Below are 115,343 nucleotides of genomic sequence, written 5' to 3'. Positions count from 1 at the left end.
CTTCGAGCAACGCGATCGACGCACACAATATGACGACAAGTTGCTGCATCCTGCTGAATGGCGCTGCGTCGATCGCCGCGCTAATACCAACGGTCCGTCCAGACATTCTGTGTCTCCTCTCTTCTTCGCTAGATGACCTGCACGCGATGCACTGTTATGGCACGGGCAGTCCAGGCTTTTGCCCTGGTCTCGTATGAATCGACTTTCGGAGCCCGTCAAGACCAGACAGTCGATTGCGCTTATTGCGTTCAGCCTTGTTCATTCCGTGTCGCATGCCTGCAACCTCAGGGCGAAACCGGGAGCGCCGACGGGTTCGTGCGACGAACTCCCTCGACGCTTACCTCACGGGGGCTCCTGACCGGCTCATGCGGCATGCAACAGCTCGAGAGCGGGCGTGGGACTGGCTGAACGGAATTCAAATGCGACAGCCAAACCTGTTTCCTCACTGGAATTCGGGGTCGCTGGTTGGGCGATAGGAGCCGAATGAGTCGAGAGGCTGACGTTCGGTTCTCGGAGAGCGTGTGGGTGCGATTCCCATGGGCTACGCAACATAATCAGTCAAGGTCAAGAACCAGAATGGGGGAGCATGAGCGGGAACAGCAAGGGGTAAATTGGTCGTTCTGCGCCTTCTCCTCATCCGTCAGATACATGTCCCGATGATCCGGTACTCCCTCGACAACGTGGGTTAGGCACGTCCCGCAGATGCCCTGTTCGCATGAAACGGGGATGTCGATACCGGCGGCAGCGAGTGCTTTGGTCACAGTTGTGTTCGGGGAGACATCGATAATCCGGCCAGAGCGCGCCAGCATGACCTGGAAAGCAGTGTCGCGGTCGGTTTTGACGACCTCGGCGGAGAAGAATTCGTAGTGCAGTTGGGCTTCCTGCCATCCACTCTTACGCGCTGTTGCCAAGACGACATCCATGAAACCCTTCGGGCCGCACACATAGAGGTGTACGTCCTGCCCCGGCGTCCGCAGCAAATCGTCGAGATTCAGTTTTTGTTGCTTGTTGCCGTCATCGAAATGAAAATGCACGCGATTCGCGAATGTAGACGCCGATATCCGCTGCCGGAACGCCATCCGCGCCGGGGATCTGGCGGAGTAGTGCATTTCCACATCGCTTCCGATAAGCGCCAACCTTTCTGCCATGCAGAGGATCGGTGTTACGCCAATTCCGCCCGCCAACAACAGACTCCGTTTGGCGTTATCAAGGAGTGGAAAGTGATTTTTCGGCACACTGATATTGATAACGTCGTTTTCGTTGATGTTGTCGTGCATCGCGCGGGACCCTCCGCGTGAGTTTGGATCGCGCAGTACGCCAATCAGATAGCGATGAGTTTCCGAGGAATTGTTGCAAAGCGAATATTGACGAACGAGGTCCTTGCCGATATGGACGTCGATGTGGGATCCGGGGGAAAACGATGGCAGTTTCGCGCCGTCTATCTCAGCCAGTTCGAATGTGCAGATGTCGGTCGTCTCTGCGATCTTCTTGACGACTCGCACTGGGATTACGGGTATGCTCATATTACTTTCCTGTTACCGCTCATTTGCGACGCGGGACGACATGAATGAAGCTCACGAGATGGATACCGTCAGGCGCGAACGCATCATCGATGCCTGAGTAGCAAATTTGTTAGAGGGTATTTCACTATTTCTGCGCTGCGTTTGCGCGCTAATCCAGCGTGGAAGCATCGGCTTCCGGTTTCCATTGCGTTATCAACAGATCGAGCACGCGACGTCCTCGAATCGGTCTCCCGTCGACTGTGATCGCAGGGGAAACCGGATTATTTCGCTTTGCCGGCGTCAACGCGGTATGCCGTAATTCAACAACGACCTTGTCTTCAGTGTGCATGGCATCGACGGCGTTCCGGATATGGGAAATCATTGATTCGTCATCCTGACGTAAATTCCGGAGACACCGAAGCATTTGCGTGGTGACAAGTTCCCTTGCACTTCCCTCGAAAATGTTGCGATGTGCCAAGCGTTCTTAGGCCACATCATTTGCTCCTGCTCAAGGGTGAATATGGTTCCCGCCGTGTCGCGTGATCATGTGCTTTGAACAGGCCACGCTTATGACGAGATGATTGTTGCAGAGAAACTGCTCGGCAGCTTCGTCCTGCATGTGGCCGGCAAAAGCGGCCGACATCGAACCGATCATCCGACCGCGGCCGTAGTCAAGCCATTCAGTATACTGAATTGAATGGTATATTGTGAACTCGCTGCGTGCAAGCATTGGTTGCCCGGTAGTTTCCCCGATGTCGTGCCTTGAATGGTGCTGTCGATTGATGCTTAACCGCGGGCATCGCCCATTGCGTTAAGGCTGACGCGATTCCGTGACGCGAAGCGACCCGTACCCGGGTTTCTATAGTGCGCGCCCGAAGAATGCGATGCAGTCTTCGCAGTACTGGCGCGAGTGTCGGCCGATGCTGCCGCTGCGGTCCCTTGAGACGACTTAAGGGCTGCCGATGTATTGGTTAGATCCGACCGCGTGGCTCATAATCGGTGTCATGCGGCTAGCCGATCCACCTGATGCCGCCAGGCACTTACTGATCCAACTCGCACAGACATGACGAACATCCCATCCCCTCAGACACTTGATCCAGCGCCGGGCCTCAATTCCGTATTCATGGATCTGTATGAGCAGCCGGGCTACCTTTTTCGACGCGCACAGCAGATATCAGTTTCCATTTTCTACGAGATACTCGGCGATGAGGTCACGCCGATCCAGTATGCGATCCTTAGAATGCTGCACGAGCGGCCCGGCACAGACCAGAAGACGCTGGCTGGTCTAGTCGCGCTGGATACATCCAGCACAGCAACGACAGCCGAGCGACTGGAGGCCAAAGGGCTGATCGTTCGCGAACTTCACATAGCGGGGCGTCGCCAGCGATTGTTGTTTTTGACGCCCGAAGGGCAGAGGCTGTTAAGCAGCATGGTTGACGGAGTGCGGAAGATGCAGGATGAAATGTTTCGCAACTTCCAACCGGAGGAGAGGGCCACCCTTATGCGGCTGATGCACGAGTTCGTCTCCGTGAACAATGCGCGTAGCCGTGCACCGCTTGAGACGTCCGGCAGCGTCGATGCGCCACCGACGAAGGCGCGCAGAAAAGGGCCAGCAGGCAGGCGGCGATAACTTCACTCGTTGCACGGTACCTGACGCCGGGTACGCGCGCAGATGCACGCGCGGCCGTACAGACGAGGCGCTCGCCTTCGACCCTGATACGCGATCCCGGCGCACTGGATGCGGTCTATTAGGGACCGTCCTAGGGAAAACCAGAGCGATTTTCTAACTTGAGTCCCAGTGATGCGTGGATTACCATTCAGTGCACTGAATGGAGTTCAATCACCGAACGCATTCCACCGTAATGCCCAATGTGGCAGACGGGTTGCTGTCAACCGGCACTGTGGAATGTCAAAAAGGAGGCTGTCGATGAGCATCAGCAACAACGAGGGTGTCGTGTACGTCGGACCTGGCAAGGTCGAAGTGCAGTCAATCGACTTTCCGAAACTTGTCGATCCGCGTGGACGGACGATTGAACACGGCGTAATCCTCAAGGTCGTGTCGACGAACATCTGTGGTTCGGACCAGCACATGGTGCGCGGCCGCACGACGGCACATGCCGGGCTTGTTTTGGGTCACGAGATCACTGGCGAGGTAATTGAGAAAGGCCGTGACGTCGAAACTCTTGCAATCGGCGATCTGGTCTCCGTGCCTTTCAATGTCGCGTGCGGGCGCTGTCGCACGTGCAAGGCGCAGCATACTGGAGTCTGCCTGTCGGTCAATCCGACCCGTGCGGGAGGTGCGTACGGCTATGTTGATATTGGCGGGTGGGTAGGCGGCCAGGCGCGCTACGTGATGGTCCCGTACGCCGACTTCAATCTGTTGAAATTCCCCGATCGTGCGCAGGCGCTGGAAAAGATCCGCGACCTTACCTGCCTGACGGACATCTTGCCTACGGGGTATCACGGGGCGGTTACGGCAGGCGTCGGCCCGGGAAGTACTGTCTATATCGCCGGAGCAGGTCCCGTGGGGCTGGCTGCAGCCGCGGCATCACGACTTTCCGGCGCGGCAGCGGTTATCGTAGGCGACATCAATCCTGCCCGGCTCGTTCACGCGCGCGAAGTGGGTTTCCTCACCGTTGATCTGTCGCAGGACGCGAGTCTCGCCGAACAAATCGAGCAGATTCTCGGTTCTCCGGAAGTTGATTGCGCGGTCGATGCAGTGGGCTTTGAGGCACGGGGACATGGCCATCAGGGCGCGCAGCACGAAGCACCCGCAATCGTGCTCAACTCGCTGATGGAGATAACCCGGGCCGCTGGCATGATTGGCATTCCCGGCCTTTACGTTACCGATGATCCAGGCGCTGCGGACGATGCGGCTCGCAAGGGCAGCCTCAGCGTTCGCTTTGGATTGGGGTGGGCGAAGTCCCACACCTTCTTTACGGGGCAAACCCCCGTGATGAAATACAACCGGGCGTTAATGCAGGCCATCCTTTGGGACCGAATCAACATCGCGGACATCGTCGGGGTGGAAGTCCTCCCGCTTGAAGACGCAGCGCGCGGATATGCGGAGTTTGATGCTGGCGCACCGCGGAAATTCGTTCTCGATCCGCATGCAATGCTCCGGGCCGCAGCGTAGCCCACAATCGTTGCAAGTCTTCAGTCGTCGCGTCGGCTGCTAGACCTTAGCAGGGGCGTGGCAAGTTGTGCGACGCGTTTGCTCGCCCGCCAGCTTGGCGTGCCGCTCGAACTGGTTCTGTTTGACGCGCTGTACGGCTTCTGGCCGCTCGGCTGAAACCGACGCGGACGAAGCCGCTTGACGCTTCGCGTCAGCACATACGATCCCCATTCCGCTGGTTCCGTAACGATCCCAACCTATCAAGGAGACACACCATGAATGCTCCCCACCCGAACATGCCGGAATCATCGTCCGCTTTCCCGCTGGATCGCTGGTACGTCGCCGGCTTTTCATGGGAGCTCAGCGATAAGCCGATCGCGCGAACGATTCTCGGGCATCCACTGGTACTGTTCCGCATGGCGGAGAAAGCGGTGGCACTCGAGGACCGTTGTTGTCACAAGAATCTTCCGCTGTCACTCGGCACCCTCGAAGATGAGGGGCTTCGCTGCGGCTATCACGGCCTTCTCTTCGGTGCGGATGGCGCTTGCAAAGAGGTACCTGGCCAACTTGGTATCCCCGGTAAGGCGAGGGTGCGCGCCTACGAGGTCAGGGAGCGCGATCAGATTCTGTGGATCTGGTTTGGGTCGTCTGAGCACCCGGTGCCGCAAGAGGAGCCACCAGGCTATTGGGTACATAAGGATCCTCAGTACAAATTTGGAGGAGGTGTATTTCACTATGAGGCGCCGTATCAGGTCATACATGACAACTTGCTCGATCTGAGCCATCTGGGTTATGTGCATCTCAGAACCATTGGCGGCAACGCACGCGTCCACATGGAGGCGGACACGAAAATTGAGCAGGAGGGCGACACGATACGCGTCACCCGATATATGCGGGATTCCGAGCCGCCGCCGACTTACTCCGCAGCCTGGCCTTTCTCGGGGAGCGTTGATCGTTGGCAGGAGATTGACTTCCGCGTGACGCACCTGCTGATTTGGGCAGGTGCCATGGAGCCGGGAGCGGAGAGCCTTTCAGACCCGAACCGGGGAGGATTCCACATCCGTAGCTTCCACGGCGTGACGCCTGAAACTGAAACGAGCGCGCATTACTTTTGGACGGTCGCCACCAATCCTCATCCTGACATGCAGGACGTGACAGAGATTGTGCGCTCCCAGAGCGAACTCACGTTCCAGGAAGACAAGACCGTGATAGAGGCGCAGTACCGCAATATGTTGCGATTCTCTGGCGCATCGACTGTTGATGTCCACGTGGATGTAGCACCAAACCGTGCTCGACGCATCATCGATCGACTTTGCTCCAGGCGGTGATGCTATGCACCTCCTTCATTGCGGCCTAAATCGCGCGCTTCGCGAAGTCGCGGCGCAGTACGTTTGATGCGCACCGGCCGCCGCGAACCAACGGTGCTGGCTTGGCGCGAAACGCTGCGCGTGACCAGGTCGCTCACGGTGCAGTACAACCGGGTGCTGTACCTCCAGGAGGACACCCCCAAGAACCTCTGGCTTCTGCACCGTTATATCGAGGTCTGGGAGTAGCTGGACGAATCCATCGAGATCCGGGCCGAGGGACAGCTGCTGCCGTATCGTGAGTATGACCGGCTCACCGAGGTGCGCAGCGAGGCTTTGGCTGCCTCGATCGGTGCCCGACCGCATTGTCGGAATGCAACGCCGAATCTGCAGGGCAAGCCGCGCAGTTCATTGACCTTCATGACGCGAATACTGACCGGTTGCTGGCGCATGCGGTGCAGTGCACGTGGGAACTAGGCTTTGCACTTGACTAGGTAGACGGATACTCAGTCGTAAGCAAGGAGCTGGCCGCTCCGTCTCTCTTGACTTGCAACGCGCGGGAGACGGAGTCCCATGTTTGACGTAGCTCCAGCCATTGAACGCCGTTACAGTAGATCCAATGATTTCTCGCCTAGCCTCTGGCGCAGAATCAGGTTGGCTAACGAAGGTGAACTTTAAAGGTTACTCATCGAAATGATTAAGCACATTGTGATGTGGACTGTAACGGGTCAAACAAAAGAGGAAAAGGCCAATGCTATCCACAAGGTGAGATCGGCCTTTGACGGAATCGTTGGGATCGTCCCTGGCCTTGTGAAGGTTGAAGTCGGTGCGGATGTTAGCCGAATCGATTACGCGTGCGACGTAGTGCTCTATTCAGAGTTCGAGTCCAAGGCTGCGCTGGAAAACTATGCAACGCACCCGGCCCACCTGAAGATCAAGGAAGATCTGGCGGGCGTGCGCGTAGGTCGATATCAAGTCGACTATGTTGTGGAACAAGCTGCGTAGTCCGGAACGGATTCAAGAATGATGCAGGAGTATCAAGCGAAATGATAAAACTCTACGGATGGGGCACACCGAACGGCCGCAAGATATCCATCGCCCTTGAGGAGTTGGCGTTGCGTTATAGCGTCACCCGGGTTGATATCACGAAAGATGAGCAGTTCACTAAAGAATTCCTCTCGCTTAATCCTAACAATAAAATCCCGGTCATCGTCGATGAGGACGGTCCGGATGGCCGGCCGATTACGGTATTCGAGTCCGGGGCGATTCTGATGTACCTGGCTGACAAGACGGGGAAGTTGATGCCTGGGTCGGGACGCGCCTACTATCGGACGCTCCAGTGGCTGATGTTTCAAATGGGCGGAGTCGGCCCGATGTTAGGGCAGATGCATCACTTTCAGCGATATGCGCGGGAACAGGAATATGGCCTCAAGCGATACGGGGCAGAAACCCGCCGTCTTTACGGCGTCCTTGACAAGCAACTCGCGCACAATGAATTTGTCGCTGGCAGCGATTACAGCATAGCCGACATCGCGGTCTACCCGTGGATTGCACGATTCGAATTGCACCAGATCGAGTGGTCGTCTGTCAAAAACGTAAAGCGCTGGTATGACCAGCTCGGCGCCAGGGGCGCGGTAAAACGCGGTATGGAGGCTTTGTGACGAATCAGGGGTATTCTTTCACTGTTCTCGGACGGAATACGTCGTCGAATGTCCAGAAGGTAATGTGGCTTCTAGCGGAGATTGGCCAGGTTTGTACCCGCGTCGACATGGGTGGGTCATACGGCGGCAACCGCGAAGAAGCCTATTTAAAAAAGAATCCAAACGGCGTCGTTCCGACGCTTTTGCATGGTGAAGAGACTATCTGGGAATCTAATACGATTCTCAGATATATCTCTGCCATCTCTTTCGAGTCGAAGCTTTATCCGGCCCGCGCCTTGGCGCGGGCAGAGATCGAACGTTGGATGGACTGGCAGTTAGGTACGTTTGGCCCAGTGAACGCGCTGCTTTATCAAAGTATCATACGAACCCCTGAACACCAAAGGCAGCCCGATGTAATCGAAAAGCATCGAGCCCGTAACGCAGAACTACTCGGCATTTTGAACAATGTGCTATCGCAACATAAGTTTGTTGCGGGGGACGAGTTTACGCTCGCTGACATCGCGATCGGTCCGTTAGTTCACCGCTGGTTCAATCTTCCTGTGGAGCGACCGGAATACGGATTCGTTCGTACCTGGTACGACGGTCTATGCGAGCGGAAGCCTTTCGTCGAACATGTCCGGCAAATCGCGTTCGTGTAGAGAGGGTGAGGCGGGACGTTTAAAGTCCGTATAGGCAGGCAGATGCTGAACGAACCGGATCGCTTCTCCCGAACAACGGTCAGGTGACGCCCCAGAGGGCAGGTGGAGAGACATGTTGCTTGTATGTTTGAAGGAGTTGAGAAGTGACAGGCACAGAACCAATTCGCAGCGAAGAAACGCATGGCATAGTCACGCGACCGGCATGTAAGCCGTTCTACTCGAGTGGGAACCTTGGGTGGACATCGCTAGCCGCATCTGTCCAAAGTGAGCTTCCCTTTCAGGCGAACTTCGATCCGGTTCGACATCACTTGCTGGTATTTCATATGAGCCGGGGGGGGCGCGTGAACGCGCGCTCGGACGATAAGGTCGTCAGGCGTGACGTCCCGGCAAAAGGAATCTTTTTTTGGCCAGCGGATCGCGGATTCAGTATTGGACTCGAGTCCAGGGTCGAGACAATGCATCTGTACCTGCATCGGGAAATTTGGGGCGAATGCCTCGCTGATCTGGATGACGAGGGCGCGAAGGTGGCGCAGTGGGCACCGGAAATGTGTGTTCAGGACACGTTGCTTTGGGAAATCGCGAATGAAATTTCGAGGTTGATGCAGTCGAAGGCCGAGGGCGTTGGACTCTACGTCGATACCTTGGCTGTGGCCATGGCAAAACGATTGATAGCTCGTCAGTTCCGAGGGCAGGTTGCCAGCGCCCACGGATTCAATCCCGTTGCCCTGTCACCCGTCAGATTGCGGGAAATTACCGAGTACGTCGACGCCAACCTATGTGAACAGATCAGCCTGGCGAACCTGTGCAATCTGGTTGGGATGAGCCAGTCAAACTTCGTACGAAGATTTAACGCAACCCTTGGGCAAACGCCTTACCAGTTCGTACTGAGTCGACGGATAGAATCGGCAAAAACATTCCTCTCGCGGACAAATAAATCTCTGGTCACGATCGCTCTCGATTGCGGATTTTCACATCAGGAACACTTAACAAATGTATTCCGCCGCCGCCTGAACACAACGCCTGCGGCTTTTCGTCGAGCGTCGGGTAGGCGCGGGTTCTAAGCTGGCTCCGTTCCCCTTTTAAGAATCACATGAATCATGTCTGAAACATTCGTCTATCAGGCGCTCTCCACGCGCGTCATATTTGGGCGCGCAACGATCGCCAATCTGCGTGAAGAGGCAGACCGTCTCGGGCTGCGCAGGCTGCTGGTGCTCTCTACGCCGGAGCAGACGCCGCTCGCCGAGAGCGTCCGCCAGGTGCTTGGCGATCGGGCCATCGGCATGTTCAATAATGCGACCATGCACACGCCGGTCGAGGTCACCAGGCGTGCAATGGATCTGGCAGAGCAGCTGAATATCGACGGCGTGGTCGCCGTCGGTGGCGGCTCGACGACAGGGCTCGGCAAAGCCATCGCGTTGCGCACCGATTTGCCGCAGATTGTTCTGCCGACGACCTATGCGGGATCGGAGGTGACACCGATTCTGGGTGAGACCGAGGACGGCCGGAAAACCACGCAGCGCGGCCCGAAGATTCAGCCGGAGGTCGTGATCTACGATGTGGACCTGACGCTGTCGCTTCCACCCTCGATGTCGGCCCTTTCGGCCTTCAACGCCATCGCCCACGCCGCCGAGGCGCTTTACGCCCCTGACGGGAACCCCATCGTAGCGCTGATGGCCGAGGACGGCGTGCGTGCCATTGTGGATGCATTACCGCGCGTGATGAGGACACCTGGCGATCCTGAGGCACGCGCCGCGCTGCTCTACGGAGCATCGCTGTGCGGATCCTGCCTCGGTATGACGACGATGGGCTTGCACCATAAACTCTGCCATACGCTGGGCGGCTTGTTCGATCTGCCGCATGCGCAGACGCATGCGATCGTGCTGCCTTACGCGCTGGCGTACAACGAGCCGATGATTCCAGCCGCGATGGGCCGGCTAGCACGTGCGATGCAGACCGATGACGCGATAGGCGCACTCCTGCAGCTCGAACGCGAATGCGCGATACCGCTTGCGTTGCGCGACATCGGCATGCCTCGCGAGGGCATCGTGGCTGCGGTGGAGCAGGCGATAGCGGTTCCTTACAAGAACCCTCGTCCGGTCGAGGCTGCGGCACTCACAGATTTGCTCGAGTCTGCCTGGGCGGGCGAGACGCACTACAAAGCGAATTCATCAAAAACAATCTGTCGCAGCCACTGACTGCTCGGCTCCCGGTGGTTGCGAGCATGCCACAAGACATTGACCGTGATATCGGGGATCTTGACGGGGCACGGCGCACTTTGAAGACCGAACGGCGTGAGCGTGCGAGCGGCATAGGCTTCAGGAACGACGGCGATCAGATCTGTCGTTTGTAGAATATGACCGACTGCGACAAAGTGCGGAACGCACAGCCGCACATTTCGTTGCACGCCCGCGCGCTGAATGGCAGTATCCACCATGCTGTGTCCGGTTCCCTCGGCGACGATCGATACGTGCTCGGCCGCGAGGAACGATTTCATTGACAGTTCGCTCCTGGCGAGCGGGTGGTGCGTGCGGAAGAGGCAGACGTATCGCTGGCGAAAGAGCCGTCTCTGAAAAAAGCCCGTCTTCAGATCGGGTAAAAAGCCGATCGCCAGATCGACCTCGCCGCGTTCCATCTCGTCACGCAGCGTGTCCGATTGATTGCGCACTGTGCTGATCGTGACACCCGGTGCCTCCGTCGCGAGGCGCTGCATCAATGCCGGCAGGAAATAGATTTCGCCGATGTCGGTCATCTCGACTGTGAAGGCACGCGATGCCGACGATGGATTGAATTCGGCGGTGGCGTTCAGCGAGTCATGAATGGTTCCCAACGCATAGCCAATTGGCTCAGCGAGCGATTCTGCAAACCGTGTGGGAACCATACCCTTCGATGTACGCAGGAAAAGCTCGTCACCGAGAAGCTTGCGCAGCCGGTTCAATGCGTTGCTGATCGCGGGCTGCGAGATGCCCAAGGTGACGGCGACAGCCGACACGCGGCGCTGCCGTAACAGCTCGTTGAAGACGACGAGCAGGTTCAGATCGATATCCTGGAGTTCCATCATGTACCCCCTCGATGAAGGCATCATTATCACTCATGGTGATAATGTATATCAACGAACTTCTATTTATTTATTTTACAGTTGAGCCCAAGATGTACGCATAAGACGGTTAGATCGGAGGCAATGTCCCCATGGAAGTTTCAATTCAGCCCTTGAGCCGAACGCTCGACTTTCGCCCGGGCGAAAACCTGCTCGAAGTCCTGCGCAACAACCAGATCCCGATCTCATACAGCTGCATGTCCGGCCGATGCGGGACATGCCGATGCCACGTGAGGTCCGGCAATGTCATGACGTCTGGCGTTGCGGAGTCGAACGCTCCTGCGGTCGATGGACAAACGATCCTCGCGTGTCAGACCACGCTGGTCGACAACTGCGTCATCGAGATTCCCGAGATTGACGAAATCGTCGCGCATCCGGCGAAGATCCTGAAGACGACCGTGATCGGGATCGAGGATCTCACTCACGACATCAAGCGTATCCGGCTGTCGCTGCCGAAATCGTTCGAGTTCTCGCCCGGCCAGTACGCCACACTGCAGTTCACGCCGCAACACGTCCGTCCGTATTCGATGGCAGTGACGGCGAACGCCGAAGAAGTCGAGTTCCATATTCGACTGGTGCAAGACGGGCGCGTCACGTCGTATGTGGAGAAGGAGCTTGCCGTCGGTCAGTCGGTGCGCCTCAGCGGTCCGCTTGGAACCGCCTATCTGCGGAAGAAATATGCCGGACCCATTGTGTGCATCGCTGGCGGTACAGGCCTCGCGCCTATTCTGTCGATTCTGAGGGGCATGGTCGAAGCTGACATGCGCAATCCCGTGCACATCTATTTCGGCGTGCGATCCGAACAGGACATTTATGGACTGCATTGGCTTGAAGAGCTACGCGAGGCCCTTCCGGCATTGACGGCACATGTGGTGGTGGCGTCCGGTCAAGCCGGCGGCGTGCATCGTACGGGCGTCGTCACGGACGCCGTCAATGCGGACTGGAAAAGCATGAGCGGTTGGCGCGCCTATCTCGCGGGAGCGCCTGCCATGGTCGAAGCTGCGACCATTCTGCTTCGGCAGAAAGGCGTCGAGCCGGACCATATCTACGCGGATGCATTTTACGCGAGCGGCGTTTAGGCAATGACTTTCTTTCAGCCAAAGGCTTCCTTTTAGACAAAAGCGTCTCAGGAGAGACACCATGCAAGAGACACCTGTGTTTTTTTCCCCGCAGGCATGGAAGGACGACGGCTCAAGCCGCGTTCCGTTCTGGACCTACACGGACGATTCTATCTACCGCAAGGAACTCGAGCGGTTCTTTTATTCGGGCCACTGGAATTACGTCGGGTTCGAGGCCGAGATCCCGAATACCGGCGACTTCAAGCGCACCGTAGTAGGCGAAAGGTCGGTGATAGTCACGCGGACGCAGGACGGTGAGGTCGCCGTCATCGAGAATGTCTGCGCCCATCGCGGCGTGCGATTCTGCCGCGAGAAGTCTGGCAATCGCAAGGACTTTACGTGCCCGTACCATCAATGGAACTATGACCTGAAGGGCAATCTCGTCGGCGTGCCGTTCCGTCGCGGTGTGAAGGCGGACGGCAAGGTGAACGGCGGCATGCCGAAGGATTTCGACCCCAAGGAACACGGGTTGACGAAGCTGAAGGTCGCGACGCGCAACGGCGTGATCTTCGCCTCGTTCGATCATGACGTGCCGTCGCTCGAGGAATATCTGGGTGCGAGCATGCTCGGCTATTTCGACCGCGTTTTCGACGGGCGCAAGCTGAAGATCTACGGTTACAACCGCCAGCGCATTCCCGGCAATTGGAAGCTGATGCAGGAGAACATCAAGGATCCGTACCATCCGGGGTTGCTTCACACATGGTTCGTCACGTTCGGTCTTTGGCGCGCCGACAACAAGTCCGAGCTGAAGATGGATGAGCAGTTCCGTCATGCGGCGATGATCTCGACCCGAGGGTCGGGCGGAAAGGGAGAGGTCACAGCGGGCGTGTCGAGCTTCAAGGAGCAGATGGCGCTTCACGACGACCGCTTTCTCGACGTCGTGAGCGAACCGTGGTGGAACGGCCCGACGGCGGTGCTGATGACGCTGTTTCCGAGCGTGATCATCCAGCAGCAGGTCAATTCGCTTTCCACGCGCCACATCCAGCCCAACGGCCAGGGGTCTTTCGATTTCGTGTGGACGCATTTCGGCTTTGAAGACGATACCGAGGAGATGACCCAGCGGCGTCTGCGACAGGCGAACCTGTTCGGACCAGCCGGTTTCGTCTCGGCCGATGACGGCGAGGTGATCGAATTCTCGCAAGAAGGCTTTGGGCAAAAGCCCTCCCATCGAACGATTGTGGAACTCGGCGGCCAGGAGGTGGCGGATTCCGACCATATGGTTACCGAAACGTTGATTCGCGGGATGTACAACTACTGGCGTCGTGTGATGGAGATCTGAGATGCTCGATTTTGAAAACTGGCAAAAAATGGTCGCCCTCTATACGGATTACGGGCTGGCAGTGGACGGCAATGAATGGTCGCTTTGGCTGGAGTTTTTCACCGAGGACTGCGTGTACAAGATCCAGCCTCGCGAGAACTACGACCGCGGCTTTCCCTTGGCCACCCTTGCGTTCGAGAGCAAGGGCATGCTCAAAGACCGGGTCTACGGCATGACGGAAACGATCTTCCATGACCCGTACTACCAGCGTCACGTCATCGGAGTCCCGCAGGTAATTTCAGTCACCGACGAGCGTATCGAGTCGCAGGCGAACTACGCGGTGTTTCGGACCAAACCCGACGGGGTGACGACGGTATTCAACGTCGGTCGCTACGTCGATTGCATTCGCCGCACGCCTGCCGGCCTGAAATTTGAAAGCAGGATCTGCGTCTTCGACAGCGAAATGATCCCGAACTCGATCATCTACCCGATTTGAGGCTAAAGATGGAAAAACAGTGGACAAGAATCATTGAGTTGGTTGCAGTGCCGGTTGACGACGTGACGGCCGTCAATGCGGGTGGACGGGAAATCGCCGTTTGCAACGTCGATGGGGCTGTGTACGCAACCGACAATATCTGCACGCACGGTCACGCGCGCCTGTGCGATGGATTCCTCGACGGCCACGAGATCGAGTGTCCGTTGCACCAGGGAAAGTTCGATGTCCGTTCGGGTAAGGCGATGTGCGTGCCCCTCACAGAGGATCTCCGGTGTTATCCCGTGAAGATCGAAGACGGGAACGTCTACATCGAAATCTAGCGCGGACCGGTGAATGTTGTAGACGGTTCTAATCCATTCGACGTGTGATTCGCGCTCGCCATACCGCGGCGAGAGGGACACACGTGTCGTAAGGAATCCAGACGTGACTGCGAATACAATCAGCGAAGAACGCACAGCCTACTACCAGCACCTCTCGGGTCAAGGGCTTGCCCCGCTTTGGGAATCGCTACACAACCTCGTACCGAAGGAGCCTCGACCGCAGGCGAAGGTCGCGATCTGGAGGTATGCCGGGATCCGGGATCTGGTCATGCAGGCTGGCGCCGTCATTTCGGCGGAAGAGGCGGTTCGCCGCGTCCTTGTCCTCGAGAACCCGGGCTTGCCTGGCAAGTCGAGCATCACGCCGGCACTCTATGCGGGACTGCAACTGATCCTTCCAGGCGAAGTCGCACCGAGTCATCGGCATACTCAATCGGCGCTGCGGTTTATCGTGGAGGGGCGGGGCGCATGGACTGCCGTGAACGGCGAGCGTACAACGATGCATCCAGGGGATTTCATCATCACGCCATCGTGGACATGGCATGACCATGGCAATCCAGAAGTGGACGAGGGCGGCGAGCCGGTCGTCTGGCTCGATGGCCTCGATATTCCGATTGTCGGCGCACTGGACGCTGGCTTCGCCGAGAGCTACCCGGAACGCACGCAGCCAGTGCTGCGGCCCGAAGGCGACAGCTTTGCACGCTTCGGTCATAACATGGCTCCGGTCCGGCATGTAGCAAGCAATCCAACATCGCCTATCTTCAGCTACCCGTACGAACGTAGTCGGGAAGCGCTGGACACGTTGTATCGCAACGGCAAACTCGACGAGTGGGACGGCGTGAAGCTTCGCTATCTGAATCCGGTTACCGGCGGTTGGCCAATGCCGACCATCGCGACGTTCATGCAACTGCTACCAGCTGGCTTTACCGGCAAGACATATCGGTCGACGGATGCGACCGTCTATTGCGTCGTCGAAGGCGAAGGCAGCGTGCAAATCGGCGAAGAAGCATTCGCGTTTGCGCCCCACGACGTCTTCGTCGTTCCGTCGTGGCAGCCGGTCAGCCTGAAGGCGGAGAGCGAATGCGTGCTCTTCAGCTATTCGGACCGTCCGATTCTTTCAGCGTTAAACCTGTTGCGCGAACAACGCGGCTAACCGCAACAGTCGTGACGCTGTCTGGTTATAGCGGCACTCACACAGAACTTTTAGCCATTCTTCAGGAGCACCCTGGTATGAAATTCGTCTTTCCCCCTGAGGCCCCCGTCTCGATTCCGGTGGTGGGTAGTGACGCGCGATTTGCGGTTCGCCGCGTCTATTGCGTTGGCCGAAACTACGCCGCACACGCGCGGGAGATGGGATTCGATCCCGATCGCGAGCCGCCATTTTTCTTCTGCAAGCCGGCGGACTCTGTCGTCCCGGTTGGTTACGGGGAGGCACTCGAGCTGGGCTACCCGTCGCAGACCACCAATTATCACTATGAGGCGGAGCTGGTCGCCGTGATTGGCAAGGGCGGGGCGGACATTCCGCTCGAACGCGCGCTCAAGCACGTATGGGGCTATGCAGTGGGTCTGGACATGACGCGTCGCGACCTGCAGATGAAGATGCGGGAAATGGGGCGCCCGTGGGAAATCGGTAAGGCATTCGACCGCTCCGCACCTATCGGGCCTATCCACAAGGCGAGTGATGTGGGTCATTTCGAGAACGGCGATCTTTGGCTGACGGTGAACGGAGAGACGAAGCAGCAGAGCAATGTCTCTCACCTGATCTGGTCGGTAGCGGAAACGGTCGCCGATCTCTCGAAGTTTTTCCAGCTAGAGCCGGGCGATGTTATCTATACCGGTACGCCGGAAGGTGTGGGTGCGGTGAAGAATGGAGATGCCATCAAGGTGGGCGTCGAGAGGCTCGGCGAGTTGCAGGTAAAAATCGTATAAGCCGCGGAAGCTACCATGCAACTCTATAGCTTTTTTAATAGTTCGACGTCGAACCGGGTGCGTATTGCGCTCGCCCTCAAAGGGGTGCCGTTCGAGTACGCGGCGGTGAATATCCGCACTGCTGAGCACCGCGCACCAGACTACGTCGCTGACGTCAATCCGTCGGGTTTAGTGCCTGCCGTTGTGGATGGAGACTTCAGTCTCGGTCAGTCGCTCGCGATCATTGACTGGCTGGATACCCGATATCCGGCGCCGCGCCTCATCCCGCGCGGTGGCGAGCAGCGAACCCGGATCCTTGAGTTGTCGTATCTGATCGCGTGCGACATTCATCCCGTCAACAACCTGCGCATCCTCAAATATCTGGATGCGACGCTGAAGGTTTCGCCCGAGCAGAAGAGCGCGTGGTATCGGCACTGGATCAAGGAGGGCATGGAAGGTGTCGAGCTGCTTCTCGGGAAATACGGGAGCGGTCCATGGTGCTTCGGCGATGCACCCACGCTCGCCGATTGCTGTCTTGTGCCGCAGATTTCAAACGCGCTCCGGATGGGATGCGAGCTAGATGCCTATCCGCGCGGCATGGCGGTTTTCCGGCATGCGAGCGAGCATCCAGCGTTTGGCGCGGCACAACCGAAGTCGCAGCCTGATTTCGTCGCGTCGTGATGAAGCTGGACACCCGCCTAAAGGCGGGCATCCTTTTAAGCAGTAACCTTGGTGCGCATCGTGACGAATTCTTCGGCGATGGTGGGATGAATACCAACGGTAGCATCGAACTGCGCCTTCGTCGCCCTGCACTTGATCGCCACGGCAAAGCCCTGCAGAAGCTCACCCGCGTCGTCACCTACCATATGAACACCGAGGACACGATCGCTTTCGCGGTCAACGATCAGCTTGAGCAACACCTTTTCGCCCGATGCCAAAACGGCATGCTTGAGAGGCGTGAAAATGCTACGGTACAGGTCGACTGTGTACCCACCATGGATTGCCTGTTCCTCGCTCAGCCCAACGGTTGCGATATTCGGATGACTAAAGATCGCCGTAGGAACACCGTCGTAGTCCATTTGGTCTGCGCCGTTATTGAAAAGACGATCCGCGACCAGCATACCCTCGGCCAACGCAACAGGTGTCAGTTGCATTCGATGAATGACGTCTCCGACTGCGTATATGGACGGCTGAGCAGTTTGGAATACATCGTCAACCACGATCGAGCCGTTCGCCGCGAGCGCGACGTCGGCCGACTCCAAACCCAAACCGGCAGTATTCGGTAGCCGCCCGGTTGCGTAGAGGACTGTGTCACAGGACAGCCGCACGTCATCGCCCGTCACGCAACTCAATGTCGTACCGTCACGTTCGACTTTTTCGATTGTCGTGTCGAACCGGATGCGCACGCCCCGCTTGCTCATCTGCTCCGCAACGAAGTTACCGAGGTCTGCGTCGAAATTCTTCAGCAAGCGATCCCTACGGTAGACCAACGTCGTGTCCACACCAAGGCCGTTAAATATGGATGCAAACTCAACGGCAATATAGCCACCCCCGACGACGACAACGCGCTTCGGCAGTTTGTCGAGATAGAACGCATCGTCTGAGGTAATGCAATGTTCCGCGCCTTCGATTTCCGGCAGGGTGGGACTGCTCCCCGTCGCGACGAGAATGTACTTCGACGTAAAAGTGCGTCCGTCCACTTCAACGGTGTGCGGCCCTGTAACGGTTGCCCTTCCCCAGATCAGTTCGACGCCAGACTGGTTTAGCAAATTGCGGTAGACGCCATTCAGCCGCTCGATTTCCCGGTTCTTCGCGTCTAGCAAGCTGCGCCAGTCGAACGTAAGCTGGTCAAACGACCAACCATATCCGCGGGAGTCTTCCAGGTCCTTTTTGAAATGCGCTGCGTAAGAAAACAGTTTCTTCGGAATGCATCCGATATTTACGCAGGTGCCGCCCAGGAAACGTTGTTCCGCTACCGCAACACGCGCGCCGAAAGCGGTCGCGCGTCGACTTGCGCGAATCCCTCCAGAGCCGGCACCAATGGTAAAGAGATCAAAATCGTAGCCAGACACTAAGGGCCTCCTAATCAAGTAAATTACCCGTTCTTGCGATTCAATGTGGCCGCATCGCAAGCGTCTACCCTAAAGTGCAGTTTTCAACCATGCTAACGAGAAACCGGCGCAAGCTCACGCCGTGACGTTGCGCGGCGTACCCCATTACCGGTGTTGCACGCCGTTACGCGGCCTTGTCGTCGTGCTTTCCATGCTTCCAGCGTTCGATGATGGTCGTTGAAAATAGACCTGCCTTGGTGAACGGATCGTTTGCGACGAAAGCTTCGGCTTCGGCCCAGTCTTCTGCCTCCAGAATCAGAAAGCTGCCAGTCATGTCGTTGTCGCCAGTTCCCGTTCCGGCACCCAAAGTTGGGCCACCTAACAGGATTTTGTGGGAGAGAGGCTTGAGGTACTGCAGATGCTGTTCGTAGTTGTCGAGGCGGACCTGAAGGTGACCGGTTTTGTCTTTACGGTAAATCAGAAACAGCATGGTTGCTTCTCCATTCTTGTTTAAGCCCGCTTGGCGGGAGGACGGCGAAAACTGCAATTAAATGGGACGCCGTCGGCACTCAGCTGAAGCGAGGGAAGTCCGTGGATGAGCGCATACCGGTAACGCTGTACTCGTTGCCGGTATGAGTTCATTCCTCGCAGGATGGCCGTCTGGCATCTCGTACAGCCGGTGGGTTTCGGTTGACGTTGCAATTTTGACGTGTGGCGTAGTGCCGCACTTGATAGGTCTGACTATGCACTGTCCGATTCAGTATAGGAGCGCCCCAAGCGGATGACCATGCTATTTCTGCAAATACGTTTCTCGCCAGGCGGGACGGCTGCTTGCTGTTCAACCCCCACCTTGCGTTCGGAACGACCCGTTGAGCTGCCGAATATGGCCAAGATAGCTTTGCTCACGCGGTCCATTTCCGCTCGAATTCCATTGCCTCAAAATGGTCGATCAGGAAGTCGATGAACGTTCGAACTTTTGCCGGAACGAACCGTCTACTCGCGTAGGCCAGATTTATCGTGAGCCGCGGCAGTTCCCATGCGTCGAGTACAGGCACCAACCGGCCACTGACGATGTCGTCGTAAATCACGTACTTGGGCTGCACAAGAATTCCGAAACCTTGCAGTGCGGCCGCTCGAATCACCTGTCCTTCGTTACTTTTCATTGCCCCGCTGACCGGCAGTGCCGTCGTGACTCCGTCACGGGTCAAATGCAGCTCGTCGGGTCGATTGGCATGGCTGTAGAGCAAGAGTTGATGCTGATTCAGGTCGCCCGGATCTCGCGGAATCCCGTGCTCGGTCAGATAGTCCGGTGAGGCCGCCAGCACGCGCCGGGTCACGGCCAGGCGCCGGACGGTGATGCTCGAGTCCGACTCGTATTCCCTCGTGCGCACGGCAAGGTCGACATCGCTATCCAGCAGGTTCGTGTAGCGGTTGTTGGTTTCGACGTGTACGGTGACCTTCGGATAGTGACGCGCAAATTCGGGCAGAAGCGGGCCGATATGATTCATTGCAAAAGAAGCGGTCGAGGTGACCCGAAGGATGCCGCTCGGACTGACTGCGCTGGCACTTGCGAGAGATTCGGCTTCTTGGAAGGCCGCGAGCAGTTGCTTGCAGCGCTCGAAGTGCTCCTGCCCGATTTGTGTGAGATAGATTTGCCGCGTACCGCGATCGACGAGCCGGGCACCGAGGCGTGTTTCGAGTCCGATCAGGTAGCGGCTTGCTGACGAGACCGACAACTCAAGTTTCTCGGCAGCCTTGGTTATGTTTCCGAGTTCCGCGATGCGTACGAAGAGCTCAATTTCAGTCAGTCGGTCCATTGCCTCACGTGTCTAAGGAGGTTAGCTGCGGATTTAGGCGGTCGTGACCGCCGAAATGGGGAACATGGCCGCTTCGGCGAGTTTGGGCGCTGCCGGGAGCTATTTGAAATCCAGCAGTGCGGAATGAGGATTCCCACGAGAGGAGACCCAGATACGGCGGCACGCGAGGCCAAAGGTTTCCGCGCACGTGATTGTCCGCCGCGGGTGCGGCGCCTGTCAATGCCGGGTATGAACAGCTGCGCGTCATGAAGATCGAGAACGTGATTACATGCCGAACCGATCCATTGAGCGGCGGGATCGACGTGGCTGCGCATCTTTGCCGCTAGCCCTTATGCGAAGGTGCGATCTGCATACGAACGGTTCTTTCAGATGCAGGCGAGAATAGTAAGAATTTGCAGGAACCTGCGCTCGAATTTGCGGAACATGGACCGTGCCGATGACTTAAGAAAAGCAGGTTTGTTGAATGGATTGAGGCTTGGGAAGCTAGGGATCCGGCCGAACGACCGGCCGATCCCCGTGTAAGCCGCGAGGAAAATAGATCGCTGCCTTGTCATTCATTGCACTGATCGGGTGGGTGTGGAGACTGTTCGAGCTGAGAAGATAGGTAACCGTCAGGAATGCTTGCCAAGAGCAGATCTTCAGGCACGAGCCCTGGTTCTCAGCTCCTATCGGCGAACACCTCCGGTAAGCCGTCCGGACGCTTTTTCTTGTTGATGCGACAGATTAGGCGGCCTCAAGCCGTTTTCGGGAACGTGATCCATTCAAGCAGTAGGGTAGATGAGAGCAAGCGCGGGTGGATGCAGTGATTAAAGAGGCGAGCTAGCCGCTAACGACAGATCGAGTACTAATAGGGGAATCAAAAATGATGAATCTTGACGAAAACAATATCACGGAAGAAGTGCTTCGACGGATCGAAAATACACCAGATAAGCGTCTTAAAGAAATCATGACGGCGCTGGTGAGGAATCTTCATACCTTCGCGCGCGAGATTCGCCTGACCGAGGCCGAGTGGATGAAGGGTGTTGAATTTCTGACGAAAACAGGTCAAATCAGCGACGAGGTCCGGCAAGAAATGATCTTACTCTCGGACACGTTAGGCCTTTCCCAGCTAGTCGTCGCGCAGAATCACAGTAGGCCTCAGGGCGCGACTGAACAAACGGTGTTCGGTCCATTTCACGTCGAGGGCGCTCGCACTCTGCCGGCGCACGGCGCCGATATCGGCGGTGAAGCCGTTGGGGATCCGCTTTGGGTGACGGCACGGATCACCGATCTGGACGGCCGCGCTGTTTCAGACACTTTGGTTGACGTTTGGCAGGCCGACAGCGCAGGATTCTACGATGTTCAGGATACGGACTGGAACCTGGACGATGCGGAATTGCGCGCGGTGGTGAAGACTGACGCGGAAGGCCGCTTCAGCTTCCGCTCGGTCTTGCCGAGCAGTTACCCGATTCCAATGGACGGTCCTGTTGGCGATATGATGAGAGCGACAAACCGGCATCCGATGCGACCCGCTCATATTCACTTCATGGTCCGGAAAGCGGGATTTGATACGCTCGTTACGCACGTTTTCGCCGAAGGGGATGCCTATCTAGACTCCGATGCGGTTTTCGGAGTGCGGAGTTCCTGTATTGGGAATTACACTCGGCACGAACCTGGGGTCACGCCGGATGGAACCAACAGCGAAAGCCCGTTCTACACGTTGGACTATGTATTCAAGTTGGTCCGATCGGAGAAATGACGCACTCGGCGGCCCGTGGTGAGACGTTCGTGTCTCGCGGAGGCATTGATAGGCTAACCTCGCAAGCGGGCGATGAGCGGATTACCGCGTGACCGGGTCGAGGTAGCTCGGTAGGAGACGTCGCTTTGTCAAAGCGACGTTTTTTTGCCGACGCCTTGCCTTGCACTACGTGGTAGCCGGATGAAATGTGTGTGACGCTCGCGCGGTGCTTTGACCGTCACCTGAATGACCAAGCGCACACCGCTTGGTCATTATCTTCAGCAACGCCTGAATGAAGCCTGGCTCCGCCGCCGCTCGGGAACGGCCCTTGAGGTTGATCCGACAGAAATCCAGCGGTACGACGGGATCCTCGATCAGCGCTACATCAACATTCATCCCTTGAACGGCCGCGATCACAAATGACGGCAGGATCGCGCTTCCAAAACCCGCTTCGGCCATTGCCAGCACTGTCGGAATGTTGTTGAAAGTCAGGCGTTGCTCGCTGGCGCAGGAAATCGACGCCAATTGAATGTCAACCAGTTGCTGAACGGGGTTGTCGGGGCGGAGTGCAATTAAGGTCCGATTGGCTAGCGCCGACCATCGCAGCCGCTGTACTGGCCTTGTCTGCCACGTTGGAGACGTACTTCCCGCCGCCGAAATACATACCAGGTCGCAATGGAAAATCTTCTCGCGCTCAAGTGCGGCTGCCGGGTTCAGGAACATACCGAAACCGACGTCCACCTCACCCGCTTCGACAAGTGGTTGAATCTGATTGCGCTCGACGTCGATGATCTTGACCGTCACGTCGGGATCCTGCTCCCGAAATAAGGCACATGCCTCAGGCATCAAGGTTGCCGCCACGAGCGGCGTGGTGGCAATCGATAGCGTCTGCCGGGCGTGCGTGGACAACCGTCCAATGCAGGAAGCAGCGGCATCGAGCGATGAAATCGTCTGATGTGCCGCAGCAACAAGCTGCTCGCCCGCCAAAGTCAGCGAGACCGTTCGGGTTGTCCGGTCGAATAGACGGCATCCAAACTGTCTTTCCAGGTCTTGAATCATCAAGCTGAGTCCCTGCTGCGTAATGTGCAGGTTTTCAGCTGCCCTGGTGAAGCTCTTCAGCCGAGCCACTTCCGAAAACGCCTTCAACTGCCGCAGCGAAATATTCATCAGCTCCTCATGTCAATCCATTTGATAAGCACGTTTTACATGAACGATAGCAAAGTGTCTAATCTTTGAGATGAAACTGCGGAGACAAAGGAACAGCATGAAAGATTCAGGACGTATTGAGCGAGTCGTCATCGTCGGTGGTGGCGTGGGCGGGCTGACTGCCGCGTTGGCTTTGATAGGCCGGGGCTTCCAGGTGACTGTGCTGGAGCGGGCACCCGCCCTCGAAGACGTGGGAGCGGGCATACAGCTAAGTGCGAACGCCACGCGCGTGCTCAGCCTCTTGGGGTTCGACGAGACGATCGCAGCTTCAGGCGCGGAGGCGTCCGGAGTCACGGTCCGTCATTGGAACAGTGACCGGATGTGGGATATCGCCGAGATGGCCCGAGGCTCTCGCGAGAAGTACGGCCATCCGCATTGCATGTTTCATCGCGCAGACCTTCACAACATGCTTGCGCGAGCGGTTCTAAGCCACGGTGCGGAGATAATCCGGCTGGATAGTCGGTGCGAGTCGCTTGACACATCCGGATCGAGGCCCTCAGTTATCCTGCCTAACGGGGAAAGGGTCGAGGGCGACATCGTGGTTGGAGCAGACGGTGTGCACTCCCGTGTTCGCGCGGAGATCGTGGGTCCCGATAAGCCCCGGTTCTCGGGTTGCTATGCCTGGCGAGGCGTAATTCCGACCAGTCGGTTGCCCGACCACCTGCGTACTTCTGTGAGCACCCACTGGTTCGGACCTGGACGGCACGTCGTGCATTATCCGCTTCGCGGCGGTGAGCTCACCAATTTCGTAGGCGTCGTCGAGGGACTCGGCTGGGAGATTGAATCCTGGACGCAGAAGGGCTCTATGGCTGACTGCTTAACCGATTTCGAAGGCTGGCATGACGACATTCAAACCATGGTTCGCGCCATCGACACCCATTTCAAGTGGGCTCTGATGGTGCGTGATCCGATTCTTCGCTGGTCGTTCGGGCGAGTGACGCTGCTTGGAGATGCGGCGCACCCGACGCTGCCTTTCCTTGGGCAAGGCGCGGCTATGGCGATAGAGGATGGCTATGTGCTAGCACGCGCACTGGCGATTCATCGTGATGACCCGGAACGTGCACTTGAGGCCTACGACGCAGCGCGTGTGGATCGTACAGCTCGCATGGTGCGCGGCGCCAATGAAAATGCGGCACGCTTCCACAATCCAAGACTGGCCGACCCGGATGGCGCGGCGCAGTACATCGATACGGAATGGTCGTCGGATAAAGTGCGGCAGCGCTACGAATGGCTGTACGAATATAAGGCGGATGAAGTTCCCGTTTGAGTGGATGGGCGAAAAAGCGCTCGTTTTCAAATAACCTTATGTAGGTGCAACGCGATCGACGCCGACGTAAGCGGGCAATGCCTGCGCGAGCAAAATGTCATGCGGATACGATGGCGTCGACCAATCGTGGAACCAGCGTTTGTTAAGCAAAGCTTACCTGCTCGGTCACGTCACCCAAAGACTCTAACGGAATGAACTGAGGGCGCTGTTAACCTGCATCGCACTTTGCCAACCTTTTCGTTGTTTCGCTGACGAGGGGGCAGGGCTAAACCGATACTCGCCGACGAACTGTGGTTACAAATCCAGCCGTTGCTACCGCCGCCGAAATCACGCCAGACTCGAGTCCCGGGGCGCGAGCCGCTCGACGACCGCGCCGTTCCGGCTGGCATCCTGTTCGCGCTGCAGTTCGGCATTTCCTAAGAGACGCGTTCGCAGGAACTGGCTTGCGGCTGGGGCATGAGTTGTTGGTACCGGCTCCGTGACCGGTGACGAGCGAGTGTTTGGGGCCGATTGCACGCAGCGCTTCACGCGCTGCTGCAAGCAGCCGATTGCATCGAGTCGCCGAGTGTGGTCATCCCCTCGTCCGCCGTTCGCGCAGTGGGATCAGGTCAAGAACAGGACCCAACTCGACCGGTCGGGCGCGACCCGGCTCAAAGCATCACCTCCATATCAAAGCGTTGGGTGTCCCGCTCGCGTCCATCTTCAATGGCGCGAACCACAACGACATCGGTCAACTGCGACCGTTTTTCGGCACTATCCCGCCCAATCGGGACAGGTGTGGGCGGACGCTGTCAAAGCCAGTTGTCTTGTAGACAGATCGGGGGTAGGACTACAACAAATATCGCCAGCCACTGCATGCCGCGACTCTCGCCAAGCAAATCGCCCGCTGTGGCGAGCCGCACGGCAGTGTTCTTGGCAAGACCCGCTGGATCTTCGTATACCTTCGCACGGCGGCTCAACTTCGGACTTTATGCATCCGGCGCGAGCATCTCGTCGCCACACGCGGGGCGTTTATAAAAGTCGGCGCCTGCATTGTCTGCTGCGGCTGGCACTCGAGACTCAACGTCGTCCGTCTCAGATCGTTCGGAAAAACCGAACTGGCTCGCTGCGCGAGCTATATCCGTCTGTCGAAAAATTAGCATGACGGCGGCGAACGTGCAGCAACGCGGAGTGCTTCACGTAGTTTGGAGGTCAATCCCGTATTCGTTTTTAAAACCAGGCGTTACGCCATAAAAAGTGGAGACATGATCGTCATGAAAATGAAATGGAGCGCGGCGTTGCTCGTCGCGGCGACGGGGTTCACGTATGCCCAGAGCAGTGTCACCCTATATGGAATCGTCGATACAGGGGTGGCGTACTACAACCACGCTACAGCCCACGGTGGATCGGTGGTTGGGGTGCCTACTCTGACTGGTGAAGTACCGTCACGCTGGGGCTTGAAGGGCGTCGAGGACCTTGGTGGTGGCTACAAGACATTCTTCGTCGTGGAGAGCGGCTCTCAGCCGGGCACCGGCTCGCTGAACTATGGCGGCCGCCTCTTTGGCCGTCAGGCGAATGTCGGTGTAAGCAGCGACTACGGCTCGCTCACGCTCGGGCGGCAAATGAACATGACGATGTACGCGCTGACGAACGCGGATGTGATCGGCCCTTCGATTCACTCGATGGCTAGCTTCGACCCGTATCTGCCGAACTCGCGCAGCGACAATGCGGTTGGCTATCTCGAGAAATTCCGTGGCGCCACTCTCGGCGGAACATACAGTTTTGGTCATGACGCGGCCGGTCCTGCGGGCCCCGCGGCGACTAACTGCGGAGGACAGGTGCCGGGCGACTTCGTTGTGTGCAGGCAATACACCGCGTTGCTTGCCTATGATTCGGCGAGCTTCGGTGCGGCAGCATCCTACGACGTGATGCGAGGCGGTCCGGGCGCATCGGCACCGCTGAATAACAGCGCATACACCGATACGCACAACATCGTCGACGGCTACGTATGGTTTGGCCCGACGAAGATCGGTGTTGGTTGGATCAGAAACAACGTCGCAGCCGCGACTCATTTGCAGACCGATATCCTGTTTGCGGGGGCTACGTACTACGTCACACCTTGGCTTTACTTCGACGCCCAGGGCGTGCGTTACCTGCAACGCGGGCTGGCGGGGAAAAGTGACGCGAACTCGACATTGGTGGTCGGGCGCGTGAATTACCTGCTATCGAAGCGCGCCATGGTGTACACGTCGGTCGGGTATGTGCTCAACAGCGCGCTGGCTGCCGAGCCGGTTGCAGCTGGCGGCACCGTCGGCGCTGGTATGGATCAGCTTGGTGTCATGGTCGGTATCCAGCAGAAGTTTTGACCCAGCGTAACGGTGCGGGAGCGGGCAGCAGGTTTGGACCTTCATGGGACTTTTCCCGCGCAAGGCGCTCACCCAGCTTGCCGCATCGAACTATTTGTATCGAACGTCGATTCTTCGCGCCTTGTGACAGCGCCGCGGCTCATCCGACCCCATGATCAGGCAGACGGTCTGTCTCTTACGGTGCGATTCGGCCATCGACGCCTGGGCAACGTGCTCGATTCGCCCTTGGGCGGTTTTAAAGGTGAAGCGCAACACAGAGCGTCGCGAAGGGGGTATCAGGTTGAGACACAAGTTCAGGCATCTGGGTCATCGCCCGCATGCCTGAACCCTGCGGATGCATGCTGGCAATCGTCAGAGACCCTTCAGGCTGGAGCCGTTGGTATCATCTTCTCAATGCAACATCTTGCGAGTCTAGGTGGTGCACTTCACATTCGACAACGACCTTCTCGCCTCAAGCCGTCTCGCGCAGCGCTTCGGCAGCGGGGGGATTCGTTCTCGGCAAAGGCATTGCACATAAATCCAACAGCTGTCGCTGCGCCGAACGTGGGAATCCCCAAGGTACCAACGATTTCTCCAGGACCGATCTGTGGATGCAAAAGTGGTATGCCGATGACTGCACCAATGATTCCTCCTGCTCGCCCCACGCCAATCATCCACGCACTGCCCGTAGCCCGACACCGGGTCGGGTAATAGAGTATTGCGAGCTAAACCATCGACGCCTGCGATCCACGCAAAAAGAAGCCACCCATGAAAATTACGCCGATAAGAATCGGTCCATCCGCGATCGCAGCCCCTGTAATCCATAAGCCAATGGCTCCTAGCGCATACGTGCACATCGTCACGGTGGTCGGCGCGAAGCGGTCGAGAGACCAACCGCAGACAACGGATCCGAATACGCCTCCTAGTGGCATAAAGGCGGCAATTGACGCAGATTCTCTGACCGAGAAGCGCGCCCCCTGAAGGATCGTCGGAAGCCAGCTGATCATTAGATAGAACACCAGCAATCTCATGAAAAAGCCTGTCCACAGCTTTAACGTTCCGAAAGCAAATAGGTGCCTGAGGATCATCCGAACGCCTCCTTGCGTGTCCCTACTTCGCATTTCGAAGTCTAAGGTTGAAATCGCATTTTGCTTGGCGACCGGCATCCAGTTCATGACACGGTTGATTTTCGGTGCTGGCCAGTTTTGCGCGAGCATAAAACTTGGATCCGGTAAAGCTAGCAGCCCAAATGCTAACAATAGCGGCACGGTGCCGCCAAGCACGAACACGCTTGGTCATCCCAGGCTCGGCATCAGCTGCGCCGCTATAAAGCCTCCCTGCAGATGCCGCTAAGGGAAAACCGCAGCATAGGAGACTGACGAACGATGAGCGTCGGTTTGCTGGTGCGTATTCCGCGAGTAAAGTGCTCGCGCACGGTAGAGCTCCGCCTAAGCCTGGTCCCGTGAGAAAACGCAACACTGTCCGCCAATATATGGAGTGAACGAGCGAACAAACTAACGTGCAGGCTGCAAATATCGAAACGGGCCCGACAAGAATCGGCTTTCGTCCGGTCCGGCCGGCTATCGGGCCCACAACGAGCCAGCAGCTGTTCCGAACACGGCCGCGCGAAGTATCGGTCCGATCCGAGATCGCGGTACCTCGAATTCAGCAGCCAATGCGGGTGCAACAAACCCGATTGCGGCCTATCCATCCCATCGAAAATCACCACAAGGAGGCAACAAAGAACAATCAAGTACTGCAGGGGGTGACATCCGATTATGCGGGTGCATTTTTATTGATGTCGCAGGGCGTTCGTCGCCGTCGGTAAAAGTCATCTGGCACCTCCGTCAATGAGGCCGCGAAACGTTGGTGACAATGGAAGCAAAGCCCCCGACGCCTTCAATCTCCTGGTAGATCGTGTCTCCCCCGTGGATTGGACCGACCCCAGCTGGCGTGCCGGTGAAGATCAGATCGCCGGGAAAGAGTGTGTAAAAATCAGAGGCGTACGCAATAAGCTTTCGCACGCCGAATATCAAATCTCGCGTGTTGGCTCGTTGCCGTGGTTCGCCGTTCACGGACAGCATCATGTCAAGGTCGTCCGGATCGCTGATTTCGTCTGCAGTGACTAGCCAAGGTCCGAGGACCGTGAATGTATCGACGGATTTGCGCAGACTCCGATCTTCAGGGCCACGAATGGTGACATCGTTACCGATCGCGTACCCGGCAACGGTGTCGAGGGCGTCCGCCTCAGACACGTTCCGGCATTTTTTCCCAATCACAACGACTAGTTCAAGCTCGTGGTCAACCCGGCGACTGGTGGACGGCAGCACGATGGGTTGCGATGGTCCGATTAATGATGTGGTTGCCTTAAGGAACAGCCCATACGTGTCAATCGTCGTGACAGTGGTGCCGTTGTTAATTTGCGCATCTTCATTTGCCTCTTGCCTATGCAGGTGATAGTTCACAGGCGCGCCAATTATCTTGGATGGGTTGGCGACTGGAGAAAGCAGGGAGCAGTCGGTTAGGGCTACAGATTGTGACTGATCCGTGGATTCCTTAAACGCCGTGAGCAGTCCAGGCAGGGCGGCAATCAACGGGTCTCCTGGCTGCAGTGGCCAACGTCGCGCCTCCAGTCGTTCTGTCAAATGCGTCACGTCGAAGAGTCGATTGTTGCTGACGACCCCAACCCGGTTATCGTTGAATCTGCAAATGCGCATACGGTTAGCCTCCACTGAAAGTTGTACAATACGTAGGGGATGGTATATAGTACATCAATTCGACGATACGTCACAATCTTGGGAGGTGCGATGCTGGAAGTGCAGATTGGTGACAGGGAGGGCGACTCGTTTGTAGGTTGGCTGCAGCCGGCGGCAGCGCGGGGCCCTGGGATCCTGCTCTTGCAGGAGATCTTCGGAGTGAACGCACAGATCCGGTCGGTTGCGAAGCAGTTTGCAGATCGGGGGTTCCCGACTTTCGCTCCGGATCTCTTCTGGCGGTCGCGGCCGCGGATCGATTTGGGTTATTCGGACGCAGACCGTGCAATGGCGTTGAGCCTCTATCGAGACTTCGATGTGCAAGCTGGCGTCAGAGATGTGGGAATGGCGTTTGATGCGATGAAATCGCATCCTTCTTGCGACGGCCGGGTCGCCATGGTTGGCTACTGTCTAGGGGGGCTGCTTGCCGTCCTCGCCGCCGCGCAGCACAGACCCGACGCTGTCGTGGCCTACTACGGCGTGGGCATTGATCAGCATCTCCAGGAATTTTCCCGGATAACCTGTCCGGCGTTGCTTCACTTCGGAGACGAGGATTCGCACGTTCCGGAGCACGCTCTCGAGAGCATCGTGTCAGCAGCAGATGCAATGTCCAACGCGAAGGTCGCAGTGTACAGGGGTGCTGGACATGCCTTTGCGAATGAGCAACGCGCTGATTTGTATCGTCACGATTCGGCCTTAATGGCTGATGAGGCATCGGTTCGGATGCTGGGTGAAGTCTTCGGCTGAGCGCGCTTGTTCAACGGCGTGTATTGATCAATTGAGTGTTGTACATTGGACAATATATTGTACATATTAACCAATGCCGAGTAGGAATCAGCGGGCGCATCGAATTGGGTCGGCTCGTGGATTCGTCGGCGCAACTACCCGAGGGGATCTTATGGAAACACTTGAGCAAATGGAAATCACGAGCCTCGACGAACTGATTACTTCGGCGCGAGCAACATGTAGCGTACCGTATTGGACAAGCCGCGGCGATTGGCAGGGTAGCGATACGACCGACGTGCCCCATGTTTGGCGGTGGGCACAGTTAAGACCGCAACTCGCTGCCGCCGCGCGTCTACTGCCTATGGAGGAAGCGGAGCGGCGCGCGTTACTTTTCTGCAATCCGGGGTACGGCGGAAAGCCTTTCGCCACGTCGAGTCTGTTGGGTGCTTACCAGCTTACCAAGCCGGGAGAGAATTGCCCGGTGCACCGGCACACGCCGTCGGCTAGCAGATTTCTTCTCGAAGGTGAGGGTGGATGGACGACAGTCGAGGGTGAGAAGTGTGTCTTGAGCCGAGGCGACGTAGTCGTGACGCCACCTGGCGCGTGGCACGATCACGGCAACGATGGGAGCAGTGACATTGTATGGATGGACGTACTTGATTTGCCGCTGGCCTTGCGACTCAAATGTAACTTCTTCGAAACGGAATATTTCGAGGTCGACACTGCGTCGGAGAGCAAAGCGCCAGTAAGCTGCTTGTCGCAAAGTGAAAGAGTTGTGCGGGATTACTCGCCGACGGTATACGGCACCGGAGGTGTCATGCCTAGGTTCGTGACCCATGACCGGAGCACGGGGAGCCCCCAGTTCCTCTACAAGTGGAAAGACACGAAGGTGCGCCTCAATGCACTGCGGGACTTCGAAGGAAGTCCTCACGATGGCATTATCGTCGAGTACATAAATCCCGTCACGGGCGAGTCTGCCATGCAGACCTTGTCCTTTCATATGCAATTGCTTCGACCCGGTGAAGGCTGTCTACTTCACCGTTCTACGGCCAGTGCCCTCTACAGCGTTGTCGAAGGTTCGGGATATACGGAGGTGGAAGGTAAGCGCTATGAGTGGGGCGAGAACGACTCGATCGCCGTTCCTGCTTGGGCCTGGCATGCACACGTCAATACCAGCGCTAACAGGGATGCGGTTCTTTATTCGGTTAGCGAGTCGGCCGCGCTGCGCAAGCTCGGACTCTATCGCCGTGAAGGCAGGCAACTCGACGGCTCGATCGTTCGACTGGACTGACGTTGGGGGTCGCTGCGAGGACGGCGATGTGTCTTATACGGCGCAACATCGCGGTGAACTCAGAGCTTTCGGAGTTCTGTAATGGCCCGACAACGCGACACTGAACGATGGGTGATGCGCAAGCCGAAGGGCAAGTGAGATCGGCCGGGCTCTAAGCCGTCATGGCTTGGCCGGTCTTGCCAGTTTGAGCGCCGTGCCGCCTCGACATGGTGCTTCAGTGCGGTGAGAGTGGAGGCGTCAGACCATCTGGAGCTCGCCTTTCATGAGAGACCAACCTTCCAGGCACTGCCACGGTCGGCCCCTCGCCTCAGAACTCGCGCTGTGAGTCGTAGAATGGCAGGCTATCGGCGGTGCTAACGAGGGGACACCGCGTGATGAAGAAAGCAATAGCATATAATTATGCCAATTTCTGCCCAGCCCCGCCAATGTGAGCGTTGATGGCGTTTTTGCCAATCATGCACCCAGTTTACACGATTCGGAATAGCTGTTTTTCATAATATAGAACTGCGTCATCCCACGTGCTGGAAGATACCTCAATTAATATGTCGAATCGAGCAGGTTCAGAACGAGAAATTCCCGGCATACAGTCGGTCGAAATCGGCGGGACGTTGATACAAGCGTTGGCCGAGGAGGGCGTGCCGATGACCTTGACGTCGATTGCCAAGAAAGCTGGCATGCCGACGAGCAAAGCACGCCGCTATCTTGTCAGTCTCATAACTGCCGGACTAGTACAGCAGGATTCGGCGTCCGGACGGTATTCGCCGGGCCCGCTGGCGCTGAAGATCGGACTTGCCGCACTTGCGCAAGTAGACGTCGTCCGGCAGGCTGAAGCGATTTTGAAAGAACTGCGTGACGATCTCAACGAAACCGTGGTCCTTGCCGTTTGGGTTGACGGCAAGCCCGTCATATTGCGCAGAGAGGACAGTTACCGTCCCATTACTTTAAACATTCGAATAGGATCGTCTGTGTCAGACGAGTCGTCAGCGACCGCTAGGGTTTTCAAAGCACACGGGTACGGAAGCGAACTGCGGCACGCGCGCAGTGGGTTAACTAGCACGCTGAAAGCGGTCCTTGCGCAAGGGTTCGCGGAGGTATGCGGCGATTTTGTGTCTGGGCTTTATGGCATCAGTGTTCCCGTCCTTGATGGTTCAAACCAGATTGCAGCGGCTATAACGCTAGTGACGCAGTTGTCCACGGTCGACGACCGTCGGCGCCGCGAGTTGCAGGTTGCCTTGGTGGAAGCAGGAAAGAAGCTTTCGGTATCACTCGGGAATATGCCGGTTTAGTTTATTGCGGGCGTGTTGGAAATCCCCTGGGGCACGGATATCTACGCCCGGATGTGCGGGAAGCTGCGTCGCCAGCTCGTGACCTGTCTGTGCCACCATCGCACCGATCGCATGCTGCGACGGAGGGTTGCCGACGTTGACGCCATGGCAATAGCGTAAATGACCGGCCTCGCACCACACATGCTCTCTACTCGCGGTTCGAAGTCTTCTCCAGCATGCTTGAACTTGCGTCTCGACCTGACCGCCTGTTCGCCAGGCTCGGTGTTGCGCTCCAGTCTAGAAACCGTCGTGCGCTAACGGCGCCTCGACGTCCCCATTCAATATTCATTTTCTGAATAGAAGCAACTAAGTAGTTCGCATTGCGTGCTTGCACCTCTGAAAACATACTGACGGTAGGAGATCAGCAAGTCTTTCGGAGTGACATGTTCCATATCGCCTCTGAGCGGATGGTCCTGAACAAGGAATGACGGCTTTGCTGAGAAGAGCTGGAGCCGCTTGCGGTTCGAACAGCGCGCTAGGCGATGCGCTTGTTCGGGACGTGGAAAACCTGGGTTCACTCAATTATTGCCAGATCGCCACGAGCCGACCCGGGCGTTCATCTACCCGTTTGCGCAGACGAAGCAGGTGCGACCCGGGCTCGATGCGACACCCACCGATCCTTACCACGACGACGGGTTCCGCGACGAGACCGGTCAGCCGGCGCTTCGCCGGTGGCGGCCGTCGGTGTGTCCGTTTCGCGCCTGAAGGTCTGAGGCGAAGCCAGCCCGTACAGCCGTACCGGCAGCACGGGCTGCACTTGCCTCGAAGGAGAGGGCTCGGTCGAGATCGACGGTAGGAAATTCGAATTCGGGAGCGACATGTTTGTTGCCCCGCCGCGGTGCCTGCACCCGTTTTGTGTCGCGGCAGACACCATCTTTTTCAGCTTTTCCGACCGGGCCGTCCAATGGGTACGGGATCGTGGCGAAGAGAAACTTTCGTAGTCTGTCTGGAGAAAATCATGGAATTTGCAGTTCCAGTCGCTCCCCTGTCCGCGCTCCAAGTAGAGGGCCATGTGGAAGTGTTTCCCGTCAACCGCGTGTTTTGCGTCGGCCGTAACTATGCCGCCCATGCACGTGAAATGGGCAAGGATCCTGACCGGGATCCACCGTTCTTCTTCATGAAGCCGGCCAATGCAGTGGTGCAGGCCGGAGCCACCGAGGTCACGATTCCGTACCCGGCAAAGACATCAAACTTTCACCATGAAATCGAACTGGTCATCGCCATCGGCAAAGGTGGTTCGAACATCCCGGTGAACGACGCACTGAAGCATGTGTACGGTTACGCGGTGGGGTTGGACATGACCCGCCGGGATTTGCAGCTCGATGCGCGCGATAAAGGACGCCCGTGGGAATTCGGAAAGTCCTTTCCGAAGTCAGCGCCAATTGGCCCCCTGCACCGGGCTGGCGAACTCGGCGTTTTCAACGCCGCCGCCATCACGTTGACGGTCAACGGGCAGCTTCGTCAGGCATCAGACATCTCGCAGCTGATCTGGTCCGCGGCCGAATGTATCGCATACCTGTCTGAATACGACGCGCTTGAACCCGGCGATCTCATCATGACAGGTACCCCGGAGGGCGTGAATGCCGTGCAGCGCGGCGATGTCATGCGCGGTGCGATAGATCGCCTTGGCGAGATAGTCGTTCGCGTGGGCGCCTGATGTTCTGAGATCCGGCAGCGGAGATCGGAACGGTGAGGAGGTAGACGCGCCTGTTCTATTTAACACGCAGCCCGCATAGCTGGACGAGGAATCGAGTTGCATCCCGTTTTGGGACTAACCGTCGACGACTATGCAATCGACAATATGTGCTCGCGTGGTTGTGGGAGGTTGTGCGACGGGTTCCCCTGCCGGCGTGCCGCGGGCGTCTCAAGTCGCCGCATGCGGCTGCCAACTCACTCAATACATCCAACAGAAATATGAAACTTTACAACTACTTCCGTAGCACATCCTCATATCGCGTTCGCATCGCGTGCAATCTGAAGGAATTGCCATACGAATATGTGCCGGTCCATCTCAACCGGAATGGCGGCGAGCAGTTTGCGGCAGATTTTTCGTCGCTCAATCCGCAGCAACTGGTACCCGTGCTGCTCGACGGAACATCGCTGGTCTCACAGTCACTGTCGATCATCGAATACCTGGAGGAGTGCTATCCGGATACGGCGTTGCTACCTGCGGCGAGTATTGAGCGGGTCCGGGTGCGACAACTTTCGCAATACATCGCCTGCGAAATACATCCGCTGAACAATCTTCGTGTCCTGAAGTACCTGACGGGGCCGCTTCAGCTATCGATTGAGCAGAAGCAGGCATGGATTGTCCATTGGCTCCGGAGTGGGCTAGAAGCCCTCGAGCGCGAACTCGATGGTAGCGCTGTGCGTGGAAGATTCTGCTTCGGCAATAGCCCGACAATGGCGGACTGCTGCCTGGTTCCGCAGTTGTACAGCGCACGACGCTTCGGCGTCGACGTTGATGCCTATCCTGTGCTACGGGCGATTGACGATCAATGTCAAACCCTGGATGCGTTCCAGGCAGCGCATCCGGACCGCCAACCGGATGCTGAGTAACCGCTGCGTCTGTCGGTGATCAATTGCTGGCGCTGCGTAGCGCGGGTCAGTAATTGAGGTCCGGTACCTATCTGGGTCGGAAATGAATAGTGACCTTGCTCCGTGCGCCAGCGAACCGGGCGATCCGTGCGTAGCATCGAAGCGCGGACCTCGCAGTCATTGCGTCTTTGCGCGTTCTGATGGAAGTGGCATACTATTATAATGATAACGGACCCATTCAGATCGTGAATAAGCAGTCGCTTGACTTGAATCTGCTGCGTGTCTTTCGCGCGGTGTGGGAACGGCGCAATGTCTCGCGTGCGGCAGAGGACCTGGGCGTATCCCAGCCAACGGTGAGCCATGCCCTGCGAGAGATTCGTGGGCATTTCAACGATCGCATCTTTGTGCGAGTGCCTGGAGGGGTTATGCCGACCCCGCTGGCGGAAATCATCGCGCGTCGCATCGGTCAGGCGCTTGCGCTACTTGAACAGGGACTGGACATCCGCGGCGACTTTGACCCTTCGTCAAGTCGCCGGGAGTTTACAATCGTCATGACTGACGTTGCAGAAGCCATCATTCTGCCGTGCATCATTGGTGTTTGCCGGGAGAGCGCACCCGCTGTTTCGTTTCGCGCGATACAGTTGCCCACCGAATCGGTCGTGGCCGCACTGCGCGACGGGGGCGCGGACATTGCGATTGGTTTTAATCCTGCAGTGCGCGCCAGCCTCCTTCACAAATCTCTCTTCCGAAGCGAGTACGTCTGCATTGCAAGTTCGGCCCATCCACGAATCAAAAATGTGCTCCGTTCCGAAGACTTCATGAATGAGCGGCATGCAGTTGCGCAGTCTCAGGGAACCGGACATCACGCGGTGGAAGCCGCGTTGCAGCGGATGGGCTTGCTCGACTCCATTGGCGCTCGTGTCCCTCACTTCATGTCGCTGCCAGCCATCGTGGCAGCGAGTGACATGATTGCGACCATCCCGCAACCATTGGCAGCACTGATGCTGCCCGTTGCCCCGGTGAGAATTTTTCCGGTTCCCATTCGATTGCCCAAACTCTTGATCGAGCAGTTCTGGCACGAACGTTTTCATGACGATGCTGCGTCTCGCTGGCTAAGAAACCTTCTTCCTCGCGCCATGCAAGAGGTGTTTGCAAGTGGAACACCGGGCTTTCGTCGCGAGGCGGACTAGCTCGCACGCTGACTGATCGTACGGAATTTCCGGGCATGCGCTCCAGTAAGCTTCAAGGCGTTTGAAGGCTAAGGACATGGCATCCCGGCGACGCAATATTTCGTTTTTATAAATACTTAGTAGTGCGAGATAGTATGTAGGCCAAGCCATGCCTGCCGAATGACAATACGCTTTGCGGCTGCCACCTAGTCCGTGCAGCACTCGCCACGCCCTGTATCGCTGGGGTGAGACCTGAGTTCAAACCAGCCCGGACGTCCGATTGCTCCGATCATTACTTGGCCGGTGCGGCTGCAGGCGCGTCACCATTGCGTCCTTCGCCGCACGATCATTCAGGCGGAGAATAGTGAGAACAAAATTATTAACATTGCGCCACTAGACCCTTGCGGTGACACTTCAGGTTAACGAAATAAGGATAGGTGTCCCCATGAACAGCAGCGATATTGAGCAGCTTTCGTTTCCAGGTGGCGCATCGTGCCACCTTCTGCGGCCAGTCCATGACACGCAGGCCATACCGGCGCTCGTTGTGATGATGGCGGCAATCGCCGGCGTCAACGACTACGTCGTCGCTCGGGCGAGAAGTCTGTGCGCGGATGGCTACACCGTCGCTGTGCTCGAATACTTTGGACGGGAAGGCGCGGCCCCGGACATCTCCACGCCGCAGCTGATTGGTGAGGCTGTCGCCGCGCTGGATGATCGACGTGTGCTCGCGGATCTCGAAGAGATCCTGGAGTGGGCGCGTAGCGCAGGCTTCCCGCTTTCGAAAGTGGGCCTGCTCGGTTTCTGCATCGGCGGAACCTACGCCGTGCTGGCGAGTGCACAACATGCGGTCGGTTGCGCGGTCGACTACTACGGTCAGCTTAAATATGCATCACGTACCGAGCGTAAGCCCACGGCGCCGGTTGATGCCGCCGAGTCACTGAAGGCGCCGTTACTGTGCCATTACGGCGACTGGGACCGCCTGGTAAGCCGGGAGGAAATTGACGGATTTACTAGTCAGTTGCGCACGACCCAAAAGCCGTACGAGCTCTTCATCTACAACGGCGCACCGCACGCGTTCGACGAGTGGTTCCGGCCAGCGGTTTTTCGGCCGGCTGCGTCGAACGCCGCCTGGCAGCGCACACGAACTTTCCTGAATTGGCACCTGCGCGGACACGTCGGCGCGCACTAACCAATAACTTTCATTTTACTTAAGGAGGCAAACATGAGTGAGGACAATGCAGTCAAACACGAAACGTCCCCAGTGACGGAAATCGTCGACCGCACCGAATGGGCGCAGATGATGACGGACGACGAGTACTATCCGTTCCTCGTCAAGAAGAACTTGCGTCCCGCCATTTGGCGCTGGCAGGATGTGGAGGAGCGGTTAGATGTCGTCTTGAAAGACCCGCTGCGCAACGCGGATCGCCGCTTTATTGCGCTGGTCCATGGCGACACCGGCGAAGCGGGTGGAGTGTTCCCGTCAATCTTTCTGGGCATTCAAGGGATCAATCCGGGCGAGCACATCGTCGCGCACCGTCACAACTCGTACGCGCTGTATCACATCGTGCAGGGGGAAGGTTACTCTATCCTGGACGGCAAGCGCTTCGACTGGAAGCGCGGCGACACGTTCGCCTGCCCACCGATGGCCAGCCACGAACACATCAACACCGGCACTGAGCCCGCGATCCAATATGTAATTCAGGACATGCCCGCACGTGCGATGGAGCGGAACCTGATCTGGGAAGAACCAATAGGCCACGTCTTCCACATGGTGGAGGGAAATCGCCCGCATCAACCGTGACATGATGGCGCCTCTTTGGAGGCGCCATCGGACTGCAGGCGAACTCCGCGTTTTCCGGAACTTGGAGTTCGTCTGTAGTCGCAGAGCAGCCAGTCGATGGCGCCTCCTCAGCCTGAGTTCTTAGCTTCTTCGGTTGCGCGGCCGATGACACCTGCGTCGTAACCCAGTCGCTCCGACGCGAGCGCGGCGCAATCGAGCAACGACTTGATATGGGCCGATTCTCCAGAAAGCGCCAGATCGTTGTCCCGTCCGAGCACCCCGATCACGACGCTGACGTTACCTTTGTGATCGTAGAGAGGGGCGGCGACGGCACTTACGCCGGGTACGCTCAGCCCCGAGACGGCAGCGTAACCGTTTGCGCGGATTTCTCCATAGAGTTCTCGCAGCTGGGCCGGCGTGAACTTCCGCCCGGAAACCGAAAGCGTGTGCTCCTGAAGCCTGGCGGCCTTCTTCACACTCTCCTCGGGCAAATGGGCTGCGAATACCCGTCCAGCCGCGCTCACGTGAATTGACAGTTGCGCTCCGACGCGGATGTTCATGTAAATGGGGCGGTCGGCTTCCTCCAGCAAACAGACGACCGGACCCGTATCCGTCCAGATCGCGCCGAAAGTTGTATCTCGCGTGGCGTCCCTCAACTGTGCGATTGCCCGGGCCGCTTCCCGGACCGGTGAGCATGCCCATAGTCCGGAGAGTCCTATCACGATCGAGCTCCGGCCAACCCCGTAGTAGCCACTGCCCGGGTCCTGCTCGACGAGTCCTGCTCGCGTGAGGCTCACCAGGTAGCGGTGCACCTTTCCAACGGGCATGCCGCATTTCGCCGCAAGTGACCGCAGGGGAACGAGACGTCCAAAAGTCGCAAGTGCCCTCAGAATTTCCGCCCCGATTTCGACCGACTGAATGCCGGGACGCTGGTCATCGGCCTGATCGTCCTGCTCGGCTTTCGTTGTTACGTTCATCGCCTTCCTTTCATGGATTGATGCAAAGGGTATCAGCGGCCTCACTCGCCTTCAAGCTGCGCCGCCGTAGCTCCCGTGCCGAACTTTAACGACGCGTGCTTGACAAGCAATTTCACGTCTTATATTGTATGATGCATAGTACAATATACGATATTAAACGAACGCAAAAAAGTAGAAGGAGATAACCATGGAGCTTGATCATACTGGCGTGCGCGCCCAACTATCGAGCGACGCATCCGCGCTCAATCTGGTGGAGTTCTGGGAACAGCGTATGGAGATCGAAATTGAGGAGCCGCGGGTGACGGCTGTGCCGCATCACTGGAAGTGGTCGGACATCAGCCCGCGGCTCGCGGTGGCCGCCAGGACCGTGCCGATCGAGGAGTGCGAGCGGCGGGCTCTGGTGTTCGCCAATCCCGGGCTGTCTGGCAAGCCCTACATTACGCAGACACTGTTTGCTGCCTATTCGCTTTACAACCCGGGGGAACAGGCGCCGGTCCATCGTCACACACCGAATGCGAGCCGCTTCGTGCTGGAAGGCAACGGAGGGTTTACCGTGGTGAATGGCGAGAAGATTCAAATGTCACGCGGCGATCTGGTGCTAACGCCTAACGGTTGCTGGCACGATCACGGAAACGAAGGGACGGAACCGGTCATCTGGGTTGACGTTCTCGACGTTCCGCTAGTCGAGTCACTCAATGCAACGATGTTCGAATTCGACTATGTCGAAGATACGCAACCGAAGACGATCCAATCGATCGCAGCACCGTCGGGGTATTCCACGCAGTTGTACTCGCGCGGGGGTCTCACGCCGACCTTCGTTGACCACCGCAGGGGCCGCGGTGATCACTCCCCGATGTTCGTATATCGATGGAAGGACACGCGAGCAGCGCTCGATGCCATGTCCAGTCTGCCTGGCACTCCATACGACGCGATCACGGTCGAATACACAAACCCGGTTAGCGGCGGCCCTGTGATGGATACCATGGCTTATAGAAGCACGTTGCTGCGCGCAGGCGAGCGGACGCTACCGCAAAGGCGAACCTCTTCCTCAGTGTTCGTCGTGCTGGAAGGTACCGGGAAAACCGAAATAAACGGGAGAACTTTTGAGTGGAAACCCAACGATGTCTTCTGCGCTCCCCCATGGTCGTGGTATCAGCATGAGTCGACCGGCGGCGAGGCGGTGCTCTATTCGGTGACGGACGAGCCTGCCCTCAAGAAACTCGGCTTGATGCGAAAACAGGCGCGTAACGACGACGGAACCATCTCTAAACTGGAAGCAGGTAGGTAATCAAGGCGCAGGGGGGCGACGGCAGTCGTCGTCTTCAAATCAGCGCGGATCTGGACAAGGAGGGCGTCGTCGACGCCGTCCTTCGAGCGCTGGCAGGGATCCTTCTTCGCGCGATAGTGCGTTCGGTGACGCGTTGCATCACCGCGTCGCTGCTCGCCAGAGCGGTACCACGCGCAGTAGTGACCCGATATGGCCCTCGATTCGCCGACGACATCACCGTCAATCGTCGATCCGGTGGTCGACCCCACTCCGCCCGGAAAGATGCTGACCTCGCTGCCATCGCAAGCTTGTGGTCGGCGGGGCCTGTGCGCATTCACTTTCGCAGAGCGAATCATGACATCTGAAACCTCGCCTGGGCGCGTAGTCCAGGCGCAGACAAACCCACGCGGGGCCTGATCGCCCTCTTTGCATTCCGCTGTGGCGTGATTGCCGCCAATCTTTACTACGCGCAGCCGGTCTCCGAGCTGATCGCGCCGAGCATCTTGGCGACCTGCTCGAAAACCGCAAGCTGGTAGTGACGAACGCGGCCGTTTCCATCTTCCATCTCTGCGTTGTTGCCGTAACGGCCAAGCCGGCGCGTTTCTCGCGATTTCGTTTCTGATCGGCTTCAGCTCGGCGACCGTGCAGATTCTGATTCCCCTCGCCGCGCATCTTGCGCGGCACGAATCGCGTGGTGGCGCGGTCGGGAACATTATGAGCGGTCTGTTGTTGGGCCTTGTCCTGTCACGACCGATCTGCAGCCTCATCGCAGGTCACTGCGGCTGGCGCGCCGTGTGCGGATCGGCGGTCGTGCTGACGGCGTTTATCACGATGGTTCTCGTGCTGACGATACCGAGCCGCCAGCCGGCGCATCAGGCGACGTACTTCACGCCTGATCGACTCGCTGGGCGATTTGGTCATGACGCAGCCTGTCGTGCGCCATCGCTCGCTCGCCCGGCGGTGATGTTTGCCTCGTTCACCCTGTTCTGGACCGCGTGCCGGTTAAATTGGCACGGCACTTCGGCATGTCTCAGACCGGGCTCACTGTTCGCGCTGGTCGTCGGTGCACTGTGTTACATGCTCGCACTGATCCACCCGGCCTGGGGTCTGGTCGCGCTTGTGGTCGCCAGCGTCGTCCTCGGCTTCGCGGCTCAGATGTGCGTGGTACTCGGGTGGTGCGAGATCTATGCGTCCTGTCAGCCAGAACCGGCTCAACGCACTTTTCATGATAAGTACCCTTGTCGGCGTCGCTTTGCGGTTCGCACTCGCCAGCACGGATTACGAGCATGGCGGCTGGAAGCTCGTGGCCAGCGCAGCCATTACGTTTCCTGGGATCGCCCTTTGTCCATTACCTTGCCATTGGAAGGTCGGTTTCCGATCGCCGGCCGTGGACAAAACGTGCCATTTCCCCGGGGTGTCTAGGCCGCCGTTTGCTTTCTACAGGACAAGCGTCGATGTCGATTGTAGAAAAACAGGGTTATTGCACGCTGTGCCGTTCGAGGTATGGTGCGATCTACGGCTTGGAGCGGGAACGGATCGTCAGCGTACGGCCTATCCGGCGCATCCGACCGGACAGACAATGTGCCTGAAAGGTGGGGCTGCTGGAGAAATGATTAGTCATCCAGATCGACGGATGTATCCGAGGCGGCGCACGTGTCCAAAGATACTGGCCGCGTCCTGCCCGACGAGTTCCGCTCGCGTGAGGCTACACCAGGACCGGCGTACCTTTCCGATGGGCACGCCGCATTTCGCCGCAAGTGACGGAAACTTCCAAAGGTCGCAAGCGCTGTCACAATTTCCGCCCCATTTCGACCGACTGGATGCCGGGACGCAGGTCGTCGGCCTGATCGTCCTGCTCGGCTTTGATTTCTACATTCATCGCCTTCCTTGCATGGATTGGTGCACTGGGTATCAGCGGCGCCACTTCCTTCAACCTGTGCTCTCCTGGCTGCCGTGCCGAACCTTCATGCCGCGCACGCTTGACAGGCGGTCTTTCATCTTATACCGTATGACACATATTACAATGTATGATATCGAGTGAGCGACAAACGAGCAGGAGATGAGTACGGAGCTTGATCACACGCTGGGCGTGCGTGTCCCATTCTCGAGCGACGCATCTGCGCTGAATCTCATGGAGTTCTGGGAGCAGCGTATGGCGATCGAAATTGAGGAACAGCGGGAGCTCGCACTCAAGAAATCCGGCTTTATGCGCAAACAGGCGCATAAGGACGACCACGCCATTTTTGAACTGGAGGTAGCATGAACGCAGCACAATTTCTGTCCGGCTGGCAGGCGGTTTCCCAACAAGAAGACATCGAAGCGTTCTGCGTCGGCCCCGCCCAAGGCGAGAACGATGCGCCGCGCGGCACCGTTCTGCTTCTTCAGGAAATTTTCGGCGTGAACCAGGCGATCCGACACAGCGCGACGAAACTAGCCGAGAAGGGATTCAGGGTGGTGTGCGCAGACGTTTTCGGCCATCTCGAGCGCCGCGTCGATCTCGGCTATAGCGAGGCCGACCGCCAACGCGGTTTCGCGCTGCTCCAGGCATTCAACCCGGAGACGGCTCTCGATCACTGTAACGCTGTAGCGGAGTGGGCGCGTCACCAGCCCGGCTCCAATGGCAAGCTGGCCGTCGTCGGGTTCTGCATCGGCGGCCTGCTCACGCTGAAGTACGCCGCGCGCTTTCATTGCGATGCCGCGGTTTCTTTCTACGGAGTGCGGGTTCACGAGCATCTGAAGGAGTTGCGCAGTATCGAATGTCCGCTGCAATATCACGTGGGCGAAGCGGACACTCACGTACTCCCGGATCATATCAACGCTATCGAGAAGGTCGTGGACGGCATGCCGAACGCAACCGTCTACACCTACAAGGGCGCGAAACACGGATTCTTCAATTCGTTGCGTGAGGAGGCGTTCAATCAGGAGGCGTTCCACGCAGCAGACCACCGCATGCTCGAACTGCTGACGGAGCGACTCCAATGATCCTGCCGTTCCAGTTCGAATGCCACTCGCCGACCGTCATGTTCGGCGCTGGGCGCGTCACTGACCTTGCGGGCCGCCTCGATCAACTGGGAAAGTCGCGTGCACTGCTCATCACCACGGCGGGCGGCGGCCGCCGCTACCGCGAAGTCGCCGAAGTCCTCGCGTCACGGCTTCGCGCCTCGTTCGATGGCGCGGTGCCGCACTGTCCCATCGAGGTAGCGACTGCAGCACTCGACGCGTACCGCCGGCAGGAATGTGATGTCCTCGTGACCGTCGGTGGAGGATCGACCGTCGGCCTCGGCAAATATATCGCGGCGGAAACTGGGGCGCCCCATATCGCATTGCCGACCACGCTCTCGGGGTCGGAGATGACGTCTCTGTTCGGGGTGCTCGTGGATGGCGAAAAGCGCACCAGGCGGGAACCTGGGGCACTCGCAAACACCGTCATTGTCGATCCGGCGCTCGCGCAATCTTTGCCAATCCACGAGACAGCGACCACCGGCATGAACGCGCTCGCGCATTGCATCGAGGCGCTCTATGTCCCGAAGAGCAATCCGTTGACCAGCCAGCTCGCGCTGACCGGCATCGACATGCTCTACCGTGCGTTGAAGAAACTGGCGAACGAACCCACCGACCTGGAAGCCCGAAGCGAGGCGGCTTATGGCGCAACGATTGGCGGCCTGATGGTCAATTCGGTCGGCATCGGCATGCATCACCGGATCTGTCACGTACTGGGTGGGCGCTTCCAGGTGCCCCACGGCGAGTCCAACTGTGTCGTGCTGTCGCACGTGCTGGCGTATAACGCGCCGGCGATACCAGAGGCATGCGCTACGATGGGGACGATGATGGGCGCGCATCCAGCCGTGGCGCTGCAGCAACTCGTACGCGATCTGGGGGCTCCAGTCGCGCTGCGCGAACTAGGCGTTCCGGCCGACAGGATCGCCTCCATTGCGGTTGAATCTTGCCACCATATCGATCACAACCCCTTGCCTGTTGACGAGGCGGCCGTGCTCAAGTTGCTCCAAGCCGCATGGACTGGACAGGAACCGTCCGTGAGGTAAGCGCGGCAGGGAGTTCATCCCAATATCCTTCCGACGCTGGCGGCTTCGCCTTGAGGCCGCTAGCGGCGGCCGTGCATCGCATGACTACCTAGACGATATCGGCCGCCCGGACTTGCAAGGAACCTGAGAGTCGATCTACCAAAGGCCGGGCGCAGACGTTCGGCCGGCCCGCACCGTGACGGGGTGTGCAGTCCGCAACTGTGAATAGAGGGGACACCGCGAGAAACTGACTGCTCGCAAGCTCGGTCTGTGCCGCATTGCTTCTGCGCGGTCCGGCTCACCCGTTTTGCTAGGTGATCGCCCACCCCGCGCCCCGCGCCCCGTGCGGCGATTCGGGCTATCGCAGCGACAAGGTAGACGGGCGGCGCCGTCTCGTTGCAAACACAGCCACACAAAAAAATACACAGCTGTTTACGTGTTTGATTAGTACACCAAAAATTATAAAACGCAGATCGCTAAAACAAAGGAGACGTCAATGGAAATGCGTAGTGTGTTGAGGGGTGTCGCTTTCTTCTCGCTCATGCAGGCGTCATGCCTGGCATATAGCCAAAGCAGCGTCACGCTATACGGCATCATCGATACAGGAGTCGAATACTATAACCATGCTGCTGGCGGCGGCAGTTTCGCCGGCGTACCCACCCTGACCGGCGAAGTACCTTCGGAGTGGGGATTGACGGGCGTGGAGAATCTCGGGGGCAGCAACAAGGCGTTTTTCAAGTTGGAGAACGGCTTCGCGCCGGGCACCGGTGGCTTCAATTACGGTGGCCGGGAGTTCGGGCGGCAGGCGAACGTGGGGTTGCAGACCGCCTACGGCTCGTTGACGCTGGGGCGGCAGATCAACATGACGACTTACTCGCTCCTGAGCGCCGACGTTATTGGACCGTCGATTCATTCGTTGTACGTCTTCGATAACTATCTGCCCAATGCGCGCAGCGACAACGCCATTGGTTATATGGGAAAATTTGCGGGCGTAACTGTCGGCGCCACGTACAGTTTCGGGCGCGACGCAGCGGGGCCCGCGGGCCCCGCTGCAACGAATTGCCCGGGCCAGGTGGCGGGCAATTTCCTCGCCTGCAAGCAATACACTGGCTTGATTGCCTACGATTCGTCTCACTTCGGCGCAGCGGTGTCGTATGACCGGATGCGTGGCAACGAGGGCGCGTCTGCACCGCTGACCAATAGCGCCTATACCGACAGTCGCTCTGTCGTGGATGGCTATTTCAAGTTCGCGAGCCTGAAAGCAGGGGGAGGCTGGGTTCACCGAAACCTGTCGGCGGGCGTCGCGAGCACGCTGTATAACCTGTATTTCCTGGGACTCACCTATGTGCCGTTTGCGTCGCTGGTGATTGACACGCAGGTCGACAAGTACATCCAGCCACACGTGACGAGTTCGACTGAACTGGTTGCGCGTGCCAGCTACTATCTGAGCAAGAATACATCAGTCTATTCATCGATGGGCTACATGGTCAACGGGCGAAACGGTAGTACGTCGGTGGCTGCCGGCGGGACGGTCGAGCCAGGCGCAGAACAGCTTGGTGTGATGCTGGGCGTGCGGCATTCATTCTGAATCCCGGAACCCGGCCGTGACACGCCGTGACCCGCTATATTCACCGCTACGCCCCGGGGTGTCGGCGCCGTCAAATCACGCTGCGCCATGCCGGTTGGTGTCGGGCGTTTTGGCGGAATATCAGCGCGTTGCATGATTGGTAGTATCGCGGCTTCGCAAGGCGGCGTGTCGCGCCCATTTGGTTCGAAGCTTGGTTACTCACGCGTCTGGCACCACTCTTCTTGGCGCGGTCGCGCCATCCGTCTCAAAGGATACGATGTGCAGAAGTTCGTCTTCACGATCAGACTCAAGTTAATGCTTGCGTTCGGCACCTGGGTAACACTGATGTTTGTCGTCGGACTGACGGCGATGGTCGCACTCTGGCGCCTCGACGCGAACGTGGCTCTGCCATACCGCCTGTCACTGACGAGTCTTATTGCGGTGGCGTCAATGGGATGTGCCGCCGCGATCTACTGTGGTCTCCATCTGCACCGCGTCATATGCGGCGGGTTGAACCGCGTGGCTCTGAGGTTTGAGGAGATTGCGACAACCCTTGACTTGTCAATGCGGTCTTCGAGTCCGCGCATGGACGAGTTCGGTCGCTCAGCCGCCGCGTTCGACAAGTTCATGCGCCGTATGGAAGACACCATGTTTGAGGTGCATTTGTCGACTGATTCAGTTACCAGATCTACGCGCGAAATTGCTGCGGGAAACCTTGACCTTTCCGCTCGCACAGAAGAACAAGCCGCCTCGCTGGAGGAAATGGCATCCAGCATGTCTCAATTGACCGAGACGGTGAAGCAGAACGCGGACAATGCGCGTCAGGCAAATGCACTGGCCACGAATGCAGTGGAGATCGCTGGTGCAGGAAACGATATCGTTCAAGCCATGGTTGCCACGGTTGAGAGAATCAGCGGTAGCTCGAAAAAGATTTCTGAGATCACGGGCGTGATTGAAGGAATTGCGTTCCAGACCAACATCCTGGCGCTCAATGCTGCCGTGGAAGCGGTTCGAGCTGGCGAACAAGGGAGAGGCTTTGCGGTTGTGGCCAGTGAGGTTCGTAGTCTGGCTCAGCGATCTGCATCTGCGGCAAGGGAAATCAAGGACCTGATTGCCTTCTCTGTAGCCACTATTCAGGATGGCTCGCAACAGGCCGTCGAAGTTAGCAGTGCGATGGGCGAGATTAGAGGTGCTATCAAGCGTGTTTCCGAAATCGTCGATGAAATTGCCGGTGCGTCGGAAGAGCAAAGTCGTGGCATAGAACAGGTCAACCAGGCCGTCAATCAGATGGACCTGGTGACGCAGCAGAATGCGGCGCTGGTCGAGCAGGTGGCAGCAGCGGCCCAATCGCTCGAGGACCAGGCATCCGGACTAAAGATTGTCGTTTCATCATTCAAGCTTGCTGATACGACTTGCGTCAGAGAAGCGATCGACCCCATAGAAGTACCACTGTGTTAGTGCGACGTGAAGTCGCGTAGAGGATTGTTTCATCTGGGTTCGCCCAGAAGAGAAACCGATTGTTCCGTCAATCGTAACCTACCGGTGCATGCGGGGTTGGTGACGACTCGGTGTGAAGCCACCGGAACAATGTAACCCGTTCCATGAACGGCGGTACGCCCGCGAGGAAGTGCGGTTTTCTGCCAGAGCCAAGGCGGATGGGGTGCTAGGTTGAGCAGCACAGTTAGCATATGCGAACTGCTGATAAACGTCGTCATCGTAAGCAAGCCAAAGGCGCTGTCAGGCTTGGGCCAAAAAGGCATGCAGTCGGATGTCCCGCTTGACACTCGGGGCACGGACATTGTGACTGTCGGCGAATAGGCAGAACCTAACCTGCTCGTGTCCTCTACGCGGAACACGGAAAGCCCAATTGTCCGCCACGCCAGCGTTTTTGGGTTCTGGTGCAAATAGGCTCATTGGACCGGTTAAAGTAGCGATCCAATCAATCTGGTGGGCGGCGATGAGCAAGAGGAAGGGTCTGGACGGGTTGTTCGATGGCCGGCATTTTGATCGGGAGATCATTGTTCTGTGTGTGCGCTGGTATCTTCGCTACAAGCTCAGCCTGCGCGATCTGGTCGAGATGATGGCCGAGCGGGGATTGTCGCTGGCACACACCACGATCATGCGTTGGGTAAAGCGCTTTACGCCGGAGTTCGTCAAGCGCTGGAACCGGTTTGGCATACCCACTGGCCGGTCATGGCGTGTTGACGAGACCTATCTGAAGATTCGTGGCAAGTGGGTCTATCTCTACCGGGCGGTAGATCGGGTCGGCCAGACAGTGGACTTCATGCTCAGGGCAAAACGCGATGTGAGCGCGGCCACGGCCTTTTTCAGCAAGGCCATCAAACATCAGGGCCAGCCACCGGAGACGATCACGCTCGATGGGTATGCCGCCTCGCACCGGGCCGTGCGCGAGATGATCGCTGACGCTCTGCTGCCTGAGGGAACGCAAGTGCGCTCCTCGAAGTATCTGAATAACGTGATCGAACAGGATCATCGAAACATCAAGTCCAGAACGAAAGTGATGCTCGGATTCAAACGATTCAGGTGTGCGAAGACCACGATTTCAGGCATCGAGTTGATGCACCGTATCCGCAAGGGTCAGTTCAATCTCCGCACTCTCGGGCTCAAGGATACTACTGCACCCGCCGTCTGGAATGCTGTCCTATTTAATAAATAAGGTATCCTTATGTATTGGAGACGTCTCGGTTTCACCGGTTGTTTGCACCAGAACCGCCGTGGACACATTCAACCAGAGCTATCAGACCCTTGCCCGGGAGATGGGCGTCGGTGCCGGCGGCCATCGTGTGGAGATCGACACGCTCGATGGCTTCATCACCCGCAATGTGCTTCATCCCCATGCGTTCCGAACCATGGGAGCCGGACAGGCGGCGTACCTTGTGACCGGCGCGGAGTCGTTTCTGGGCGGTTATAACTTCTGGAACGGAACCTATCCGCTCAACATCACCCAGATGCAGGTCGGTGCCCGCGGCGCGGATATCTACTTCTACTACGCGAACAACGATCAGATCGTCGAACTGGACACCTACTATGCCAGCGAGATCGTTCGACGACTGGGCCGCACCGGTGCCTACACGCATAACTGGGGCGCTATTGGTGTTATCGGACCTTGCAGGACCAGCCTGTCATTTTGCGCGCTCTTGCGCGCCGCTATCCGCACATTCTGATCGATGAGGCACAGGATATCGGCACACTGCACCAGGTCATTCTTGAGCAGCTCATCGGCGCCGGGGTACAGGTTTCGTTGATAGGTGATCCGAATCAGGGGATCTACGAGTTTGCCGGCGCAAACGGGCGGTTCCTAGCGAATTACGGTAAGCGTGCTGGGGTCATGGGCTATGGTCTGACGCGAAATTATCGGTCCGTGCCGTCCATCCTGTCGTTGGCTAACCGCTTATCCGGTCGAGGCGATGTCGGGGAACGGACGGCACCCCACACGCGGCACGGGGCTTTTTTTATCGCGTACAAAACGGACCACCGCGAGAAGCTGATCACGGGTTTTCAAGCGGCGGTGCTTGCTGCCGACCTCAAGATCGAGCGCTCGGCGGTGTTGTGCCCGGTCGGGAGGCGGCAAACAAGCTGGCCGGCCATCAGGCACCGGCAGGCCACGGGCTTGTGAAAGCCTTCGCCCAGGCGGCGCTTCATCGAGACAAGCGGCAGGACTATCTCAGCGCCTTCAGGCTGGTTGCATCGGCCATCACCGGATTGCTTGCCGATGCTCCGCACGGTTTGACCGCGAGCATCAACCAGGCAAGCCGCTATCCGGAAGCCAGAGCGCGTGCAGACGAGCTTCCACTCGGCCTGGGCCTTGGCCAGTCCGCGCATGCTGAATTGGCGGAATCCGAGCACGCTCTTTACCCAGGCGTTTGGCGGCTCAGATAGCCATTTGCGTTTGCGATACGCGGCCTGTGTTTCGGCAGACGTGAATTTTTCAGCCATCGCGGCGCAGAGCGGCCGCTTGCTGGCATCGATCTTCACGTCCTTTTTGCCCTCGCGTCCGAGCGCCACGATCAGCTCGGCCGGATGCTCGCGCAATTGTTCGAACGTCGCTTCCGACCGGTAGCCAGCGTCGGCAAGGACTTGCCTGGGATCGGCACCGGCGTCGCGCAGCACGGCAGCAAGAACGGTTGGCAATTGGCCGCTGTCGGCGGCACTGTTGCACAGTTCGGCCGCGACGATGATGTGGGCAGCCTCGTCGACCGCAGCTTGCGCATTGTAGGAATAGTCAAAGCCGCCGCCAGCATGCTTCATGATCCGGCTTTCCGGATCGGTGAAATTATCCTGCGCGTCGGGCTTCGGCTCGCCGAACCTGTACTTAAAGCGCGACTTCTTTTTCGGCTCCCCGTCGGCATCCGGCGGCCCATCGTCGTCACTGCGACCGCGCGCGATATCAGTCTGACGCTGGCGCTCTTCCAGGCGTGCGCGTGCAGCGCGAATCACCACCAGGCGGTCCTCGCGTCGCGTGATCTCGGCCGGGATATCCAGCTCCGGCTCATTTTTCCCGGCGGCGTCGGCCGCCTTCGCTTTTGCCAGCAGAGCATCGATCTGCTCTTTCAGCTCAAGCTCGACCTTCTTCATCCGCTCGTAGCTCATCGCCTTATGGCGCGATGCGTTGGCCTTGATCCTGGTGCCGTCGACCGCGACCGTGCCGAGCTTAACCAGGCCGCACTCCCTAGCCAGTTTCACCACTTGCACGAACAGGTCAGACAGTTCTTTGAGGTGAAAGGCGCGGAAGTCGCACAGCGTCCGGTGCGCCGGATAGTTGCCCGCCGCCAGGACCCGGAACGCGACATCCTCATGCAGCTTCCTGGCCAGCTTGCGCGAGGAAAACACACCGGTCGCGTAGCCATAAACGAGCACCTTGACCATCATGGCCGGATGAAAGGGGTGGTTGCGCGCACCGCCGCCGACATACCGGGCATGGAAGGCGGACAGGTCGAGCGAGTCGACCGTATCGCTGATGAAGTAAGCAAGGTGGCCTTCAGGCAGCCAATCTTGCAACGCATGGGGCAGCAGGAACTGCTGTTGTGGATCGTAGGGAAGATAGCTCGTCGTCATCTGCCTACAACGTTTACAACAGGCAATCGGATGACCGCGCGGCTTCTGCCGCGCAGACTCCTTCTATGAACAGGAAGTTGTCAAGGCCTTTCATAAAGTGACTTGGTCTCGAATCATCGTCCGGGTCCTTCTGGCGCCTCCGCGCGGAAGCGCCATAGCGGGGTCAAGGGCAGGCGAAGCCTGGCGCAGCGCCCCCCTTGACGCTGCGAAGGCGCGATACGCTGGCGTAGGGTGGCGGGCGCGAGTTATTGCGCTCGCCCACCATGCAAGCGCATTTTGTGTCCAGGTCTGAAGCCGATCATCGCGCGCGTCAGACTTGACGTCCGATCACCTTCTATCCGCCGGCGCGTGGCCGGCCTCATCCTGCATGCGCGTTGCGCCGACATCATCATCACCGGGAGCATGCCCCATCTAGAGAAGCGGTTGCATTAGCAACCCGGAGTCTGCACGGGCATGTTCACTCCAGACCTCTGCTACGTACTGCCTGACCAACCTTACCCCCCCTTCCTGCCAGGCCTTAGGGTGCTTAAGCTGACTTGAGCTGTGCCCCTTCGGGAATCACGCCGTCCTTCAGATAGCGCCACAGGGCAATTGCAAGTCGCCGCGCCACCGCGACGATCGCAATGCGTCGCGCCCGGCGGTTCGGTCCCGTGCCTTGGGTGCGCTGGTTGAACCACTGCGTCAGTGCACTGCCGGGCTGGTAGCGCAGCCAGGTCCACGCCATCTCGACCAGTAACGCGCGCACTCGCCGGTTGCCCTGTTTGCTGATCCCCTGGTCGACGTGGCTCTCTCCGCTGTCGTAGGGCTGCGGCACCAGCCCGACGCACGCACCCACCTGGCGCCGGTTGCTGAACTCCCTCCAGAACAGTTCGAGCGCCAGGCGCGAGGCGCCTACTTCGCCAATCCCCTTCAGGCGCGCCAGGTCATCGCTTCGCCTGCGCGCGGGCGCCGGCACGCTGGCCTGCCGCGTCTTCTCGAGTGTCACCAGTTGCTGCTCCGCCAGAGCCAGCCGTTCCCACTCGCGCAGCAACCGCTCGCGCAGCTCGGGGGGCAGCGGCGCACCGTCGTGGCACTTCACCTCGTCGAGGGCGAGCCGGCCGGCGAAGTGCTTGTGATCGACCTCATCCCAGCAGCCGAGCGTGGCCAGCAGTTTGCGCATCCGGTCGCGATGCTGCAGGACTTCTTTCTGCAGTTCCCCGCGATCGCGCATCAACTGGCGCGACGCTTCGTCCTGCGGTGACGGCACGTGAACCACGTGCATACGGTCCCGCTCGCCGCGCAGCCACGCACGCAGGTTGATGACCAGCTTGATGACATCGAGCCGGTCGGTCTTCGCGCGCCGCTTGTGGCGCTCCACCGGAATGCTCGCCGGATCGACGACATAACATTCAATGCCGCGTGCCTGCAGCGCGCGACAGATCCAGAACGCGTCCTGGCCGGCTTCGTAGCTCACGACCGTGCGTACGCCCGCCGGCAGCGACCACTTCTCCTTGTGCGCCTCGATCAGTTCCAGCACCGCCTGCAGGCGCGCCGCGGCCTGCGGCTGCGCGACCGTATGCACGGCCGGCTGCTCGCGCCGGCCGTCGTGCAGCGCGACCTTCCACTTCGCCGCAGCCAGCTCGAGTGATACCGCCAGCACCGGTTCCTCACCACCCGTCGTGAACCTCTGATCCGTGCGCATGATGCTCTCCCTTTGAACAGAACTCGACACGCTGATTTTACGTATCAGTTCGTCGACGACCCCTGCTCATAGGATCTAGCCATCGCCGGCAACGTAGCCGGATGCGCACGTGCGGCGGCTGCGTGGTGCATGGGCAGTCGCATGGGCCCATTCCCGCCGTATGGTCGATGCGATTCATCCCACCATCGCTGATACCACGTCTCGACGAATGACCCTAAAGCGATTAAGACTCGGTGGAATGGCAAAAAAACGGCCCCGCGCATGCGGGGCCGTCCGAGCGCTTGCGACCTCAATGCGGCAGCTGGCGTGCCAGCACGACTTCGACCGAATCACCGTCCTAGTTCAGTCCTCGCGGCGAGAGGCATCCACGCTTGGGTAGGGCCGCTGCGGGCTGTTTGTTATCATTGACTCCCAAGAGCACCCTGAGCTGTTACGGCAAACTGGCGTATATTCGAGTATGATACAAATCCTTGGTGTATAACTCATATATTCCGAGCTTTTGTATCAATGTCCCCAGCCCTTTCTCAACGCCATATCGCCCATGCCTTGCTGAAGGCTCGCGGAATCGTACGTCTTGCCGAATTTCGGGCCGCTGGCGTGACTGCAGCTACTGTGAGCCGCATGGAACGAGCAGGAGAGGTGATTCGGCTTGACCGCGGGCTCTATCAGCTTTCCGACGCCCCGCTTGACGCCAATCACACGCTGGCGGAGGTAGCCAAGCGCCTGCCAAAGGGGGTCGTGTGTCTCGTCTCAGCGCTCGCATTTCATGGGCTCACGGATCGCCTTCCTAGCAAGGTCTGGATGGCTATTGGCCAGAAGGACTGGGCTCCCATAAATGCCGGTATTCCACTGCGGGTTGTCCGATTCACCGAGGCCCTACTCACCGAAGGCGTTGAGATTCATATTGTCGAAGGCGTGCCTGTAAAGGTATTTGGTGTAGCCAAAACCATCGCGGACTGCTTCCGGCACCGAACCAAGATCGGACTTTCGGTTGCGATCGAAGGGCTTCAGGAGGCGCTTCAACAACGTAAGGCGACTCCCGGAATGATCGCCCGCGAGGCTGAATGTGGCGGCGTTGCTACCGTCATTCGCCCCTATCTGGAGGCACTGACTGCGAATGGCTAAGGAAATTAAAAACGTCGGTGCCTCAGTCCGCGCAAAATTACTTCTGCTTTCGAAGTCGAACGGCCAGAGTTTCGACTTGGTATTGACGCGTTTTGCTTTGGAGAGGTTTTTGTTCAGGCTGAGCCAATCGCGTCATGCTGACCGCTTCGTGCTGAAGGGCGGCATGCTCTTGATAAGCTGGTTTGACGACCCGCATCGTGGTACGCGCGATCTTGACCTGCTTGGCTTCGGTGATTCAAATCCGGACCAGGTACTAACTACGTTTCGCGAAATTCTACGTGAAGAATTCAACGACGGCGTGACGTTCGACGCTGACTCGCTCGGGGTTGATCGTATTCGCGAGGAGACAGAATATGGCGGTCTCAGATTGCGATCTACCGCGTCCATAAGCGGTGCCCGGATCGGGTTGACGATCGACGTTGGATTTGGCGATGCGGTGGAGCCCGGTGTCGAGGTTTTGGACTACCCAACCCTGCTGGATTTTCCTGCGCCGCGATTGCGCGCCTACGCCCGGGAAACCGTCATAGCGGAGAAGTTTCAGGCGATGGTGGCGTTGGGGCGCGCGAACACCCGGCTGAAAGACTTCTACGATATTTGGATTATTAGCCGATCCTTTGCGTTCGAAGGAGATCGGTTGGCGCGGGCGATTGCGGCGACCTTTGCCCGTCGAGCAACCGAGGTTCCCACCGAACTGCCGGATGCGCTGACGCAGGCCTTCGCTGCGGATGAGCAAAAACAGCAACAATGGCGTGCGTTTATTGGTGATGTCGCTTTTGACCCAGGCGATTTGGCCGGTGTGATTTCGGATATTGCAACATTCTTGATGCCAAATGCGGTTCTCGCGGCAAAGTTGAGTGTATGAAATACTTCCCGGGCGTGTACGGCCCTACAGCCGCATGACTACGATGTGTTTTCGCGACGCGTAAATGGTGCGCGATTACGAAAAAAGCATTAATAGCTTAGTTGAATAACAGGGGTATAAGACTATGGATGGGCCATTTCAATGATTTCACCTTTGTTAGCCTATTGCGTGGCGCTATTTACCGCGCCCTGATGCTGGCAGGTGAACTAACCCGCCGCAGATCCTGACGCGCCCGCCTGACGCAAGGGCAGGCGCCAGACGTCGGCTTGATGTCCCGTCAGCAAGGGTATATGATGCGTGGTGATTGATGCGTGATGCGCGCATCGAACAGGAGAACATCATGCGTACCACCCTTGCAATCGACGACGACGTGCTGGCCGCCGTGCGCGAACGCGCGATGCGCGAACACCGCAGCGCCGGCGAGGTGCTGTCGGAACTGGCCCGCCAGGCGCTGCGCCGCGGCCCGGCCGCCGCCGCGCCGGCGACCCGCAACGGCCTGCCGCTGCTCGCGCGCCAGCCGGGCGCCGCCGCCGTGACCCCCGAGCTCGTCAACCAGCTGCGCGACGAGCTGCCCTGATGGCGGTGACCTATCTGCTTGACGTCAACGTGCTGATCGCGCTGCTCGACCCGGCCCACGTGCAGCACGACACCGCGCACGACTGGTTCGCCGCCCACGGCCAGGGCGCGTGGGCCACCTGTCCCCTCACTGAAAACGGCGTGCTGCGCATCGTCGGCCACGCCCGCTATCCGAATACGCCCGGCTCGCCGGCGGCGGTCGCGCCGCTCGTCGCGCAACTGCGGCAGCGGCCCGGGCACGTGTTCTGGCCCGACGACCTGAGCCTCGTCGATCCGGCGTGGATCGATGCGAGCCGGCTGTTGTCGGCTGGGCAGGTCACCGACAGCTACCTGCTCGCACTCGCCTGCGCACACGGCGGGCAGCTCGCGAGTTTCGACCGGCGCCTCGTGACCGACGCGGTGCGCAACGGCGCGCGCGGCCTGCACCTGATCGGCTGACGCCCGGCCAGCGCCCATGTCCGACAACCCCTCCCTGGCGACCCTCTCGCTGACCTACGGTCACGAGCCGGCCGTCCGGATGCTCGAGGCGCGCACCATGCAGCGGATCAAGGCAGCGGTCGGCGCGTCCGCCGATCCGGTGCCCGATCTGCACGTCTTCCATCGCCGGGAGGTCCGGGCTGTGAACGCGTTGTGCGCCGGCGTACAACGCCGCCTGTTTCTCGATGTCCCGTTGCGGGCCATCGTGGCGCTGTCTCACAAGAATTTCGCGCCTGACGCGCATTCGTGGCGCGCGCTGCTGGACGGCGTGCACGGCGTCGGCTGGGAACAGTCAGCCATTGACTGGATGGAGTCGGCAATCGGCATCTCGGAGTTTCCCGCGGACGATGCGCTCGGAAGTCTGCGTTTTCAGGCGGCCGGCGGTGCGCTGCGCTGTAGCCACGGCACGCATCGTCTGGTGGCGGCCGTCTGCTGGCTGGCGGTCAAAAAAGGGGACGAGGCGACGCGCAGCGGGAGCGAGGCAGTGCTACGCAAGGTCGACGCAGGCTGCACGACCTCCATCCGGAAGCGGTGGAACTCGTTGTCAGGGTGGTCGATCGCGGCGCGTGCGTCGATATCTCCGAGCACGGGACCGGGGCCTATATTCGCGTGGTCGATCGCCGCGCGGCACGCTTCTTCGATTTCGACGGCGTGCGACTGAAGGCGTTCGCCCCGCCCATAAGTCTGCTCGAGCGGATCGGGCAGTTCCGCGACCCGACTGACCGGCGGGCGTTCGGCCGCCAGTGGCAGCCCGTGACCCGCCGGCTTTCGGACGCGCTGCGGGACGACGGCTGGCTGCGTGCGCAGCTCTCGTCGCCCCGTTACGCCGACACGCCGGCCGGAGGCGAGTGATGGCCAACCAGCCGCAGACCCTGACCGTTGCGCCGCTATACGCGCACCGACTTCGCGGCGCTGCGCGCGTTCGTGCAGCGCATCGAGCCGGCGACGATCGCGCGCCTCCATTACGACACCGGGGATCCCGAGCGCGCTCCGCACGCGGCGACGCCCGAGGCGATGGCGCACTACCTGGGCACGATGCGCGACGAGCTGGTGCGGCTCGCGCTGGTCAACGGCTCGCACGTGCTTGCCGACCATCTGAAAACCTCCATCCGCAAGCACGGCAGCGCGAAGCTGACCGCCGTGTCGCTGCGCATGGTCGAGCAGGCCGCGCAGCTCGCAGCGGCCGCGCCGGCGCACGGCGTGGGGCTGTGGTTCCGGCCGCTGATTGCGCAGCGCCTGATCTCGACTTGCTGCGGGCGGCGATCACGGTCTATCGGCTGCCTGCCCGAAATGCCGAAGCTGACGCGAGATGAAGTGCGGGCGACTGATGCTTCCAAAAAAATCGGCTAGCGCGTCATCTTGGCCATCGGACTAAGTGCCGCCCGCGTAGCGGCGATAACACCCGTTATCGCCGCTACGGCCTGTAGCCGCGCTCCGAACCAAGTAGATCGTGCGTGTGGGCGACGGACAACGCGGGTTATCACAGCCATCGCCCGATGGCAAAGCCTTTATGCCGTCCGATTCGACCGGCGACATCCACAAGTTCACGCGCGGACTGGCGCAAGCTTGCGAACGGCACGGCGTGCAGTTTCATTACGACGCGGAGATCACGTCGATCGAACAACCCGCCGACGGACGCTTATCGCTGATGGTCGATCTCGCTAGCGATCCGGAGCCGTTCACGTTCGAACGGATCCGGGTGTGAAGAGCCGCGATTTCGCGGCGATGCTGGGCGACCACGTGAACATCTACCCGGTGAAAGGCAATTCGATCAGCAGGGAGGTGTACGCGTTATTGACAGGGAAGAACAGCTTGCCTATCAACATGGCGAAGAAGCTGTAGACCGTGAAATCGTACATTTCAAGCGCGTTGCCGATTGAACATGCTGCGATTGTGCGTAGCTGAGAACCTGCCGGACTATGGCGAACGTCGAGGGACGTAGCGGCTGATTGCAGGGTGACATTGCTCATCGAAATTCCGGGAGAAGGCGACGGTTTGATGGCAAGCACAGGAGCGATTCTCAACAGAGAGGAACCGGCATCGGCTTGAGTTGAAGCCAGTATTTCCGGGACAAAAAGCTACCGCTATTCACATTTTTTTGGGCCGATAAATTTTTGTATGCGGCGTAGGGGATGGCGGGTTTGATGTCGAAAGGCGGTTTGCCAGTAATGGCTTGTTGGATGGGACGGATTAGGCCAGGCGCGGGTCATTGGATGGCGGTCCGTCGGGGCGAAAGGGGTGACCCTTGACCGATCTTCGAGATTGCGGATTTTGCAGACTGACGCCCCTGCGCCCACCCATTTTGGGGCGTCCCTGTTCGGCGGCATGATGGGGCTGCCCGTCCTCCCGCTCGGCCGGAAATGCGGTAACCGGGAGAGACAGTAATGGAATGCGGGTTATCGTCGATCAGGAAAACTTGCAGGGAGCACGGAGTGCTTTCGACTTCCTGGCTCGACTTGTAAGCCCTACGACCCGGCTAGAAGGCCGGACGCTCGGGGAGCAGCCTTGAAATTCACGCGCTGGGTATTACGCACGCGTAAGCCAGACCGTACTGCTTTTCACATTGGCAGCCAGAAATCTCCGCGAGTTTAAGGCCGCCCACGTCCCCATTTGGCTGCAATTTCACGTGCGGCAGCTAAGCGGTCTTGCTCAGCGCACTCCACACGACTTGCGTGGCCTTGCGAAATGCAACGGGGTCCGGTGCGTTATGGCCCGCGCGGCGCAGGAAAACAATGAGGCCCTGCCAATGAGAATAAATAAGGGCGCCGCGGATTCTGCACTCTTCAACTCCCAGTGAAGGGTTCATTTGCGTGACCAGCTCGCTAAACAGCGCCTGAAACTCGCCGCTGACTTCGACCATGCGTTCCCGCACTTCCGGATGATGCTCCGCGAGACACCAGCATTCGAGCGCGAACGGGCTGATGACGTTATCAGGACGCGTCAACGCGTTGAACGTTTCACTCAGCAGTGCTTCGAGACGAGCCTCGGGAGTGCGGGACGAATCTGCTGCTAGCTGCCGAAAGCGATTCAGGTACCGCTTGGCCATCTCTTCGATGGTTGCCTGGAGCAGCGAATCCCTGCTTCCGAAATAGTGCTGCAAGGTCGCAAGGCGAACGTCGGCCGCTGCCGCGACCCGGCGCTGCGTAAATCCCGAATTGCCCTCGGCGGCAAACACGCGAATAGCGGCCTCGAGGATCTCAGGCACACGAGTTTCCCGCTTGCCGCGTAACGGGCTTCTCGCGTCCTTTTCCTCGACGTCGCTCAGTTCAATGGTCAGATGTTTCATTTAATCGGCGTTCCATCTGTATGGCTTCGAACTAACTAAATCTTAGTCAGTTGACAAATTATAGACGGATTAGCGCCGCAGTGGGGCGTCCGATTGACACCGGTTTGTAAGCAAAAAGCTCAAATTTATAAGGGAAAGTGCTTATCGTCGTTCGCTTGATGATTGGTCAACTGACCACTAGTATTTGGTCAACGGACCAATTAATCAACGATGACAGTGGCCTTAGACGTCCTCGTTGGCGGTCAGCGCGTTGTTTCGCCCAGGGAGTTCGAAATGAACAGCAGTACGAGGTCATTGCATCGGGTCGTCGACAAATGGCTCGCGCCGACCCCCGCGACGCCAGCCCGCGTGGTCCGTCTTTGGCACGGGGACGACAGATTGAAAGGCTGCGTTCGGGTTGAGGTGTGCCGTCCGGCCGGCGTGTTCTCCGTCCTCTTTTTCCGTCACAGCGACGGGTCGTGGTGTGTATTTCCGCCGCCGAAGAGTCGCCCGTCCATGGCCGCGTGTCTGTTCATGAACTAAATGGCGCCAACTGCTGACGTGCGGGCGTTAGCCCCCGGCAGCGCGGCGCTGGTTCTTGACAGCGCGATCGTGAAGTAGCAGTATTGGTCCAAAGGTTCATCCAATGAAATTGCAAAGATTGATTCGGAAGGACCTGGCTGGCATCACGGGACACAGTACGCAAATCCAGGAGGAGCGGAGATGAGCAGCGCACTTGAGGGCCTGAAGGTCCTCGACTTTACGCAAATGATGAATGGTCCGTTCGGTACGATGTTGCTTGCCGATTTCGGTGCCGACGTGATTAAGGTGGAGCCCCCGGTGGGCGACACCATGAGGCTGACGGGCGAGACTTTCCTCGGTGACGATGCGGTCTATTTCCTCACGCTGAATCGCAACAAGCGCAGCGTGGTGATCGACCTGACAACCGAAGAAGGGCAGCACCTCGCGCAGCAGATGGCTGCCAAGGTGGACATCGTGGTCGAAAACTTTCGTCCGGGTGTTGCCGAAAAACTCGGCATCAGCTATGAACGGCTCGCAGCCGCGAATCCGCGGCTCATTTACTGTTCGACCTCGGCATTCGGGCGCACGGGCGCCGACAGCATACGTCCGGGCATGGATCCGGTCGTACAGGCGATGTCAGGCATCATGCAGTTGACTGGCGACGAACGCACTGGCCCGCTGAAAACCGGCATGCCGTATGCGGATCTGATTACGCCGCTGCTGTCGACGATCGGCGTGTTCGCCGCGATCGAAGCACGGAACAAGACGGGTCGTGGTCAACGCATCGATTTGTCGATGCTCGATGCGACCATCTTTAGCATGATTCCGCGCGACGCGTATTACTTTGCTACGGGCGAAACACCGGGGCGCATCGGCAACGCCCACTGGCAGATCGTGCCTTACAACACCTATCCGACGTCGGACGGTCGCCACATCATGGTGATCGCGCACACCGACAAATTCTGGCGCGTGCTCGCGGCCGCCGTGGGCGCGGACGAACTACTCGCTGACGACCGCTTGAAGACCAAGGACGGCCGCCTTGCGCACCGTGACATCGTTGACGCAGGGCTTTCCGCTGCGTTTTCAAAGCAGACGCTCGCGCACTGGAACGAAAAGCTGCTGGCTGCGCAGGCGATGTTCTCGCCGGTTCTGAACTTTGAGGAGGTGTTTGAAGATCCGCGCGTGCAGAAAGACCTGGTCGTCGAACTTGATCATCCGACGGCCGGCAAGTTCAAGGTGGTCGCGAATCCCATCCGGCTCTCGGACACCCCGACTTCGATCCGGCGTCCGCCTCCAACGATCGGTCAGCATACCGATGAAGTCTTGCGCGAGTTCGGGCTCGCTCGTGTGGACGGCACGCAACCGCAGAGCGAATCGGCCGCTCCGCTGGGAGCCGCGCGATGACAGTCATGATGAGCGAAGCTCTGTCCGCGCCATCGGCCGGCTCGCTTCCCGAACTGGGCCGCCACGCTCCTCCGTTACAAGGCGTGCGCGTTCTCGATCTTTCGCGGGTGCTCGCGGCGCCGTTCTGCGCAATGATGCTCGCCGATCTGGGTGCTGAAGTCGTCAAGGTCGAGCACCCGAACGGCGGCGACCAGACGCGTCATTGGGGTACGGCGATCCAGGGCGGCGAACGAACCTACTATCTCGCAATCAACCGTAGCAAGCAGTCGATCGCCATCGACTTCTCGAAGCCCGAAGGCGCGAATCTGATCAAGGCGCTCGCCCGTGAAAGCGACATCCTGGTCGAGAACTATCTGCTCGGCACGCTCGAACGCTACGGGCTCGGCTATGAGGCGCTGAAAGCCGAAAATCCGAAACTGATCTACTGTTCGGTCAGCGGGTACGGGCGCACGGGACCGAGCGCCGCACGGCCCGGGTACGACTCGGTGATTCAGGCGGAAAGCGGCCTGATGTCGATCACAGGCGAGCCCGATGGTGAGGCGTCGAAAGCGGGTGTGCCGATATGTGACATCACAGCCGGCATGTACGCTACCCAGGCGATTCTCGCTGCCCTGGTGCGCCGGTTGCGCAATGGTCACGGCGAAGCGATCGATATCGCGCTGTTCGACTGTACGCTCGCGAATCACGTTTCGGTGGCGGCAAACGCGCTGCTCCTCAAGAAACCGCCTGGCCGCTTCGGCAACAGTCATGCCGACATCATTCCGCAAGGCCTGTATCACGCCGCCGACGGACCGCTGATGTTTCATGTCGGCAGCGATCCGCAATTTGCGCGCTTCTGTACCGACGTACTGGGTTTGCCCGAACTAGCCGCGGATCCGCGTTTCACCGACAACGACGCGCGGCGCGCGAACCGCGACGAACTGGATGAAATCATGAGCGCCCGGCTTCGCACGCGTTCGAAGCTCGAATGGCTGCCGCTATTCCGAGCAGCAGGTGTACCCGCAGGGCTCGTGCAGAACGTGCTTGAAGCGCTGACCTCGGACGAATCGAAGGCGCGCGAGATGGTGTGCGAAATCGACCATCCGACAGCAGGCCGCATCAATCTCGTGAATTCACCGCTCAAATGGAAAGAGAGTTCATTGGCTACCCCGAAGGCGCCGCCACTGCTTGGCGAGCATACCGATCGGGTACTGCGTGAGCGGCTCGGTCTGGATGACGGCGCGATCGAGCGCATGCGGGCCGAAAAAATCATCTATTGAAGGAGACTCCCGATGGAAGAACTCAAGGCGTCCGCGCCAGCGTTTCCGATGCGCCGCTGCCCGTTTGCGCCGCCACCGGAATACAGCGAAATCCGTCAACAGCCGGGGCTGTCCAAAGTGTCGATGCCTGACGGATCGCAAGCGTGGATCGCCACGCGCTATGACGACGTCCGCGCGATTCTCGGCGACAACCGCTTCTCCACGTCGCCGTCGACACCGGGATACCCGTTCATTGCGCCGGCCCGCGCCGCGCTGCTGAAAAGCGAGAACCCGGCGACGATCATCCGCATGGACCCGCCTGAGCACACGCGTTATCGCCGTATGCTCACGAAAGAGTTCATGGTGCATCACATCGAGGCTATGCGGCCTGAGTTGCAGCAGACGGTCGATACATTACTCGACGAGCTGGTCGAGAAGGGGGCGCCCGCGGACCTGTTCGAAGACTTCGCGCTTGCCGTGCCCACGACAGTCATCTCACGCATCCTCGGGGTGCCTTATGAGGACCGCGATTTCTTCCAGGAACGCAGCAAGGCCAAGCTCGACCTGACAGCCGACCCGGAAGTACCGGTGCGTGCGGGTGCCGAAATGCGCGAGTATCTGGACCGCCTGATCACTGAGAAGATGCAGCATCCCGGCAACCGCAGCGACCTCATCAGCCGTCTCGTGACGAGTCAGGTCGTGCCCGGTCACATGACGCGCGAAGAAGCACTCGCGACGATCGAACTGCTGTTGATGGGCGGCCACGAGACCACCGCGAACATGATCGCGCTAGGTACGCTGTCGCTTCTGCTGAATCCTGAGCAGAAGGACGCGCTGGTTGCCGATCCATCGCTTGTGCGCAATACGGTCGAGGAGATGCTTCGCTTCCATACGATTGTGCATTACAACGGGCCGCGCGTCGCGCTCGAAGATGTGACCGTGGGCGGCACGCTGATCAGGAAGGGCGAAGGCGTGCTCGCGATGATCACGGCGGCCAACCGCGATCCGCAGGCCTTTCCCAACCCCGACGCGTTCGATATCCATCGTGACGCACTGCATCACGTAGCGTTCAGCTACGGCGTGCATCAGTGTCTCGGGCAACCGCTTGCGCGTGCCGAGCTTCAGATCGTGTTCACTTCGCTGTTCCAACGGCTGCCGAAGTTGCGGCTCGCGGTTCCGCTCGAAGAAATCAAGTTTCGATACGATGCCTTCGTCTATGGCGTGGACGCGTTGCCGGTGGTGTGGTGAGCAAAAGCGCCAGCGTTTCGCGCTGGTGCAAGACAAGTGGTCAGGAGATAGTCATGAAAATCAAGGTAGACGCAACGAAGTGCATCGGTGCCGGGCTGTGTGTCGTCGCGGCGCCGCAGGTCTTCAGTCAGAACGAAGACGACGGTCTCGTCATCCTGCTTCAGGAAAGCCCGCCGCCTGAACTGCACGCTGCGGTGCGCGAAGCCGCACGCCTGTGTCCCGCTTTGGTGATCACGTACGACGAGTAACGCGTCAGGCAGGCGTGGTTCCAGCATGAGGTAATCGTGCTGGCGATGCTCTTCGTTCTAAAAGGTCATCAGATGATGGATGCAGGAATTGTGATCATCGGCGCTGGACAGGCCGGGTATCAGCTGGCGGCTTCGCTTCGCGATGCCGGTTATACGGAACGGGTCGTGCTGATCGGCGATGAGCCGGATTTGCCGTATCAGCGCCCGCCGCTGTCCAAGGCGTTTCAAAGCGGGCAGTGCGAAGCGGAACATCTAACGTTTCAGCATGAGGCGTTTTACAAGGACAGTTCAATAGAAATCATGCTGGGCGTTCGCGTGCTAAGCGTCGACCGTGAGCATCGGCAGATCGTCACGGGCGATGGCCGGCGCCTCGGCTATGGGCACCTCGTGTTCGCGACCGGCGCACGCAACCGTCTGCTGCGCGGCGCCGAAACTGGACTCAAGGGCTTGCTCACGCTCAGGACTCTGCACGATGCGCGTGCGCTGCGCGAAGCGTTGCAGCACGCAAGCCGCGCCGTCATCGTCGGAGCGGGATTTCTCGGGCTCGAATTTGCCGCAGTCGCTGCGGCGGGGGGCGTGCCGGTCCATGTGATCGAGGCGGGGCCGAACCTCATGAGCCGTGCGGTCAGTGCTCCCGTCGCCGATGCATTCCGCGCGCATCACGAATCGCTCGGCACCACCTTCACCTTTAATGCCGGCGTGCAGTCGATCATGTCGGAAGGCAAGCGCGTCACCGGCGTCAAGACAACCCAGGATCAAGAACACCACGCGGATCTGGTCGTCGTCAGTATCGGCGTCCTGCCGAACGTCGAGTTGGCCGAGGCGGCAGGACTCGAGACGGCTAACGGCATTGTGGTCGACGCGACGCTTGCGACGAGTGACCCATTCATCTCAGCGCTGGGCGATTGCGCGTCGTTTCCATCGCGATTCGCCTTCGGCCGCTGCCGGATCGAATCGGTGCAGAACGCGGTCGATCAGGCGCGCTACCTCGCGCAGCGGTTCATCGGGCAGAACCACACCTTCGAAGCCGTGCCGTGGTTCTGGAGCGATCAGGGCGGCGTCAAACTGCAGATCGCGGGGCTCGGCATGAGTCGTGCCGACCAGATCGTCTTGCGCGGCGACCAGTCAGCACTGAAATTTTCCGCCTACGGGTTCGCGAACGGACACCTCGTCGCGGTGGAGTCGGTCAATCGTCCCGGCGATCACATGGCGGCGCGGCGCCTGCTTGCAGCCAACGCACCAGTCACGCCGGCACACGTCGCCGATGCGCAGATCGATCTGCGTTCATTGCTTGAACCCGTCGCATGAACAACTTGGGAGTGTTGCAGATGTCATCGTCGATTTACGAAAACCTCGGCGCACAAAGCGCGCAATTCATCCGCGCCGAGCACCGGATGCTGATCGGTGGCCGCTGGGTCGAGGCTTTTTCGGGTAAGACCTTCGACGTCTTCGATCCGGGCACTGGAGAAGTGGTGGCGTGCGTGCCCGAAGGCGAGGCGGCGGATATCGATCTGGCGGTGCAAGCTGCGCGGCGCGCTTTCGAAGCGGGAGACTGGGCGCGCATGAAGCCGGCGGATCGCACCCGCCTGCTGCTCCGGCTTGCCGATCTGATCGAGCGTCACGGCGACGAGCTGGCGGAAATCGAAGCGGTCGACAATGGCAAACCGCTTGCGGTAGCGCGCCGTGGTATTGCGGGCACTGCGGAAATGGTCCGCTATATGGCCGGCTGGGCGACCAAGCTCAACGGCGAGTCGGTCAACCTGTCGGTGCCCGGCGAGTGGCACGCCTACACGACGCGGGAGGCCGTAGGTGTGGTTGGCCAGATCATCCCGTGGAATTTTCCGCTATCGATGGCGATCTGGAAGATCGCACCGGCCCTGACGGTAGGTTGCACGGTCGTGCTGAAGCCCGCCGAGCAGACGCCGTTAAACGCCCTGCGGCTCGGCCAGATCATCCAGGAGGCCGGCTTTCCGGACGGTGTCGTCAATATCGTGACGGGTTTCGGTGCGACGGCTGGCGCAGCGCTCGCGGCGCATCCGGACGTCGACAAGGTTGCCTTCACCGGTTCGACCGAGACTGGCAAGCGGGTGATTCAGGCGGCGCTCGGTAATCTGAAGAAGGTTTCGCTCGAACTCGGTGGCAAGTCACCCGTCTTCGTCTTTCCTGACGCCAACCTGGAACTTGCGACGCCCGGCGCTGCCAACGCGATCTTCTTCAATAGCGGGCAGGTGTGTTCGGCCGGATCGCGACTCTTCGTTCACAAGACGGTTTTCGATCGCGTGATCGAAGGAGTGATCGAGCACGGCAACAAGCTGAAGGTCGGCCACGGCCTCGATCCGGCAAGCCAGGTGGGTCCGCTCATCTCCCGTCAGCAGAAGCAGCGGGTGGATGGCTACATCCGCCAGGGCGAAGAGGAGGGAGCGCGCCGCTTTGGCGAGCAACGGGCGTTCGATGCAGGTGGTTATTTCGTTGCGCCGACGGTGTTCGTCGACACGACGCCCGATATGTCGATCTACCGCGAGGAGATATTCGGACCGGTCGTGTGCGCGATGCCGTTTGACGATGACGATCTCGACAGAATCGCAGCGGAGGCGAACAGAACCGAATTCGGTCTGTTCGCTGGGATCTGGACACAAAAGCTTGGACTTGCACACAAGCTCGCGCGCCGCATCAAGGCGGGCTCGGTCTCCGTCAATGCGCATATGGTCAACGAACCTGCGTTGCCCTTCGGCGGTTATAAACAGTCGGGATGGGGCCGCGAGCGCGGACGCGAAGTGTTCGATCTGTACACGTCCGTGAAGAGCATAGCAATCAATCTGGACTGATGCCGCCGGCACCCTGGCGGGCGTGTCCGTTGGCCTACGAATCACCATTACGATGACAACTTTCGATTACATCATTGTGGGCGGCGGCTCTGCCGGTTCGGTGCTGGCAAACCGCCTGTCGGCGAATCCGGGCAAACGCGTGTTGCTCTGCGAGGCAGGCCAGGATCTGCCCAATGACAACCTCCCGGAAGCCATCCTGGATAGCTATCCGGGTACGGCTTATCTGAATCCGCAGTATCTCTGGCCCGATCTGCACGTCACGACGCTTAATGCAGACCGAAGCCAGAACGCGCCACGCAAGCTACGCAAATACGAGCAGGCGCGGATCCTCGGCGGGGGCTCATCGATCAACGGGCAGTTTTTCAACCGCGGCGCGCCAAGGGACTACGACGACTGGGCGGCCCGCGGCGTTAAGGGATGGAGCTGGGAAGAGGTACTGCCGTACTTCAGGAAGGTCGAGCGCGACGTCGATTTCGACGGACCGCTGCACGGCCAGTCCGGCCGCATTCCGGTGCGCCGGATCTTCGCCGATGTCTGGCCTAAGCACGCGACCGCAGTCGCGGCCGCGCTCAGAGAAATGGGGTACGACTATCTGCCCGACCAGAACGGCGAATTCAAGGACGGCTACTTTCCGATCGCCATTTCGAATCTGGACGAGAAGCGTGTATCTGCGTCAATGGGCTATCTCGACGCCGATACGCGGCGCAGGCCGAATCTGACGATCTGGACCGAAACTGAAGTGGCCGGCCTGCTGTTTGACGGCACCCGCTGCTGCGGGATCCGCGTAGATGCGCTGGACCGCCCAGCCGAGGTGCGGGCGGGCGAGGTCATTTTGTGCGCAGGTGCGTTGCAGTCGCCGGCGATTCTGATGCGCTCGGGCGTCGGTCCCGCTGCGCATCTCCGCGAGCATGGCATTGACGTCGTCGCGGAGTCGAACGGCGTGGGACAGCATCTGATGGAGCATCCGTCCATCGCGCTTGCGTCGTTTATCCGCAAAGGCGCACGTGTGAATGACGCGACGCGGCGGCATATCCTGCTGGGATGGCGCTATTCGTCGCAGCTCGGCGGCGCGCCGGCGGGTGACATGTTCGTGTCGGTGGTCAGCAAGACTTCATGGCACGCGGTCGGTGAACGGATCGGCACGCTGCTGATGTACGTCAACAAGCCGTTTTCGAATGCGGGCGAAGTCAGGCTCACGTCGGCGGACTGGCGCGTGGCACCCGCGGTGGACTTCAATTTCATGGCCGATGAGCGCGACCTCGACCGGCTGACGGACGGGTTCCGCCGCATGGCGGCCGTGCAAGCGCTGGCGGCGGTCCAGCAGGTGACGGCGGATCCGTTCCCGGCGAGCTATAGCGAGAAGGTCAGGCAGGTCGCGCTGTTGAGCCGCCGCAACAAGACGATTACCGACGTGCTGGCGGCGCTGCTTGACGGACCTGCGCCGCTGCGGCATTTCCTGATGACGCGGGTGGTCGCTGGGGGCGCCACGCTTGCCGAACTGCTCGGCGACGAAACCGCGTTGCGCGGCTTCGTGCGCAACGCGAGCGTAGGCGTCTGGCATCCGTCGTGCACCTGCCGGATGGGCGCCGACGACGATCCGCTCGCCGTGACCGACCACGAGGCGCGGGTGCGCGGCGTGCAGGCTTTGCGCGTCGTCGACGCGTCGATCTTTCCGCATATCCCGAGCGGCAATCTCAACTTCCCGACCATGATGGCCGCCGAAAAAGTGGCTGACATGATGATCGGACAAACCATGGCGGCAGCGGCGCAGACTGCGTGATGCGCCGCCGCGCGTTCAGATGCCGGTCGCGGCGTCGCCGTCCGGAATCAGCACGGCGCGCCCGCGAATCTGTCCGGCCTGCAATGCATCGAAGGCACGCATCGCGTCGCGCAACGCGAAGCGCGTCACGAGTGGCTGGATCTTGCCGCGCTGGGCCAGCGCGATCACCGCGGCGAGATCTCCGTAGGTGCCGCCATAGGGGCACATGATCGACACGCCGCGCGGCAGCGTGTTGTTGGCTGAGCGCGCCACAAATGGATAGGCGCCGCCCGACAGACCGACCACACGAATTGCCCCGTAGCGCCCGACGATCGCCGCCGCCAGGCGAAGCGTCGTATCGCTGCCTACGAAGTCGAGTACGACGTCGGCGCCGAAGCCATCGGTCGTCTCGACGATCGTGTCGACGAAATCGCCAGCATCCGCGCGCATGCTTACGTCGACCCAGGGCCGGGCGGCATCGATCGCCTGCGGCGAGACATCGGCCCCCACGATGTGGGTGGCAGTGGTCGCGCGCAGAATCTGCGCCGCGAGATTGCCGAGCCCGCCGAGCCCGATGATCACCGTGGTCGAGCCCGGTTGAAGCAATTCCGCACAGGTTCTGATCGCGTGATAGGACGTGAGCGCCGCGTCGGTCAACGTGGCGGCAACGGCGGGATCGAGGTCGCCGATCGAAACTAGCGACTGCTCGGGCACGCTCACGTAATCGGCCATTCCGCCATTCTTTGTGACGCCCGGGGTGTGCGGCGGCGCGAGCCTGCCGGCCGTGCGCCGGCAAGCGTTCTGCCGCCCTGACAAACAGGCGCTGCAGATGCCGCACGACCAGCAAGGATGAACGACCACGCGATCTCCTCGGCGCCACCGAGTCACGCCATCGCCGCATTGTTCGACGACCCCGGCAATCTCATGACCGAGCGTTGTCCCATCCGGCGTGCGCGAATCGGACGCGCTGCGGATATGCAGATCCGTCTGACATAAGCCGGCCGCGAGGACGCGAAGCAGCACTTCGTTGGCACCGGCCACGGGCCGAGGCAAGCTCGCGAGCCTGACGTTGCCGGCTTCAGCCAGTTGCACGCCGTGCATGGTGTTGCAGCAGTCGTTCATGTCCACCTCTTTTATCAGTTCGAAAAACGTATGCGCGTACGTGGTACCAAGGTTAAACCCCGACCGACGTTTCCTTGACACCGGAAATTCAACACCTCTATGATAAAGCCAAAGGTTCATCCAATGACAAGCAGTCGCTGTTGAAACACAACAGACGAAATTCGATTCCTATCGTCAGGAGACATCCGTGAGCAACGTACGACCCGTTAGGTGGCTGGAAGCGAGAATCCGGTCGACAAAAATGGCAGCACTGATGTCGTTCGCGGTGCTCACGCTTGCGGGGGCGCCCCCCGCATACGCTGCCGATCCCATCGTGATCTGCTCCGTCGACGATCGTAGCGGCGCCGCGGCGGATACCGGCACTCAGGGCTATCAGGCAGTGCAGATGGCGATTGATGAAGCCAATGCCGCGGGCGGCATTGGCGGCCATAAGATCCAACTGGTGGCGTACGACGGCAAGACAGATCCGCAATTGACGGCGACCTTCGCGTCGCGCTGCGCGGAAGACGATAAGGCGTTGCTGATCATCGGTGGGAACCCGTCGGCCCCGGCGGCAGCGATGATACCTATTGCGACGGAAGACAAGATTCCCTATTTCATCCTGTCTGCCGGCACCGACTCGCTGACGGATCCGCCTGCGCCGTATCACTTCCGTTTTGGTCCGGCGAACCGGCAGGACGCCGCCGCGATCGCGGATCTGCTCTCCAGGCAAGGTTTCAAACGGCCCGCAATCATCAATAACTCGCTGCCGTTCGGCACGGACGGTGCGCGCGCGACCACAGCCGCCCTCAAGAAAGTGGGCATCGCCGTCGCTGCACAGCAGACCTATGACGTCAATGCCACGGATCTTTCGCCGCAACTCACCAACCTGCGTGACGCGAAGCCCGACGTATTGATTGTCTTCCCGTATGCCGCCGACGGTGCACGTGTGTTACGCACCACGCACCAGCTCAACATCGCCGCGCCGGTGGTCGTGTCGCGCAGCGCGCTGCTCGACACGCTGCGCAGACTGGCAGGGACAGCGAGCGACGGAGCGTTGATTCCGGACACGGTGGACCCGTCGCGGCCCGATGTGCAGAAATTCTTTGCTGCATTCAACGGACGCTTTGGACCCCATCAGCCGACGCTCTACCCCGTCATCGGCTATGACGCGGCCAAAGCTGCATTGCAGGTTATCGCCACACCTGCCGTCCTCAAGGCGATTGATGCAGGCAATCTGGAGGAGGCGCGCAAGGCGTTGCGCGACGGTACGGAAAAGCTGACACAGTTCAAGGGCCTGCAGGGCGAAGCCGGTGCGACTTACCACTTCGGGCCCCAGCAGCATCACGGTTCGCCGGATCAGAACTGGTATGTGTTCGTCGAGGTGGCTAACGACGGCACGCGTCTCGTCAAACCGGATCTGGCCAAGTTCAAGCCGCTCTGATCTCCCGCGTTAGCAGCGGACGCAACATGCATCATTTCGCGCTCGTCCGCGGCCAATGCTTTCAGTTTTCCTAATGTTGGACAAGGACATGGACAAGATCGTTGTCTTCCTGCTCGCAGGCCTCACGAACGGAAGCGTTTACGGCCTGATCGGCCTGTCGCTGTCGCTCATCTATGGCACCAACCGCATCATTAATTTTGCGCAAGGCGACTTCGTGATGGTTGGCGCGATGTCAGCGATTCTCTTCATGGTGACGTGCAGTCTGCCGACCCCGGTGGCCATCGCAGCGGTGATCGCCACCGTGCTGCTGTGCTCACTCGCACTGGAGTTCGCGGTGTACCGGCCACTCAAGCGGCGTGGCGCACCTCCTTTGACGATCATGATCGGCACACTCGCCGGTGCAATCATCGCAAGCGGGAGTGCGTTACTGATCTGGGGCCCCAACCAGCTTTACGTTCCGAACATCTTTTCGCTCAACCCTATTACCGTTGGCCCGCTGACGACCAATTTTCAACAGATCGCGATCGTGTCGGCGTTCATCGTGCTGCTTACGGTCACATGGTTCCTGCTTTACCGCACGAGTTTCGGCCTGTGCATCCGCGCGACCGGCGCGCAGCCGCGGATCGCACAACTGATGGGCATCCGCCCGGCTCGGGTCGTGCGTTTCGGGTTCATGTTCAGTGCATTGGTCAGCGGTATCGCGGGCGTGCTGGTTGGCCCGCTGCTCGGTGGCCAGGTATCGATGGGTGTCGAGTTGACGGTTAAGGGCTTTATGGCTGCAATCCTCGGCGGCCTGGGCAGCCCGTTTGCGGCCGCCGCCGGTGGCATTGCAATCGGCGTGCTCGAAGCCTTCGTCGCGGGCTACGGCAGTAGCCTGTATGCCGAGCCCATCATTTTTCTTCTCATCCTGATTGTCCTGCTGGTGCGTCCATACGGCCTGCTGGGCGACTTCGAGGCGGCACGGCAATGAAGACAGTCACTATCCAACCGCTGTCGCGGCAGGCACGGCTGCCGTTCGCCTTGTTCCTGCTTGCCGCGTTGCTGGCGCCCGCGGTGATGACGAGCGGCTTCGAACTCAGACTGATCTCGCTGATCGGTGTATACGCGATCCTTGGCATGGGCTTCAATCTACTTTACGGCTATGCGGGGCAAGTCTCGATGGGCCATCAGGGATTCTTCGCGATCGCCGCCTATGTGTACGCGCTGCTGCAAGCGAAGGCCGGTTTCACCGCACTGGCTGCATTGCCGGCGAGCCTTCTTGTGTGCGCGCTCGTGGCCTTCCTGATCGGCATGCCGTTATTGCGACTGCGCACGCATTATCTTGCGATGGCGACGCTGTGCTTCGGTCTCGTCATCTCCGGCGTCGCGAACCGCTGGATCGACGTGACGGGCGGCTCCGGCGGCTTGCTCATTCCGGCTATCTCGATAGGAGAAAAGACGGTCGACCGGATCACGCTGTACTACATGATCGTCGCCGCAACCGTGGTGACGCTGGGCTTGCAGAACTTCATCGTATCCAGTCATCTTGGCCGCTCGTTGCAAGCCATCCGCGATGATGAGCGTGCGGCCGCCGCACTTGGCGTCAACGTCTCGCTGCAGAAGTTGCGGGCGTTCGTGCTAAGTGCGGTAATGGCCGGTGTGGCCGGCATCGGCTTTGCGGTGGTGAACCGTCAGGTAAGCCCCGGTATGGGCGAATTCCCTGTGCTGGTGTCGATCCTGACGATCGCGGTGGTGGGCGGTCTCGCTACCCGTTACGGGCCTATCCTCGGCGCGGTCGTAGTCGTCATCGCGCCGCAATTCCTGACGCGGTTCGGTGACCTCGAAACATTGGCGTACGGGCTATGCCTGCTGCTGTTCCTGATCTTCCTGCCTAACGGGTTGTGCGGATTGATCGCTTCGCTGGCGTTGAAGGTGACCGCCAGGCGCCGCAGACGCGCGCATGCACGACCGTTAGCAGGTGATGTGATTGAAAAAGGAGCCGGGCGATGAGGGCACAAACTGTGTCACGTGCGCCGATCGAAGCGCCACAACTGCTGTCGATTGAGGGCGGCGTCAAACGCTTTGGCGGACTGTGCGCGGTCGATAACGTGTCGTTTGACGTACGGCAGGGTGAAGCGGTTGGCTTGATCGGTCCCAACGGCGCCGGCAAGTCGACGACCTTCAATCTGATCACCGGCGTCGACAGTCTTACCGCCGGCGAAGTGATCTACCGGCAGCAAAAAATCACGGCCAAGCCACTGCATCGCCGCGCCGCGATGGGTATGGCGCGCACGTTCCAGATCGTGCGACTGTTTGGCGGCCTGAGCGTGCGCGAAAATGTGATGCTCGGGTTCCATCCGCAACTCGTCGACGGATTCATTGCGTCGCTGGTACGGTTTCGGCGTATCGCAGCAGACGAGCGAAGATGCACTGCACGCGCGATGGAACTGCTTCGCTTTGTCGGGCTGGCCGAGCGCGCGGATGAACCGGTTTCGCATCTTCCGCATGGGCAGCAGCGTCTCGTCGAAATCGCGCGTGCGCTTGCGAGCGAGCCAGGCATCCTGTTGCTCGACGAACCGGCAGCGGGCCTGAACGACGAGGAGACCGCGGCGCTCGGCCGGATGCTGCGCAAGCTCAATGATGACGGCCTGACCATTCTGATCGTTGAACACGATATCGGCTTCATCATGAGCCTGTGCCACCGGATCGTCGTACTCGATCATGGAGCGAAGATCGCGGAAGGCAACGCTGCATCGGTACAGGCGGACCCGAAAGTCATAGAAGCCTACCTGGGCACAGGAGGTGCGCATGCTCAAGCTTAGTGGACTGCGAGCCGGCTATAGCGGCACCGAAGTGCTGCACGGGATTTCGCTCGAAATCGGAACCGGGACGATCGTCTCCGTCGTCGGCGCGAACGGCGCGGGCAAATCGACGCTCATCAACACGATCTCGCGGCTGGTCAATATTACGTCGGGAACGATCTCGTTCGAGGGCCAGCCTCTCGCGAAACTCTCTGCGCCGCAGGCGGTGGACCTCGGCATCGTCCAGGTGCCGGAGGGCCGGCAGGTGTTTGCGGCACTCACCGTAGCCGAGAACCTGAAACTGGGCTTCCACAGGCTTCGGCGGCGCCGTGATCCGGCCATTTTCCATGAGCGCCTCGACTACGTGTACGACCTTTTCCCGAAGCTCAAGGAGCGGGCCGGCCAGCGGGCGATCACACTGAGCGGCGGCGAGCAGTCGATGGTAGCAATCGGGCGCGCGCTGATGGCCGACCCCAGGTTGTTGCTGCTCGACGAACCCTCGCTCGGGCTCGCGCCGTTGGTCGTCGAGCGAATGTTCGAGGTGTTGCGCAAGCTGCGGCAATCCGGGTTGACGATCCTGCTCGTTGAGCAGCATGCGAACGAAGCGTTGGCTTTGTCGGATTACGGATATGTGCTTTCGGTGGGGAACATGGTCGCGCACGGAACTGGCCAGTCGCTACGTCACCACGCGACGATCCGCGAGGCGTACCTCGGTTCGGCGGAACAATCGTGAGCACGAACACCTCCCTTGTTGCCGACGTCGCGATTGTCGGCGCCGGACTCGCGGGCCTCGTTGCGGCGAATCGCATGGCCGGGCTGGGCCTCTCCGCGGTCGTTCTGGAAGCGGGCAGCGATGTGCAGTATCCAGCCGATTCACGCTATGCCGGCGGCGTGTTTCACATTGCGTTTCGCGACCTGGCCGAGACGCCGGAGGCGTTGTGCGCTGCGATTGTCGAAGCCACCGCCGGCTTGCGGGACGAGACGCTCGCGCAAGCGCTCGCCGCCGATGGCGCAAGGGTCGTAGCGTGGCTTTCACAGCAAGGCGCGCAGTTCGGACGAGGCGGCGAGTACCCGTTCATGGGCAACATGCTGATGCCATTCAGTTTGCGGGAGACCGGCTTTCAGAATCACTGGCGTGGTAAGGGAGGCGATCTGCTGCTCCAAAGGCTTGAAGCGTCATTCGTGGCAGCGGGCGGCCGTTTCATTCGAAGTGTGCGGGCTCAAGAGCTGTGTCTGGTGGAGGGATGCTGCGTAGGAGTCGCCGCGCAAATGCGCGACGGCAGCGAGAACGCGATTGAGGCTCGCGCGGTGCTGCTAGCCGATGGCGGTTTTCAAGGCAATGCGGAGATGGTTCGAAGGTACATATCGCCGCGCCCCGACCATCTATGCAAGCGTGGCGCAGGCACCGGCATGGGAGACGGTATCCGTATGGCCCAGAAGGCGGGCGCCGCGCTCACGGGGATGAACCGGTTCTATGGGCATGTGCAGCACAAGGACGCGCTGCACGACGAATCGTTATGGCCATATCCGGTGCTGGACATCGTGGCGTCCGCTGCGATCGTCGTCGATGCGAGTGGCAGGCGCTTTGCCGACGAAGGCCTTGGCGGCGTTGCCCTTGCCAACGCGATTGCTACGCTCGATGAGCCGTTGTCGTCGTTCGTCGTGCTGGATGAAGCTATATGGGAGCAGGCCGGACGAGCGTTCCTGTTGCCGCCGAATCCGGCCCTGGAGCAGCGCGGCGCAACTGTGCACCGCGCGCGCGGCATCGATGCGCTCGCGGCGAAACTGAATATGGACGCACTTGTCCTCGCGAACACACTTGGCAGCTACAACAAGGCGGTCGCGCAGGGACAACTTGCCGGCCTGGTGCCCTCGCGTACTGTCAAACCCGCGACGCTTGCGACCGGCGCAGCACTAATCAAAGGTCCTGACTATGTCGCTATTCCGCTCTGTGCAGGCATCACGTACACGATGGGCGGCATTGTGATCGACGCGCATGGCAGGGCGCTCGATTCGCTTGACCGTCCAATTCCAGGGCTGTATGCGGCCGGCGCGACGACGGGCGGCATTGAAGGCGGTGCCAACTCGGGGTATGTCGGCGGTCTCATCAAGGCGGCAGTATTCGGCCTTCGGGCTGCTGAAGCTGCGGCGCGCGATCTCGTCGCGCTTGATCCTGTTTGATTCAGTCTGATCGCTGTTGTTCCGTTTGGCCCTGTATAAGGCCGTCTGCTCCTGCCACATGGCGCGTACCGCGCGCGGTACGCTGCATACCGCGTATGCCTTCGGGTGTCATTGGCTGTTGCTCTTCAGCGTCTAGGCAATCGACCCCTGATCCGCCGGAACGCGCCGGCGCGGTGACGCCATGAACGAGCCCCACGCGATGCCGCTCGACACCAGTAGGGCGGCGATCATCGAGAGGGTGGGGTCGTTAGGATACAGCCCGACGGCGGCTGTGCACAGGGAGCCATACCCCATCTGCAGACACCCATAAAGTCCGGCGGCTGCGCCGATTACCGATTGGTCGACTTCCAGCGCGCTGCTGATCGCATAGGGACTGGCGAGGCCCGTGGCGAAGAACATCACGATCATCGGCGCCATGACCGACACGACCGACAGCGTATTGGAAACATACGAAACCAGCAGACTGATAGACGCCGCCGCCATGATGAGGCTTGCGGCGATCAGGGCGGTGCGCGCCGACACGCCGCCGGCGATCCGTTTGGCGGTGGTCTGGCCGCTAGCGAGGCCGACTACCAGCGAGCAGTACGCGAAGCCGAACGCCTGTGCCGACAAGCCCAAACGCGACTCGAGGATGAACGGTGAGGCGGAGAGAAACGCGTAGATCCCCGTGGTCGCGCTTGCGCCTCCCACACTGTGTGCGAGGAAGGCCGGCGTTCGGAGCAGCCTGACGTAGCTTTTTAGGTAGCGGTTGATCTTGAAGTCGCGCAATGCGGTATGCGTTTCCGCGACCGTGAGCCAGACGGCGACCAGAACCAGCACGTTGGCGATGCTCAGTGCGACAAAGATTGCGCGCCAGCCGAGATGCTCGACGATCTGGCCGCCAATGATCGGCGCGACCGCGGTGGCGACGGCCATCGCGATGCTGAGGGTGGCGAGGCGTCGGATCAGCGTAGTCGACCCGGAACTGTCGCGCGCAATCGCCCGGCCGAGCACGAGACCGGAGCAGCCTCCGAGCGCCTGGACAACACGCGCCAGCTCAAGTCCTCGCAACGAGGGCGCATACACAGCCGCGACGCTGGCGATCGCGAAGAGCGACAAACCGGATAAGAGCACGGGCCGACGGCCGTAACGGTCAGATAACGGTCCGTAGACTAGTTGACCGATGGACAGGCCGACGGTGTAGAGCGTGATCGTCAGTCCGATTCCCGCCGCGGATGCACGCAGATCGTGCGCAGCTGATGGCAACGCGGGAACGAACACATGGAGCGGAAAGGTACCGGAGAGCGTAATGCAGACCAGAATGAACAGCGACGGGGAGCGGGAACAGGCTCGGGATGAAGCTACAGGTTCGCTCATGGTGGCATGACTCTAAAATTGAAAATTTCATTGGATGGACCAATGAAGTGTTTATACCATGCGAAACCCGTGGCGTGATAGGCCTGCTCTCACTCGGTGATGCGATACCAAGGTATACGCTAATTGTCACAATTATTCAATGGATGAACCATTTGGCGTCCGCCCCAGGAACGCGAGGTTCTGACGGCAGAGCACCCCGGAGAGGACCTGATGAAATCGAACACCCAGCTGGTACCTGGTGAACTAATGCCGACCGTGGCGCAGCAGGCCACCAGTAGCGGATATCGCTGGATCATTCTGCTAGTGATCTGGACCGCGTTTACGGTGAGTTGCGTGGACCGCTTCGCATGGGCCAGCATCGCGGCGCCGGTAGGTCACACGTTGGGGTTCAGGCTCGCGTTGCTCGGTTCGCTCACGACCGCCTTTTATGTCGGTTACACCGTTTCGTGCCCCATAGGCGGCATTCTTGCCGACAAGTTCGGTAGCCGCGCGACTCTGGCCATGTCGATGTTTCCACTGGCGGTACTCACGTTCTGTTTCAGCTTCATCCAGACCTTTACCGCTGGCATCGTGCTGCACCTATTAATGGGTTTTGCCGCAGGTGCGGAATATGGTGCGACGATCAAGGTGCTGACGACATGGTTCAACAAGGATAAAGGCCGCGCATTCGGCATCTGGGCGACGGGGACGTCGGTGTCCGTCGTAATCGCCAACGCCACGGTGCCCCGGCTTGCCGCTGCGTACGGTTGGCAGGGCGCTTACCAGATGCTCGGCATTGCGACATTCGTGTTCACGGCAATCTGCGTGCTCGTAGTAAGGAATGCACCGGCCGGGCATTCCACACCAAGGATCACCGGCGCGCAGTTCATATCGCTACTGAAAAATCGCAATATTGTGCTGGTCGCGCTTGGTGGCGCAGGGGCCCTTTACGGGACGCTCGGCTTCGTTGCGTGGGCCAATGCATTGTTGACCGTCGCACACGGTCTGTCACCCGTGACTGCCGGCTCGGTGCTGATGGGGTTCGGTGTTGGCGCTTTTCTGTCGAAGCCGCTCTTTGGATGGCTATACGACACGCTGAACGCGTATGCCAAACTGGTCGCCGTGGCGGATCTCGTGATCTTCATGGCATTGCTGGCCGTATTCGGCAATTGCGCGTCGATGACTGGATACTATGTGATCGCCCCCTTGCTGGGCGCAGCCGCGTATGGCTATACGCCGCTGCTGATCGGCTTGTACACGCAAGCGTCTGGCCCACGTCTTGCGGGCGCTGCAGCGGGATTCGTCAACACGGTCTGGTCGATCGGCAGTTTTGTTTCGCCCATGCTGGCGGGTTACGTATTCGCTCATGGCCGCTCCCTCGACATGACACTCGCCGTGATTGCGGCTGGCCCGCTGGTGGGCGCGGTGATCCTGTGCCTGATGCGAAAGGCGCCTGTTGTCAGCGCCTGATAAGTGTTTCCTTTGCAGCCCTTGATCATGAAGACGACCGCTACATCCAGTAGGGCTCCAAAGGTAGCTCAGCCATTGGCCGGACTGACGGTGCTGGACTTCTCACGCTTTCTGCCAGCCCAACTGTGTACCTGGATGCTGGCCGATTTCGGCGCGCGAGTGATCCGGATTGAGAACCCTCGGGAATTAGAGAAACTGTCATCGGCATTCAACCTGGGCGGCTTGAGCGCCGCGCAGCGGGAAAGGGCGAAAGCCGCAGAGACGTTGGCAAGAAACAAGGAGAGCATTGTTGTGGATCTGGGGCACGCTAGCGCGTCCGAGATCTTGCGTCCATTGCTGCGCGATGCGAGTGTACTCGTTGAGGATTATCGCCCCGGCGTGCTGGACGGGCTCGGGCTCGGACGAGACCTCGTACAGCAGGTGAATCCGGGTTTGCACTATTGCTCTGTCACCTTCGCTGGACAAACGGGCCCGTACCGCAGCAAACCGGGCCACGATCAGCTTGCACTGGCGCTCTCCGGCGTGCTGTCGCGAGTCGGAGAGAATGCGGATCGTCCGTCATTTCCGAACGTACCCGTCGCGGACGTCATAACCGGTCTCAATGCAGCGCTGGGCGTCCTGATCGCGCACATCGGGGAACGCCACGATCGGCAGGGTCGCGCAATTGATATTTCGATGCTCGATTCTGCAATGACTTTTTCCGCCTGGTTTCTTGCACGCAACCCCGACCCGGCCAACGTGCCGCAGCGAGGAAGTCACCGCGTCGATTGCGGCATCTGGCGCACGCGAGACGGCAAGTTCATTTGCACGACAAATATTGAACCGCGTTTCTGGGTGAGATTCTGCAAGGCGATTGGCCGGGAAGAATTCGCAGGCATGCAGCATGACGCCGCGCAATGGTGCGAGATGCGCGCTTCGATCGAGCGCGCGATTGCGGCGAGGGATCTCGTCGAATGGCTCGCCATATTCGAGCGTCAGGACGTTCAGGCCGAGCCGGTAAACGACTTTCACGAGGCGCTCGGCAATCCGCACCTCATCGAGCGGGGCACGGTGATGTCGTTGCCGCACGAAGATGAACCGGTGGTGCAAATCGGCAATCCAGTCCGACTCACGGGTACGGCGACATGCGTACGGCGTCTCGGCGAGATTCCCGGAGCGTCGACTTCGACGGTGCTGGAAGAATTCGGCTTTACATCCGGCCAGATCGCAGCCTTTTTCGAGGCAGGCGCGATCGGTGCGCGCAGCGAATAAGAAGCGTGTGCTCGTGGAAGACAATCCACGAGCAGCGCATCGCAGGAGGTAGGGGGTCAGTCGGCGCGCTTCGCGTCCAGATTTTGTAAAAGGTAGTGCTTTTGCAGCGTTTTCAGATGCGTCTCCATTTCCGCAGCCGCTTTGTCCTCATCACGTGCGATCAGGTACTTGAGCAGGCGCTTGCGGGACGGCATTACAGAACTGTCGGGCAGTGGGGTCAACACCTCGAGTAACTGTTCTTGAATCTGGACCAGTGCGTCAGTCAGAATGATGAGTACCGGATTGCGCGCAGCGCGCGCGAGCAGCCGGTGAAATTCGAGGTTGATGCGTACCCTTTCCTTCACATTCCCTTGGGCAACCGCCTGTTCGCTCTGCCGGATATTCTCGCGCAGCAGTTCGAAATCGTCGTCTTTGCCGCGCTGGCAGGCAAAGCGCGTGGCTGCGACGCTGACGATCAGGCGCGCTTCGGTCAGGTCGGCCGGTTTGATCGCGCCCAGTCGGAACAAGTCGGAAAAGCCTGCGATGACCGCATCGCCTTGGCCTTCGCGCACAAAGGCGCCTCCGGTGGCGCCCTTGCGGAATTCGAGCACACCGGCGTTTTCCAGCGAGCGCAGCGCCTCGCGTACCGTGTTGCGGCTCAGGCTGAACGATTCGGCCAGTTCGCGCTCCGAAGGCAACCGGTCGCCGGGCTGCAACGCGCCGCTCGTAAGCTGATTGCGGATCTGATCGGCGACCGCTTCGAACGCGCGGCGCGTCTGCACAGGCGCATAGGCGGGCGCGGGGCGCGCTGTCGCGGGTGAGGCGCCGGTGGCGTCGTTGCCGGCAGTACGCGCGGCAACTCGGCCCGATGGTCGGTTCGTGGTCATTTCAATGATTCATCCATTCATGGCTTTGCGCAGATGCTACCCGCTCGCGTCTGAATCTTCAAGTCGTCATCCTTGAACGCCCGATTGACGCGTTCCAACGTCCGTATGGGTACAGGGGCGGTGACTCGTGTCGCCGCGCCGCTCGTGTGTGCGCGGTGCCACGACATTCCTTCGTCCCACCCCACTGCTGGATTCCAGCACTTGACATCCTTCGACAATTCATCAACCATATATCAAAGGTTCATCCAATGAACCATAAAAGGCGAGCACTTTCGTGCAGCGGCACCACGTTTTGCAACATGGTCGTCCCGGCAAGTTCGCGCTTGAGCAAGATGGGTTGACCAACCGTTTCAGAGAAGGAGGAGCGATGAGCGACGATTTGAGGGATCTCGTGAAGTACGAGTCGAAGGATGGCCGGGCATACATCACGTTTTGCCGCGACGACAAGCGCAACGCGCTGACCTACGAAATGTTCGATCGCCTGATGGAGCACGTCGAGCGCGCTGAAGGCGACGATGACGTGCGCGCGATCATTTTTCGCAGCGAAGGCCGGGATTTCTCGACCGGTCACGATCTGGCCCAGGTGGGCGGCGCGGAATACGGCTTTTCGAAGGACCCAGGCGCCCGTCGTCCCAGCCAGCGTATCCGGTTGAGTTTCGATAAGCGTCATGTCGAGCAGTTCCGGCAACTGCTGTATTGCACGAAGCCGACTTTGTCGTTGGTGCAGGGCTACTGCGTCGGCGCCGGACTGTACCTCGTCGAAGCAAGCGACCTCGCCATTGCGGCGGAAGACGCGAAGATCGGTCACCCCGAACAGAAGATGGGGCTGGCGGGTGCGTCCTATTTGACGAGCATCAATATTCTCGCGCTAGGTCCAAAAAAAGCTCGCGAGATCCTGCTGCTCGGTGAAGTCATGAGCGGCACCGAAGCCGCGAGGATCGGTCTGGTGAACAAGGCGGTGCCGGCAAGCGAACTCGCGGCAGCTGGAGAAGACTGGGCCGAGCGCATCGTGCGCTTGCCGAGGGATGCGATCGCGATCGGCAAGGCGGCGACCCATCTGTCGTTGGACTCGATGGGGATGACGTCGCAATTCGTCCACGGCTATGTGATGCATGCGCTCGGTACGAACATTCGCTACGAAGCTGACGAAAGCAACTTCATGAAGGAACGTCGCAATAAGGGGGTGAGCGGTGCGGCGCACACGCGGGAAGCACGTTACGACGGCGAGACCAAAGAGAACGGATGAACGATCGGTACCGCTGGTGAGCGACATCGCCGCCAGCGAGACCTCGGCTCAATCGCCTGCAAGCAGCGGGCTCAAAGAAGGGAATGGCGACACATGCTTACTGAACTCACTGGCTCGTCGGCGGTCGTGCTGGGTGGCACGAAGGGAATCGGACGCGCATCGGTCAAAAAGCTGGCGCAATGCGGCGCGAGCGTCGTGATCCAGGGCCGCGACGAAGCGGCGGCCTGCTCGCTCATCGAAGAATGCGGCGGCTATCCCGGCAAGCGCGTGTTTGTGAACAGCGACCTGCTGACTTATCAAGGCATCGAACAGGCTGTCGCCCGTGCGGTCGAGCAGTTCGGCAAGGTGGACATCGTCGTGGCAAGTGGCGGTCCGCGTGAACCCAAGCCCAAGCTCTTTGTCGACATGGCACCAGAAGAAGGCATTGCGTGTTTGACGAGCCGGCTAATGCCACGCCTGAACGCAGTGCACGCGGCTACGAAGTTCATGCGCGAGCAGCGCTACGGAAAAATCGTCCTGGTTACTACGGATGCCGCGCGCATCCCAACCCCGAGCGAATCGATGATCGGCGCGGCCGGCGCTTCGATCATGTTCCTCACGCGGGCGCTTGGCGCGGAGCTCGCAAGCCTGGGTATCCGTATCAATTCGGTGGCGACCACGCTGACGACCGGAACGCCCGCGCATGACCGGTTTCTCGCGGCTAAAGATGCCGGCTCTCAGGAAGTCATTGTCAAGGCGTTTACGAAGGCCGAGCAACGCGTGAAATTCAAACTCAACACCGCCGAGGATCTGGCCGAGTACATCCTTTACCTGTCCAGCAAGGAATCGGATCAGGTGTCCGGATCGACACTCAGCATCAACGGCGGACTCTCGTTTCCGAGCTATTGATTGTCAGGCACGAGCGTCGACTATCGGAGTGAATATGCGTCTGAATGAAGATCTCGTCGCGATCCGCGACTCTGTCCGTCGGATGGTGCAGAAGCACGTTGTGCCGCTCGTGGAGGGAATGGAAGAAAGCGACCGCTTCCCGTCCGAACTGGTTCCGGTCTTCGGGGACATGGGGCTGTTGCAATTGTGGCTGCCGGAGGAATACGGCGGACCGGGCGGCAACCTGAAAACCGTGTGCGTCGTCAAGGAAGAGATCGCCAAGGTCTCGCTTGCGGCCGCCACACTGTGCGGCAACAACTCGATATCTTTTGTATTGCCGCTCCTGCAGTTCGGTACGGAGGAACAGAAAAAGCGCTGGTTACCCCTCTCGGCAGAAGGCCGGCTTGTGACCGCGATTGCAGTGACCGAGCCTCAGGCCGGCTCCGATGTGTCGTCCATTCGCACTCGTGCGGTGAAGGACGGCGATTCGTACGTCATCAACGGACAGAAAAACTGGATTACGTGGGGCGGCCACGCACACTACGTGCTGCTTTTTGCGAAAACCTCGGAGTCGGCTGGCTCGGATGGCATCAGCGCGTTTCTGGTCGACACCACGACACCTGGTTTCCGTCTCGGACGGCAGGAACGCAAGATGGGGCGTAACGGGGCGCCGAATCATGAACTTTTCTTCGACGACATGCGCGTAGGCGCCGACTGCCGGATTGGCGCGGAGGGTGAAGGCTTCAAGGCCTGCATGAAGGTGCTGGACCTGAATCGCCCGACCATCGCAGCCACCTCGCTCGGACTCGCGCAAGGCGCTCTCGATGTCGCCGTCGCGTACGCCAAGGAGCGCAGGCAGTTTGGCCGGCCTATTGCTGAATTCCAGGGCATGCAGTTCAAGCTCGCCGATATGGCGATCAAGGTGGAAGCCGCGCGCAACCTGCTCTACAACTGTGCAGACGAAATCGATTCCGGCGATCACTCGCGACTTAACATGCTTTCTTCGATCACGAAATGCTTTGTGACGGATGTTGCCATGGAAGTCACAACCGAAGCGGTCCAGGTGCTCGGTAGCTATGGTTATTCGAAAGAATTTCCGGTCGAACGGATGATGCGCGATGCGAAGTTGAACCAGATCATCGAAGGAACTAATGAGATTCATCGACTGATCGTAGCCCGTCGTCTGTTGGCGGATTGATACGGGGAATAGATCGTCGGACAACATGGGAGCGCGCGGAAGAAATGGCGTTGGGACGCATGTCACTGCCGCGCGAGGGACGCTAAGTGTCTTGAGAAAAGTGCGCTGCGGTAATGGATGTGTGTCGACGTTTTTAACGGGCGTAACTGAACACTGGAGAGAGTGCAATGAAGTTGATGGTGGCCGTTAAACGGGTGGTCGATTACAACGTGAAAGTCCGGGTGAAGTCGGACGGTACGGGCGTCGACATTGCGAATGTAAAGATGTCGATGAACCCGTTCGACGAAATCGCCGTGGAAGAGGCGGTACGTCTGAAGGAAGCGGGCGTGGCGACTGAAGTGATCGCTGTGTCGTGTGGCGTGACGCAGGCGCAGGAAACGCTGCGCACGGCGCTGGCGATCGGCGCGGACCGCGCGATCCTGATCGAGTCGTCGGAAGACCTGCAGCCGCTGGCTGTCGCCAAGCTGCTGAAGGCGCTGGTCGACAAGGAACAGCCTTCGCTGGTCATTCTGGGCAAGCAGGCTATCGACGACGATTCGAACCAGACCGGTCAGATGCTGGCTGCGCTGGCTAACCTGCCGCAGGCGACGTTTGCCTCGAAGGTTGTGGTGGCGGACGGCAAGGCAACGGTGTCGCGCGAAGTGGACGGCGGTGCGGAAACGCTGTCGCTGACGCTGCCGGCCGTGGTCACCACCGATCTGCGCCTGAACGAGCCGCGTTATGTGACGCTGCCGAACATCATGAAGGCGAAGAAAAAGCCGCTGGAAACGCTCAAGCCGGAAGACCTCGGCGTTGACGTGACGCCGCGCCTGAAGACGCTGAAGGTTGTCGAGCCGCCGAAGCGCAGCGCTGGTGTGAAGGTCGCTGACGTGAAGACGCTGGTCGAGAAGCTGAAGACCGAAGCCAAGGTGCTGTGATCACTAACATGGGACCAGAGTAAGAGCTCTGCATGGGACCAGAGTAGCGCGCTAAAGCGTGAACTCTGGTCGACAGCTAAAGCGATAACTCTGGTCGGCAGGAGACGGACGAAATGACGATTCTGGTAATTGCGGAACACGACGCCGCGCAGCAAGTCCCCTTGGGGGGCCATGCGTCGCTGAAAGCGGCGACGCTCAATACGGTTGCTGCGGCGACCGAGATTGGCAAACTCGTTGGCGGCGATGTGCACGTGCTGATTGCGGGTCACAACGCGCAAGCCGCGGCTGACGCGGCAGCGAAGGTTGCAGGCGTCGCCAGGGTGCTGCTGGCCGACGCGCCGCAACTCGAAGCGGGCCTCGCGGAAAACGTCGAAGCCACCGTGCTGAACATTGCGAAGGACTACTCGCATATCCTGGCTCCGGCCACCGCTTACGGCAAGAACATTGCCCCGCGTATCGCCGCGAAGCTGGATGTCGCGCAGATCAGCGATATCACTGCAGTGGATTCCGCCGACACGTTCGAGCGCCCGATCTATGCAGGCAATGCGATCGCAACGGTTCAATCGAGCGATCCGATCAAGGTCATCACGGTGCGCACCACCGGCTTCGACCCGGTGGCAGCAGAAGGGGGCAGCGCAGCGGTCGAGAAGATCGAAGCGGCAGCGGACAGCGGCCTGTCGCAGTTCGTGAGCCGTGAAGTCACGAAGCTGGACCGTCCGGAACTGACCTCGGCGTCGATCATCGTTTCTGGTGGTCGCGGTCTGGGCAGCGGCGAGAACTACACCAAGGTGCTCGAGCCGTTGGCGGACAAGCTGGGTGCGGCCCTCGGCGCATCGCGCGCTGCAGTGGACGCGGGCTTTGTGCCGAACGACTACCAGGTGGGCCAGACCGGCAAGATCGTCGCGCCGCAACTGTACGTGGCGGTGGGCATCTCGGGTGCGATCCAGCATCTGGCTGGCATGAAGGACTCGAAGGTCATCGTGGCGATCAACAAGGACCCGGAAGCGCCGATTTTCAGCGTGGCCGACTACGGTCTGGTGGGCGATCTGTTCATGGCGGTGCCCGAACTGACCGGCGGACTGTAGCGCTTGCCTAACCAAGCCACGCCATTTGTTTGAAATCCCCTCCCTGCTGACTGTCAACGGAGTCGCCATGAGTGAAGCAGTAATGACAGATACCGCTCAACGCCAGGCGTTGGTCGATGAACTGAACGAGTACAACTGCCGGGTCGCCCAGCCAACCGACGGCCCGCTTTTTACGCGGGAGCCGCAATCGACCATGCAGCCCGCGCACTGGAAGGCGCGCGATCTCGAACGGTTGCTTGAAAAGATCGGCGCAAATCTCAAGCTTGAAGCGGGTGGCCAGCGCAGGACGCTGCGGCTGGCCAATCGCGGGCTTCCGTTCGGCACGACGCCGACGTTCTGGGCTTCGATCCAGTACATCCTGCCTGGTGAGATCGCGACGGCGCACCGCCATGCGGCTAGTGCGTTGCGTTTCATCATGAAGGGTCGCGGCGCCGACACGATCGTCGACGGCGAACGCTACGAGATGAACGAAGGCGATCTCGTACTGACGCCGGCCTGGACGTGGCATGACCACGAACACAAAGGCGACAAGCCGATGATCTGGCTCGACGTGCTGGATATTTCATTGGTTCGCTCGATGCACGCGACGTTTTTCGAGGGATCAGCCGAGCCGCGGCAGCCCGTGTCGTCCATTCCCGACCACTCGTACCGGCGCTACGGAAGCGGCATCATGAAGCCGCTCAACGACCGGGCGGTGCCCGACGTCAATCCGCTGCTGGTGTACTCGGCCGAGCGTTCGCAGGAGGCGCTGCGCGCCGCGGCGGGATTGCCGCCCGATCCATTCGACGACACGGCGCTCGAATATCTCAATCCGCTGACGGGCGGCTCCGCCATGCCGACCATCGGTACCGTGCTGCAGTCGTTGCGACCGGGCATGCACACGAAGGCCCATCGTCACACGGGAAGCGTCGTGTATTACGTGATGCGTGGAACGGGCGCCACGATCGTTGATGGCACAACCTTCGAATGGGGTGCAGGTGACTTCCTCGCGATTCCGCCGTGGGCGGCGCACGAGCACATCAATCGGTCGTCCGACACGGCGGCGATGCTGTTCCAGGTCAACGACATCCCCGCGCTGCGCAAGCTCGGTCTATACCGGGAAGAGGCGGTCGAGCCAGCCGCGCAACGGGCCGCCGGGTAACGGGCACCTTCACTTGGAGACGAAATATGCAAACACCTGTATTGATAGTGGGCGCGGGCCCGATTGGACTGGCGCTAGCCGGCGACCTGGGTTTTCGTGGCGTGCCTTGCCTGCTCGTCGAGCGGACCGACGGTGAAGTGATCCAGCCAAAAATGGATATGGTCGGCGTGCGGACAATGGAATACTGCCGCCGTTGGGGTATCGTGCCGTGGGTGTACGAGGCCGGCTATAACCGCGACTATCCACAGGATTGCGCGTGGGTCACCGGGTTGAACGGCTACGAATTCGGGCGGGAAGCTTTTCCTAGCCCGAAAGAGGAGAAATGTCCGCCGCAAAGCCCGCAAAAGCGGGAGCGGTGTCCACAAAACTTCTTCGATCCGGTGCTACGCCGGTTCGCTCAGCGCTCGCCTGACGTTACGATCCGCTACAACACCGAGTTGGTCGCGTTCACGGAGACGCCCGGGGGCGTGACGGCCCGCTTGCGGGACACGTTAAGCGGTGAGGAAACGGTCGTCGAGGCCTCGTATCTGGTCGGATCGGATGGCGGTGCGAGTGTGGTGCGTCAGGCGCTGGGCATTGGCATGACCGGCGAACCCACGTTGACTTACACGACCAATGTCGTGTTCGGCTGCAAGGACCTCGAATCGCTGCATGACAAGAAACGTGCTTACCGCTACATCTTTATCGGACCGGAGGGCACATGGGCGACGCTGGTGGCGATTAACGGGCGCGATCAGTGGCGCTTTTCGCTGGTCGGCGACGAGACACGCCAGACGCACACCGAAGAGTATATGCGTAGCGCAATCGTGCGCGCGGTCGGCCGCGAGTTCGAGTTCGAGATTCTCTCGATGTTGCCGTGGGTGCGCCGTCAACTGGTGGCCGACCGCTACGGTACGAAGCGCGTATTCCTTGCAGGTGACGCGGCGCATTTGACCTCCCCGACCGGCGGATTCGGAATGAATACCGGCATTCAGGACGCGGTCAATCTATCGTGGAAGCTGGCTGCAAGCCTGCAGGGCTGGGGTGGCGAGCATCTGCTTGAGACCTACGAGACCGAACAACGCCCAGTTGCGATTCGCAACGTCGCAGAGGCAACTGGCAATCTGAAGCGGATGCTCTCGCCGCGAGTGTTGTCGCCATCGAAGGAGATTTTTGAGGATGGTCCGAACTCCGGGGCGGCGCGAATCGAGTTCGGCAACCGCTACACGGAGCTAATGAAGCGGGAATGGTTTTCGATCGGTATTCACCTGGGGTACATGTACGAGGGCTCGCCGATCATCGTTCCCGATGGCACAGCGCAACCTCCCGACGAAGTGTCGAGCTACGAGCAAACGGCGAGGCCCGGCTCACGCGCGCCGCACGTGTGGCTGGACGAAGGGCAGTCTACGCTTGATCTGTTCGGCAAGGAGTTCGTATTGCTGTGTTTCGAAAGCGGCAAACCGGACACTCGAGCGCTGGTCGAAGCAGCGAAGATTCGCAACGTACCGATCAAGACCGTCGGGATCGACAACGAGGCAGCGCGTGAATTGTACGAACGAGCCTTCGTTCTGGTACGGCCTGACGGTCAGGTCGCATGGCGTGGCGATACGTTGCCGGACGATCCTCTGGCGCTGATCGATACGGTGCGTGGAGCGGTGCGCGATCACACTCCAGTCAAACAGCCCGAGCAGAGCGCAGCGTAAATGGAGAAAGGCGCGTTCTGGTCGCGCGCCTTTCCTGTATACAGCGGTGGGTAATCCTCGGCAAGCAAGGACTAGCATGAACACGATGACGACAGATCGTTGGAGACGGATGCGCAATGGTGCCGCAGATGCAGCCCGGGTGATTGCCTCCGCGATGATGCTCTGCGCGCTGGCTTACGTTGGCAGTCTGCCCGCGTCCGAATGAGTGGCGGTGGAAGACGGGAGTGCCGAACACGGGCCTTCCGGTTTCTTTCATGCTGCCCGCGGAAGATTGACTGCCGCTTGAAATGGCGCTCGACAGAAAACCTGAAAACCCAGAAACGCACACCGCGATAGCGGCGTGGGCTTTGCCTGGGATGGCCAACCATCTCCCGAGGGGGCTAGACAGTGGGTGGATGCCGTTCGAGAAACGGCATAATGGCGACATTGAAAGCCTCATTGCGGTCGCCCGCGATCATGTGACCTGCGCCGGGGACGGTGCCGATTTCGAGCTGGGGCAAACGTGCACGCAGTTCGCCAATGCCATTCAGGCTTACGACATCGCTCTCGGCGCCATGCACAAGCAATGCCGGAATCGTGATCTGCCGGCACATTTCGAGCAGTCGGGCCGCCTGACGTTCACGTTGATCGTCGGTGCGTGCGCGGAAAAAGCCCGGATCCCAATGCCAATGCAGTCTCCCGTCTTCACGTAAACGCAGGTTCTTCATCAGGCCCTGCGGGTTCTTCGGGCGAGGCCGGTGCGGGTTGTATGCGGCGACCGCGTCTGCGGCTTCCTCGATATTGGCGAAGCCGTCATGATGTCCGTTGAGAAAGTCGTTGACGCGCTTAAGCCCCTTTGGATCGACGCGCGGCGCGATGTCAACGAGAACCATCGCACGTGCGAGCGAGGCCGTTGCACGGCCGATCGCGTGCATCGCGGTCATGCCTCCCATAGACGCGCCGATCATCGCCGGCACGCAGCCCATGTGCTGGGTGACCGTCTCGAGATCGTCCGCGAGGCGGTTATACGAATAGTCAGACTTCGGCGACCAGTCGCTGTCGCCATGCCCGCGGGCGTCGAAAGCCGTTGCGTGGTAGCCGAGTTCGCCCAGCGTCCTGACGGTGCCGCGCCACGAATGGCGCGTCTGGCCACCGCCGTGTAAAAGAATGACGCCCGGCTGCCCGCGTTCGCCGCTGACAGTGGCCATCAGCGTCAGCCCGTCGTCCGTTCTGATGCGCTCGGTGCGCAGGGCGGAGCGCCCGTGAGCTTGTTGTGTTTGAGCGGAATCCATGCGCGTCGTGGCCCTCGCTTAGTTGACCGGCTTATCCCAGACAGGATGCGCGCCGCCTTCGCTTTGCACGACGTCGATTGCCATTGAGCCGACCCGCGCAATCTCGATGACGACCTTGTCGCCGCCTACGATCGGGCCGACGCCCGCGGGCGTGCCGGTCGCGATGATGTCACCCGGATACAGCTTCATCACCGCCGATGCCATGCGAATCATCTCCGGGATATCGACAATCAGGTCACGCGTGCTCGCTTGCTGGCGGACCTCGCCGTTGACCGAGAGCTTCAGTTCGATGGAATCGTAGCCGGGCACTTCGTCAGCGGTCACGATATACGGTCCGACCGGACAGAACGTGTCGTAGGACTTGCGCATCACGCGTTCTTCCTTGCCGCGTACGACGACGTCGATCAGGCAGGCGTAGCCGAAGACATGGGCAAGTGCATCCTCACGGGCGATCTCGCGGCCGCCTTTGCCAATGATGATCGCAAGCTCACATTCGTGGTGAATCTGCCGGTTGGCGATACGCGGCAGCACGATCGGATCGGCTGGTCCGCTCAGGCTCGAATTCGCTTTCAGAAAGAAGCCCTGGCCGTCTGCCTTAAAGGGGGAGATGAGCCCCGTGCCATGCTTCATCTCCTCGACGTGAGCGTGATAATTGGCGGGAAATGCGATCACCTTGTTGGGCCACGCAACCGGCGTTTCCAGTCTGACTTCGGCAAGCGGCTTGCGAGGCGCGGTTTGCACGAAATCTTCCAGCCTGGCCTTCAGTGACGGGAAACGATCGATGACGTGCAGCATGCCGACCGGCGGCCAGGCGTCTGGGGTTGCGTTCACCTGGGCGGTGACGTCGACGATTTCATCGCCGATCACGACGCCGATGTGTCCACCGTTGAAGCTCGCGAGTTTCATGTTGGGTTCCTATGGTTGAGTGAATCGGTGCGGCCTCCGCGTTGCGTGACGTGTGCCAGGCACCAGCCGGTATAAAACGCCGTCGTCAATGTCCGCCGATATCCTGGTCGTGCTCGCCAATCGAAGGTGGTCCCGAACGGGCGGCCAATCTGCGCTCATCGAAGGTGGCGGGGTAGCGCGCCGTTCTGATGGGACCGACGGGCGAATCCACGAATTCGAAAACACGATTGTTTTGCACCTGCGTATCGTTCAGATATTCATCGAGCGAAAACACTGGTGCAGCAGGTACATCCAGAGCTTCGAAACGCGCCAGCCAAAAGGCGGTGTCGCGCTCCTTCACCACTTCGCTGACGCGCCGGAAGAATTCTTCGGCCATAGCGACGGGATCGCGCATCTGCTTGAATTCGTCTTTCCACTGCGGGCGATCGATGGCATTGAGCGTCTTCGACATTTGCGCGCCGTTCGCGGGTGAGATGACAACGAATCCATCCGAGGTCTCCAACACCTGGGAAGCCGGCGGCTTCCATGCAGAGGTGTCGCCTTCGAAGGTGCGGTGTTGGAACATGTCGGGGAAGTTGAAGTAGCCCATGACATCGAGCATCGGCAGTTTGATATGGCCGCCGCGTCCAGTCTTTTCGCGTTCATAGAGCGCGGCGAGAATCGCCTGGACGCCGAATACGCCAGTGACCTTGTCGACCATGTTGAACGGCGTGACCGCCGGCTTGCCGTTGCGTCCCTCAGCCGCGACGATACCGGTGCGCCCCTGAATCAGCGAATCGAAGGCGGGCGCATTCGCGAGCGCGCCGGTGTCGCCGAAGCCGTTGATAGACAGGCGGATCAGGCGCGGATTGAGTGATCCAAGAACGTCCTGGCCGAGACCCAGCGACGCCGCCACGCGAGGCCGCCAGTTTTCGACCAGGATGTCGGCGGTCGCGATCAGATTTTTCAGCCGGCGCGTGCCTTCCTCGGTCTTCAGGTCGATCACGACGCTGCGCTTGCCCCGGTTTGCGTTGGTCCATGAGGCACCGAAGCCGTCGCGATTGTGGCCGAACTTGCGAAACCCGTCGCCGCCGGGCGGCTCGACCTTGATGACGTCGGCGCCGAGGTCGGCAAGCATCATCGCGGCGAATGGGCCCGTCAGGAAGCTGGAAGTTTCTACCACGACGACACCGTCGAGTGGGCGCTGCGATGAAGAAGAGGTGACCGGCACGTTACGGTCGAGGCGCTGAGGATCTGACATCGGACATCTCACTGGTAATAGGCGCGCCAATCAGGCGCAAATATGTGTCAATGGATCAACCTTTAAGAGCAATGATGAGCGAATGATACATTGCTGTCAAGCAGTGCACCCGTCGAAACGCAAGCGGCCGGCATGAGGCGCCGGCCGCTGGTCCTCTTCGCCATCAACCGGAGCGATCAGAACTTATGCCGAATCCCGATGCGAGCCACCACCTGATTCGACGTGTCCGATGGCGTTAGCGTCACGAAGTACGGCACCGCTGCTTGTCTCGTCGAGTCGATGCCCGACGCCTTCATATACGCACCGGTAATGTAGACATCGGTACGCTTCGAAAGGAAGTAGTCGAGGCCCACATTGATCGTTTGATAAGCAGCGCTTTCTTTACCGTCGATGGCGCCGCCGCGCAGATAGTTGTAGGACGCACCGGCCTGGAGGAACGGGGTGATGAAGTAGCTGGCGTACACGTTGTAGTTATTGAACGCGGCCGTACCGGTATAGCCGAACGGGTTCGTCAGGCTGAGGGTGCCCGATGCCGGATCGTTGAGGTCCTGGAAGCGGATATTTGAGTAGCCCACGCCAACGATGGCGGATCCTAGCGTGTATTGGGCTGCCGAAGAGAAGATCTGCAATTTTCCGGCGGACGCGAAGCCACCATAGATCGGGTTGGCCTGTACGCCGCTGGTTGCGCCAAGGTTATTGGCTGTGGTGGAGCCCGTCGAATTGTTGCCATAGAACGACTGGTTCGGATTGTTGATGTGCAAGTAGCCCGCTGCCAGGCTCAGCGAACTGAAGTCCCAGTGGGCACCGAAGGAATAAATGCTGTTACGTCCGAACGAACCGGCGACGCCTCCGAAGCTGTACAGGCCGGTGACAGTGAGGCCGCCCATCGTGGGACTGGTGTACTTGACTGCGTTGTTGATGCGCTGCAGGTCTGCCACGTTGTCAATGTCACCAGGATGGTCGGCGAACGCGCCCAATGCATAGGACCCCGCCTGCATCGGACCGATTGAATCGACGATCGAATCATACTGACGCCCGAGTGTGACGCTACCGAACTTCGCACTGCTTAGCCCAACGTAGGCTTGCCGACCAAAAAAGGTGCCGCCCTGCTGAAATTTTCCTGTGCCCACGTCGAAACCGTCTTCCAGGACAAAAATGGCCTTAAAGCCGCCGCCCAGATCTTCGCCGCCGCGCAGTCCCCAGCGCGACGCCTGCAAGATGCCGCTAGACATCAGCCACTGGCTCCCGCCCGTGCGTCCGTGCGGCGCGCCAGCTTGCGCGCTCTGGACGTTGTTGACGTAGTTCAGGCCTTCGTCAAGCAGGCCATAAAGCGTTACGTTGCTCTGGGCCAGCGCGGAACCTGCCGCAGCAAGTGTGAGGACTCCAACGAATATTTTTGCAAGCTTCACCTTTGTCTCCTGAGTCGCGTTATGTCGCCAATTGATTGAAACCGTCTTTTTCGGTGCGGCATATTTATGTCAGTGGATCAACCATTGGTAAATATTAGAGAGTTCACAATGAGTGTCAAACCGAGCAAACCCTAACTTCTTTGCCTAAAGCCGTTCGCCAGCAGCGCGTGGCAGTGTTACCGGATCGGATTTCGCCAGCGCCACCGCTGACAAGCCGTCCGCGATCCGACTGACCGGGCCATCGTCGAGCGTCATTACGGCGTCACAGAGTGCCCTTACCGCGCTCTGTAGCTCATGGGCACCGTCGCCCCCCTCGCTGAGGCCGACCATGACGTTGAACTTGCGGCTAATCTGTTCGTCTGTGAAGAGCGTCGACGTGGACCATGGGTCGCCGCTCGCGTGATCAGCGGTGCAGCTGAAGACCTGTCCGCGTGCATATATATCGACGCCGCCTGGCACCCCTCGCCATTGCCCGCCCGTCATCCACTCCGCAATATTCGAGGAACTCGGCTCCGCCTTTACGCTCACCCGGTTGCGGAATGTGACGATCCGCTCGTCGTTCATGGTTTGCGGTTCATACCAGAGAGGTCCGGCCGGTATCTGCCACGCGACGGCCGCCAACGCATGCGCATGACTGAACTCCGCACTCAGCGGATCGCGCGGTTGCTGCTCGCGGAAGATGGGCGTGAGCGCGAACGGATTGGCGCGCACCACCACCCGATCAATCTCCTCCGGTCGCAGTTCGTGCAGGGCAAGTAGCCGGGTGAAGGCGGTCAGCGGATGGTGGATCCACCGGCAGCACGGCCAGGGCTTGTAGGTGGTGTTGAGGATTTGCCAGTCGGAACCGAGCCCCGCCAGCAGTGCGTCGTCGTCGTGACTCGGCGAACCATAGAACTTCCAGAAGGCGTTCTGTCCGTCCAGAATGTCCTTGAATCCTGTGCTGCCCAGCCGGGCGAGCAGCGCGGACGAGACGCCGATTTCCGCGCACCAGCCGGCATCGGCATACTTGTACATCGGCTGCTCGACAGATTCGGCCCATTTGCGCAGTGTCGGTTGCGGCGAGTTGCTGCCTCCGATGCCGAATGCATGGTTGGCCTGCTTCGCGTCGAGTCCCGCCACGTTCACGGAGGCGCCAATCGCTGCCCACGTGATCGTCGCAGCCGGACCGCCCAGTTCATTCCAGCCGATCACCTTGCCGTTTTCGATCTGCATCGGCGCGCCCATCCAGCTTCCGATCCGTGCGCCAATATCGAAGCCGACCGCAATTGCCGTCAGCAGATCGCGGCCGCTGCGGCCATCCAGTTCGGCCAGCGCGAATCCAGAAAAGACCGTCGCGTTGCCGAAGTGCGTCGAAGTGGGGAAGGTGTCGTCCGCGTCGAGCACGTTGGCAAGGCGTGCATTGGCGTAGGCGGCGGCGGTCGCGGAACTCCGCTGCGTGGTGCCGAGAACGGTCGCGTCAGGCTTGCCGCCGAGGAGGTGGACGTAGTCGAGTGCAATGCGTCCACTTTCCGTCCGGACTGCGCCAAGCGCGCAACCGATCGTATCGAGAAGAAGCCGCTTGCATTCGGTTACCACAGGCGCCGGGAGATTTTCGAAACGGGTCTGGGTCGCGAAATCCGCAAGTCTTTGCGTAAGACTCGTCATGTTGATTTGCTCCTGTCATGGTTACATGATGTTTTGAATGTCTCGCCCTGACTACCGATTGCAGTCGGCGTTCGGGCGGTTTCAGACAAACGGAGTCAATGGATCAGTTGGTGTTCGACGACCGCCGCGGCGTATTCATCTTCGGCCGTTGCATTGAAGACCGCGAGTTCGGCGCGGGCGGCCTCTTCGCCGTCCAGCAGCGAGCGGCTTGCCACCAGCAGTGCCGTGATCGACACAGGTAACACTGCAAGCGCGCAAAGAATGGCGAGGCGAAGATTGCCTGACGCGTCGCTGATCAGGCCGACGCAATAGGGTCCGAGACCCAGCCCAAAGATATTCGGCCCCAGCGAAAACGCGGCGAATGCCGTGCCGCGCAGACGTGGAATCACGAGGTCCTGCGTGGTGGCCTGAAGCGGGCCAAACCACATCGGCACAAAGAACGTCGCGACGGCGTAGGCACAATAAAAGGTCGTCACACTGGGGGTGAGGTACTGAACGACGCTCGCCGCTGTGAAAGCCGACGCGGTAAAGCAGACGAAATACAGGCGGCCGAAAGGATGTTTGCGCTTGGCAAGATCGCACAGATAGCCGCTAATTGTGATTCCGACGCCCCCCGCGATGATAGCGATGATGCCCAGGTGCAGGCCCGCTTCGGCGGTCAGACCGAGCTTGCGGCTCGCGTAGACGAATACGAAGCCGTTGACCGCATTCATTGCGAAGGCGAGAAATGCGCCGGCCACGGTGACTGCCGCGAAGGTTTTTGAACCCGTAATCAGGCGATGGGCTGCTGGGTCACCGAGACGTGTGGCCTGATACCAGTTGGAGCAGACATACACGGCGATCGCGATTGCGAGCCATTGGACCAGGTTGCTCGTTATCGACAGCCCCAGTACCGAACCGATCTCGGCGTTATGACTCGCGGAGAGGAGTTGGTTCGTAGCCCAGGTCGCCAACACGGCCACCAGCGCCGCTAGCAAAAGGTAGGTGGTGTTGCGGACATACTCACGCGGGGGCGCGGCTGTCGCTCGCAGATGCATCCAGCTCCACGGCGGCACCATCGCGCCAAGGTCGCGCAGGGCATGAGCAAACGGATGAGGATCTCGCTTGGGCGCCACCGCGTCGAGTCTGCCGCGCATCGGTTCCCGAATGGTCAGCAGTACGATCATTGCAAAGATCAGACCCGGCACGCCGACGCCGATGAACGACGCCTGCCAGCCGGTCAATCCGAACGGCGCAGCACTGGGATCCTTGCCGTACGCATGTTGCCACGCTGACACGATCGTGCCGCCAACAGCCAGCGAAGCGCCCGCGCCAACATAGACACCCACCGAATACAGCGCGAGCACTGTGCCGCGGCGGGCGCGCTCGAAATAATCCCCCAGCAGCGAAACCGCGGCCGGGGTTGCGCTCGCTTCGCCTACGCCGACGCCGATTCTGGCGACGCCAAGTTGCGTAAAGTTGCGCGACAGGCCCGATAGCGCGGTCATCAGTGACCAGAACGAGAGGCCCAGCGCCAGCGTTTTGACGCGGCTCCAACCGTCGGCGAGGCGCGCGAGTGGGATGCCGAATACACAGTAGAACAAGGCGAACGAGGTGCCGTACAGCAGACCGAGTTGCGCATCGGAGATGCCCATATCCTTCTTCAGGTACGGGGCAAGAATGGTGACGATCTGCCGGTCGACGTAACCGAACGTATAGATCAACGTCAGAATGAATAGCACGTACCAGCGGTACCAGGGGCGTTCATAAGTCATCTTTAGACTCCTGAATATCAATTGACTTACCACCCGATTGGGCCGGCGACGAGAAGGGGCCACCGCTGGCGAATCGTCTGCGCGAAGGGGAGCTGAGTGGCTATAAAAGCGGATCGCTCGAGTTTGAGCGGTGCTGCCGATACCAGGGTATGCATGAATGTCTCCAAACGGGCTTTATCGTTTTAGTCGCGTCGACTGTCGCCGAGCCGACAACCGTTCACAGAATAGACACGCAGTGGGAAGCGACACCAATACGATTTTCCGATCCTCTTAGACGAAGAATATTGGTGTCCCTCAAGAGGAATATCCTCTCGAAACCTTCGCAAACAGTATTGGCCCAGGTAACGCTTCGCTCGGTACAGTAGCTCCAGATCGTTTCACCGTGAGTCGATTCCAGACCGGTGAGCCGTCCAGTCAAATCGACGTGTAATGGATGATGGAGCTTGCAACTATGGCGCAATTGAATTCAGCGGAGCGCACGCCTGTGGTCATCGTGGGAGCGGGGCCGGTTGGCCTCGCGCTAGCCGGCGACCTGGGATGGCGTGGCGTGCCGTGCGTGCTGATCGAGAAGGGCGACGGCGAGGTATTCCAGCCCAAGATGGACATGGTCGGCATTCGTACGATGGAATTTTGCCGGCGCTGGGGCATCGTCGACGATGTCGAGAATGCCGGATATAACCGCGACTATTCGCAGGACTATGCGTGGGTCTCGCAGTTGCACGGCGGCTACGAGTTCGGCCGTGAGTCGTTCCCCACAGTGCGCGCCGAGCTTAAGCCTGAGCAAAGCCCGCAAAAGCGCGAGCGTTGCCCGCAAAACTTTTTTGACCCGGTGCTGACGCGTTTCGCCGCGAAGACCGGCAAGGTCCAGATCCATTACAGCACGGAGTTTGTTGGTCACACTGAACGTGATGACGGAGTGACGGTGCGGGTGCGGGACGTGAATTCGGGCGAAGAGCGGCACATCGAGTGCCAGTACCTGGTGGGCTGCGACGGCGGTGCGAGCCGGGTCAAGGAGGCTCTGGGCATCAAGATGAGCGGCACGCCGGCCCTGACCTATACCACCAACGCAATCATTGAATGCCGGGGACTTGAGCAGTTGCACGACAAAAAGCCCGGTTACCGCTACATCTTTATCGGTCCGGAAGGCACCTGGAGCACGGTTGTCGCGATCAATGGGCGGGACTGGTGGCGGTTTTCGATCGTCGGCGACGGGACGATGCGGACCCTGTCCGACGACGATGTGGCGCAGGCATTCCGCCGCGCCGTGGGTCGCGATGACTTCGAGTTCAGGATCATTTCGCTCATGCCATGGATTCGTCGCCAACTGGTGGCCGACGACTACGGCACGGGGCGCGTCAAGATTGCGGGCGACGCGGCCCACCTGACCTCGCCGACGGGCGGTTTCGGCATGAACATGGGCATTCAGGACGCCGTCGATCTCGGCTGGAAGCTGCAGGCGATGACCGAAGGCTGGGGGGGGCCGCACCTGCTCGATACCTATGAATTCGAGCGTCGCCCGGTGGCCATCCGCAACGTGAACGAAGCAACCAATAACCTCAAGCTGATGCTTACGCCGCGCGAAAGCCTGAGCCAAACGGTTTTCGAGCCGGGCCCCGATGGCGATAGGGCGCGCCAGATCTTTGGCGACGCCTACACGCAGATGATGAAGCGCGAGTGGTACACGATCGGCGTTCATCTCGGCTTTCGTTACGAAGGCTCATCCATCGTGGTTCCGGACGGCACGGCTGAACCGGAAGACACCATCAACAGCTATGTCCAGACTGCCCGGCCGGGTCATCGGGCGCCGCACGTCTGGCTTGAGCCCGACCGCTCCACGCTGGACCTGTTCGGGCGCGGCTTCGTGCTGGTTCGCTTCGACAAGGCGCTCGCGGTCGATGAGCTGCTTGGCGCAGCCAGGCAGGCCGGCGTTCCGCTGAGTGTGGCCGATATCGACGACGAAAAGGCGCGTGCATTGTATGAGCGCAAGCTCGTGCTGGTGCGCCCGGACGGACATGTAGCCTGGCGCGCGGATGACCTGCCAGAAGACGTGCGCGCGCTTATCGACATTGTCAGGGGCGTGCAGCCGGTGGCTGCAAGCGCAGTGGTACCTGAAGAGACGATGGCGAGATGAACTCCGTTCTCATAGAGATGGACAGAGCCAAACCACGTTAGGAGGACGGAGTGAAATTCAGCGAAGAGCAAGAGATGCTGCGCGACATGGTCCGCAAGGTCGCGGACGAGCAGGTGCGACCGCTGGTGGCGGGCATGGAGGAAACCAGGCGCTTCCCAGAGGAACTTGTCGAGGTCTTCGGTGATCTGGGACTGTTGCAGATGTGGGTGCCGGAATCCTACGGCGGCCCGGGCGGCGACCTGACGTCCGTCTGTATCGCCAAGGAAGAGATTGGCAAGGTGTCACTCGCGGCGTCGACCTTGTGCGCAAACAACTCGATCGGGCTTATCTTGCCGCTGTTGCACTTCGGTAGCGAAGCACAGAAAGCGCGCTATTTGCCGGAGGCGGCGCGTGGCCGCACGATTTCGGCAGTCGCGATCAGCGAGCCGGAAGCCGGTTCCGACGTGTCGGCGATCCGCACGACGGCGCGCCGCGACGGCGCTTCGTACGTCATCAACGGGCAGAAGAGCTGGATCACGTGGGCCGCCCAGGCCCATTACATGTTGTTGTTCGCGAGGACCGCCGAAGGGCGCGGTCACGACGGAATCAGCGTGTTCCTCGTCGATACCAAAACACCTGGACTCAAGATTGGACGCAAGGAGGTCAAGATGGGCCGGCATGGCTCGCCGACCTACCAGGTGTTTCTCGAAGACATGCGTATCGATGCGGATTGCCTGCTGGGCGGCGAGGGCAGCGGCTTCAAGGCATGCATGAAGATTCTCGACCTCAACCGGCCCTCGGTGGCGGCGTCGTCGCTGGGTCTTGCGCAGGCGTCAGTCGACGAGTCGATCAAATACGCGAAGGACCGCCGTCAGTTCGGCAAGCGTATCGGCGACTTCCAGGCTATCCAGTTCAAGCTCGCCGACATGGCCATGAAGGTCGAGGCCGCGCGCAGGCTGCTGTATTCAAGCACCCAGGAAATCGACAGCGGCGATACCAGCCGTCTGACGATTCTCTCTTCAATGGTCAAGTGCTACGTCACCGATGTCGCGATGGAAGTCGCCCTGGAAGCCGTCCAGGTACATGGCGCTTATGGCTATTCAACCGAGTATCCGGTCGAGCGCTTCATGCGCGACGCGAAGCTGAACCAGATTCTTGAAGGCACGAACGAGATTCATCGACTCATCATCGCCCGCCAGTTGCTGGGTAGATGAGCACGGTTCTTTTTCCTTGAAAACGGAAGGACATCGACATGACGACGACTTTTCATCCCGCCTTGGGTGAAGCCGCGCGAAGTTTTCTCTCCCGGCAGCACCACCTGTTGATTGACGGCCGCATGGTCGAGTCGGACTCCGGGCGGCGCACCGACATTCTCGATCCGGCCACCGGTGAGCTGATTGCCACGGCAGCCGAGGCGTCGGCGAGCGACGTCGACCGCGCTGTCGACGCCGCACGCCGTGCGTTCACAGGGCCATGGAGCAAGACCACGCCGGCCGAACGAACCCGGATCATGCTGCGCTTTGCGTCGTTGATCGAAGCTAACGGCGATGAGCTAGCCGAGCTCGAATGCATCAACAGCGGCAAGCCGCTGCCGTTCTGCCGCAACGGGGACGTAGCCGGCATCGCTGAAATGCTGCGCTACATGGCGGGCTGGACCACCAAGATGGGCGGGGAAACGCCGAACGTGTCGCTGCCGGGCGAATGGCATGCCTATACGTTGCGCGAGCCGATCGGCGTCGTTGGCCAGATCATTCCATGGAACTTCCCACTCAACATGGCGATGTGGAAGATCGCGCCGGCTCTGGCCACGGGTTGCACGATCGTGCTCAAGCCGTCGGAGCAAACACCGCTCACGGCCTTGCGCCTTGGTGAGCTCGCCCTGGAAGCAGGCGTCCCGGCGGGCGTACTCAATATCGTGACCGGCTTCGGCAATCCGACAGGCGCCGCGATTGCCGCTCACCCGGGGGTCGACAAGGTCGCTTTCACCGGCTCCGGTGAAACCGGGCGGCGCATCCTGCTGGCCGCGGCCGGCAATCTGAAGCGTGTTTCGCTTGAACTGGGCGGGAAGTCTCCCGTCATCGTCTTCCCGGACGCGAACCTCGAAGCCGCGGCTGCGGGCGTGTGCTCCTCGATCTTCTTCCACGCCGGCCAGATCTGCGCGGCTGGCTCGCGGCTGTATGTGCACGAGCGCGCCTACGATCAGGTGCTCGAGGCCGTCGCGCGGCGAGCGAAAAGCATCAAGCTGGGCCACGGCATGGAGGTCGGCACCGAGATGGGCCCGGTCATTTCCCGGCGCCAGCTCGATCGCGTGACGGGCTACATCCATAGCGGACAGGAAGAAGGCGCGACCCTTTATGCTGGCGGCGGCACGGCGGGCGAGCGCGGCTTCTTCGTGCAGCCGACCGTGCTGACGGGGGTGAAGCCTGGTATGGCGGTTCACGACGAAGAGATTTTTGGCCCGGTGCTGTGCGCGATGTCGTTCAGCGACGACGCTGACCTCGAGCGCATCAGCGCCACCGCCAATACCACGACCTACGGCCTCGCCGCGAGCATCTGGACGAAGGATCTCGGCATCGCGCACAAGATGGCGCGGCGGCTTCAGGCCGGCATCGTCAATGTCAACGCACTGTCTTCTCCGGATGCCGCGCTGCCATACGGCGGCTACAAGCAGTCGGGATGGGGCCGTGAACGCGGTTTCGACGCGATCAAGCTCTACACCGAGGTCAAGGCAGTCGCGATCAATCTCAACACGTGATGCATGCGGCAACGAAAGGCGGCGCAACGCCGCTTGTCGAATTCGCAGGCAAGACATTTCATCACCAGTCAGGCGCCCGGCATCGAAACGGGCGCGGAGGAGAAACAGCATGACAGGCAGTGTCGATTATCTGGCGAAAGAGGGCCGTGCCTACATCACGATCAATCGTCCGGAAAAGAAAAATGCAATGACCAACACGATGTTCGAGCAACTGATGGACGGCTACGATCGCGCCGAGATGGACGACGACGTTCGCGTGGTGGTTTTGCAGGGAGCAGGCGACGACTTCTGTACCGGCCATGACCTGGCCGAGGTCGGCAACGAGTACGGAGAGACTACTTACGACGACAAAGGCCGTCCACGCAAGCCGAGCCAGCGTGCACGCCTGCTGCACGACAAGCGCTACCTCGAGCGCTTCGAGCGGGTGTTCAAGTTTCTCAAGCCAACCCTCGCGCTCGTCAAAGGCTACTGCCTGGGCGGCGGCCTGTATCTGGCCGAAGGCTCCGATCTGGTGATCGCCGCCGACACCGTCAAAATGGGTCATCCCGAGCAAAAACTCGGCCTTTCGGGGGCAGCCTACTTTGCCGCGTGGGAAATGATGACCCTGGGGCCGCGCAAGGCGCGCGAGCTGCTGCTGATGGCCGATGTGTGGGATGCGCCGACCTGTCTGGCGACTGGCCTCGTCAACAAGGTCGTGCCACTCGCGTCGCTTACCGACGCCGGCGAAGAATGGGCCGAGCGTATCGTGCGTCTGCCGCGCGACGGCATTGTCATGGGCAAGGCGGCGACGAGCCTGGCAATGGATTCGCTGGGCATTACCAGCCAGTTTTCCTATGGGCACGTGTTGCATTCGCTTGCGACCAACGTGCGCTACGAGGCGGACGAATACAACTTCATGAAGCAGCGGCGCGACAAGGGGGTGCGTGCGTCGAATCACGATCGCGAAGCATTCTACGTGACGAAGGAAAAGGAATGAAAGCGGCACTGAAGGGACTGAAGGTTCTCGACTTCACGCAGATGATGACGGGGCCGTTCGCGACGATGATGTTGGGCGATTCGGGCGCCGATGTGCTCAAGGTCGAGCAACCCGACGGTGATCCGTTTCGCCGTTCCGGCGAAACGACGTTGGGCGGCGATGGCGCGTTCTTTCTCGGCGTCAACCGTAACAAGCGCAGCATCGTACTGGATCTGAAGACTGAAGAGGGAAAGGCCGCCGCATTAGCGCTCGCGGCGCAAGCCGACGTGCTGGTCGAAAATTTCCGGCCTGGGCTGACCGATAAAGCGGGTCTCGGCTATGAAGAGCTGCACAAGATCAATCCGCGGCTCATCTACTGTTCGATCTCCGGATTCGGACGCACCGGGCCGGACCGCAACCGCCCCGCGCTGGATATGGTCATTCAGGCTGTATCCGGAGTCATGCAGGTGACCGGCACGGAAGAATCCGGTCCGCTCAAGACGGGTTTCCCGTTCTCGGACCTGGTGACCGCGCTGATCGCCACAATCGGCATACTCGTCGCCCTGCAGGCGCGTGAGCGCACGGGAGAGGGACAGCGCGTCGATCTGTCGATGCTCGATGCGAGCATCTTCAGCCAGGTGCCGCGTGACGTCTACTTCGACCTCACGGGAATTACGCCAGCGCGCATGGGCAACCAGCATTGGGACATTGTGCCCAATAACACCTATGCGACTTCCGACGGCCGGGACATCATGATCATCACGATCAATGACAAGTTCTGGCAGATCCTTTGCGACGCGCTCGGCGCGAGCGAACTCAAGACCGATCCGCAGTTTGCGACCAAGGCGGCGCGGCTCGCAAACCGGGAGCAGGTGGATGCCCGCCTGTCGGAGATTTTCGCCACGCGCGATCTGGCCAGCTGGGAGCAGGCGCTCTCTTCCTCCGGCGCTATCTATGGCACGGTCAGAACCTGGCCCGAGGTATTCAGCGACGAGCATGTCGTCAACACGCTGCTTAAGACGCTGCACCATCCGAAGGGCGGTGCGTTCAAGGTGATCAACAACCCTCTGCAGTTTTCCGGTACGCCCACACAGATCATGCGCGCTCCGCCCATGCTGGGTGAACACACCGCGCAGATACTGACGGAAGCGGGCGTGGCCTGGCCGCTGTTGGACGAGTAAGCATAAGGGGGCTCTCATGCACGACACGTGCATCATCATCGGCGCGAGCCACGCAGCGGCTCAACTGGCGCCCAGCCTGCGCCAGGAGGGTTGGGAAGGGCCGATTGTCGTGATCGGCGATGAATCCTGCCTGCCGTATCATCGTCCGCCACTTTCAAAGGCTTATTTGCTCGGCGAGAAGAACGCGGACGATTTGCTGATTCGTACAGCGGACGTGTACGCCCGGTTTGGCATCGAATTCCGGCTCGGCGAGCGCGTCGAAGCGATCAATCGCGGCAACAAGACCGTCACGCTGCGTAGCGGAGAAGTGCTCAGCTACGGCAAGCTGGCGATCTGCACCGGAACGCGGGTGCGGACCGTTACGTTGCCGGGCTCAAGCCTCGGCGGCATTCACTATCTGCGCAACATCGGCGATATCGATCGCATCCGCACCGACGTACGTGCCGAGGGGAGCGCTGTAATTGTGGGCGGCGGCTATATCGGGCTCGAGACGGCAGCGGTGCTGAACAGGCTCGGCATGCGCGTCTCGGTGCTGGAGATGGCGCCGCGGGTGCTGGCGCGGGTCACGGCGCCCCAGGTCTCCGAGTTCTTCGAGCGTGTGCATCGCGAAGAGGGCGTCGCTATCCACACCAATGTCGCGGTCAGCGGATTCGAAGGCGGCCAGCGGGTCGAGCAGGTCATCTGCGCCGACGGCGCCCGTCTTCCAGCCGACCTGGTGGTCATCGGCATCGGCGTTACGCCGAATGTCGAAATCGCCGAACAGGCGAATCTCCCGACCGACAATGGCGTAATAGTGGATGCATGCGCGCGCACTTCCGATCCGAATATTGTCGCAGTGGGTGACTGCACGATGCATCCATCACCGTTCTACGGCTATATCCGGCTCGAGTCGGTGCCCAATGCGACAGAACAGGCGAAAAGCGCCGCGGCCACGCTCTGCGGCAAGGAGAAGCCTTATCACGCATTGCCGTGGTTCTGGTCGGATCAATACGACATCAAGCTGCAAATCGCTGGACTGAACCTGGGCTATGACCAGGTCGCCGTGCGGGGGGACCGTAACGCGGGCCGCAGTTTCAGCGTGTTCTATCTGAAGAGCGGCAAGCTGGTCGCGGCGGACTGTATCAATCGGCCTCAGGAATTCATGTTCAGCAAGAAGCTGATTGCCGAGAGTATCGAGGTGAGCCCAGCGCAACTGGCGGATGAGAGTCTTGCGTTCAAGTCATTGCTCGACGGCGTAAAGACAGGGTGTTAATCGAACCATGCAACAAACGAGGTGTGCTATGCCAGTAGTCAAATATGTTCAGGCCGATGGACGAGCCTTCGAAGTGGAGGTGCCCGTCGGCAGTTCCGTCATGCAAGGCGCCGTCGATAACCTGATCGAAGGTATCGCAGCCGAGTGCGGGGGCGCGTGTAGTTGCGCGACTTGCGAGGTCTATGTGGATGAGGCGTGGATGCCAGTCGTAGGCGAGGCCTGCGACATCGAAAGGGGCATGCTGTCCGCTTCCAGCGACCTGCGCCGCAACAGCCGCCTGAGCTGCCAGATCGAGGTCACGCCCGAACTCGAAGGCCTGATCGTCGCGATCCCTGCGGGCTGACGGTTGGCCACCGTCGCTGCGGTCGGCTCGATAGGAATTCGATCTCAGGACCGCTCTAAATAATATTGGACCCGCGCTGCGTTTGCATTGAATCTAGAGTCTGGTTCCTCCTTCGCGAGGACGACGCTGATAGCGCATAAATCGTAACGAGACATATTGTGAGAAGAGGTGACGCATGACCAGCAAAGTTGCAGTTGTCACAGGCTCTAATGGCCTGACCGGGCAAGCCATTTGCAGCAATCTGACTGAACGCGGATATACCGTCGTCGGGCTCGATGTCGGCGACGCCGGCAAAGGCGGCTACGCGTATCGCAAGTGCGATGTGACGGATCACGAACAGATCAAGGCATCCATCGAAGCGATCGATGCGGAGTACGGCACGATTCGCGTGCTGGTGAATAACGCCGGCGTATGGCACGGCAAGACCTTTTTTGATATCGCGCCGTCGGACTATGACTTCACGTATGGCGTGAACGCACGCGCCCCCTTTTTTCTGAGCCAGGAAGTGGCAAAGCGTCTGATCAAGGCGGGCGGTGGCGGAGTCATCGTGAATCTTGCGTCGATCGTCGCGACCAACGGCAGTGGCGTCACCGATTACGGCGGTTCTAAAGCGGCAGTCGTTAACTTGACCAAGAGCCTGGCGAAACCGCTAGGGCCACACGGCATCCGCGTGGCAGCCGTGTCGCCTGGCACGATCAATACTGCGATGGGCGAAAAAGTACCGAAGGAAATCCGCGACCGACTGATCGCCGGTTCGGCGCTGCAGCGCGCAGCTGAACCTGAAGAGATCGCCTCTGCGGTGGGCTTTCTCGTGAGCGACGACGCCCGCTACGTGACGGGCGCAACGCTCGACGTCAACGGCGGCCTGTAGGACCTGCCTGTCGAAGCGACCCTTTACGGCGGCTGCCGATCAGTGCCACTTTGAGGATCGGCAGGCGCGCATATGATACGAGTGGAGGAACAATGTCGGAATGTCCGTTTAGCAAGCCATCGTTTCCGATGGCGAGGCAGTGCCCTTTCTTGCCACCGCAAGAATATGCGAATTTTCAGCGGCAAGCAGGGCCCGTGAAGGTTCAGATGTGGGATGGCACCGACGCGTGGCTCTTCACGCGCTATGACGATGTACGCGCGGTGCTGGGCGACAATCGCTTCAGCGGCAATCCGGCCACGGCGGGGTTTCCGAGTCTGTCAGCAGCGCGGAACGCCGTGCTCGACCTCGAGCCTGCCTTCATTCGCATGGACCCGCCGCAGCATGGACATTTCAGGCGCATGCTGACGAAGGAGTTCATGATCAAGCGTGTCAGCGCGATGCGTCCGACTATCGAGTCGATCTTCGATCGTTTGCTCGACGAGCTGTTGCAGAAGGGACCGCCCGCGAATCTTGTGGATGACCTCTTCCTGCCGCTGACTTCGGAAGTGATTGCGGGCCTGCTAGATGTCCCCAGCAAGGACCATGGCTTCTTTCAGGAGCAAAGTAGGCTCAAGGTTTTGCTGGATGTGGATCCGGAAGTGCCCAAGGAGGCTTCGGCGCGCATTCTTGGCTATCTCGACGAGCTCATCACCGACCGGGAAAAGGACGCGGAGCAAAGGGAGGACCTGCTGAGCCGCCTGATCGTCGAGCAGGTGCGACCTGGACATCTGAGTCACCGTGAACTGGTGGTGATGGCGGAGCTGCTGCTGATGGCCGGCCATGAAACCACGGCGAACCAGATGGCGCTGGGTGTCTACAGTTTCCTGAGTAATCCAGATCAACTTGAACTGCTACGAAAGGACCCGTCGTTGGTGCGGAATGCCGTTGAAGAAATGCTGCGCCTTCATACGATTGTGCATTACAACGCGTTCCGCGCGGCGCTCGAAGACGTCGAGGTTGCCGGCCAGATGATTCGCAAGGGCGAAGGCGTAATTGCCCTGATTTCCGGCGCTAATCACGATGCGGCCGCATTTCCGGACCCGCAAAAATTCGACATTACGCGCAAGGCCGATCATCACGTCGCGTTCAGTTATGGGATTCACCAGTGCCTCGGACAACCGCTCGCTCGGGTCGAACTGCAAGTGGTGTTCGGGACTCTCTTCGAACGCATTCCGATGCTACGGTTCGCAGTGCCGCACGAGCAGGTCGAAGGGAAGGGAGATCATTTCGTACAGGGTCTGCAGGCACTGCCGGTGACCTGGTAAGTTGCTGGCACTGCGATAGGGACAAGGAGAGTCACATATGTCAAAGAGCGTCTTGAGGTTTCGGGTGACGGCGGATCAGAGCGTCTGCGTCGGTGCGGGTTTATGTGTTCTGTCGACAAGCGAGGTCTTCGACCAGCGCGACGAGGACGGTGTCGTTAAGGTGTTGCAGGACTATCCGGACGAGACGCTCTACGAAAAGGCGATGGGAGCGGTCCGCAAGTGCCCATCAAAGGCGATCAGGGTGGAACAGTTGCCCGACGACAGAATCGAACCTGTTGACGGGCGGTGAGAGCGAGCGCGCATCGTGTTCCGGCCATCATGGCACCAAGGTGCATGTTGCGCACGCTTTGGCTTTCGTGACGGATGACGCTGAAAGCTAACCCCTCATTCGGCTTCAACCATGACGCGCGAGCGCGAGGTGTCCAGAAACAGCTCGGGGTGTTGCGCCATCAAGATTGCTGCATTGGATCGCGCGGCTTCACGCCAGGGACCAAGCAAGGGTGGAACGCGGTCCTTGTGCCATGCGAGCGAAAGTGAAACACCAGGGGACTCGGCATTCAGCGGCCGGTAGGCGATACCAAGTGGCTTCATGAGCTGCATGATCGCCGGTACTACGGCCACGCCCATTCCAGCGGCGACAAGGCAGGCGGACGTATGCATGTCGTAAGCTTCTCTGGCGATAGTGGGCTTGTGGTCTTCGTCTTCGAAAATGTCGAGGATCCGGTCACCATAGCCTCGCTCGGTCGCGGTGCCGCGCGCCACGGCGATCAGGGGCCATGTTGCGAGATCTTTCAAGTCAACTGGGCCGGGCTGGTCGTACTCGCTCTCGGCCGGCACAGCCACCACCAGCAGTTCGCGATATAGCAGTTCGGTTACGATGCTATGGTCGTAGATATGACCGCGCACAAGGCCGACTTCGATAGCCCCTTCCTTAAGCCCGGCGATCTGCTGGGAAATCGTCATTTCCTGCAGGCTCACATCGGAGTTGGGGGTCAACGCCTTGAAGAGGCGCAGTGTATTGGGCAGGAAGCAATATATTGCCGTGTAGATTGCACCGACCATCAGGTGGGCCTGCGCTCCGCGCCCGGACGCGCGAACCGCCGCAATGGCGGCCGAGGCGGTGTTCAACACGCGCTGTGCATGTTCGACGAGGATGTCGCCCGCTGGCGTCAGCATCACCTTGCGCTTCTCGCGCGTAAACAGCGGTGTGCCCAGTTCTTCTTCGAGCGCAATGATCTGTGCGCTCAGCGCAGGCTGCGCGATGTTCACACGCTCCGAAGCGCGCGTGAAGTTGAGTTCGGCTGCCACTGCCAGGAAATATTGGAGCTGGCGCATGTTCATTTCCGCTTTCCTTCTTCGGTGGTCCTCATTCAGGACACGTAGAACCTGATGCAGCGGCAAGCGGTTCTAGCGTCGACTCAATGAATCAACAGTCTTAACGGGCACGGGCACGGGCACGGTGACGGTCGCGTTGCGGTTGCTCGGCAAGAGCGGTCGCGGCCCCCCAATACTCGGCGACGAGCCGCGGGTCGAATGCGGTGCCGACGGGATCGACCATGTAGAGCGCGAGTGCGACGCGTCGCAGAAGGCGTTCGATCTGCTCGCCCAGCGCCCATGTCGCTATAAGGGAATCAAGCCGGTTCGATCCGCTCGATGCGGGCTCAACGCGTTTTTGCATGATGTCGTCTCCTTGTTCGTGCTTTACCTGCTGCGATCAGGTGAGCATCGACGGTGTGGCCGGGAATACCGCGCAAGCAACGCCTTACCGCAGCACCGCGATCGCTGGCAGCGCATGCATGGCAGACGGATGCTGCGAACCGCTGCGCCAGAGAGAGCGTGCCGCCGCCGTGTGGCCTCAGTGAACACCGCGCCAGGCCAGCGTGCCAGCGTCGATGCTGAACACGCTGCCAGTCGAAAACGAAGCCTCGTCGGAGGCAAGAAAGCACACAAGCTTCGCAACTTCCTCGGGGTGGCCGAGGCGTTTGATGAGGTGCGTGCCCCACAGCCTGGCTTTCGCTTTGGCGCGGTCCGCCGCGTGCTCGATGCTGTGGCTCAGCATGGGCGTGTCGATGGCGCCGGGGGCATACGCGTTGCAGCGGATGCCGGCGTCCGCGAGGTCAACTGCGATGGCTTTCGTCAGCATGACGACGCCGCCCTTGCTAGCTGCATAGGCGGGCAGTCCCGGATAGGCGACGGTGCTCGCAACTGAAGCGCCATTGACGATCGCCGGGCTGCGCGTGGACTTGCGCAAATAAGGCGCGGCAAATCGGGAGGTCAGCCACATCGCCTTCAGGTTGACGCTGATCACCTTGTCCCAGATATGTTCGGGCAGGTCTTCAATGGTCGGCGAGCGCCCCGTCAGCCCGTCGTCGGTGACGCCCGCGTTGTTGATCAGGACATCGATACCGCCGGCGCGCCTCGCGGTTTCGTCGATCATGTGGCGGATCGATTCCGTGACCGACAGGTCTGTGCGGATGAAGGCGGATTGGGCGCCGGCCGCATCGACCTGCGTTGCGGCGGCAATGCCGTTTTCCTCGTGGATATCGGCGAGGGTCACCCAGGCCGCACCTTGCCTGGCCGCCTCGATTGCAATGGCGCGCCCCATGCCTTGCGCCGCGCCCGTGACGATCACGATCCTGTCTTTCAGCTTGGTCATCCGCGTCTCCACCATGTTTTGTCGGGCCGTTGCGGCACCCTCTGCGATGCCCGTCGGGTTCCCGTCCGTCGGCCGAAAGGACCATTGACCTCGGGCACGACGGGTGAATTTTCAAACTACATTATCGAAATGAACGGAGATGATCTATAACTAACCATCTCTATAAATTTACCGATCGTCTTGAATGGACCTGCTCACCGATATCGTCAGACTGATGCGTCCACAGACGGTGCTTTGGCGAACCGTCGAAGCGCGCGGGCGGTGGGGAATGGCGGTGCCTTATAGGGCGGAGCCGCGCTTTTGCCTCGTGGTGGCAGGGCACTGCTGGTTTGTGCCGGATACCGGCCCCGCGCGGCTGATGCGGCAAGGTGACTATTTCCTGATGGCCGCAACGCCGCGCTATTGTCTGGCCAGTGATCTCGACGTGATGCCCCACCTTGCCGCTCTTTCGGTCAACGCCGACAAAGGGGACTACGTCCGGTGGGACGACGCCAGCGAAGGCGAGCCGACGCGCCTTGTAGGCGGCTATTTCCAGATCGATCACGAGCATTCGCCACTGCTTTCGGGCCTCTTGCCGGAGCTCATGGATATTTGTTCGTCGGATGAGGCGACCGGCCGCCTGACCCGCGCACTTGAACTCATCGGCGAAGAGGCGAGTTGCAACCTGCCGGGCCGCGAACTCGTGATGAGCCGGCTGGTGGAAATCATGCTGGTCGAGGTGCTGCGCCGCCCCATGCAACACATGGAAGGACAACGCGCTGGCTGGTTGAGCGGCATGGCGGACCCGCAGATCGCGTTGGCCCTTCAGGTGATGCACGCTGACGTCGCCCATCATTGGACACTCGACACGCTGGCCAAACATGTCGGCATGTCCCGCGCCGTTTTTGCGCGCCGCTTCACCGAGCGCGTGGGTGTGGCGCCCGCTACCTATCTCTCGAACTGGCGGATCGCGCTCGCAAAAGACGCGCTGCTCAACAGCGATCGTTCAATCGGGGATATTGCGCTATCTATCGGCTACCTGTCGGATAGCGCTTTTTGCACCGCATTCAGCCGAATAGTCGGACGCCCACCCGCGGTGTATCGAAAGATCGGCCGCAAAGGCTACAATGGCGAGGCCGGCTGAACGGTTCAGTCGACCCGTTTCGGCATCGCCGTCGCGGACCGCGCCGCGCAAATGTCTCTGGGACTCCCCGCCGAGCTATCGGTGGATATGCTTGATCAATCGTTTTTTCGTATTTGCCACGCCCTTAGCTCCCGCCTTATCTTCTGCACATCGTGTGGTCCTGCAGGCGTGCACGGATGTGCCCGGCATGCAAGCGACGCAAGGCATCACTCAACGGTTAAGCAAGAGAGTTCAACATGCTGAAGGTATGCATTTTCGGAGGCGGCGCGATTGGCGGGTATATTGCGGCCCATTTGGCTCGCGCGAAGCAATGCGAGGTCAGCGTCGTCGCTCGCGGAAAAACGTTCGAAGCGATTCGAAACAACGGTATTCGGATCGTCAAGCCATCCGAAGAGTTCACTGTGGCCGTCAATGTCTGTGCGGCCCCTGACCAACTGGGCACACAGGACTACATCTTCGTCACGCTTAAGGCGCATCAGATGGATGGCGCGATCAATCAGATCGTTCCGCTAATGGATAGTCACACGACTGTGTTACCTCCGACCACCGGCATTCCTTATTACTTTTTTCACGACTGGCAAGGTGGTTCTAAAGACCGCCAGATGGATGGGATCGATCCGAACGGGCGCCAATGGCGCGCGCTGCCTCCTGAGCAGGCACTCGGTTGTGTGTACTGGATCGGCGCTCATTCTATCGAGCCGGGTGTGATCGTGCAGGACGGTGAAAAATCTGGATGTCCAATAGGAGAACTGAACGGAATCCACTCGGAACGAGTAGGACGTCTCGCGGAGTTGCTGAATGCAAGCGGCATTGCATCGAAGGTCAACAGCGACATTCGCGCCGCAATCTGGGTCAAGTTTGTCAACAGCCTGTGCTGGAACCCGGTTGCCGTTCTGACGCAGGCCACGCTCGGCGAAATGCGCGAGGCGGGCAATGTCGTGCCGGTCGTGAAAGCGATGATGAAGGAGGCTGATACGGTGGCGTCGCGATTGGGCCTCGAGATTGGGCCGGACCCTGAAAAGCGCATCGCGATGACGCTGAGCGCACCCCACCACAAGATGTCCATGCTGCAGGATTTCGAAGCCGGTCGTCCGCTGGAACTCGAAATGCTTGCGCAATCACTGCGTGCGGTTCGCGAGCTTACCGATGTGCAGACACCGGTGCTCGATTCCATGCTGGCGCTGGCAACGCTTCGCGCACAGACGGCGCGGCGCCCAAATGCCGTGGCGCCTCACTGAACCTGGATGCGGCAGTGCGCCCGTTCACGTGGCGACACAGGCCGGTTCCCACCCTTCATTCGATTAGAGGAGCAGTACCGATGACATCTTGCCCAGCTTCTGTTGCGAGCGCTTCGAATCGCGCCGTCCGGCGTCCCCTTGAAGGTTATAAGGTCATCGAGGCGTGCAGCTATATTTCCGGGCCGTTCTGTGCGCAGATGCTAGCCGACCTCGGCGCGGAAGTGATCAAGGTAGAGCCGCCTTCAGGTGACCCGTACCGTAACTTCGGGCACAGCTGGGAGGGTGTCGGCACCGTGTGGACCAATTCGAATCGCGATAAGAAAAGCGTCATGCTGGATCTCAAGTCGCCGGACGACCTGTCCCGTTTCAAATCGCTTCTGAGCAGCGCGGATATCTACATTGAGAACTGGCGTCCCCATGTTTCCGCTTCGCTGGGTTTAAGTTTCGATCAGTTAAGCCAATTGAATCCGCGCCTCGTGCAGTTGTCGATCACTGGCTTTGGTCCGGACGGCGAGCTCGCAAAAGAGCCGGCCTTCGATGCGCTGATCCAGGGACGTACCGGGCTGTTGAGCTACGAGGCGGCCGGCGGCACGCCGCGTACGACGAATACGTTCCTCGCAGACAAGGTCGCGGCCGTGTTCGCCGCGCAAATGGCGCTGGCAGGACTGATTGAACGTGAGACCACGCAACAGGCGGTCCATCTCGAGACATCGATGCTGGACATCATGTCTTACTACAATTTTCCAGACATGTTCCATAACCAAACCTTCGTCGAAGATGATGCGGCGGTTACGTTAGCGCCGCAGCCAGTGCTCGCGACGAAGGACGGCTATCTGGTGCTTTCGCCCGTTTCCGGAAAGCAGCTGAGCAGGACGCTAGATGCCGTCGGGCGTCCCGAGTGGAAAGAAGAGATCAAGCAGATCGCCGATCGTAAGAAAATGACGCATACATTCTTCCAGCGGATTGCCGAACCGCTGAAACAGAAGACCACGGCCGAATGGCTCGAGCGCTTTCGCGAACTGGATGTTCCCGCTGGCCCCGTCAATGAGCCGCGCGATCATCTGACCGATCCGCAGGTCATCCATAACGAGCTCTATTCTGAACTGGACACGCCGGCGGGTAGGGTGCGGGCGATCCGGTATCCGGCCCGCTTCAATGGGCAGTTACTGAAGCCTCGCAGTCCGGCTCCCGGGCTCGGCGCAAGTAATCGCGATGTATTCGAGGATTGAAGGGCAAAGTGTCGAGCCCACTGCGTCAAGGCGTTGGTGCACTCGGCATCGTAACCGCACGGTGTCATATCATCCCATGACGCTCCAGCAACGGAGGCTAACGTGCCGATACTCCTAAGAGGTGTCGAGGGGATCCAGGCCTATGTGGGTTTTAATCTTGGCAAAAGCAGTTGGGTCGAGATCGATCAGGCGATGATCAATAACTTCGCTTCGGTAACCGATGACTCGGACTGGCTATGTGTTGATGAAGACAGAGCGAGAAACGGGCCGTTCGGTGGAACCGTTGCGCAAAGCTACCTGATCTTGAGCTTGGTGACGCCCATGTTGCACGACATTTACCTGCTCGAGGGAGTCGGGCATAGCTCGCACCACGGGCTCAACCGGTTGCGCTTTCCGGCTCCTGTCCCGGTGAACTCGAGCGTTCGCCTGGACGCGACATTGCGGTCGGTGGAGCGAGTGGAGGAAGGCGTGGAACTCTTGCTTGAATGTGCAATGGAGTGCGATGGAAGGAGTACCCCGGTTCTTCTGGCCGAAATTATCTGTCGTGTCTGGCCGGCCGATTGCGCGACAGCGCGATCGACGGTCCCTGGATGAAGCGCATCTTTCCGCCGTTTGTCAGGATTGGAGCTGCTAGCCGCGGTAACGCCGGTTATCACGGCAGCAACACCGAATCGCTAATTAGCAACGCATCCCGAGATGGCTTTGCGAAATGTTCGGTTTTTTTTGGTCGCGCATGCATCTCCCGCAACAGGGATTGCTTTTCGGTCGGTCCGGTTGACGCGAGTTCGAAGGTAATTTGACTCGTCAAACGGTACCTTCGTGGCCAATGATGCACCCTCTTCCCTGCATTCCCTGAAGACCGTAAGGTCCACTCATTGTCGCATGCACCAGGTTGAGGCCGATTCCATCGGCGTTTATCGTCATATTTAGGATCGTCGGCGGAATCTGTGGGTGAATTAGTGTGCGCGGCTAGCCAAGTGAAGCTCGATTCAGATACTGATAGAGCTTGCGACATGTTGCATCA

106 protein-coding genes and 5 pseudogenes (1 of these 111 running past the window's edge) are annotated in these 115,343 nt (G+C 59.8%); 82 read left to right on the top strand and 29 right to left on the bottom strand.

Going from position 1 to position 115,343, the window contains the following annotated elements; translation table 11 throughout:
- From P3T40_RS33625 to P3T40_RS33615, 3 genes are all read right to left on the bottom strand, one after another.
- Positions 1-106, bottom strand: partial view of an MFS transporter gene (locus P3T40_RS33625; protein WP_429272020.1) — the start only. 1,250 nt of this gene lie to the left of the window's left edge; the window shows 106 of its 1,356 coding nt (coding positions 1-106); it begins with the start codon at positions 104-106; its stop codon lies off the left edge, out of view.
- Positions 107-554: 448 nt separating this feature from the next.
- Positions 555-1,523, bottom strand: coding sequence for a PDR/VanB family oxidoreductase (locus tag P3T40_RS33620; RefSeq protein ID WP_424784721.1), 969 nt, complete (start codon positions 1,521-1,523; stop codon positions 555-557).
- 148 nt (positions 1,524-1,671) lie between these two features.
- Complete coding sequence (locus P3T40_RS33615) at positions 1,672-1,884, bottom strand: hypothetical protein (protein WP_429272019.1); 213 nt, start codon at positions 1,882-1,884, stop codon at positions 1,672-1,674.
- A gap of 681 nt (positions 1,885-2,565) precedes the next feature.
- Here P3T40_RS33615 and P3T40_RS33610 point away from each other — a divergent pair.
- From P3T40_RS33610 to P3T40_RS33570, 9 genes are all read left to right on the top strand, one after another.
- Positions 2,566-3,132 carry a MarR family winged helix-turn-helix transcriptional regulator gene (locus P3T40_RS33610; protein WP_424784719.1) on the top strand — a complete coding sequence of 189 codons (567 nt, stop codon included), beginning with the start codon at positions 2,566-2,568 and terminating at the stop codon, positions 3,130-3,132.
- Between the two features lie 303 nt (positions 3,133-3,435).
- The gene (gene fdhA, locus P3T40_RS33605) at positions 3,436-4,638 is read left to right on the top strand and encodes a formaldehyde dehydrogenase, glutathione-independent (protein ID WP_429272028.1); all 1,203 of its coding nucleotides are present in this window, start codon (positions 3,436-3,438) and stop codon (positions 4,636-4,638) included.
- A gap of 254 nt (positions 4,639-4,892) precedes the next feature.
- Entirely contained in the window at positions 4,893-5,945 is a 1,053-nt protein-coding gene (locus P3T40_RS33600) for a Rieske 2Fe-2S domain-containing protein (RefSeq protein WP_429272018.1), read from the top strand.
- Positions 5,946-6,011: 66 nt separating this feature from the next.
- A complete protein-coding gene (locus P3T40_RS33595; protein ID WP_429272017.1) occupies positions 6,012-6,170 on the top strand; it encodes a hypothetical protein in 159 nt (52 codons plus the stop codon).
- A gap of 444 nt (positions 6,171-6,614) precedes the next feature.
- On the top strand, positions 6,615-6,926 hold the full coding sequence (locus tag P3T40_RS33590; RefSeq protein ID WP_429272016.1) for a Dabb family protein: 312 nt from the start codon (positions 6,615-6,617) through the stop codon (positions 6,924-6,926).
- A gap of 41 nt (positions 6,927-6,967) precedes the next feature.
- Positions 6,968-7,582, top strand: coding sequence for a glutathione S-transferase family protein (locus P3T40_RS33585; protein ID WP_429272015.1), 615 nt, complete (start codon positions 6,968-6,970; stop codon positions 7,580-7,582).
- Positions 7,579-8,220, top strand: coding sequence for a glutathione S-transferase family protein (locus P3T40_RS33580; protein WP_429272014.1), 642 nt, complete (start codon positions 7,579-7,581; stop codon positions 8,218-8,220). The genes P3T40_RS33585 and P3T40_RS33580 overlap by 4 nt, the downstream gene beginning before the upstream one ends.
- Before the next feature lie 455 nt (positions 8,221-8,675).
- Positions 8,676-9,281: a helix-turn-helix domain-containing protein gene (locus P3T40_RS33575; RefSeq protein WP_429272013.1), complete on the top strand. Its 606-nt coding sequence runs from the start codon at positions 8,676-8,678 to the stop codon at positions 9,279-9,281.
- A 36-nt stretch (positions 9,282-9,317) separates the two neighbouring features.
- Positions 9,318-10,415: a maleylacetate reductase gene (locus P3T40_RS33570; RefSeq protein ID WP_429272012.1), complete on the top strand. Its 1,098-nt coding sequence runs from the start codon at positions 9,318-9,320 to the stop codon at positions 10,413-10,415.
- Here the strand turns inward: P3T40_RS33570 and P3T40_RS33565 are convergent.
- Positions 10,373-11,275, bottom strand: coding sequence for a LysR family transcriptional regulator (locus P3T40_RS33565; RefSeq protein WP_429272027.1), 903 nt, complete (start codon positions 11,273-11,275; stop codon positions 10,373-10,375). The genes P3T40_RS33570 and P3T40_RS33565 overlap by 43 nt on opposite strands.
- 131 nt (positions 11,276-11,406) lie before the next feature.
- Here P3T40_RS33565 and P3T40_RS33560 point away from each other — a divergent pair, with 131 nt between their 5' ends.
- From P3T40_RS33560 to maiA (P3T40_RS33530), 7 genes are all read left to right on the top strand, one after another.
- The gene (locus tag P3T40_RS33560) at positions 11,407-12,393 is read left to right on the top strand and encodes a 2Fe-2S iron-sulfur cluster-binding protein (protein ID WP_429272011.1); all 987 of its coding nucleotides are present in this window, start codon (positions 11,407-11,409) and stop codon (positions 12,391-12,393) included.
- 61 nt (positions 12,394-12,454) lie between these two features.
- Complete coding sequence (locus tag P3T40_RS33555) at positions 12,455-13,711, top strand: aromatic ring-hydroxylating dioxygenase subunit alpha (protein WP_429272010.1); 1,257 nt, start codon at positions 12,455-12,457, stop codon at positions 13,709-13,711.
- A 1-nt stretch (position 13,712) separates the two neighbouring features.
- Positions 13,713-14,186 (top strand): aromatic-ring-hydroxylating dioxygenase subunit beta, encoded by a 474-nt coding sequence (locus tag P3T40_RS33550; protein ID WP_429272009.1) that lies wholly within the window; start codon positions 13,713-13,715, stop codon positions 14,184-14,186.
- A gap of 8 nt (positions 14,187-14,194) precedes the next feature.
- The gene (locus tag P3T40_RS33545) at positions 14,195-14,506 is read left to right on the top strand and encodes a non-heme iron oxygenase ferredoxin subunit (RefSeq protein WP_429272008.1); all 312 of its coding nucleotides are present in this window, start codon (positions 14,195-14,197) and stop codon (positions 14,504-14,506) included.
- A 118-nt stretch (positions 14,507-14,624) separates the two neighbouring features.
- On the top strand, positions 14,625-15,656 hold the full coding sequence (gtdA, locus tag P3T40_RS33540) for a gentisate 1,2-dioxygenase (RefSeq protein WP_429272026.1): 1,032 nt from the start codon (positions 14,625-14,627) through the stop codon (positions 15,654-15,656).
- Positions 15,657-15,733: 77 nt separating this feature from the next.
- The gene (locus P3T40_RS33535; protein ID WP_429272007.1) at positions 15,734-16,432 is read left to right on the top strand and encodes a fumarylacetoacetate hydrolase family protein; all 699 of its coding nucleotides are present in this window, start codon (positions 15,734-15,736) and stop codon (positions 16,430-16,432) included.
- A gap of 15 nt (positions 16,433-16,447) precedes the next feature.
- The gene (maiA, locus tag P3T40_RS33530; RefSeq protein WP_429272006.1) at positions 16,448-17,092 is read left to right on the top strand and encodes a maleylacetoacetate isomerase; all 645 of its coding nucleotides are present in this window, start codon (positions 16,448-16,450) and stop codon (positions 17,090-17,092) included.
- A gap of 35 nt (positions 17,093-17,127) precedes the next feature.
- Here maiA (P3T40_RS33530) and gorA read toward each other — a convergent pair whose 3' ends face one another.
- The 3 genes from gorA to P3T40_RS33515 all read right to left on the bottom strand — a co-directional run bounded on the left by gorA (position 17,128) and on the right by P3T40_RS33515 (position 20,279).
- Positions 17,128-18,483: a glutathione-disulfide reductase gene (gene gorA, locus P3T40_RS33525; protein ID WP_429272005.1), complete on the bottom strand. Its 1,356-nt coding sequence runs from the start codon at positions 18,481-18,483 to the stop codon at positions 17,128-17,130.
- 163 nt (positions 18,484-18,646) lie between these two features.
- Positions 18,647-18,952, bottom strand: a complete 306-nt coding sequence (locus P3T40_RS33520) for a YciI family protein (RefSeq protein ID WP_429272004.1) — start codon at positions 18,950-18,952, stop codon at positions 18,647-18,649.
- 412 nt (positions 18,953-19,364) lie between these two features.
- On the bottom strand, positions 19,365-20,279 hold the full coding sequence (locus tag P3T40_RS33515) for a LysR family transcriptional regulator (protein WP_429272003.1): 915 nt from the start codon (positions 20,277-20,279) through the stop codon (positions 19,365-19,367).
- Between the two features lie 862 nt (positions 20,280-21,141).
- Here P3T40_RS33515 and P3T40_RS33510 point away from each other — a divergent pair.
- Positions 21,142-22,017, top strand: coding sequence for an intradiol ring-cleavage dioxygenase (locus tag P3T40_RS33510; RefSeq protein WP_429272002.1), 876 nt, complete (start codon positions 21,142-21,144; stop codon positions 22,015-22,017).
- Positions 22,018-22,182: 165 nt separating this feature from the next.
- Here P3T40_RS33510 and P3T40_RS33505 read toward each other — a convergent pair whose 3' ends face one another.
- Positions 22,183-23,163 carry a LysR family transcriptional regulator gene (locus P3T40_RS33505; RefSeq protein ID WP_429272001.1) on the bottom strand — a complete coding sequence of 327 codons (981 nt, stop codon included), beginning with the start codon at positions 23,161-23,163 and terminating at the stop codon, positions 22,183-22,185.
- Positions 23,164-23,260: 97 nt separating this feature from the next.
- Here P3T40_RS33505 and P3T40_RS33500 point away from each other — a divergent pair, with 97 nt between their 5' ends.
- From P3T40_RS33500 to P3T40_RS33490, 3 genes and pseudogenes are all read left to right on the top strand, one after another.
- Positions 23,261-24,469 (top strand): FAD-dependent monooxygenase, encoded by a 1,209-nt coding sequence (locus P3T40_RS33500; protein ID WP_429272000.1) that lies wholly within the window; start codon positions 23,261-23,263, stop codon positions 24,467-24,469.
- Between the two features lie 273 nt (positions 24,470-24,742).
- Positions 24,743-25,509: pseudogene (locus P3T40_RS33495) on the top strand (transposase); the annotation flags it as partial.
- A gap of 213 nt (positions 25,510-25,722) precedes the next feature.
- On the top strand, positions 25,723-26,814 hold the full coding sequence (locus P3T40_RS33490) for a porin (RefSeq protein ID WP_429271999.1): 1,092 nt from the start codon (positions 25,723-25,725) through the stop codon (positions 26,812-26,814).
- A gap of 704 nt (positions 26,815-27,518) precedes the next feature.
- Here P3T40_RS33490 and P3T40_RS33485 read toward each other — a convergent pair.
- The 3 genes and pseudogenes from P3T40_RS33485 to P3T40_RS33475 all read right to left on the bottom strand — a co-directional run bounded on the left by P3T40_RS33485 (position 27,519) and on the right by P3T40_RS33475 (position 29,387).
- Entirely contained in the window at positions 27,519-28,082 is a 564-nt protein-coding gene (locus P3T40_RS33485; protein WP_429271998.1) for a hypothetical protein, read from the bottom strand.
- A 13-nt stretch (positions 28,083-28,095) separates the two neighbouring features.
- Positions 28,096-28,386: pseudogene (locus P3T40_RS33480) on the bottom strand (MFS transporter); the annotation flags it as partial.
- A 254-nt stretch (positions 28,387-28,640) separates the two neighbouring features.
- Positions 28,641-29,387 carry a fumarylacetoacetate hydrolase family protein gene (locus tag P3T40_RS33475; protein ID WP_429271997.1) on the bottom strand — a complete coding sequence of 249 codons (747 nt, stop codon included), beginning with the start codon at positions 29,385-29,387 and terminating at the stop codon, positions 28,641-28,643.
- Positions 29,388-29,600: 213 nt separating this feature from the next.
- Between P3T40_RS33475 and P3T40_RS33470 the strand changes: the two genes are divergently transcribed.
- The 8 genes from P3T40_RS33470 to P3T40_RS33435 all read left to right on the top strand — a co-directional run bounded on the left by P3T40_RS33470 (position 29,601) and on the right by P3T40_RS33435 (position 38,396).
- Positions 29,601-30,293, top strand: a complete 693-nt coding sequence (locus P3T40_RS33470) for a dienelactone hydrolase family protein (RefSeq protein WP_429271996.1) — start codon at positions 29,601-29,603, stop codon at positions 30,291-30,293.
- Positions 30,294-30,444: 151 nt separating this feature from the next.
- The gene (locus tag P3T40_RS33465; RefSeq protein WP_429271995.1) at positions 30,445-31,563 is read left to right on the top strand and encodes a cupin domain-containing protein; all 1,119 of its coding nucleotides are present in this window, start codon (positions 30,445-30,447) and stop codon (positions 31,561-31,563) included.
- A gap of 518 nt (positions 31,564-32,081) precedes the next feature.
- Positions 32,082-32,849 carry an IclR family transcriptional regulator gene (locus tag P3T40_RS33460; RefSeq protein WP_429271994.1) on the top strand — a complete coding sequence of 256 codons (768 nt, stop codon included), beginning with the start codon at positions 32,082-32,084 and terminating at the stop codon, positions 32,847-32,849.
- A gap of 997 nt (positions 32,850-33,846) precedes the next feature.
- The gene (locus P3T40_RS33455) at positions 33,847-34,545 is read left to right on the top strand and encodes a fumarylacetoacetate hydrolase family protein (protein WP_429271993.1); all 699 of its coding nucleotides are present in this window, start codon (positions 33,847-33,849) and stop codon (positions 34,543-34,545) included.
- A 257-nt stretch (positions 34,546-34,802) separates the two neighbouring features.
- On the top strand, positions 34,803-35,447 hold the full coding sequence (gene maiA / locus P3T40_RS33450; protein ID WP_429271992.1) for a maleylacetoacetate isomerase: 645 nt from the start codon (positions 34,803-34,805) through the stop codon (positions 35,445-35,447).
- 179 nt (positions 35,448-35,626) lie between these two features.
- Entirely contained in the window at positions 35,627-36,616 is a 990-nt protein-coding gene (locus P3T40_RS33445; RefSeq protein WP_429271991.1) for a LysR family transcriptional regulator, read from the top strand.
- A gap of 424 nt (positions 36,617-37,040) precedes the next feature.
- Entirely contained in the window at positions 37,041-37,784 is a 744-nt protein-coding gene (locus P3T40_RS33440; RefSeq protein ID WP_429271990.1) for a dienelactone hydrolase family protein, read from the top strand.
- Between the two features lie 33 nt (positions 37,785-37,817).
- A complete protein-coding gene (locus P3T40_RS33435) occupies positions 37,818-38,396 on the top strand; it encodes a cupin domain-containing protein (RefSeq protein ID WP_429271989.1) in 579 nt (192 codons plus the stop codon).
- Between the two features lie 107 nt (positions 38,397-38,503).
- Here the strand turns inward: P3T40_RS33435 and P3T40_RS33430 are convergent, their stop codons facing one another.
- A complete protein-coding gene (locus tag P3T40_RS33430; RefSeq protein WP_429271988.1) occupies positions 38,504-39,352 on the bottom strand; it encodes an IclR family transcriptional regulator in 849 nt (282 codons plus the stop codon).
- 187 nt (positions 39,353-39,539) lie between these two features.
- Between P3T40_RS33430 and P3T40_RS33425 the strand changes: the two genes are divergently transcribed.
- Entirely contained in the window at positions 39,540-40,640 is a 1,101-nt protein-coding gene (locus P3T40_RS33425; RefSeq protein WP_429271987.1) for a cupin domain-containing protein, read from the top strand.
- A 392-nt stretch (positions 40,641-41,032) separates the two neighbouring features.
- Positions 41,033-42,001, top strand: a pseudogene (locus P3T40_RS33420) (MFS transporter); the annotation flags it as partial.
- Between the two features lie 407 nt (positions 42,002-42,408).
- Here P3T40_RS33420 and P3T40_RS33415 read toward each other — a convergent pair.
- Positions 42,409-42,552, bottom strand: coding sequence for a hypothetical protein (locus P3T40_RS33415; protein ID WP_429271986.1), 144 nt, complete (start codon positions 42,550-42,552; stop codon positions 42,409-42,411).
- Positions 42,553-42,678: 126 nt separating this feature from the next.
- On the opposite strand from P3T40_RS33415, the gene P3T40_RS33410 reads away from it, so the two are divergent.
- The 8 genes from P3T40_RS33410 (at position 42,679) to P3T40_RS33375 (ending at position 49,845) form a co-directional block, all read left to right on the top strand.
- Positions 42,679-42,882, top strand: a complete 204-nt coding sequence (locus P3T40_RS33410) for a hypothetical protein (protein ID WP_429271985.1) — start codon at positions 42,679-42,681, stop codon at positions 42,880-42,882.
- Complete coding sequence (locus P3T40_RS33405) at positions 42,879-43,601, top strand: dienelactone hydrolase family protein (RefSeq protein ID WP_429271984.1); 723 nt, start codon at positions 42,879-42,881, stop codon at positions 43,599-43,601. The genes P3T40_RS33410 and P3T40_RS33405 overlap by 4 nt, the downstream gene beginning before the upstream one ends.
- On the top strand, positions 43,598-44,662 hold the full coding sequence (locus P3T40_RS33400) for a maleylacetate reductase (protein WP_429271983.1): 1,065 nt from the start codon (positions 43,598-43,600) through the stop codon (positions 44,660-44,662). Before P3T40_RS33405 ends, P3T40_RS33400 begins: the two co-directional genes overlap by 4 nt.
- Before the next feature lie 475 nt (positions 44,663-45,137).
- A complete protein-coding gene (locus tag P3T40_RS33395) occupies positions 45,138-46,229 on the top strand; it encodes a porin (protein ID WP_429271982.1) in 1,092 nt (363 codons plus the stop codon).
- Between the two features lie 258 nt (positions 46,230-46,487).
- Entirely contained in the window at positions 46,488-47,666 is a 1,179-nt protein-coding gene (locus P3T40_RS33390; protein ID WP_429271981.1) for a methyl-accepting chemotaxis protein, read from the top strand.
- Positions 47,667-48,165: 499 nt separating this feature from the next.
- Positions 48,166-48,885, top strand: a complete 720-nt coding sequence (locus tag P3T40_RS33385; RefSeq protein WP_429272025.1) for an IS6 family transposase — start codon at positions 48,166-48,168, stop codon at positions 48,883-48,885.
- 58 nt (positions 48,886-48,943) lie between these two features.
- Positions 48,944-49,393, top strand: coding sequence for a hypothetical protein (locus P3T40_RS33380; RefSeq protein WP_429271980.1), 450 nt, complete (start codon positions 48,944-48,946; stop codon positions 49,391-49,393).
- Positions 49,336-49,845 (top strand): UvrD-helicase domain-containing protein, encoded by a 510-nt coding sequence (locus P3T40_RS33375; RefSeq protein ID WP_429271979.1) that lies wholly within the window; start codon positions 49,336-49,338, stop codon positions 49,843-49,845. Before P3T40_RS33380 ends, P3T40_RS33375 begins: the two co-directional genes overlap by 58 nt.
- Positions 49,846-49,964: 119 nt before the next feature.
- On the opposite strand, the pseudogene P3T40_RS33370 reads toward P3T40_RS33375, so the two are convergent.
- A pseudogene (locus P3T40_RS33370) lies at positions 49,965-51,284 on the bottom strand (IS1182 family transposase); the annotation flags it as partial.
- Positions 51,285-51,810: 526 nt separating this feature from the next.
- On the bottom strand, positions 51,811-52,965 hold the full coding sequence (locus P3T40_RS33365) for an IS110 family transposase (protein WP_429271978.1): 1,155 nt from the start codon (positions 52,963-52,965) through the stop codon (positions 51,811-51,813).
- A 507-nt stretch (positions 52,966-53,472) separates the two neighbouring features.
- Between P3T40_RS33365 and P3T40_RS33360 the strand changes: the two genes are divergently transcribed.
- The 8 genes and pseudogenes from P3T40_RS33360 to P3T40_RS33325 all read left to right on the top strand — a co-directional run.
- The gene (locus P3T40_RS33360; RefSeq protein ID WP_429271977.1) at positions 53,473-54,090 is read left to right on the top strand and encodes a type IV toxin-antitoxin system AbiEi family antitoxin domain-containing protein; all 618 of its coding nucleotides are present in this window, start codon (positions 53,473-53,475) and stop codon (positions 54,088-54,090) included.
- Positions 54,083-54,952 (top strand): nucleotidyl transferase AbiEii/AbiGii toxin family protein, encoded by an 870-nt coding sequence (locus P3T40_RS33355; RefSeq protein WP_429271976.1) that lies wholly within the window; start codon positions 54,083-54,085, stop codon positions 54,950-54,952. Before P3T40_RS33360 ends, P3T40_RS33355 begins: the two co-directional genes overlap by 8 nt.
- 340 nt (positions 54,953-55,292) lie before the next feature.
- Positions 55,293-55,529, top strand: a complete 237-nt coding sequence (locus P3T40_RS33350; RefSeq protein ID WP_429271975.1) for a CopG family transcriptional regulator — start codon at positions 55,293-55,295, stop codon at positions 55,527-55,529.
- Complete coding sequence (locus tag P3T40_RS33345; protein ID WP_429271974.1) at positions 55,529-55,966, top strand: TA system VapC family ribonuclease toxin; 438 nt, start codon at positions 55,529-55,531, stop codon at positions 55,964-55,966. Before P3T40_RS33350 ends, P3T40_RS33345 begins: the two co-directional genes overlap by 1 nt.
- Positions 55,967-55,982: 16 nt before the next feature.
- Positions 55,983-56,666, top strand: a complete 684-nt coding sequence (locus P3T40_RS33340; RefSeq protein WP_429271973.1) for a hypothetical protein — start codon at positions 55,983-55,985, stop codon at positions 56,664-56,666.
- A complete protein-coding gene (locus P3T40_RS33335; RefSeq protein ID WP_429271972.1) occupies positions 56,615-56,857 on the top strand; it encodes a hypothetical protein in 243 nt (80 codons plus the stop codon). Before P3T40_RS33340 ends, P3T40_RS33335 begins: the two co-directional genes overlap by 52 nt.
- Before the next feature lie 27 nt (positions 56,858-56,884).
- A complete protein-coding gene (locus tag P3T40_RS33330; protein WP_429271971.1) occupies positions 56,885-57,355 on the top strand; it encodes a hypothetical protein in 471 nt (156 codons plus the stop codon).
- Between the two features lie 148 nt (positions 57,356-57,503).
- Positions 57,504-57,781: pseudogene (locus tag P3T40_RS33325) on the top strand (FAD-dependent oxidoreductase); the annotation flags it as partial.
- On the opposite strand, the gene P3T40_RS33320 reads toward P3T40_RS33325, so the two are convergent.
- On the bottom strand, positions 57,754-57,975 hold the full coding sequence (locus tag P3T40_RS33320) for a hypothetical protein (protein WP_429272029.1): 222 nt from the start codon (positions 57,973-57,975) through the stop codon (positions 57,754-57,756). The pseudogene P3T40_RS33325 and the gene P3T40_RS33320 overlap by 28 nt on opposite strands.
- A gap of 665 nt (positions 57,976-58,640) precedes the next feature.
- Entirely contained in the window at positions 58,641-59,291 is a 651-nt protein-coding gene (locus P3T40_RS33315; RefSeq protein ID WP_429271970.1) for a TetR/AcrR family transcriptional regulator, read from the bottom strand.
- A gap of 702 nt (positions 59,292-59,993) precedes the next feature.
- Here P3T40_RS33315 and P3T40_RS33310 point away from each other — a divergent pair.
- From P3T40_RS33310 to P3T40_RS33280, 7 genes are read left to right on the top strand one after another with little or no spacing between them, the layout of a single operon-like run.
- Positions 59,994-61,196, top strand: coding sequence for a CaiB/BaiF CoA transferase family protein (locus P3T40_RS33310; protein ID WP_429271969.1), 1,203 nt, complete (start codon positions 59,994-59,996; stop codon positions 61,194-61,196).
- 8 nt (positions 61,197-61,204) lie between these two features.
- Positions 61,205-62,455 (top strand): CaiB/BaiF CoA transferase family protein, encoded by a 1,251-nt coding sequence (locus P3T40_RS33305; RefSeq protein ID WP_429271968.1) that lies wholly within the window; start codon positions 61,205-61,207, stop codon positions 62,453-62,455.
- Positions 62,456-62,467: 12 nt separating this feature from the next.
- On the top strand, positions 62,468-63,682 hold the full coding sequence (locus P3T40_RS33300; RefSeq protein WP_429271967.1) for a cytochrome P450: 1,215 nt from the start codon (positions 62,468-62,470) through the stop codon (positions 63,680-63,682).
- A 53-nt stretch (positions 63,683-63,735) separates the two neighbouring features.
- A complete protein-coding gene (locus tag P3T40_RS33295; protein WP_424067827.1) occupies positions 63,736-63,930 on the top strand; it encodes a ferredoxin in 195 nt (64 codons plus the stop codon).
- 45 nt (positions 63,931-63,975) lie between these two features.
- A complete protein-coding gene (locus tag P3T40_RS33290; protein WP_429272024.1) occupies positions 63,976-65,238 on the top strand; it encodes an NAD(P)/FAD-dependent oxidoreductase in 1,263 nt (420 codons plus the stop codon).
- Positions 65,239-65,258: 20 nt separating this feature from the next.
- Entirely contained in the window at positions 65,259-66,755 is a 1,497-nt protein-coding gene (locus P3T40_RS33285) for an aldehyde dehydrogenase family protein (protein WP_429271966.1), read from the top strand.
- Positions 66,756-66,807: 52 nt separating this feature from the next.
- On the top strand, positions 66,808-68,535 hold the full coding sequence (locus tag P3T40_RS33280) for a GMC family oxidoreductase (protein ID WP_429271965.1): 1,728 nt from the start codon (positions 66,808-66,810) through the stop codon (positions 68,533-68,535).
- Between the two features lie 15 nt (positions 68,536-68,550).
- On the opposite strand, the gene P3T40_RS33275 is transcribed toward P3T40_RS33280, so the two are convergent.
- Positions 68,551-69,636, bottom strand: coding sequence for an alcohol dehydrogenase catalytic domain-containing protein (locus P3T40_RS33275; RefSeq protein ID WP_429271964.1), 1,086 nt, complete (start codon positions 69,634-69,636; stop codon positions 68,551-68,553).
- 187 nt (positions 69,637-69,823) lie between these two features.
- On the opposite strand from P3T40_RS33275, the gene P3T40_RS33270 reads away from it, so the two are divergent.
- The 6 genes from P3T40_RS33270 (at position 69,824) to P3T40_RS33245 (ending at position 76,020) form a co-directional block, all read left to right on the top strand.
- Entirely contained in the window at positions 69,824-71,059 is a 1,236-nt protein-coding gene (locus P3T40_RS33270) for an ABC transporter substrate-binding protein (RefSeq protein ID WP_429271963.1), read from the top strand.
- 88 nt (positions 71,060-71,147) lie between these two features.
- A complete protein-coding gene (locus P3T40_RS33265; protein WP_429271962.1) occupies positions 71,148-72,029 on the top strand; it encodes a branched-chain amino acid ABC transporter permease in 882 nt (293 codons plus the stop codon).
- Complete coding sequence (locus tag P3T40_RS33260) at positions 72,026-73,048, top strand: branched-chain amino acid ABC transporter permease (RefSeq protein WP_429271961.1); 1,023 nt, start codon at positions 72,026-72,028, stop codon at positions 73,046-73,048. Before P3T40_RS33265 ends, P3T40_RS33260 begins: the two co-directional genes overlap by 4 nt.
- A complete protein-coding gene (locus tag P3T40_RS33255) occupies positions 73,045-73,860 on the top strand; it encodes an ABC transporter ATP-binding protein (RefSeq protein WP_429271960.1) in 816 nt (271 codons plus the stop codon). Before P3T40_RS33260 ends, P3T40_RS33255 begins: the two co-directional genes overlap by 4 nt.
- The gene (locus P3T40_RS33250) at positions 73,847-74,572 is read left to right on the top strand and encodes an ABC transporter ATP-binding protein (protein ID WP_429271959.1); all 726 of its coding nucleotides are present in this window, start codon (positions 73,847-73,849) and stop codon (positions 74,570-74,572) included. Before P3T40_RS33255 ends, P3T40_RS33250 begins: the two co-directional genes overlap by 14 nt.
- Positions 74,569-76,020, top strand: a complete 1,452-nt coding sequence (locus P3T40_RS33245; protein ID WP_429271958.1) for an FAD-dependent oxidoreductase — start codon at positions 74,569-74,571, stop codon at positions 76,018-76,020. The genes P3T40_RS33250 and P3T40_RS33245 overlap by 4 nt, the downstream gene beginning before the upstream one ends.
- A gap of 132 nt (positions 76,021-76,152) precedes the next feature.
- On the opposite strand, the gene P3T40_RS33240 is transcribed toward P3T40_RS33245, so the two are convergent.
- Complete coding sequence (locus P3T40_RS33240; protein ID WP_429271957.1) at positions 76,153-77,376, bottom strand: multidrug effflux MFS transporter; 1,224 nt, start codon at positions 77,374-77,376, stop codon at positions 76,153-76,155.
- A gap of 210 nt (positions 77,377-77,586) precedes the next feature.
- Here P3T40_RS33240 and P3T40_RS33235 point away from each other — a divergent pair, with 210 nt between their 5' ends.
- The gene (locus P3T40_RS33235) at positions 77,587-78,825 is read left to right on the top strand and encodes an MFS transporter (protein ID WP_429271956.1); all 1,239 of its coding nucleotides are present in this window, start codon (positions 77,587-77,589) and stop codon (positions 78,823-78,825) included.
- A gap of 27 nt (positions 78,826-78,852) precedes the next feature.
- Positions 78,853-80,076, top strand: a complete 1,224-nt coding sequence (locus tag P3T40_RS33230; protein ID WP_429271955.1) for a CaiB/BaiF CoA transferase family protein — start codon at positions 78,853-78,855, stop codon at positions 80,074-80,076.
- Positions 80,077-80,132: 56 nt separating this feature from the next.
- Here the strand turns inward: P3T40_RS33230 and P3T40_RS33225 are convergent, their stop codons facing one another.
- The gene (locus P3T40_RS33225) at positions 80,133-80,942 is read right to left on the bottom strand and encodes a FadR/GntR family transcriptional regulator (protein WP_429271954.1); all 810 of its coding nucleotides are present in this window, start codon (positions 80,940-80,942) and stop codon (positions 80,133-80,135) included.
- Between the two features lie 367 nt (positions 80,943-81,309).
- Between P3T40_RS33225 and P3T40_RS33220 the strand changes: the two genes are divergently transcribed.
- From P3T40_RS33220 to P3T40_RS33190, 7 genes are all read left to right on the top strand, one after another.
- On the top strand, positions 81,310-82,188 hold the full coding sequence (locus P3T40_RS33220; RefSeq protein WP_429271953.1) for an enoyl-CoA hydratase/isomerase family protein: 879 nt from the start codon (positions 81,310-81,312) through the stop codon (positions 82,186-82,188).
- Between the two features lie 93 nt (positions 82,189-82,281).
- Positions 82,282-83,076 carry an SDR family NAD(P)-dependent oxidoreductase gene (locus P3T40_RS33215; RefSeq protein ID WP_429271952.1) on the top strand — a complete coding sequence of 265 codons (795 nt, stop codon included), beginning with the start codon at positions 82,282-82,284 and terminating at the stop codon, positions 83,074-83,076.
- A 34-nt stretch (positions 83,077-83,110) separates the two neighbouring features.
- Complete coding sequence (locus P3T40_RS33210; protein WP_429271951.1) at positions 83,111-84,253, top strand: acyl-CoA dehydrogenase family protein; 1,143 nt, start codon at positions 83,111-83,113, stop codon at positions 84,251-84,253.
- 167 nt (positions 84,254-84,420) lie between these two features.
- Entirely contained in the window at positions 84,421-85,170 is a 750-nt protein-coding gene (locus tag P3T40_RS33205; protein ID WP_429271950.1) for an electron transfer flavoprotein subunit beta/FixA family protein, read from the top strand.
- 113 nt (positions 85,171-85,283) lie between these two features.
- A complete protein-coding gene (locus P3T40_RS33200; protein WP_429271949.1) occupies positions 85,284-86,255 on the top strand; it encodes an electron transfer flavoprotein subunit alpha/FixB family protein in 972 nt (323 codons plus the stop codon).
- A 67-nt stretch (positions 86,256-86,322) separates the two neighbouring features.
- The gene (locus tag P3T40_RS33195; protein WP_429271948.1) at positions 86,323-87,396 is read left to right on the top strand and encodes a cupin domain-containing protein; all 1,074 of its coding nucleotides are present in this window, start codon (positions 86,323-86,325) and stop codon (positions 87,394-87,396) included.
- A 26-nt stretch (positions 87,397-87,422) separates the two neighbouring features.
- Positions 87,423-89,078 carry an FAD-dependent oxidoreductase gene (locus P3T40_RS33190; protein WP_429271947.1) on the top strand — a complete coding sequence of 552 codons (1,656 nt, stop codon included), beginning with the start codon at positions 87,423-87,425 and terminating at the stop codon, positions 89,076-89,078.
- 380 nt (positions 89,079-89,458) lie between these two features.
- Here the strand turns inward: P3T40_RS33190 and P3T40_RS33185 are convergent, their stop codons facing one another.
- The 6 genes from P3T40_RS33185 to P3T40_RS33160 form a co-directional block, all read right to left on the bottom strand.
- Positions 89,459-90,349 (bottom strand): alpha/beta fold hydrolase, encoded by an 891-nt coding sequence (locus P3T40_RS33185; protein ID WP_429271946.1) that lies wholly within the window; start codon positions 90,347-90,349, stop codon positions 89,459-89,461.
- Positions 90,350-90,367: 18 nt separating this feature from the next.
- A complete protein-coding gene (locus tag P3T40_RS33180) occupies positions 90,368-91,255 on the bottom strand; it encodes a fumarylacetoacetate hydrolase family protein (RefSeq protein WP_429271945.1) in 888 nt (295 codons plus the stop codon).
- Between the two features lie 85 nt (positions 91,256-91,340).
- Positions 91,341-92,495 carry a CaiB/BaiF CoA transferase family protein gene (locus P3T40_RS33175; RefSeq protein WP_429271944.1) on the bottom strand — a complete coding sequence of 385 codons (1,155 nt, stop codon included), beginning with the start codon at positions 92,493-92,495 and terminating at the stop codon, positions 91,341-91,343.
- A 176-nt stretch (positions 92,496-92,671) separates the two neighbouring features.
- A complete protein-coding gene (locus P3T40_RS33170; protein ID WP_429271943.1) occupies positions 92,672-93,904 on the bottom strand; it encodes a porin in 1,233 nt (410 codons plus the stop codon).
- A 144-nt stretch (positions 93,905-94,048) separates the two neighbouring features.
- The gene (locus tag P3T40_RS33165) at positions 94,049-95,548 is read right to left on the bottom strand and encodes an MmgE/PrpD family protein (protein WP_429271942.1); all 1,500 of its coding nucleotides are present in this window, start codon (positions 95,546-95,548) and stop codon (positions 94,049-94,051) included.
- A gap of 95 nt (positions 95,549-95,643) precedes the next feature.
- On the bottom strand, positions 95,644-97,302 hold the full coding sequence (locus tag P3T40_RS33160; protein WP_429271941.1) for a spinster family MFS transporter: 1,659 nt from the start codon (positions 97,300-97,302) through the stop codon (positions 95,644-95,646).
- Between the two features lie 451 nt (positions 97,303-97,753).
- On the opposite strand from P3T40_RS33160, the gene P3T40_RS33155 reads away from it, so the two are divergent.
- The 10 genes from P3T40_RS33155 to P3T40_RS33110 all read left to right on the top strand — a co-directional run bounded on the left by P3T40_RS33155 (position 97,754) and on the right by P3T40_RS33110 (position 108,362).
- A complete protein-coding gene (locus P3T40_RS33155) occupies positions 97,754-99,433 on the top strand; it encodes an FAD-dependent oxidoreductase (RefSeq protein WP_429271940.1) in 1,680 nt (559 codons plus the stop codon).
- A 50-nt stretch (positions 99,434-99,483) separates the two neighbouring features.
- Entirely contained in the window at positions 99,484-100,626 is a 1,143-nt protein-coding gene (locus P3T40_RS33150; RefSeq protein WP_429271939.1) for an acyl-CoA dehydrogenase family protein, read from the top strand.
- A 38-nt stretch (positions 100,627-100,664) separates the two neighbouring features.
- The gene (locus P3T40_RS33145) at positions 100,665-102,167 is read left to right on the top strand and encodes an aldehyde dehydrogenase family protein (protein ID WP_429271938.1); all 1,503 of its coding nucleotides are present in this window, start codon (positions 100,665-100,667) and stop codon (positions 102,165-102,167) included.
- A 109-nt stretch (positions 102,168-102,276) separates the two neighbouring features.
- Positions 102,277-103,143 carry an enoyl-CoA hydratase/isomerase family protein gene (locus tag P3T40_RS33140; protein WP_429271937.1) on the top strand — a complete coding sequence of 289 codons (867 nt, stop codon included), beginning with the start codon at positions 102,277-102,279 and terminating at the stop codon, positions 103,141-103,143.
- Positions 103,140-104,303: a CaiB/BaiF CoA transferase family protein gene (locus P3T40_RS33135; protein WP_429271936.1), complete on the top strand. Its 1,164-nt coding sequence runs from the start codon at positions 103,140-103,142 to the stop codon at positions 104,301-104,303. Before P3T40_RS33140 ends, P3T40_RS33135 begins: the two co-directional genes overlap by 4 nt.
- A gap of 16 nt (positions 104,304-104,319) precedes the next feature.
- Positions 104,320-105,555, top strand: coding sequence for an NAD(P)/FAD-dependent oxidoreductase (locus tag P3T40_RS33130; RefSeq protein WP_429271935.1), 1,236 nt, complete (start codon positions 104,320-104,322; stop codon positions 105,553-105,555).
- A 28-nt stretch (positions 105,556-105,583) separates the two neighbouring features.
- Positions 105,584-105,898 (top strand): 2Fe-2S iron-sulfur cluster-binding protein, encoded by a 315-nt coding sequence (locus P3T40_RS33125; protein ID WP_429271934.1) that lies wholly within the window; start codon positions 105,584-105,586, stop codon positions 105,896-105,898.
- 175 nt (positions 105,899-106,073) lie between these two features.
- Complete coding sequence (locus tag P3T40_RS33120; protein ID WP_429271933.1) at positions 106,074-106,769, top strand: SDR family NAD(P)-dependent oxidoreductase; 696 nt, start codon at positions 106,074-106,076, stop codon at positions 106,767-106,769.
- Between the two features lie 194 nt (positions 106,770-106,963).
- On the top strand, positions 106,964-108,073 hold the full coding sequence (locus P3T40_RS33115) for a cytochrome P450 (protein WP_429271932.1): 1,110 nt from the start codon (positions 106,964-106,966) through the stop codon (positions 108,071-108,073).
- Positions 108,074-108,110: 37 nt separating this feature from the next.
- Positions 108,111-108,362 carry a ferredoxin gene (locus P3T40_RS33110; RefSeq protein ID WP_429271931.1) on the top strand — a complete coding sequence of 84 codons (252 nt, stop codon included), beginning with the start codon at positions 108,111-108,113 and terminating at the stop codon, positions 108,360-108,362.
- Between the two features lie 95 nt (positions 108,363-108,457).
- On the opposite strand, the gene P3T40_RS33105 is transcribed toward P3T40_RS33110, so the two are convergent.
- From P3T40_RS33105 to P3T40_RS33095, 3 genes are all read right to left on the bottom strand, one after another.
- Entirely contained in the window at positions 108,458-109,408 is a 951-nt protein-coding gene (locus P3T40_RS33105) for a LysR substrate-binding domain-containing protein (protein ID WP_429271930.1), read from the bottom strand.
- Between the two features lie 100 nt (positions 109,409-109,508).
- Positions 109,509-109,751 carry a hypothetical protein gene (locus tag P3T40_RS33100; RefSeq protein ID WP_429271929.1) on the bottom strand — a complete coding sequence of 81 codons (243 nt, stop codon included), beginning with the start codon at positions 109,749-109,751 and terminating at the stop codon, positions 109,509-109,511.
- Between the two features lie 177 nt (positions 109,752-109,928).
- Positions 109,929-110,729, bottom strand: coding sequence for an SDR family NAD(P)-dependent oxidoreductase (locus P3T40_RS33095; protein WP_429271928.1), 801 nt, complete (start codon positions 110,727-110,729; stop codon positions 109,929-109,931).
- 184 nt (positions 110,730-110,913) lie between these two features.
- Here P3T40_RS33095 and P3T40_RS33090 point away from each other — a divergent pair, with 184 nt between their 5' ends.
- From P3T40_RS33090 to P3T40_RS33075, 4 genes are all read left to right on the top strand, one after another.
- Entirely contained in the window at positions 110,914-111,852 is a 939-nt protein-coding gene (locus P3T40_RS33090; protein WP_429271927.1) for a cupin domain-containing protein, read from the top strand.
- 236 nt (positions 111,853-112,088) lie between these two features.
- A complete protein-coding gene (locus P3T40_RS33085) occupies positions 112,089-113,090 on the top strand; it encodes a ketopantoate reductase family protein (protein ID WP_429271926.1) in 1,002 nt (333 codons plus the stop codon).
- Between the two features lie 80 nt (positions 113,091-113,170).
- Positions 113,171-114,319: a CaiB/BaiF CoA transferase family protein gene (locus tag P3T40_RS33080; RefSeq protein ID WP_429271925.1), complete on the top strand. Its 1,149-nt coding sequence runs from the start codon at positions 113,171-113,173 to the stop codon at positions 114,317-114,319.
- A 102-nt stretch (positions 114,320-114,421) separates the two neighbouring features.
- Positions 114,422-114,913 carry a MaoC family dehydratase gene (locus P3T40_RS33075; RefSeq protein ID WP_429271924.1) on the top strand — a complete coding sequence of 164 codons (492 nt, stop codon included), beginning with the start codon at positions 114,422-114,424 and terminating at the stop codon, positions 114,911-114,913.
- Positions 114,914-115,343: the final 430 nt, after the last annotated feature.

It is taken from the genome of Paraburkholderia sp. EB58 (assembly GCF_050436665.1).
Classification (GTDB): domain Bacteria; phylum Pseudomonadota; class Gammaproteobacteria; order Burkholderiales; family Burkholderiaceae; genus Paraburkholderia.
This window is presented reverse-complemented; position numbering and strand designations above follow the sequence as displayed.

Coding starts and splice junctions, on each gene's coding strand:
- P3T40_RS33265 (WP_429271962.1), top strand. CDS start 71,148: ATGGACAAGATCGTTGTCTTCCTGCTCGCAGGCCTCACGAACGGAAGC.
- P3T40_RS33350 (WP_429271975.1), top strand. CDS start 55,293: ATGCGTACCACCCTTGCAATCGACGACGACGTGCTGGCCGCCGTGCGC.
- P3T40_RS33120 (WP_429271933.1), top strand. CDS start 106,074: ATGACCAGCAAAGTTGCAGTTGTCACAGGCTCTAATGGCCTGACCGGG.
- P3T40_RS33250 (WP_429271959.1), top strand. CDS start 73,847: ATGCTCAAGCTTAGTGGACTGCGAGCCGGCTATAGCGGCACCGAAGTG.
- P3T40_RS33165 (WP_429271942.1), bottom strand. CDS start 95,548: ATGACGAGTCTTACGCAAAGACTTGCGGATTTCGCGACCCAGACCCGT.
- P3T40_RS33590 (WP_429272016.1), top strand. CDS start 6,615: ATGATTAAGCACATTGTGATGTGGACTGTAACGGGTCAAACAAAAGAG.
- P3T40_RS33500 (WP_429272000.1), top strand. CDS start 23,261: ATGAAAGATTCAGGACGTATTGAGCGAGTCGTCATCGTCGGTGGTGGC.
- P3T40_RS33410 (WP_429271985.1), top strand. CDS start 42,679: ATGAGTACGGAGCTTGATCACACGCTGGGCGTGCGTGTCCCATTCTCG.
- P3T40_RS33275 (WP_429271964.1), bottom strand. CDS start 69,636: ATGAACGACTGCTGCAACACCATGCACGGCGTGCAACTGGCTGAAGCC.
- P3T40_RS33300 (WP_429271967.1), top strand. CDS start 62,468: ATGGAAGAACTCAAGGCGTCCGCGCCAGCGTTTCCGATGCGCCGCTGC.
- P3T40_RS33100 (WP_429271929.1), bottom strand. CDS start 109,751: ATGCAAAAACGCGTTGAGCCCGCATCGAGCGGATCGAACCGGCTTGAT.
- P3T40_RS33215 (WP_429271952.1), top strand. CDS start 82,282: ATGCTTACTGAACTCACTGGCTCGTCGGCGGTCGTGCTGGGTGGCACG.
- P3T40_RS33105 (WP_429271930.1), bottom strand. CDS start 109,408: ATGCGCCAGCTCCAATATTTCCTGGCAGTGGCAGCCGAACTCAACTTC.
- P3T40_RS33570 (WP_429272012.1), top strand. CDS start 9,318: ATGTCTGAAACATTCGTCTATCAGGCGCTCTCCACGCGCGTCATATTT.
- P3T40_RS33435 (WP_429271989.1), top strand. CDS start 37,818: ATGAGTGAGGACAATGCAGTCAAACACGAAACGTCCCCAGTGACGGAA.
- P3T40_RS33515 (WP_429272003.1), bottom strand. CDS start 20,279: ATGGACCGACTGACTGAAATTGAGCTCTTCGTACGCATCGCGGAACTC.
- P3T40_RS33130 (WP_429271935.1), top strand. CDS start 104,320: ATGCACGACACGTGCATCATCATCGGCGCGAGCCACGCAGCGGCTCAA.
- maiA (WP_429271992.1), top strand. CDS start 34,803: ATGAAACTTTACAACTACTTCCGTAGCACATCCTCATATCGCGTTCGC.
- P3T40_RS33290 (WP_429272024.1), top strand. CDS start 63,976: ATGCTCTTCGTTCTAAAAGGTCATCAGATGATGGATGCAGGAATTGTG.
- P3T40_RS33505 (WP_429272001.1), bottom strand. CDS start 23,163: ATGAATATTTCGCTGCGGCAGTTGAAGGCGTTTTCGGAAGTGGCTCGG.
- P3T40_RS33220 (WP_429271953.1), top strand. CDS start 81,310: ATGAGCGACGATTTGAGGGATCTCGTGAAGTACGAGTCGAAGGATGGC.
- P3T40_RS33175 (WP_429271944.1), bottom strand. CDS start 92,495: ATGTCAGATCCTCAGCGCCTCGACCGTAACGTGCCGGTCACCTCTTCT.
- P3T40_RS33195 (WP_429271948.1), top strand. CDS start 86,323: ATGAGTGAAGCAGTAATGACAGATACCGCTCAACGCCAGGCGTTGGTC.
- P3T40_RS33295 (WP_424067827.1), top strand. CDS start 63,736: ATGAAAATCAAGGTAGACGCAACGAAGTGCATCGGTGCCGGGCTGTGT.
- P3T40_RS33235 (WP_429271956.1), top strand. CDS start 77,587: ATGAAATCGAACACCCAGCTGGTACCTGGTGAACTAATGCCGACCGTG.
- P3T40_RS33355 (WP_429271976.1), top strand. CDS start 54,083: ATGGCTAAGGAAATTAAAAACGTCGGTGCCTCAGTCCGCGCAAAATTA.
- P3T40_RS33565 (WP_429272027.1), bottom strand. CDS start 11,275: ATGGAACTCCAGGATATCGATCTGAACCTGCTCGTCGTCTTCAACGAG.
- P3T40_RS33455 (WP_429271993.1), top strand. CDS start 33,847: ATGGAATTTGCAGTTCCAGTCGCTCCCCTGTCCGCGCTCCAAGTAGAG.
- P3T40_RS33550 (WP_429272009.1), top strand. CDS start 13,713: ATGCTCGATTTTGAAAACTGGCAAAAAATGGTCGCCCTCTATACGGAT.
- P3T40_RS33340 (WP_429271973.1), top strand. CDS start 55,983: ATGTCCGACAACCCCTCCCTGGCGACCCTCTCGCTGACCTACGGTCAC.
- P3T40_RS33595 (WP_429272017.1), top strand. CDS start 6,012: ATGCGCACCGGCCGCCGCGAACCAACGGTGCTGGCTTGGCGCGAAACG.
- P3T40_RS33445 (WP_429271991.1), top strand. CDS start 35,627: ATGGAAGTGGCATACTATTATAATGATAACGGACCCATTCAGATCGTG.
- P3T40_RS33230 (WP_429271955.1), top strand. CDS start 78,853: ATGAAGACGACCGCTACATCCAGTAGGGCTCCAAAGGTAGCTCAGCCA.
- P3T40_RS33560 (WP_429272011.1), top strand. CDS start 11,407: ATGGAAGTTTCAATTCAGCCCTTGAGCCGAACGCTCGACTTTCGCCCG.
- P3T40_RS33320 (WP_429272029.1), bottom strand. CDS start 57,975: ATGAGCAATGTCACCCTGCAATCAGCCGCTACGTCCCTCGACGTTCGC.
- P3T40_RS33405 (WP_429271984.1), top strand. CDS start 42,879: ATGAACGCAGCACAATTTCTGTCCGGCTGGCAGGCGGTTTCCCAACAA.
- P3T40_RS33510 (WP_429272002.1), top strand. CDS start 21,142: ATGATGAATCTTGACGAAAACAATATCACGGAAGAAGTGCTTCGACGG.
- P3T40_RS33095 (WP_429271928.1), bottom strand. CDS start 110,729: ATGACCAAGCTGAAAGACAGGATCGTGATCGTCACGGGCGCGGCGCAA.
- P3T40_RS33360 (WP_429271977.1), top strand. CDS start 53,473: ATGTCCCCAGCCCTTTCTCAACGCCATATCGCCCATGCCTTGCTGAAG.
- P3T40_RS33315 (WP_429271970.1), bottom strand. CDS start 59,291: ATGAAACATCTGACCATTGAACTGAGCGACGTCGAGGAAAAGGACGCG.
- P3T40_RS33255 (WP_429271960.1), top strand. CDS start 73,045: ATGAGGGCACAAACTGTGTCACGTGCGCCGATCGAAGCGCCACAACTG.
- P3T40_RS33425 (WP_429271987.1), top strand. CDS start 39,540: ATGGAGCTTGATCATACTGGCGTGCGCGCCCAACTATCGAGCGACGCA.
- P3T40_RS33160 (WP_429271941.1), bottom strand. CDS start 97,302: ATGACTTATGAACGCCCCTGGTACCGCTGGTACGTGCTATTCATTCTG.
- P3T40_RS33610 (WP_424784719.1), top strand. CDS start 2,566: ATGACGAACATCCCATCCCCTCAGACACTTGATCCAGCGCCGGGCCTC.
- P3T40_RS33240 (WP_429271957.1), bottom strand. CDS start 77,376: ATGAGCGAACCTGTAGCTTCATCCCGAGCCTGTTCCCGCTCCCCGTCG.
- P3T40_RS33080 (WP_429271925.1), top strand. CDS start 113,171: ATGACATCTTGCCCAGCTTCTGTTGCGAGCGCTTCGAATCGCGCCGTC.
- P3T40_RS33285 (WP_429271966.1), top strand. CDS start 65,259: ATGTCATCGTCGATTTACGAAAACCTCGGCGCACAAAGCGCGCAATTC.
- P3T40_RS33385 (WP_429272025.1), top strand. CDS start 48,166: ATGAGCAAGAGGAAGGGTCTGGACGGGTTGTTCGATGGCCGGCATTTT.
- P3T40_RS33185 (WP_429271946.1), bottom strand. CDS start 90,349: ATGGATTCCGCTCAAACACAACAAGCTCACGGGCGCTCCGCCCTGCGC.
- P3T40_RS33190 (WP_429271947.1), top strand. CDS start 87,423: ATGCAAACACCTGTATTGATAGTGGGCGCGGGCCCGATTGGACTGGCG.
- P3T40_RS33470 (WP_429271996.1), top strand. CDS start 29,601: ATGCTGGAAGTGCAGATTGGTGACAGGGAGGGCGACTCGTTTGTAGGT.
- P3T40_RS33395 (WP_429271982.1), top strand. CDS start 45,138: ATGGAAATGCGTAGTGTGTTGAGGGGTGTCGCTTTCTTCTCGCTCATG.
- P3T40_RS33225 (WP_429271954.1), bottom strand. CDS start 80,942: ATGACCACGAACCGACCATCGGGCCGAGTTGCCGCGCGTACTGCCGGC.
- P3T40_RS33135 (WP_429271936.1), top strand. CDS start 103,140: ATGAAAGCGGCACTGAAGGGACTGAAGGTTCTCGACTTCACGCAGATG.
- P3T40_RS33260 (WP_429271961.1), top strand. CDS start 72,026: ATGAAGACAGTCACTATCCAACCGCTGTCGCGGCAGGCACGGCTGCCG.
- P3T40_RS33145 (WP_429271938.1), top strand. CDS start 100,665: ATGACGACGACTTTTCATCCCGCCTTGGGTGAAGCCGCGCGAAGTTTT.
- P3T40_RS33140 (WP_429271937.1), top strand. CDS start 102,277: ATGACAGGCAGTGTCGATTATCTGGCGAAAGAGGGCCGTGCCTACATC.
- P3T40_RS33365 (WP_429271978.1), bottom strand. CDS start 52,965: ATGCGCACGGATCAGAGGTTCACGACGGGTGGTGAGGAACCGGTGCTG.
- P3T40_RS33585 (WP_429272015.1), top strand. CDS start 6,968: ATGATAAAACTCTACGGATGGGGCACACCGAACGGCCGCAAGATATCC.
- maiA (WP_429272006.1), top strand. CDS start 16,448: ATGCAACTCTATAGCTTTTTTAATAGTTCGACGTCGAACCGGGTGCGT.
- P3T40_RS33545 (WP_429272008.1), top strand. CDS start 14,195: ATGGAAAAACAGTGGACAAGAATCATTGAGTTGGTTGCAGTGCCGGTT.
- P3T40_RS33180 (WP_429271945.1), bottom strand. CDS start 91,255: ATGAAACTCGCGAGCTTCAACGGTGGACACATCGGCGTCGTGATCGGC.
- P3T40_RS33310 (WP_429271969.1), top strand. CDS start 59,994: ATGAGCAGCGCACTTGAGGGCCTGAAGGTCCTCGACTTTACGCAAATG.
- P3T40_RS33210 (WP_429271951.1), top strand. CDS start 83,111: ATGCGTCTGAATGAAGATCTCGTCGCGATCCGCGACTCTGTCCGTCGG.
- P3T40_RS33085 (WP_429271926.1), top strand. CDS start 112,089: ATGCTGAAGGTATGCATTTTCGGAGGCGGCGCGATTGGCGGGTATATT.
- P3T40_RS33400 (WP_429271983.1), top strand. CDS start 43,598: ATGATCCTGCCGTTCCAGTTCGAATGCCACTCGCCGACCGTCATGTTC.
- P3T40_RS33490 (WP_429271999.1), top strand. CDS start 25,723: ATGAAAATGAAATGGAGCGCGGCGTTGCTCGTCGCGGCGACGGGGTTC.
- P3T40_RS33200 (WP_429271949.1), top strand. CDS start 85,284: ATGACGATTCTGGTAATTGCGGAACACGACGCCGCGCAGCAAGTCCCC.
- P3T40_RS33205 (WP_429271950.1), top strand. CDS start 84,421: ATGAAGTTGATGGTGGCCGTTAAACGGGTGGTCGATTACAACGTGAAA.
- P3T40_RS33280 (WP_429271965.1), top strand. CDS start 66,808: ATGACAACTTTCGATTACATCATTGTGGGCGGCGGCTCTGCCGGTTCG.
- P3T40_RS33305 (WP_429271968.1), top strand. CDS start 61,205: ATGAGCGAAGCTCTGTCCGCGCCATCGGCCGGCTCGCTTCCCGAACTG.
- P3T40_RS33345 (WP_429271974.1), top strand. CDS start 55,529: ATGGCGGTGACCTATCTGCTTGACGTCAACGTGCTGATCGCGCTGCTC.
- P3T40_RS33615 (WP_429272019.1), bottom strand. CDS start 1,884: ATGATTTCCCATATCCGGAACGCCGTCGATGCCATGCACACTGAAGAC.
- P3T40_RS33125 (WP_429271934.1), top strand. CDS start 105,584: ATGCCAGTAGTCAAATATGTTCAGGCCGATGGACGAGCCTTCGAAGTG.
- P3T40_RS33440 (WP_429271990.1), top strand. CDS start 37,041: ATGAACAGCAGCGATATTGAGCAGCTTTCGTTTCCAGGTGGCGCATCG.
- P3T40_RS33600 (WP_429272018.1), top strand. CDS start 4,893: ATGAATGCTCCCCACCCGAACATGCCGGAATCATCGTCCGCTTTCCCG.
- P3T40_RS33620 (WP_424784721.1), bottom strand. CDS start 1,523: ATGAGCATACCCGTAATCCCAGTGCGAGTCGTCAAGAAGATCGCAGAG.
- P3T40_RS33155 (WP_429271940.1), top strand. CDS start 97,754: ATGGCGCAATTGAATTCAGCGGAGCGCACGCCTGTGGTCATCGTGGGA.
- P3T40_RS33465 (WP_429271995.1), top strand. CDS start 30,445: ATGGAAACACTTGAGCAAATGGAAATCACGAGCCTCGACGAACTGATT.
- P3T40_RS33430 (WP_429271988.1), bottom strand. CDS start 39,352: ATGAACGTAACAACGAAAGCCGAGCAGGACGATCAGGCCGATGACCAG.
- P3T40_RS33110 (WP_429271931.1), top strand. CDS start 108,111: ATGTCAAAGAGCGTCTTGAGGTTTCGGGTGACGGCGGATCAGAGCGTC.
- P3T40_RS33090 (WP_429271927.1), top strand. CDS start 110,914: ATGGACCTGCTCACCGATATCGTCAGACTGATGCGTCCACAGACGGTG.
- P3T40_RS33555 (WP_429272010.1), top strand. CDS start 12,455: ATGCAAGAGACACCTGTGTTTTTTTCCCCGCAGGCATGGAAGGACGAC.
- P3T40_RS33575 (WP_429272013.1), top strand. CDS start 8,676: ATGCATCTGTACCTGCATCGGGAAATTTGGGGCGAATGCCTCGCTGAT.
- P3T40_RS33535 (WP_429272007.1), top strand. CDS start 15,734: ATGAAATTCGTCTTTCCCCCTGAGGCCCCCGTCTCGATTCCGGTGGTG.
- P3T40_RS33520 (WP_429272004.1), bottom strand. CDS start 18,952: ATGCTGTTTCTGATTTACCGTAAAGACAAAACCGGTCACCTTCAGGTC.